Below are 110384 nucleotides of genomic sequence, written 5' to 3' on the forward strand. Positions count from 1 at the left end.
AAGCCCTGATTGCCCATCAGGGCCTCACCGGACACCTTTAGGAGGACGCGCTTATACATGGGGGAGACGGACATGAAATATCATCGAAAAAGCGGTTGAATCGTGCCTTCCCGATACATGAAGGGCACCACGTTGTCACGCGGTGCCCCATCGCAAAATCCGCAATCCCGAAGATTGCGTGACGTATCGGCTATCAGCCCTTCGCGGCAGCCGCGACTTCGGCGGCAAAGTCGCTTTCTTCCTTCTCGATGCCCTCACCGAGAGCGAAGCGAATGAAGCCGGCGATCTTTGCCGGAGCGCCGATTTCCTTCTCGGCTTCCGCAAGAGCCTTCTCGACCGTCAGGTCCGGATTGATGACGAAAGCCTGCTTCACGAGGCAGACTTCCTCGTAGAACTTGCGCAGGCGGCCTTCGACCATCTTCTCGATGATGTTGTCCGGCTTGCCCGACGCGCGCGCCTGCTCGGAAAAGATCGAGCGTTCGCGGTCGACCGCGGCCTGGTCGAGATCGCTGACATCGAGCGCCAACGGATTGGTGGCGGCAACATGCATCGCGATCTGGCGACCAATGGCGCGCGCTGCCTCCTTGTCGCCGGTCGTTTCGATGGCGACGAGCACGCCAAGCTTGCCGAGACCGTCGCCGACGGAGTTGTGCACATAGGTCGCGACCGTGCCGTCGAGACGCGCCGAACGGCGCAGGTTCATGTTCTCGCCGATGGTCGCAATAGCGTCCGTAACGGTCTCGGCGATCGACTTGGACCCGCCCGGATACGCGGTAGCGGCTACCGCTTCCACGGAACCGTCGGTCGAAAGGGCAGCATTTGCGATGTTGCGCACGAGGTCCTGGAAGGCATCGTTGCGGGCAACGAAGTCGGTCTCCGAATTGACCTCGACAACGACCGCGCCCTTGTCGTCGGACGCGACGCCGACGAGACCTTCAGCAGCGGTGCGACCGGACTTCTTGTCGGCTTTCGCGATGCCTTTCTTGCGCAGCCAGTCGATAGCGGCCTCGATGTCGCCATTGGTTTCCGTCAGCGCGGCCTTGCAGTCCATCATGCCGGCGCCGGTCTGGTCGCGGAGTTGTTTAACGAGAGATGCAGAGATGCTCATCGGTTCGCCTCTTTATGTCGAACGGGTTCGGACGCGCGGTCCGAAAGGGTGACGCACGGGGCATTCATCCATGCCTTGCGCCGATTCATGTAACGGTTTGATGACCGCACCCGGCGATGCCGGGCGCGGATAAGGCAGATCAGGCCTGGGCTTCAGCTGCCGGCTCGGCGGCTTCGGCCGGAGCCTCGGCGGGCGCTTCTTCGGCCGGGGCCTCAGCCAGGACTTCCTCGATCGGAGCCTCGGCGGACGCGCCGATATCGACGCCGGATGCGCCCTGCTGGCGCGCAATTCCGTCAAGAGCGGCGCGCGCAATCAGGTCGCAGTAAAGCGAGATGGCGCGAGCGGCGTCGTCGTTGCCGGGGATAGGGTAGTCGACCACGTCCGGATCGCAGTTCGAATCGACGATCGCGACGACCGGGATGCCGAGACGCTTGGCTTCCTGGATGGCGATCGCTTCCTTATTGGTGTCGATCACGAACATCAGGTCGGGGGTGCCGCCCATGTCCTTGATGCCGCCCAGTGCGCGATTGAGCTTTTCACGCTCGCGCTCGAGGTTGAGGCGTTCCTTCTTGGTGAAGCCCTGCGCGTCGGACGCCAGGATTTCGTCGACCTTGCGCAGGCGCTGGATCGAGTTCGAAATCGTCTTCCAGTTGGTCATCATGCCGCCAAGCCAGCGGGCATTGACGTAGTACTGGGCGCAGCGGCCTGCCGCGTCGGCGACGATTTCGGACGCCTGGCGCTTGGTGCCAACGAAGAGAACGCGACCGCCACCGGCGACGGTATCGGAAACAATCTTCAGCGCCTGGTGCAGCAGCGGCACGGTCTGCGAAAGATCGAGAATGTGAATGTTGTTGCGCGCCCCGAAAATATATCGGGACATTTTGGGGTTCCAGCGGTGCGTCTGGTGACCGAAGTGAACACCAGCTTCCAACAGCTGGCGCATGCTGTAATCAGGCAATGCCATCGTTTTTCCTTTCCGGTTTAACCTCCACGAAGCGAAAAGCGGTTTCCCGCCACCGGTGGGCCCGGCCGGATTTCTCCCGGTTCGAACCCGAACTTCGTGTGTGGAATGAGGCGCGCGATAGCCTATTGGCGCCGGTTTTGCAAGTGCATTGCAGCAAACCGCCGGGAGACGGCGGTCCGCAAGTCTATTTGCAGCTTTCCTGCGGCAGCATGTCGAGGTGGGACAATGCGCCGGTCAGAACGAAATCGCCGTAGTCCATGACGAGATCACGGGTGACGCCGTTCTCATAGAGCTTGAACGATATCTGGTAGTTGGGGAGCGCTTCGCCGGCGTTCTCGCTCTGCTCGTCGAAATAGGAGATCGAGACATTGCGGAAGGGATCAGCCTTCAGCGGGCCGGCATTCTTGCCGTCGCCGTCCGTTCCCGTCTTTTTCTGTCCAACGATGACGGTCGTCGTCATGACGCGGTCGCCATCCTCGGAGCCGTCGAAGACCTTCGTTTCGTAGACGGTCTCACCCTCATCGGCGCGATGGAGCAAATCCAGGATATGGGCGGTCGGGAAAAGCGCCGGTCCCAGAACGAATTCCGATTCCTGCGGTTTCTTCAGGGTCACGATCGTCGAATCGTCCTTGTGAACGGCGCTTCCGGAAAGTTCGCGGTCGAGCCGCTCGTCGACGAAGGATTTTGTGATGAAACGGAAATTCTCGCCGGTGCCGTCCTCATAGGTCGATGTCTGCTGGTCGGTGACCCGGTCGCCGCCCGCAGAAAGAATCCGCGTCACGAAACGGAAGTTCGTCGTGTAGCCGTCGCAGACCGATCCCTGGAATTCATAGACGATGCGTCCGTCCATACCGGTGATGCCCGAACGATCCGAGGCGTCCTTCAGGGCAACGTCGTAAACCGCTCGATGGGCCGCCAGCGGCTGCGCGGAAGCCGTGCCGGGAAACATGCCGGCGGCGGCCGTAACGGAAGCGAAGACGGCGGCGATCAGCTTTGCGGATGTGCGAGTCATTATCGGGTCCTGTTTTTGCGACGACTATAGGTTTTCTCGTGGCGGAAGCGAGGCAAAAGATGCAAGAGAGCATCTGCCACGCCCGATCGTTTGAAGCAAAGGTGACCAGATGACATCGACAATCAGTGAACGGCTCACGGCACTCGGAATCGCCGTGCCGGAGGCCGCCGCACCCGCTGCAAATTATCTTCCGGCGGTGATCAGCGGCAATCTTCTGTACACATCCGGCCAACTGCCGCTGAAAGACGGCGCCATGATCCACAAGGGGCTTCTCGGACGGGACGTGACCGTCGAGCAGGGGCGCGAAGCGGCGAAATGGTGTGCCGTCAACATTCTCGCCCAGGCCCAGGCCGCGCTGAACGATCTCGCCAGGATCAAGCGCATCGTCAAGATCTCGGTGTTCGTCGCCTCGACGCCCGATTTCATCGAACAGCACCTCGTCGCCAACGGCGCGTCGGATTTCCTTGCCGAGGTTCTCGGCGAAACGGGCCGGCATGCCCGTTCGGCCGTCGGTATGGCTTCACTGCCGCTCAATGCGCCGGTCGAGATCGAAGCTATCATCGAATTCTGATCCAACATCATGGTTTCGCCCGATTTTCTCACGCGGCGCCCGATCGCGCATCGGGGCCTGCACGACGCAAGCGCCGGCCGGATCGAGAATTCGTTGCCGGCGTTCGAGGCCGCGATCGAACGCGATTTCGCGATCGAACTCGACGTACAGCTTTCAGCCGACGGTGTCGCGATGGTGTTTCACGACTCGGCGCTGGACCGCCTCACCGGTGAAAACGGACTGGTCGCGGACCGCACCGCGCTGGAACTCGGCGCGATTGAAATCACCGGGTCGCGCGATCGCATTCCGACGCTGGCCGAAGTCCTGACCCTGGTGGCGGGCCGGGTGCCGGTGGTGATCGAGATGAAGGACAACGCGCCGCGCAATCGCGAACTTGCGCTGGCGGTCGCCGGCGACCTCGTCGGCTATTCGGGGCCGGTCGCGGTCATGTCGTTCACCCACCACCTGCTTTCGGAATTCAAACACAGTGGTTCAGCCGTTCCTTACGGGCTGACGGCGGAAGGCACCGGCAAACCGGCCTTCGCGATGCACGAAAAAGTCCTGCCGCTCGGCATTTCCTTCATCTCCTACCACGTCAAGGAACTGCCGAACCACTTCATCGAGCACGTGCGCAAGGATCTCGGTCTGCCCGTCATCACCTGGACGGTGCGCACGCCCGAGGAAGTCGAGGCCACCCGCAGATACGCCGACCAGATGACTTTCGAGGGATTTGATCCGGATCGTTGAGTAGAGGCTTGTTTGCACCGCATCATGCGGTAATTCTCTGTGCATGAACGAATTACCGCAAGGCCATGGCGCACAGGATCAGGCGCGCGAGGGCGACGAATTCGTGATCCGTGTGCGCGACCAGTTTTCAAGCATCGATCATGCGCAGTGGAGCCGCCTTTCCGGCGCGGCCCCCGGCGGTGAAACGGCTTACAATCCCTTTGTCTCGCATGCTTTCCTGAATGCGCTCGAGGAATCGGGCTGCGCCACGGCACAAAGCGGCTGGCACGGCCAGCACCTGACGCTCGAGGACAGCCGGGGCAAGATCATCGCGGCCCTGCCCTGCTACCTGAAATCGCACAGCCAGGGCGAATATGTCTTCGATCACAGCTGGGCCGACGCCTATGAACGCGCGGGCGGACACTATTATCCCAAGCTGCAGTGTTCCGTCCCGTTCACGCCCGCCACCGGGCCGCGCCTGATGGTCTCTGGCGATATCGACACGGGAGCCGCGAAACAGGCGCTTGCCGGCGGCCTCAAGGCGCTGACGACGAAGCTTGGCGTTTCCTCGGCGCATGTGACCTTCGCGACCGAAGCGGATATCGCGGCGCTGACCGCGGCCGATTTCCTGCACCGGACCGACCAGCAGTTCCACTTCCACAATGACGGCTTCGGCGATTTCGACCAGTTCCTGGAAACGCTCGCCTCACGCAAGCGCAAGAACATCCGCAAGGAACGGCAAACCGCGCTCGAAAACGGCATCAGCATCGATTGGCTGACCGGCAGCGACCTGACCGAGAGCGCCATGGACGCATTCTACGAATTCTACATGGATACCGGCAGCCGCAAGTGGGGCCGGCCCTATCTGAACCGGACATTCTATTCGCTGATCGCCGAGAGAATGCCCGACGACATTTTGCTGGTGATGGCCAGGCGAGACGGCCGATACATCGCGGGCGCGATCAACTTCATCGGCGGCGACCGCCTTTTCGGCCGGCATTGGGGCTGTATCGAAAACCATCCCTGCCTGCATTTCGAGGTCTGCTATTATCAGGCGATCGAGTTCGCGATTTCCAACGGACTCGAATATGTGGAGGCCGGCGCGCAGGGCGAACACAAGCTGGCACGCGGCTATCTGCCCGTGACGACGCATTCGGCGCATTTCATTCCGCATGAAGGTTTCCGCAGGGCGGTCGCGGACTACCTCCAACACGAGCGCGCGGAGGTCGCGCATTTCGGCCAGGTGCTGAGCGAACATGCCCCGTTCAAAAAGGGCGATTGACGAAGAAACGCGGCATTGATGCCGATCCCGGACCGGTTTAGGAAATCGGTGAAAGGGAGACCATCATGAGCGCCGAATACGATCCGGACAATATTTTCGCCAAGATCCTGCGCGGGGACATTCCCAGCCACAAGGTTCACGAGGACGACGACTGCATCGTGATCATGGACGTCATGCCGGAATCCGACGGTCATTCGCTGGTGATCCCGAAAGCGCCGTCACGCAACATTCTGGACGCCGACCCCGCCGTGTTGGCCAAGGTGTTCGCGACTACCCAGAAGATCGCGCAAGCGTCCATGCGTGCATTCAATGCCGACGGCGTGGTCATTAGGCAGTTCAACGAGCCCGCCTGCGGCCAGACGGTGTTTCACCTGCACGTGCATGTCATTCCGTGCGTCACGGGCGTTCCGCTGCGCAGGCATGTCGGCAAGATGGAAGACCCGGCGATCCTGGCCGGCAACGCCAGGAAACTGGTCACCGCGCTCGAAAACCAGGTTTAAAACCCCATCATCATCCCGGCCAGAAGGACGGCAAGCGCCGTCGCGACGCCAATCGCAATGCGCTGTCCTCCCAACAGGAACGCGACAAAACCGATCGCCGCCGCGCCGATGCGTAGCGCCAGCGCCGTCTCCGCGAGCACGCCCGAGGGGAAAACGACCAGACGGGCGATCACGGCGGCGACGAGCGCCGTCGCGACGGCGCGCACGAGCACGAAAACCTGGGAGGTCTCGCTCAAACGGCGCCCGAGCAGAACGCCGGTGTAACGCCAGACATCGGTCGCAAACCAGCCTGCGATCAGGATGAACAGGAACGGCCACCACCAGGCATCGAACGCTTGATAGTTCATTGCCCGCCTCCCTTCCCTTTCGCGGAAAACCTACGCCCGATGAAAAACGCCAGCGTGCCGCCGACAAGGCCGGCGAGAAGCAGGTCGAATTTCGGAGCTACGAGATAGAACACCGGTCCCAACGCAAGCCCCAGAACCATCGCGATCTTGATGACATGATCGCGCGCTGTCGCCCAGAGCGACGTCAGGAAATAGATCGGCGTCAGGAAGAACAGCGCACCGAGAACCATCGCGGGAATTCCGGCCGAAAACGTATAAACCACCGCGACAACGATAATGTTGAGCGTCGTCAGCGTGACGGCGAACCCGGCGAAAAAGGCGGTGCGGTGTTGTCTCGGAACGCGTCCGATGCGTTCATTCGCCATCACCCAGGATGTCACCGCCACGAAATGCGACAGAAACAGGAGCGTCAGCGTCCTGGTCTTTTCGGCGCGCAGATCCGGCACGAGGGTCGTGACCATCGGCATCAACCGGACCGAGGACAGGGTAACCGCGATGAATGTCGGCACCAGCGCGGTGCCCGCCTGTATCGCCGCGATCAGCACGACCTGCGCCGGCAGCGCCCAGATCGCGGCGGTCATGAAAACGGCATGCGTCAGATCGATCCCGCTTTCCTTCGCAAAACCGGCAAAGCCGATGAAGGCGCTCATCAGAATGAGCGCGGGCAGCGACACGATATTGCGCATCCCCCGTGCGAACCAGAGAAACGCAGTGCTGTCTTTCGGCTGGCCGGAGGGGAGCGATTGCATGATCCCGCGCTAGCACGCAGCCCGCGCGTTGGCGAGAGCGCCAAAATGAAAAACGGGCGGGAAATCCCGCCCGTTCAACGCTTTGTCCGATCAGCCGAGCCTATTTGCGCGGCACTTTCGGCACGGAAGGCTTCGGTTTCGGCGCCAGCTTGTCGTCCGGGGCCGCAGCGCTGTCGGCGCTGACCGCTGCCTTGCCGGCCGAGGGCTTGCGCTTCGCCGCCGTTTTGCGCGGCTGCTTCTTCGGCTTGGCGCGCGGCTCGTCGGCAATCGATTCGAGCTTCAGTTTCGGTTCGCCGAGTTCGTCCTTCTCGACCGTCACCTTGACCGTGCCGCCCTTCTTCAGCTTGCCGAACAGCACTTCTTCGGCCAATGGCTTCTTGATGTGCTCCTGGATCACGCGGCCAAGCGGACGCGCGCCCATCTTCTCGTCGTAGCCACGCTCGGCAAGCCAGGCGATCGCCTCCTTCGACAGGTCGAAGATGACACCGCGGTCCGAAAGCTGGGCTTCCAGTTGCATAACGAATTTCTCGACGACGCGGTGAATGACCGGCACAGGCAACGGACCGAACGGGATGATCGCGTCCAGACGGTTGCGGAATTCCGGCGAGAACAGCCTGTTGATCGCCTCCGTGTCGTCGCCTTCGCGCTTGGTCGAGCCGAAGCCGATAGCGTTCCTGGCCATTTCGGACGCGCCCGCATTGGTCGTCATGATGATGATCGTGTTGCGGAAATCGACCTGCTTGCCGTTGTTGTCGGTCAACTTGCCATGGTCCATCACCTGCAACAGGATGTTGAACAGGTCCGGATGGGCCTTTTCGATTTCATCGAGCAACAACACGCAATGCGGATGCTGGTCGACACCGTCGGTCAGCAATCCGCCCTGGTCGAAGCCGACATAGCCGGGCGGCGCGCCGATCAGACGCGAAACGGTGTGCCGTTCCATGTATTCCGACATGTCGAAACGCAGCAACTCCACGCCGAGCGACATGGCGAGCTGGCGCGCAACCTCGGTCTTGCCGACGCCGGTCGGACCGGAGAACAGGTAGGAGCCGATCGGCTTTTCCGGTTCGCGCAGGCCGGCGCGCGCCAGCTTGATGGCGGACGCGAGCGACTCGATGGCGAGATCCTGGCCGTAAACAACGCGTTTCAGCTCCTTCTCGAGATTGGCGAGAACCTCCTCGTCGTCCTTGGAAACGGTCTTCGGCGGGATGCGCGCCATGGTCGCGATCGTCGCCTCGATTTCCTTTACGCCGATGGATTTCTTGCGCTTGTTCTCGGGTAGCAGCATCTGGCTCGCACCGGTCTCGTCAACGACGTCGATCGCCTTGTCCGGGAGCTTGCGGTCGTTGATGTAGCGCGCCGACAACTCGACGGCCGAACGGATCGCGTCGTCGGTATACTTGATCTTGTGGAACTCCTCGAAATAGGGCTTCAGGCCCTTCATGATCTCGATGGCGTCCTCGAGGTTCGGCTCGTTGACATCGATCTTCTGGAACCGGCGCACGAGTGCGCGGTCCTTCTCGAAGAACTGGCGGTATTCCTTGTAGGTCGTCGAACCGATGCAGCGGATCGCCCCGGACGACAACGCGGGTTTCAGGAGATTGGACGCGTCCATTGCGCCGCCGGACGTCGCGCCGGCACCGATGACTGTGTGGATCTCGTCAATGAAGAGAACCGCACCGGGCATCTCCTCCAATTCCTTGACAACCTGCTTCAGCCGCTCCTCGAAGTCGCCGCGATAACGCGTACCGGCAAGCAGCGCGCCCATATCGAGCGAGAAGATGGTCGAGGTTGCCAGAACCTCGGGCACATCGCCCTCGACGATGCGTTTGGCGAGGCCTTCGGCAATCGCCGTCTTGCCCACGCCGGGATCGCCGACATAGAGCGGGTTGTTCTTGGAGCGCCGGCACAGGATCTGGATCGTGCGATTGACCTCGGCGGTGCGGCCGATCAGCGGATCGATCTTGCCGTCGCGCGCCTTCTGATTGAGGTTGACGCAATAGGCGCTGAGTGCGTCCTGCGGCTTCTTCTTGCTGGCGTCTTCGCCTTCGGTCGCCGGCCCCTCTGCCCTGCCCTGCTCCTCGGCGCCTTCCGGCGGCCGGGTCACGGACGCGCCGGGGCGCTTGGCGATGCCATGCGCGATGTAGTTCACCGCGTCATAGCGGGTCATGTCCTGCTCCTGCAGGAAGTAGGCGGCGTGGCTCTCGCGTTCGGCGAAAATCGCGACCAGCACATTGGCGCCGGTCACTTCCTCGCGCCCGGACGACTGGACATGGATGACCGCACGCTGGATCACGCGCTGGAAACCGGCGGTCGGCTTGGCGTCCTCGTCGTAGCCGGTAACGAGATTGTCGAGCTCGTTGTCGACATAATCGAGCACGGTCTTGCGGAGCGCTTCGGTATCGACGCTGCACGCGTCCATGACGGCCTTGGCGTCCTGATCGTCGATCAGGGCGAGGAGGAGATGCTCGAGTGTCGCGTATTCGTGCTCGCGCTCGTTTGCATAGGTCAGTGCCTGATGCAGCGACTTCTCCAGGCTTGCGGTGAATGTCGGCATTACTTCTTCTCCATCACGCACTGTAAAGGGTGCTGGTTCTGACGGGCGAAATCCATCACCTGCGTCACTTTGGTTTCGGCTACCTCGTATGTGTAAACGCCACACTCGCCCACGCCGTGATTGTGGACATGCAACATGATCCGCGTCGCCTGCTCACGGTTCTTCTGAAAGAAGCGCTCAAGGACGTGCACCACGAATTCCATCGGGGTGTAATCATCGTTCAAAAGCAGGACTCGGTAGAGGCTAGGCTTCTTGACCTTCGGCTTGGTGCGGGTAATGACTGCAGTCCCGCGCCCTTCACCGCCGCCTTCCTGGCCGTTGTCCGCTTGCATCCATTCCGGCTTGTATCTCATCTTTATCCTGTGTTTGCCCCTGACCCGACTGGCTCCTGCTCCAGTTACTTAGGGATTCACATGGCGATTTTAAGCCCCCTCGGGCACTGCGCAAGCCGTCAAATCGCAACACCACAAACAAACGGCCCGCATGATTTCTCATGCGGGCCGATTCACTCATCCAAATGGATGCTATCTGCGCGAAACCTACTTCGTGACGGAGGCAACGGCCGTTTCGTACGGCTTGTAGGCTTCCTTGGCGAGATCGGCATAGAGCTCGCTCATTTTCGTCGACTGGGCCACAAACGACTCATAGGCCGTTTTCATGTAGTCGGTCTGCAGTTCCATCGCCTTTTCGATCGACTTGGCGGCAGCAAGCTTCTCGAAAGCGGCGACGCCGTCTTCATAGGACTTCTTCGAATAGTCGGTGGCTTCCGACGCAATGGCCTGGATGCCCTGGGTCATCGCGGCGTAGCTCTTCAGGGAGTGATCCATCATTTCCTTGCCGACTTTGTTGGCGTCTTCGAACGATTTCATCATGGTGCACCTGTTTCAATAGAGGGGTGAATTCTCGTCAGTAACGGACGATCGTCCGACCTTGCCCAAATAATAGTGTGCAATGCACAAAATTTCAACATGATTTTTGCAGCGCACAATTTTCTCCTCAATTTTCGAAAAATTGCCGCAACGGCAGTAACTTTCCAGTCACCATAAACCACTTGGTAACGTCGACTGGATATCGTCTCTCAAAGCTCCCGACGGCCCGATTGGGGCCACGCGTTGTTAGTGTTGTCACAGGTGTCCATCGTGTCTTTCAGCAAGCCGCTGCCAATCCATCCCCTGGCGCAAGCAATTTCCACGCTGCTTGCGGCCATGCTTGTCGTCCTCGCGCTCGCCGCATCGGCCGAGGCGAACTCAAAATACGCTTCCTTCGTCATCGACGCGAATACGGGCAAAACGCTCTATTCGCGCAATGCGGACGCGCCGCGTTATCCGGCATCGCTGACCAAGATGATGACGCTCTACATGCTGTTCGAGGCCATGGAGGCGGGCAAGGTGTCGAAGAACACGCGCATCGTGTTCTCCAGGCATGCCGCATCCATGCAACCGACCAAGCTCGGCGTACCCGCCGGCAAGAGCATTACGGCTGAAACCGCGATCCTCGCGCTGGTCACGAAATCCGCCAACGACGCCGCCGCGGCGATCGCCGAGCATCTCGGCGGCAGCGAGAGCAACTTCGCGAAAATGATGACAGCGAAAGCGCACGCGCTCGGCATGTCCCACACGACGTTCAAGAACGCCTCGGGCTTGCCGAATTCGCGCCAGGTGACGACGGCGCACGACATGGCGACGCTCGGCATCGCGCTGCAGGAACATTTTCCGGAGCAGTTCAAATATTTCTCGACCCAAAGCTTCAAATACGGCCGCACCCATCTGCGCAATCACAACCGTCTGCTGGGCAAGGTGCGCGGCGTGGACGGCATCAAGACCGGCTATACGCGGGCATCGGGCTTCAATCTCGTCGCATCGGTGCATACTGGTGGACGCAGCATCGTCGCCGTTGTCATGGGCGGCAAGACCGGCGCTTCGCGCGACGCGCATATGCGGGAACTCCTCGCCAGCACCGTGACCAAGGGCTCCAGGCACAAGCGCGGCATGCTTGTCGCGCGCAAGGGCACCACGCACTTCGCGGATGCGCCCGTCGAGATCGCCGAATTGCCTGCGGAAGAGATCCCGGTTCCTGCTCACCCGGATCGCGCCGACGAGGCGGACGCGACCGTCACCGAGGCCGTCGTGGCGAGTTATGCGGCCGAACCGACGCCGCGCCCCGCCGAACCGCTTGACACCATCCAGACCGCCTCGACCGCGGAGCGGTCCGGCTGGGTGATCCAGATCGCGTCCCTCCCCTCCGAAGACGAGGCTGTGGAATTCCTGCGCAACGCGCAAGACCGTGCGTCGCCGGTGCTTGGCAAGCACGACCCGTTCGTCGAGACGTTCGAGAAAAGCGGCACTGTCTATCACCGGGCGCGTTTTGCCGGTTTCGATTCCAAGTCCGATGCATGGGCAGCCTGCAAGGCGCTGAAGAAGTACAATTATTCCTGTCTTGCTTTCGACAATTCCTGACGGCCTGTTCGCGCCGTCAGCGACCGTTTGAGTGTGTATTGAGTATCAAGGGTCTCAGTCAGTATGATCACGCAAGAGAAAGTCTCGCGCTTCATTAACCCGTTGCGCAAGAAAAGCGTTCCCGCCGAGGTCGGGGTGTACTCGCTGCATCAGGCGGCGATGCGCCTTTCGGACCTCCACAGCGGACGCGCCCGGTTCAAGGCCAAGGATCTTGTAGGCTTCCTCATGTGTCATGGCGCCCGTGTCGTGCGGTCCGGCATGCCGCGGGCCAGCATCCGCATCAGCGTCGTCACGCCAACCAGGCATACGGCGGTCAAGATACGCCTCCAGTAGTTCGGCGCTCTCGCGGTCATCCTTCAGGTCAGCCGCGAGCACGCGCAGATCACCCTCGCCGAGATCGTTCAGCCGTCGGCCCTCGAATTGCCCGGCGAGGATCATCCCGTCCATATCACCGGTATCGTGGTCGAGCTCCATTTCGAGCCAGACGGAGCGAACGGTCGATTTCTGTCCGGTCATTCCGCCCAGTCTTCCCCGCCTGCGCTGACGTCCGTACCAGCCGATCGCCATCATGATCAGCGGCCCGCCAACGACAAAACGCCCCGCAAGACTGAGGATGATCCCGGCAAAGCCCAATGCAATCGGTCCGGCGTAGCGGATCAGGCTTACAATCTGGGCGGGCGGCGCGGATGTGAAATACAATGCGCCGAGGACTGCGAAGGCGACCAGGGCAACAAGCAGGATCAGAACGCTCATGACATGACGCTCTTCACTTGGCGTTCCCTTTCGATCCACCGGAAATATGGGAGATCAACAACCGGTCCTCGCGGGTGCCGCGCTTTTCCAGCGCCTTGAGCCCGCCGGCCGCGTAGACCGCAACGGCAGACAGCAGCCTGGACAGGACCGCGGCCGAAGACCGGTCGAAGCGGAACCAGCCGCCGCGAGTAACCCGGGCGATTTCGCGAAATGCCCGCTCCGCAACCGGATCGTGCCCCTCCTGAAAGACGAAAACCGGCACGCCGCGCAGTCCGAGCTCACCAGCCGCCTGCACGAGGTCGTCGATCTTCTCCTCCATGGCGTCACCGATATAAACAAGCGCATTAATGCGGTTGTGGGCATGTTCCTTGGCCGCGTGTTTAAGGACCTTGAGAATCTGGGTGTGGCCACCGCGGCAATCGATCCGCGCCATCATGTCCGCGAGGGAATTGCCGTCGAACGCCCATTTCGATGACCGGCACTCACCGATCCCGCGAAAATAGACCAGCTGCATGGCGAGATCGCCGACGCCGGCGACGCTCTTGAACATCTCTGCCTGGATGGAGCAGGCAAGATCCCATGTCGGTTGGCGGCTCATCGTGGCATCAAGGGCAAGCACGATCCGCCCGCCGCCCTCGCCGCGCTTCGGGACCGACTTCGCCGCCTTCAGGAAAGCCGCGATATCGGCGCGCGGCGATGCCTGCCGTGCGGCCTCGTCCTTGCGCTTCGTGGAAATCGGTTTCGCCATTGCAGAAATGTGGCATTTTCAAAGGCTCATGCAAGGCAATTCAACCGAGCCAACGCCTTTGGGCAAAGCCGGACCGATCAGATCAGGCCAAGATCGGCGAGTTCGTCACGCATATCGGCGGGCAACGCTTCGATGCCGCTCGCCCCGTTGCCGAGATCGGCAGGCGCATCCTCCGGCTTGTAATATCGCCAGCCCTGAAACGGGCGCTTCGGTTGCGACTGGGTCAGAACGACGTCCGGATCGAGGACGATCTGGCAGCGCGATATCCCCTCGCTGTCGACGATCGGGCGGATATCCACAATCCTCTGGCGGCACTGAACGCGGCCCTTGATCACCCAGTAAATAGAGCCCTCGCCAACGATCTCGCCGGCGCGCTTTGGGAACATCCGGGTGGTGTGGATATGCTCGGCCTTCTTGCCTGCCGCACGCATCTCGTCGCGGCGGAAATCGATCCACGCGCGCAGATCCTCGACGCTGTCGGCGCCAACGCACAGTTTGATGAGGTTCAAAGCCATGCCGTATGGTCTATGGCGCGGCGCGGCCGGGTCAAGCTTTGCGCATTGCCGTCCACAGGCGAAGCGTCAACAGGCGACGACGTTGACCGCAAGACCGCCTTGGCTCGTTTCCTTGTATTTCTCGTTCATGTCGAGGCCGGTCTGGCGCATCGTCTCGACACAGGCATCGAGCGGTACAAAATGCGTGCCGTCGCCCTTCAGGGCGAGCGACGCCGCCGTCACGGCCTTGACCGCGGCAAGCGCGTTGCGCTCGATACACGGCACCTGGACAAGGCCCGCAACCGGATCGCAGGTCATGCCGAGATGGTGTTCGAGGGCAATTTCGGCGGCGTTTTCGACCTGTTCGGGCGTTCCGCCGAGGACTTCGGCGAGCCCGGCCGCGGCCATGGCGGCGGCGCTGCCGACCTCGCCCTGGCAACCAACCTCGGCTCCGGAAATCGATGCGTTGTGCTTGATCAACCCGCCGATAGCCGCGGACGTCAGCAGGAAATTGCGAATGTCCTCGGGTTTCGCCAATTCGTGGAACTTCTGCATGTATTTCAGGACGGCGGGCACGACACCGGCGGCACCGTTCGTCGGTGCGGTGACAACCCTGCCGCCGGCCGCGTTTTCTTCGTTGACCGCCATCGCGAAGGCCGCCAGCCAGTCATTGGCGAGCATCGGATTCGGGCGGTTCGACTGCCAGTCGCCGAGGAGCTGTTCGTGGATCTGGTGCGCACGGCGTTTCACCTTCAGCCCGCCGGGCAAAATGCCCTCGCCGCGCAACCCGCGTTCGATGCAGCCGTCCATCGCATCCCAGACAGCGTCGAGCTCCCGATCGAGTTCCGCCGGCGCGCGTCCGACCTCTTCGTTTGCCCGTTTCATCGCCGAAATCGACAGGCCGCTCTTCTTCGCCATTTGCAGCATTTCGGCGGCATTGCGGAAAGGATACGGCACGTTCGACGGCTTTTCCTTGCCGGTCTCCGCCTTCACCTGCGCCAGTTCGTCCTCGCTGACGACAAAGCCGCCGCCGATCGAATAGTAGACCCGGCGCAACAGCATGCGCCCGTCGCGGTCATGGGCGAGAAAGGTCATCCCGTTGGCATGACCGGGAAGCGGATTGGCGCGGTCGAAGACGAGATCCGCCGCAGAATCGAAATCGTAGCGCGGATGGCCGGCCGGCGAGACGGACTTCTCCGCCTTTATGCGTTGCAGAATACCGTCGATGTCGTCGGGATCGATCTTGTCCGGCTCGTAACCCGCGAGACCCAGAATGACCGCCCGGTCGGTGGCGTGACCGACGCCGGTAAAGGCGAGAGACCCGTGCAGAGAGACCGACAGCCGCGCCACCTCGGCGCCGACAGGACGTGGCCAGTCGCCGTCGCGGATTTCGGCGAGAAAGCGGTTTGCGGCGGACATCGGCCCCATCGTGTGCGAGGAGGACGGTCCGATACCGATCTTGTAGAGTTCGAAGACTGAGAGAAACATGGAACCAATCGCCGTTGCACGTCCGCCAAGCTAGCAGAATGCGGTAATTGCGCGAATTGGGTTCCGACGCGCCTTGGCCATGTTACGACACGGCCAAGGCTTTGGAATAAATTTGGTTTCCGGCGTAGTCCGGAAAAGCCTACTTCGGTAAGGAAGCGGCCACTTCAGCAACGTCGTTCATGCCCATGAGGTACACAACGACCATGACGCATGCGAATCCCGCCACTGCCCAGGCTGTCGTGCCCCAGCAGGATTTCTGGATTTTTTCATCCATCAAGTATTGCCCCTGATTTGGATTGGCGCGGTTTGCCCGCGCTCTTTAGGAGGCGGCCGTATACGCCGGCCGAAATCCTTAATCAATCGCTAATATCGACATGTCAGACATGCGGATAAGGCGCCCCTGAATGCGCGCCGAAGATTCATTCCGTTCTTTCAATATGTTATGTGCATCCTCACGAACCAGCGAACAATCGCTTCACAAATTCAACGAAAGAGTCTCATTTCCGGAGAATTCCATCGATCCGTCCGGTCGCCGCATAAACGGCAAGGCCGACCCATTCGCGCATCGCGAGACTCACTTCCGCAAATGCCTGAATGGCGTCGTCGCGTCCGATTTCGAAGCGTTCGCGCCCGGTCGTGCGGTAATCGACGGGCCAGGCGATGAAGTCGATCCCCTGCTTGCGAAATGCGGCGGCGGAACGCGGCATGTGAAAGGCGGACGTGACGAGAAGCCATTTGCCGGTCGCATCCTTCGGGAGGACAGCCTTGGTGTAAACGGCATTCTGGTATGTGTTCATGGACCTGTCCTCGAGAATGAGGCGGTCCGCCGCTACGCCGAATGCATCGAAGAAGCGTTTGGAAATCGCCGCATCGCCTTCGGTCTCGCCGATGAGGGAAGCTTCACCGCCGCTGACGACGACAGGCACCTTCGGATAAAGCCGCGCCAGACGCACTGCTTCCACAAAGCGATCACCTGATTCGCCGAGTTCGAAACCGCCACGCAACCGTGTGACGTCACCTTCGAAACCACCGCCAAGCACGATGATGCCTGCGACCTCGCCAGCCAAGGGCATAGCCGCCGGCCGCTCGTAGAGATTTTCCAGCGGCTGCAGCGCAAGCTTGCCGATATTCGTTTGCGACGTTCCCAGTACCAGAACGAGGCCCGCTGCGGCCAGCCACGCAATAAGCCACGCGCTCCGGCGAATCGACAACGCCAATAGCGCCGCGAACAGCAGACCGAGCAATCCTATCGGTTGAATGAGTAGCCAGCCGATTTTCGACAGGGGAAAGAACATCGTGCCTCACCGTTCCCTTGTGCGGAAATTCGCCCCGCGAATCCGCTTCCCTTTTCGCTCACGCTTTTAGCATGGTACGCCCCAATCGGAGACGCGAACCGCCTATGCATCAGGCGCGCGCCGTGCAATAGCTGACGCATGCAACCCGTCGCAAACCTGCCCGCCGGTGACAATGGCTGAGCCTGCAAAACGCAGGCGGATCGAGTGGATCGACCTTGCGCGCGGGATCGCCCTCGTCGCCATGGCGACCTACCATTTCAGCTGGGATCTCGAGTTTTTCGGCTATCTCGATCCGGGCACGGCGGGAACCGGGCCGTTGAAATGGTATGCGCGAACGATCGCATCGAGCTTCCTGATTCTCGTCGGCATCAGCCTCGTGTTGGCGCATGGCCGCGGCATTCGCTGGAACGGCTTCTGGAAGCGGTTCGGCATGGTCGTCGCTGCGGCCCTGGCGATCACGGTAGCCACCTATTTCTTCACGCCCGACGCCTACGTATTCTTCGGAATCCTGCACGAGATCGCGCTCGCCAGCGCGCTCGGCCTCGCCTTCCTCCGCTTGCCCGCGATCGCGCTCGCTGCAATCGCGGCGGTATGGTTCAGCGTGCCGTGGTGGGCTGCATCGGATTTCTTTTCGCATCCGGCCCTCTTGTGGCTCGGGCTTTCCCCGATCCCGCCGCGCTCGAACGATTTCGTGCCGGTCTTTCCCTGGTTCGCCGCCGTTCTTGCCGGCATGGCCATCGGACGGTTTCTCGTCGACACGAAGCTGACGACCTGGCTGGCGGACCGCCCGCCGCATGCCGACCCGGCGACAGGAAGCTTGCGTTTTCTCGGCCGGCACAGCCTGATCACCTATCTGGTCCACCAGCCCGTCCTGATCGCCTGCGTCTACCTGTTCTCACTGGTCAGCCCAGTCTCGCATGAGGAGACTTTCCTCAGATCGTGCCGCCACGCTTGCGTGGCCGAAAACGGAAAAGCGGCCTGTGAAGCTTTCTGCAGCTGCGCAGTGGAGCGATTTCAGCGGGACGGGTTGTTCGAAAGCGTATTTAAAGGTGAAATCACACAACAATCCGATGAGCGCGTGGCTGTAATCGTTCAGCAATGCACAATCGATGCGGGGATATATGGAAACTGAACATCACGGTTTTTCCGACCGGCCGAACAGGTTTCCCTGGCCGCCGGTTTTCTATGTATTCTCCCTGGTGGCCGGCTGGCTGATCGAGCTCGTGCTGCCGCTTCCCCTGATCGGTGGCATGGCCGCGGAGATCCTTTTCGGCATCGGCGTGCTGATGATCGGCGGAGCGCTCGCAATCGACCTCGCCGCGATGACCACCATGCATCGCGCCAAAACCACGATCATGCCGCATCGGCGGTCCGACCACCTCGTCACCAAAGGCGTCTTCGCGGTCTCACGCAATCCCGTCTATGTCGCCCACACGATGCTCGTCATCGGTGCCGGGATGATTTCGGGAATTGTCTGGTACTTTCCGCTCGCCTTCATCGCCGCCTATGCGACGCAGAAGTTCGGGATCGAACGCGAGGAAAAGCATCTGGAGTCGCGTTTCGGAAAATACTACCGGGACTACAAGAAGCGCGTGAACCGCTGGATCTGACCCTGACCGTCAGGAGGTGACGCGCAACTCTGCAAGGCGGCCGAGGCAGGCTTCCTCGACCTGTTCGAGTTCGGCGAGCGTATCCTCGATATCCTTACGCTTCTGACGCAACTCCTCGCGCTTTTCGGCGGCCTTGTTGATGATCGTGCGCAACTGGCCGACTTCGCCGGGCGGCGCCTTGTACATCTGGATGATCTCGCGGATCTCGGCGATGGAGAAGCCAAGCCGCTTGCCGCGCAGGATCTGCTTGATCAGAATCCGGTCGGCCGGGCGGAAAAGGCGCGTACGGCCGCGGCGGACGGGATGGATCAGGCCCTCGTCCTCGTAGAAACGCAGGGTACGCGTCGAGATTCCGAACTCCCGCGTCAGTTCCGTAATGGTGTAGTAGTCACGCATACACCGGCTCTTTCAAGATCGGGCGCCAACAGGCGTACATGATTGAGATACTCTTACGTAAAAGTCAAATAAGTGAGCATTCGCCCGGCAACAGGGCACCCGGCCCGCGTGGTTCTAGATAGTAAACCACCAGGCTGCCAATCCCAAAAAGGCAAAGAATCCAACGATATCGGTAACCGTCGTCACGAAAACCCCCGACGCGATCGCCGGATCCGCGCCGACACGGTCGAGCAGCAAGGGAATCAGTATCCCCGCCAGGGCGGCACATACCATGTTGACGATCATCGCCATGCCGATCACGAGGCCGAGCGAGATATTCCAGAACCAGAGCGACGCGACAACGCCGATGACCGCGGCAAAGACGATCCCGTTGATGAAGCCGACGGTCAGTTCGCGGCGAATGATGCGCGAGGCGTTGTAGATATCGAGGTCACGCGTGGCGAGCGCGCGCACGGCGACCGTCATCGTCTGTGTGCCGGCGTTGCCGCCCATGGAGGCGACGATCGGCATCAGCACCGCAAGCGCGACCATCTGCGTGATCGTGGCATCGAACAGGCCGATGACCAGTGAGGCAAGGATTGCCGTGCCAAGATTGACAAGCAACCAGAGGAAACGCGACCTGGTCGTCTCGATCACGGAGTCCGACAGTTCCTCGTCGCCGACACCACCGAGGCGCTTGAGGTCTTCTTCGGCCTCTTCCTGGATGACGTCGACCACGTCATCGATGGTCAGAACACCGACGAGGCGTTCGTTCTCGTCGACGACGGCGGCCGACAGAAGGTCGTATCGCTCGAAGATCTGGGCGGCTTCCTCCTGGTCCATCTCGGCCGGAATCGCGTGCCGCGTCTCGTGCATGATCTCCTCGACCTTGACCGGGCGCGGCGCGCGCAGAATCTGGTCGAGGTCGATCGCGCCAACGAGATGGAATGTCGGGTCGATAACGAATATCTGGGCGAAGGTGTGCGGCAGGTCCTCGCTGTCGCGCAGGTAGTCGATCGTCTGACCGACCGACCAATAAGGCGGCACGGCAACGAACTCGGTCTGCATGCGCCGGCCGGCGCTTTCTTCCGGATAATCGAGCGAACGGCGCAGCCTGATCCGTTCGGTAAACGGAAGCTTCGCCAGGATCTCCGCCTGGTCCTCCTCCTCGAGGTCCTCCAGGATGTAGACCGCATCGTCGGAATCGAGTGCCTGGACGGCGTTTGCGATCTGATCGTTCGGCAGGGCATCGATGATGTCCATCCGGATCGCTTCATCGACCTCGGTCAGGGCGGAGAAGTCGAACCGGTCGCCGAGCAGAATCACCAGTTCGCGGCGGTCCTCGCTATCGAGCGCCTCGATGACATCGCCGAGTTCGGATTCGTGCAGATTGGCGACCGCATAGGCCAGCGTCTCCACATCCTTCGAGGCGATGCACGAAATGATGTGGTCGAGAAAGTCGGCACGGATCGAGCCGTCATCGCTGTAAATGTCAGCGGTGAAAGCCTCGCTCGGCCCCTCGGTCTGTGACGTCTGCGTCTCGGTCACCGATGTGCTCCATCGCCCTGCTGCGCAGCCCCACAGTTAAACTGCTGTAATGAAAATACAATTGCCACCGGCCCCATTCATGCCGGTTTTTTCGGCGGCGCCAGTCAGACGATATCCCGCCAGGCGGGAGGCCGTTCAGAGTTTCTCGGGAACGTTGTCGATTCCGCAGGTGCCGCCGGGGCCGCAGCGCGCCACCCGTTTCAGCGTCAGCCAGCTGCCCGCGACCAGGCCATGACGGGCAATCGCCTCGTAACCGTATTCGGAACAGGTCGGGATATGCCGGCAATTGTTGCCGATGAAGCCGGACAGGGTCAGCTGGTAGAGCCGGATCAGCGATGTCCCGAGCAGCCGTCCGGGCGTTTTCGGCCATTTTCCCTGCCAGTTTCGGCTTCTCGGTGACGGGACCGTTCGATGATCGTGGCTGTGTTCCGCGCACATGGCGTCAGGCCGCGCTCGCGCGCTGTTCGGCGATCTGGTCGAGGGCATCGACGACCGCGTCGAAGACCAGCAATGTCGACGCGTGACGGGCGCGGTAGTCGCGGACCGGCATCAGATATTGCAGGTCGGCGAAACGCCCGGTCGGAGCCGGCCCATTGGATTTCAGCATCGCGATCATCTGTTCGCGCACGTCGCGCAATTCCTGCGCGCTCGCGCCGATGATGTTCTGCGCCATGATCGACGAGGACGCCTGCCCCAGCGCGCAGGCTTTCACTTCCTGGCCGTAATCGACGACCGTGTCGCCATCCATCTTCAGATCGATGGTGACCGTCGATCCGCACAGTTTCGAATGGGCCTTTGCCGAGGCGTCCGGATCGGCGAGCCGCGTCGTGCGCGGGATATTGCCCGCAAATTCCAGGATTTTCGCGTTATAGATATCGTCGATCACAATGCGCTCCGCGTTCCGTCAGCCTGTCGAAACCTGTTTCGCGGCGGTCTTGCGTTTGCAGGACCTGTTTTCCGGTCTCAAATACCATATATGTTTTACAAGTGTGCAGGAACAAGGCATATGCCGCCTGCCGTTGACCAAGAAACCGCAATTGCCGGTTTATTAATATGCCAGTGGTCCGTTTAACTCGTTCCGGCGTAATCAGACCGGAACTACGGGAGACACCTTGATGGATGCCATTGTGAGCTCTTTTCCGAAGTCACAGGAAGACGATCGCGCGACCGAAAAACGCAAGCGCCCGACGCAGGAAGAAGCCGAAGCGGCGGTTCGCACCCTCTTGCTGTGGGCCGGCGACGACCCGGAGCGCGAAGGGCTGATTGAAACCCCGCAGCGCGTGGCGAAGGCCTATCGCGAGATGTTTTCCGGCTACGACATGGATCCGCACGAAGTCCTCGGACGCACCTTCGAGGAGGTCGCCGGCTATGACGATATCGTGCTCGTCAAGGATATCGCCTTTCACTCGCATTGCGAACACCACATGGTGCCGATCATCGGCAAGGCGCATGTCGCCTATCTGCCGGACGGCCGGGTGCTCGGCCTGTCGAAGATCGCCCGCGTCGTCGATATCTTCGCCCAGCGCCTGCAGACCCAGGAATCGATCACTGCTCAGATCGCCGGCACGATCAACGATGCGTTGTCGCCGCGCGGCGTCGCCGTGATGGTGGAAGCCGAACACATGTGCATGGCGATGCGCGGCATCCGCAAGCAGGGTTCGACCACTATCACGACAACCTTCACCGGCAGTTTCAAGAACGATCCCGGCGAACAGGCGCGCTTCATCTCGATGATCCGGAGCAGCGGGGCGGCTTGATCGCCGCGCCGAGGCGGCGTAGAGCCGCCTCATGACCGACATTTCGACACAACCATTCCCACCGCCTGGCCCGAAATCCGAACTGGAAACGGGCAACCTGCTGACGCCCCGCTTCAACGCCGACGGCCTCGTGACCGCAGTCGCCGTCGATGCCGGCGACAATACGGTCGTGATGGTCGCGCACATGAATGCCGAGGCGCTTCGCCTAACGATCGAAACCGGGATCGCGCATTACTGGTCACGCTCGCGCCAGGCGATATGGAAGAAGGGCGAAACGTCCGGAAACATGCAGTCGGTCAAGGAGATCCGCGTCGATTGCGATCAGGATTGCGTTCTCCTGAAAGTCGAGACGGCGGGCGATGGCGCGAATTGCCATACCGGCCGGCACAGCTGCTTCTACCGGATTGTCGAAACCGGTCCCGACGGGCAGACCCGGCTGGTTACCGACGCGGCCGACCAGCCGCGCTTCGATCCCTCAGCCGTCTATGGCGGCGGGGCATGAAGGCGTTTACGAATTCACTGATTTGACACTAATCTGTCCCACACTCGTACATTCAACGATTGGGGGCTTGTCGACCTGTCATGCAGTTAGCCGCATTTTCCCGGCGCAAGGCCGTTGTGACCGATCCGCCCGACATGCCGGGCGATTCGCCTGCGCCGGAGCGCAAGAACGCGATCGCACTGGCGCTTGGCGGCGGCGCGGCGCGCGGTTGGGCGCATATCGGCGTCCTCTATGCGCTCGACGAAGCCGGCATCGAGATCGAGATGATTGCCGGCACGTCGATCGGCGCGCTTGTCGGCGGCTGCTATCTCGCGGGCAAACTGAACGAGCTCGAGCGCTTCGCGCGCTCCCTGAGCCGGCGGCGGATGCTTGGCCTGCTCGATATCCAGTTCGCGGGAAGCGGCCTGTTCGGCGGAACGCGTCTCAACCGCGAGTTGGAATCCCACATGCACGATGTGCAGATCGAGGATTTGCCGAAAACCTATGTCGCGGTCGCCACGGAAATCGCGACCGGCCATGAAATCTGGCTGACGCATGGCGATCTCATCGCCGCGATGCGCGCGTCCTATTCGCTTCCGGGCATTTTCGAACCGGTCGAGTGCAACGGCAAGGTGCTCGTGGACGGTGCGCTGGTCAATCCCGTCCCGGTGTCGGTCTGCCGCGCCCACGAACAGCCGCGCGTCGTCGCGGTCAATCTCAACTACGACCTTTTCGGCCGTTCCGGCGTGGTCAAGCACGGGGCGCCGCGCGCCGAAATGAACGTGCGGGCCACCGACGACAGCGCCAAGCAAACCCATCGCAAGCCGCCGTCGCATCCGGTGCGGCTCGGCATTTCGGGTGTCATGGTCGAATCCTACAATATCATCCAGGATCGCATTTCGCGGGCGCGGCTGGCGGGCGACCCGCCCGACTACTCATTGCACCCGCGGCTTTCAGATATCGGACTTGCCGATTTTCACCGCGCATCGGAAGCGATCGATCGCGGCTATGAAGCCACGATGGACCGCCTGCACGACCTGCAGCGGCTGGTCGCCCTCGTCTAAATCCGGCGGTTTTGGTCAGGCCGAGGCGATATAGGAGCGGATTTCCTCTGCTTCGCGTTCGATATCCTGAATGCGCCGCTTGACGATGTCGCCAATGGAAACGACTCCGATGAGCTTGCCGTCACGTTCCACCGGCAAATGGCGGAAACGTCCTTCCGTCATCAGTTCCATCACTTCGAGAACCGTCGATTCCTCGGTGCAGGTGCGCACCTTGGCCGTCATCAGTTCGGCGACCGGCCTGTCCAGGGCCGCCGGACCTTTATTCCATATCGCCCGGACAACATCGCGTTCCGACAGGATACCCTTGATGACCATGTCCGGCGACGCAACGATGAGCGCGCCGATATTGTGCTTTGCCAAGGCGTCGACGGCATCCATGCCGGTCGACTCCAGAGGCAACGTAAAGACAACGGTACCCTTATCGGCGAGTATTTGCTTGACCATCATGAGCGCAGCTTCCTCCTTGCTTCCCCCACCTGACAGCATGCTCTGCAAGGCGGAGTTTTGCAAGAATGGGTTACCTTTGGTCAGGCACGGCAGAGCGCCGGCGGTCGAAGATCGGGATCAGGAAGAAGCCGGCGAGGAGACCGCCGATATGCGCTTCCCAGGCTATCGGAGCCCCCTGCTGATCGAAGATGTTCAAGCCAATGACGACGTTCATGCCGATCCAGACAAGGAGAAACGGAACGACGCCGCGTGCGCGTAACGTTTCCGGGATCGACAATAGCGGGCCGTCGAACCCCCGGCGCGGATGGCGCCGGTTGGCGCGCAGGCCAAATCGGGCGGCCGCCCCCATGAAGCCCGATACCGCTCCCGACGCACCGATTACCGGGACCTGATCGCCGAAATAGACCAGGAGGTGAGCCAATGCCGCAAAAGCCGCGGTCACGACCCAAAAGGCAATACTGCGCGTCCAGCCGATACGGTAGGCCAGCGGCGACCCGAACACGGCGAGCCAGACGATATTGATCGTCAGATGAACCCAGCCGCCATGCAGGAATGCATAGGTGATCGGCGAAAAGACCGTCGGAAAATCAAGCGTCAGAATTTGCGGCGAATAACGGATCGGGAAAAAGGCGGTCTCGACCAGAAGCCAGGTATCGGCGTCGCGAGACAGAAACCCCCGCAGCACTTGCACGCCGATACAAAGGAGCGACAGCGCGACGATCGCACCATGAAGGTTGAAAACCGGTGGGCGGTGCTGCTCGAATCCCTCGGCAGGGCGCGCCGTTTGCTGCGGGTCGGTCGGGTCTGACGGTGTGGTCATGAGAGGGGCTTGAATCGCATGCCGTGATAATCGGCAAAAAAGAAGGCCATTCAAGCAAAAGCTTGAATGGCCCGGTGGGTCCCCTGCCCCATCCCCTGAATTATGCTGTGTGCTGTGGAACCGGAGGCTCCGTTGTCCAAATCTTGGCAGAGCAGCCGCCGGCCCGCAACGGAAACCATTTGTTAACCTTAATCCCGGACCGCAGTCTCAACTGGCCCGGAATCTGCGCCTTTTCCCGGCAGACGATGGAATTCCGCCCACCTGTGCCAATCCGGCACAGGAGAGCGGCGTCGGGGATGAAGGCAGGCTGGGTCATGCGCCATAAGGACACGATTGAACTATATAAATACTGGAACGAGATAAGGGCGGATCGCGACGCCCCTCTCCGTTCGGAGATCGCGCCTGCCGCGCTGGGGCGGCTGTTGCCGTCGGTCATGCTGCTGGAACGGAATGCCGGCGGCGAGATCGTTTTTCGCCTGGCCGGCACGCGACTCTGCGCATTGAGCTGCAAGGAATTGAAAGGTCGCCCTTTTTCGGGACTGTTCCGTCAGGAAGACCGCACATCGCTGATCAAGATCCTGAATGCGGTCGAGCGTGGCGATTCCGTCGTGGTGCTGGACGCGATTGCGCGCCGGCGCGACGGTGGCAGCGTACCTGCGGAGGTCGCGCTGCTGCCGCTCGTCGACGACAGGACAAGGATCCTCGGGATCGCCACAACAGCGACGACGCCATACTGGATCGGCGCGGAGGCAGCGGAACTGGAGCTTCGTGGCATTCGCTACATGGACCCGAAGGCAGACCTCGTCTTCCTGCAAAGCCGGCCATCCGTGCCTGTCCGGCAACGCTTCGGGGATAGCGGCCGCCCTTCCGTGAACGGGCTTCACGTGCTGAGCGGCATGGGATTATCCGCTCCGAAAAGGGTGCTACGCGCGTTCCGCGTCCTCGACGGCGGCAAGAAGTAATCGATAGGGCAATTCGCGCTATAAAACGGGCGGCGAAATCGACGGACCAATAACCGCCCGTTAACCAGCCGAGCCCTATGCTCCGTGCATATTTCAGACCAACCGGACTGACCGCAGATGCTCGGCGCACAGCAAACAGATTACGAACACGACCGCCGCCAGTACCAAAGGGTCAAGGTACTGCTGCATGGGCGGCTGATGCTGTCCGATCGTTCCGAACACCGATGCCAGGTCACCGACATGTCGCCGGGCAGCGCCTTTCTGGCCACCGAGGGCGCGGCGCAGATCGGCGAGCGCGTCATCGCCTATGTCGATCACATTGGCCGTATCGAGGGCGTCGTCTCCCGAATCATGCCGGAAGGTTTCGCGCTCGAGCTCAATACGACGCCGCGTAAAAAGGCCAAACTCGCCGCACAGCTGACATGGCTCGCCAACAAGCATGAGCTCGATCTGCCGGAAGATCGCCGCCACGAGCGCATCGCACCGCGCAATCCGGCGGGCGTGCTGTCACTCGAAGACGGCCGTCAATACCGTTGCCGCATCATCGACCTTTCGCTCTCCGGTGCAGCCGTCGAGATCGGTGTTCGGCCGGCCATCGGCACACAGGTCACGCTCGGGAACATGCGCGGCCAGGTCGTGCGCCATTTCGACGACGGTATCGCAGTCGAATTTGCGGTCGTTCAACGGCGCGAATCTCTCAAGCAATATCTCGGCTAAGGTCATCTCTCCGGGTTTCGGACAAAAGCGCCTCGTGCAAACGGGGTGCTTTTTTTGGGCATCCATTTGCCGGGCCGGAGATAACGCGTGTGGGCCACGCGCTGCGCGCCTACCCGGATTTCCGGAAAATTTTAGAAAACTTCCATTCAAATTCTATTCAAGTATGTATAGTCTTTTCGAATATTTATACTCTGTCTTGCATTAAATCTACTGCTCGCATTTCGCTATAACTAAAATATTGCGTGCCATGATCGCCTCCATTGGGGAGACGATGGCATGCGAAAATTCAAGAAATATACGCATTCTGTTTTAACCGGACTGGCGGCATCGGCCTTGATGGCAAGCACCGCATCTGCCGCCACACCGATGAAGGTCGGCCGCTATACGAGCCAGCCGATCGGGCATTACGAATTCTGCCAGAAGGTTCCCGACGAGTGCCGCGCGACGGGAAATAATGTGGAACCCGACCGCCTGACCGAAGCGTCCTGGAGGACGATGGTCCGGATCAATGCCGTGGTCAACGCCACGATCACGCCGCGCACCGACATGCAGATGTGGGGCCGCGAGGAAATCTGGTCCTATCCGGTCAAGTATGGCGACTGCGAAGACTATGTACTGCTGAAGCGCCACGACCTGATCGCGGCCGGCTTCAAGCCCTCCAATCTGCTGATCACCGTGGTGCTCCAGCCCAATGGCGACGGCCATGCGGTGCTGACCGTGCGGACGGATCACGGCGACTTCATTCTCGACAATCTCGTCGGCGCGGTCATGGACTGGCGCGACACCCGGTATCACTACCTCAAGCGGCAATCCACGAGTAACGCCGGCAAGTGGGTCGATATCATCGACGAACGCAACAGCGTCGCCCAGGTGCGGTAGGCGTTCAGGAGAAATTCAGGTCCCCGGTCGAGTCCCCAAACCATCCCATCCCCAACGACCGGGTCACAGGAGCCGGCCATCCCTGATGGCCGGCTCTTCTGTTTGGGAAGATATCAATCCGGTTGCCGCGTCAGCCCGGCAGCGAATCGCTTCGCGTTCTCAACATAATGCTCGGCCGATTCCCGCAGCGCCGCGATAGCCTTGTCGTCGAGGCTGCGCACGGCTCGTGCCGGCGTGCCGATGATCAGGCTGCCGTCGGGAAATTCCTTGCCTTCCGTTACCAGAGCGCCTGCGCCTACGAGGCAGTTATTACCGATACGGGCGCCGTTCAGGACGATCGCCCCGATGCCTATCAGGCTGTTGTCGCCAATCGTGCAGCCATGCAGCATGGCCCGGTGACCGATCGTGCAGCCTTCGCCGATATCGAGCGGAAAGCCCATGTCGGTGTGCATGACACAATGTTCCTGCACGTTCGTGCGCGCGCCGATAGTTATGCGTTCATTGTCGCCGCGCAAGACGCAACCGAACCAGACACCGCTGTCCTCGCCGAGCGTCACCTTGCCGATCACGCTGGCGTCCGCGGCGACGAAAGCCGGTCCTCCGCCTTTAGTTTCCGGCGTTGCGCCATCAAGTTCATAGAGTGCCATTTCGATACAATTCCGGTTTGACAGGATCACCGGACGAAAGTGCCTGCTGAGCGCGTGTCCTACAAGACCGCGCGGGCGCTTTCCACGGCGAGTACGCCAAGCGCGCCCGTCCAGACCAGGATGAGAAACGTAAACACGAGGGTGTTGCGCAGCGATTGCGCCACGTTGACCGGCTCGGCCGTTTCAAGAGCGCGAACAAGCAGGACAGGCCCTGCCCCACAAAAAACGGCGAAGGCAGCGGCCATGCCGATTTCGTCCAGGGTTTCGCGGTTGAAGCCCGGCGTGAAGCCGATCACCGCGCGAACAAGATGGAACAGCGCCATCGCAACCGCCGCTCCCGTGACAAAAACCATGAACGCAACCATCGAACCCACCCCCGATTTACCAAATGTTTACCAAACGCGTATCGAGTGATGCACATTCGATGCCAGAAAATCTGTGCCAAACCGGGCCAGTGCGACGGAAAAATGCCAGCAGCCACAGCAAGCGCCGACGAACGGTTCGATATCAGGAAAGGTCTCCCCGGCCTGGCCATCCGGCTTTTCATCGGCTTCGGGATTCTCGCCTTTCTCTCGGTCGCCATCCTGATCGCCGGAAAGCTTTATGGCCGCTCGCTGGTCCGCGCCGGCCACACCTCGTCAACCGAGCATTTCGAGATCGCGATCGGCAATGATTCCCTTTCGGTGCCGGCGAACACGATCCGCAAGCAGGAACAGCGCCACACGGGCGCGGAGAATCGGATCGACCTCTATCTGTATTGGCCGACGCTTTCGGGATTTCGGGACGATCTCGCCACGGCATTCAACGATGTCGAACCGAAGACGAACTCGATCATCTTCATCTCGATCATGCCGCGGGCGACCACGCGGGACATGGCCGGCCGGTTCGACCCCGTCTACAGGAACGTGATGACGGGGGCGGCGACTGACCTCGATCGCGGCCTGAAGGCGATCGCGCTGTCCCAGGAACATGGATATATCAACGAGCGTCTGGTCTACAGCGCGCCGGATCTGCGCACGGGAAGGCGTTTCGTCGTGCGATGCCAGGACGTAGACGCCACGTCACAGGTCATTCTCGCGCCTTGCGAAACGGACATCCATTTCGGCGAGACACTGACGGCGCAGATCCGCTTCCCGGAGAGGCTTCTGGGCGATTGGCAGAAGCTCAACACGGCACTGCCCGCCTTCCTCGACGGGCTGCTGATCAAGACGGGCGGCTGATCTAGTCTTCGAGGTCGATGTCCAGGATGGACATGGACAGGTCATAGGAAACCTCGCCCTCGTCCTCGATTCGCGTAACGATCCCGAGAAATTCATCGCCGACATAGAGCTCGACCGAATCGGCGATCCGCGGGCGCGGTTTGACCGCAAGAGACGCATTTCCGAAGGTTTTCTGGAAAAAACGCGTAAGTTTCGTCACTTCTTCGGATGTCACGGACAGGCTCCCTGTTTGCGATTATCGTTTGCGTCCTGTGGGCGATGGCAAAACATGATTGGCGCGCGAGCGCAAGCCCGCGACCCCATTCCGCATCGTTTTGAATGATTGCCGCGCGTCAGTCGGATTCGAGCAGCTGATCCATCGCGCGTGACGGCTCGCTGCAGCCGGATCCGCCGACGACGCGCGCCGGCACGCCCGCAACGGTCATCGACGGCGGCACGTCCTTCAGCACAACGGAACCGGCGGCGACCTTGCTGCAATTGCCGATCCTGATATTGCCCAGGATTTTCGAACCCGCGCCGATCAAAACGCCATCTCCGATCTTGGGATGGCGATCGCTGCCTTCCTTGCCGGTACCGCCGAGCGTCACCGAGTGAAGGATGGAGACGTTGTCGCCGATCACCGCGGTTTCCCCGACGACCAATCCGGTGGCGTGATCGAGGAAGATGCCCTTGCCTATGCGCGCGACCGGATTGATATCGGTCTGGAAGACGGCGGACGACCGGCTCTGCAGATAGAGCGCGAAATCGAGACGCCCCTGCTTGAGAAGCCAGTGGGCCAGACGGTGGGTCTGGATCGCGTGAAATCCCTTGAAATAGAGCAGCGGCTCGATGAACCGCGTGCATGCCGGATCGCGGTCATAGACCGCCTGCATGTCGACGCGCACGATTTCGCTCCACGAAGGATCGTCGTGCAGCATGGAGCGGAACGACTGCCGCAGGAGGTCGGCGCCAAGGTCCGGGTGGTCGAGCCGTTCGGAAATCCGGTGAATGACCGCCTCTTCCAGCGTCGGCTGGTTCAGGACGGTCGACAGCATGAAGGCGCCAAGCGCACGATCCTTGGCAATGGCTGCTTCGGCATCTTCGCGGACGGCATGCCAGATAGGATCGAGCGCTTCGACCTGTTTCGGCGATGCATAATTGCGTTGCTGTGCCATGCTGGTCTCCAACATCGGGATCTTGTTCGCTTGTAGATAGCGCATTCGCGCCCCGTTTTAAACGAAGCGCAGTCAATTCTTCGTCAAAAATACTGATTCAGAGGTTAAGCCCGGCTTGAAAGAAACTCGAGCACCGCCTGCTTGAAGACACGGTCGCCGACCGCCAGCATGTGGTCCCGGCCGGGAATGTCCACCACCCGGGCATGTGGCATGAGTGCCGCGAGTTGCTGCGGCGATCCGGCTATATCGTCCTTGGTGCCGACAGCGATGAGCGTGGGCGCTTCGATTTGCGCCACCTGGTCCGGCGTCAGCTTCACGCGCGACGACCTGATACAGGCGGCCAGCGCGACGCGGTCGCTGCCGGTCTGCTCGGCGAACATCCGGAACGCACGGGCGCGCTGGTCGGTGACCAGATCGAGGGAATCCGCGAGCAACCCCTCGGCGATCCCTTCCCAACCGCCGACGCCCTCGACCATACCGATGCCAAGCCCGCCGAAAACGAGCGAGCGCACGGTCTGCGGCGCCGCCAGCGCCATGAAGGCGGAAATGCGCGCGCCCATGGAATAGCCCATGACATGGGCGTCCGGAATCCCGAGATGCTCGAGGAGCGCTACCGCGTCGCCGGCCATTTTGTCCGGCGTGTAGGCTTCGGAGTCATGCGGCTTGTCGCTGTCGCCATGACCGCGATTGTCGATCGCGATCACGCGGTATCCGGCATCGCCAAGCGTCTTCAGCCAGCCGGGACCGATCCAGTTCACGGTCTTGCTGGAGGCAAAACCGTGGATCAGCAGGACCGGCTCGCCGGAAGGATCGCCCTCGTCGAAATAAGCGAGGTTCAATGTGTCGTGTTGGAAACTGGGCATGGCGCGCTCGGTCTTCGGATGTGCTCAAGATGTGTCAATTTTGGTGCCGACTGGCTACCAATTCCGTTGCCAAGACGCTAGTGTGCAGTGCCGAAACGGCCGGTTATCCGGCTGCAAGACAAGACATTTGAAACAGGATTTACCGATGGCAGGCCACGCAACGCCCCATTTCCAGAACGACGCCGGACATGCCCGCATCGAAATCGGCGTCAAGGAGTTCATGTGCGTCGGGGCCAATCCGCCGTTCGATCACCCGCATGTGTTTCTCGACATGGGCGACGAGAACGAGAAGGTATGCCCCTATTGCTCGACGCTCTATGTCTACAACGACAAGCTGGGCGCCGAAGAAACCCTGCCAGAAGGCTGCCTGCTCGAAGCCGCACGCTCGGTTGCGTAACGGGAACGGCTTGAATCGCAGAATCCCGGGCACCGGTGACCGATAAACCCCATATTCTGATCGCCGGCGCGGGTATTGCCGGTTTGACCGCGGCGTTGGCGCTCGCGCGCAAGGGGCTGGCGGTCACGATCGCAGACACTTTCGAGGAGCCGTCGGAAGTCGGCGCCGGCCTGCAGGTCGCACCGAATGCCAGCCGCATCCTGCGCTCGCTCGGCGTGCTCGAAACGCTCGCCGAGAAAGCGGTCGTGCCGAGCTCCATACGCCTCGGCGATGCGACGACCGGCCGGATCCTGCTGGATATGGCGATCACGACGGCCTGGCTGGACCGCATGGGCGCGCCTTACCTGACGGCCCACCGTGCCAGCCTGCACGGAGTGCTCTATCAGGCGGCAATCGCCGATCCTTCCATCACGCTGCTGACCGGCCACAAATTCGTCAAAGCCGACCAGGACAGCACCGGCATAACGGCACATCTGGAGACCGCAAACGGCGAAACCGAAATCTCGGCCGACATCCTGATCGGCGCGGACGGCATCTGGTCAAAAGTGCGTACATCGGTCCCGGGTGCGGCCGAGCCGAAGCCGACCGGCCGGATCGCGTGGCGCGCGATCGGACCAGCCTCGGCGAGTGACGCCAACAAGGTCTCCGCATGGATGGCTCCCGACAGCCACCTTGTCACCTATCCGGTACGCAATTCCGAGACACTCAATATCGTCGCGATCACGCATGGCCGACTCGGAGCCGAGGACTGGGCTCAAAATCCCGATCAGGCGGCGCTGGCACATCTGCTCGAAATGGCGCGCAACGTGGCCGAGCTGGGCGCGATCGACAAGGCAAGCTGGACAACATGGCCTCTCAGTACCGTCGACCCTTCCGGTCCGTGGTACAGCGGACGCGTGCTGCTGATCGGTGACGCGGCGCACGGGATGGAACCGTTTGCGGCCCAGGGTGCGGCGATGGCGATCGAGGACGGCTACGGCGCCGGCCTCAGCATCGCTGCCAATCCCGGCGACCCGGCTGCCGCATTCGCGCGCTACCGGGCGCTACGCCTCGACAGGATCCTGCGCGTCGCCAAACGCACGGCGTTCAATCGCTGGACCTACCACCAGAGCGGCGCAGGGCGGCTTGCCCGCAACATGTTCTTCTCGATGCGTTCGGCGGAGGCTTTCTTCGCCGATCTCGACTGGCTCTACGGCTACCGTATGCCCGAATAAAAAAGCCGGCCCATGGCCGGCTTTTTCAACGGTGATTTGCCGCCTAGTGCAGGATCTGGCTGAGAAACAGCTTGGTACGCTCGTGCTGCGGATTGTCGAAAAACTCATCCGGCTCGTTCTGCTCTACGATCTGGCCTTGATCCATGAAGATGACGCGGTTGGCGACCTGGCGCGCAAATCCCATCTCGTGGGTCACACAGATCATCGTCATGCCTTCCTCGGCGAGACCGACCATCGTGTCGAGCACCTCCTTGATCATTTCGGGATCGAGCGCCGACGTGGGTTCGTCGAACAGCATGATGCGCGGGTTCATACACAGTGAGCGGGCGATGGCCACGCGTTGCTGCTGACCGCCGGAGAGCTGGCCGGGATATTTGTTGGCCTGCTCCGGTATCTTGACGCGCTCGAGGAAGTGCATCGCGCGCTCATCGGCTTCCTTCTTCGGCATCTTGCGCACCCAGATCGGCGCCAGCGTGCAATTTTCCAGGATCGTCAGATGCGGGAAAAGATTGAAGTGCTGGAAAACCATCCCGACTTCGCGGCGCACCTCGTCGATCTTTTTCAGATCGTTCGTCAGTTCGATGCCGTCGACGATGATCTTGCCCTTCTGGTGCTCTTCGAGCCGGTTGATGCAACGGATCATGGTCGACTTTCCGGACCCCGAGGGACCGGCGATGACGATACGTTCGCCGCGCATGACCTTCAGGTTTATGTCGCGCAAGACGTGAAAATCGCCGTACCACTTGTGCATATCGATGATCTCGATCGCCACGTCTGTGTCGGAAACCGTCATTTTGGACCGATCGGCGCGAATTTCCTCGGCAGTGACAGCGTTTTCAGAAGCCATGTTTTTTGATCCTTACCGTTTGTGTCCGGTGTCGAGCTTTCGCTCCATGAATTGCGAGTAGCGCGACATGGAGAAGCAGAAGATGAAGTAGATGAACGCCGCGAAGAAGTAGCCAGTCAACGACTGGACCGGCGACGACCAGGCCGGATCCGAATAGGACGACTGAATCTGGCCGAGGAAATCGAACAGGCCGATGATCAGGACAAGGGTGGTGTCCTTGAACAGCGCGATGAACGAGTTGACGATGCCCGGGATCACCAGTTTCAGCGCCTGCGGCAGAATGATCTTGCGCATCATCTGGGTCCAGTTGAGGCCAAGTGCCATCGCGCCTTCGTACTGCCCCTTCGGAAGGGCCTGGATACCACCGCGTACGACCTCCGCCATATAGGCGGAAGAGAACAGCGCCACGCCGATCAGCGCACGCAGCAGTTTATCGAACGAAACGCCCTCGGGCAGGAACAGCGGCAACATCACCGAGGACATGAACAGCACGGTGATCAGAGGCACCCCGCGCCAGAATTCGATGAAAACGATCGAGGCGAAACGGACGATCGGCATGGCCGAGCGACGACCGAGCGCGAGCGCGATGCCGATCGGAAGCGACGCCACGATACCGGTCAACGCGATGACCATCGTCACCAGCAGACCACCCCATCTACTGGTTCCGACCGGCCGAAGCCCGAAATCGAAACCGAGAATGAACAGGAGCACCGCGAGAGCAACAAACAGGAGGCCGGCCGAGCGGAGTCCCGGCATCGGATCGGATTCCGACAATTTGGCGAAGGCAAATACCACGGCAAGAACGAGAACGGCGGCGATAAGAAGCGGCACGTAAAGCCCACCGACCGCGAAATGGCCGCCGGTCAGCAGGATCAGCGTCGCCACCGGGAAGACGATCGCCATGAACACGATGTTCTCACGCTTGAACGGCGCCGCAGGGATGAGCAGCGGGACCAGTCCGCCGAAGAACATCACGGCGACGACATTGACCCGCCACTGTTCGGCGTCCGGATAACGGCCGTAGACGAACTGGTTGGTATAGGCGCCGACATAGGCCCAGCAGGCCCCGAACCATCCGTCGGGCTGCATGCCGCCCTGGGCTTGCGTCGCGCAAGCGGCACGGTCGGCGCCGGTCCACACGGCGTCGGTGAACAGGAACTCGACCATCGGCGGTATGATTACGTACAGGATGTACAGGCAAAGAAGCGTCAGGAGCGTGTAGGGAATCGACGAAAACAGGCTTTCGCGCAGCCAAGCGACAATGCCCCTCGACGTCGACGGAGCGGGCTGTTCGGAAAGCATGTCATGGCGAACATAGGCGATACCTGCTGTATGGGGCCGGTCACTCATTGTCTTACCTCTCCACCAGCGCCACGCGGCTGTTGTACCAGTTCATGAACGCCGACGTCAGCAGCGATATCGTCAGGTAAGTAAGCATCGTCAGGGAGATGATCTCGACTGCCTGTCCGGTCTGGTTGAGCGCGGTACCGGCAAAGACCGAAGTCAGTTCCGGATAGGCAATCGCAACTGCGAGCGACGAATTCTTGGTCAGGTTCAGATACTGGTTGGTCAGCGGCGGGATGATGATCCGAAGCGCCTGCGGAATGATGACCAGGCGCAATGTCGGTCCGCTGCGAAGGCCGAGCGCATGGGCGGCTTCGGTTTGTCCCTTGCTGACCGCCAGGATTCCAGCGCGAACGATTTCCGCTATATAGGTGGCGGTGTAGGTTGAAAGCGCCACCAGCATCGCGATGTATTCCGGGATGATGGTCATGCCGCCTTTCGGGCGGAAGCCACCCGCAACGGGCACATCCCAGGTCAGCGGCGCGCCGGCTGCGAGGAACACGATGACCGGAAGTAAGACGATCACGGCAAATCCGACCCAGAATGCCGGGAAGATCTGACCCGTCGCCATCTGGCGCGCCCTCGCCCAGCGCCCGATGCCCCACGCGATGACGCAGGCCGCTATGAAGGCGTAGAGCGTGTAGATCGCGCCGTCGCCCCAGACCGGTTTCGGGGCGAAATAGCCACGATTGTTCAACAGGCCGAAGAAACCGAAGTCGAGGCCGTCACGCGGTTGCGGGAGGAGCCGCAGAACGCCGAAATACCAGATGAAAATCTGCAGAAGCAGCGGAATATTGCGCAGGCTTTCCACATAGACCGCGGCAAGCCGGCTCACCATCCAGTTTTTCGACAGCCGCGCCACGCCAATCAGAAAGCCGATGATCGTCGCCAGGATTACGCCGATGACGGCGACGACGAGCGTATTGATAAGACCGACAAGATAGACGCGGCCATAGGTTGATGACGCCTGGTTGTATTCGATCAGCGACTGGCTGATCGCAAAGCCGGCATTGTTGTTGAGAAACGCCCACCCCGACGCGATGCCGGCAGCCTGCAGGTTCGCGTTCATGTTTTTCCAGCCGGAATAGGCCAGATAGGCGACCACCACGGCGAGTACTACCTGGAACAGCCAGCCACGGATTTCCGGATTGTTGAGGAGAGCGACTTTCGGCGCACTGTCGTCGTGTGCGCTTCCAGGTCCATTCGGTGTCACATCGGTAACAGCCATATCGCTTTTCACCTGTTCGTCGTGACGGGCATGTCATTCCAGGCGCCGGTTTCCGGCAGGATGCGGCCGATATCCTGAAATGGCATTCCCGCACGGGGAAAGGAACTCACCCGGCCGAAGAACAGCCGGGTGAGATTGAACCATCCGATTATCGGACCGGCGGTCCGTACTGCAGACCACCCTTCGACCACAGCGCGTTGATACCGCGCGCGATGCCGAGCGGCGTATCCGGGCCGACATTGCGGTTGAAGATTTCGCCGTAATTGCCGACCGCCTTGATGATGTTGGCAGCCCAGTCATTGGAAAGGCCGATGCCGGCGCCGAATTCACCTTCGGTGCCGAGCAGACGCTTAGCGGCCGGGTTGTCGCCGGCTGCCATCTCGTCGACATTGGCCTGGGTAATGCCGAGTTCTTCTGCATTGACCGTCGCGATATGGGCCCATTTCACGATGTTGAACCATTGGTCATCCCCTTGGCGGACGACCGGGCCAAGCGGCTCTTTCGAGATGATTTCCGGCAGGACCTTGTGCTCGCCCGGGTTGGTCAGCTTCAGGCGCTGCGCATAGAGGCCCGACTGGTCGGTGGTGTAAACGTCGCAGCGGCCGGCATCATAGGCGGCGACAACCTCATCCGACTTTTCGAAGGCAACCAGCTCGTATTCCATGTTGTTGGCACGGAAATAGTCGGCCACGTTCAATTCGGTGGTCGTGCCCGTGTTGGTGCAGATCGATGCGCCGGAAAGCTCGAGCGCCGAATTGATGTTCATCGAGGTGCGGATCATGAAGCCCTGGCCGTCATAGTAGTTGACGCCAGCGAAGTTCAGGCCGAGCTGTGTGTCGCGGCTCATGGTCCAGGTAGTATTGCGCGACAAAAGATCGATTTCGCCCGACTGCAAGGCGGTAAAGCGTTCCTTGGCCGAAAGCGGCGTGAACTTCACAGCGTCGCCATTGCCGAAGATCGCCGCCGCGACCGCGCGGCAAAGATCGACGTCCATGCCGGACCAGTTGCCGTTGGCGTCCGGATTGGAGAAGCCCGGGAGCCCCTGGCTCACGCCGCACTGAACAAATCCCTTTGCTTTCACGTCATCAAGCGTCGCTGCGGAGGCGGCAGCAGAACCGGCAATCGCCAGTGTCACTACGCCCAGAACGCCGGTCAGCATCAGTTTTTTCATCGAGTTCAACCTCTTCGTTGCTCACGTTACATCAGACGGGCATGAGCATCGGCTCCGGGCGTCATCAAAATGACATCCGCAAAGCAGCGTTTCGACATGAAACGCCACCGACGCCTCCCTCCACACGGCAAGACAAAGCCAATTTACCAGCACCGTCAAGGGCGAATGACACAATTGTGCCGTAATGAATGAGGGCTTCCCACAGCGCTTTGAATGGCGGATGCACCGACGGCACCCGACGGCCGTCTGAGCTTCATGCGCGTATGGTTCGTGGAAAGGTGACAGTTCCGGAGCCGCATTCACCGATATTTGCTGCTGTCCGGGCAAGCAACGCCGAGGACAGAATGACGACGAATTCAATCCGACAGAAGGTGCGGCCCGAACGCCGGTAAAAACCTTGACGGTTTCTCGAAAGGGCTAACGATTGAGCCGGGGAAACAGCCCGTCGCCATCGAAACTGAAAACCGCGCGGCGGCGCGCCAGCCAGCGCGCCATGGCGAGCGTCATGAGCGCTCCGATCGAAAAGCCCGCCACGACGTCCGAAGGATAGTGCGCGCCGGCGGGAATGCGCGCGCAGGCGAGAACGAACATTCCGGCGGAAAGCGGCCATTTCGCGCGCGGATGCCAGAGCATCAAGAGCACGGCAAGCGCACCGGCCGTTGCGGCATGGCCTGACGGAAAACTCTGGAAGGCGTGATTGAATTCGAAGGGCGAAAAGCCGTAGACGCCGAACTGCTCCACCATGCGGGGACGCGCCCTGCCGACAAACTGCTTGATGATGTTGACCGTGATCCCGGACAACGAAACGGCCGCGAAAATGAAGGCGGCGCGGCCATAGGCCGTCAGCAGCGCGCGCCGGGAAGCGGTGCGGATATCGCGCCAGTCCATGAGCCCGATAATGGCAATGATGATGATGGCGGGAATGATGTACCAGCCCGACTTCATGCTGTCGGTGACGTCGCGCAGAAACTGCAGCGCGACATTCGGGGGCGGTCCGGCGAAGGGCTTGAAATACGGATCGAACACGGCGGCAAGCGCGGTCATAAACACCGCGGTCGCGGCAATCTTCCACATTCGCGCCGTCCATGTCGGCGGCACGCCATCAGCGACCGGGCGCGAGAGGCGGAAAAACAGGCGCCGCGTCGTCGCCGCGCCGCGTCCATACGTTCCCCGAACGGAGCGAACGATTCCGGACGCCGCGTTTGAAATCTTCGGCACATTCTGGTTTGGCGAATTCATCGAAAGCGGTTTTCTCGCTGTTGTCAGAGGCGAGTAACGCCTTCCTTGAGTTTGCGCAAGAAATCGGTCAGGCATGCGTCACGCAACAACCGAGGAGTGCTCCGAATGAACGTCCCGCCGGGCAAGAAGAAAATCGGCATCAACACACAACTCGCCCATGGCGGATACGATCCGCGGGACTATCACGGCTTCGTCAATCCGCCGGTCGTCCACGCCTCGACCGTGCTGTTTCCCGACGCGCAGACCATGAAGACGCGCAACCAGAAATACACCTACGGCACGCGCGGCACGCCGACCTCGGACGCGCTCTGCGCGGCGGTCGACGCGCTGGAAGGCAGCGCCGGGACGATTGCCGTGCCGTCGGGGCTCGCCGCGGTCACGGTTCCGCTGCTGGCATTTCTGTCGGCGGGCGACCACGCGCTATTCGTCGATTCGATCTATTTCCCGACGCGACGGTTTGCCGATTCCATGCTGACCCGGCTCGGCGTCGAGGTGGAGTATTACCCGCCCGAGATGGGCGAGGACATCGCCAGTCTCATCAAGCCCAATACCAGGGTCGTCTTCATGGAAGCGCCCGGCTCCAACACGTTCGAAATGCAGGACGTGCCGGCCATCGTAGCGGCGGCGCGCGCCGCGGGAGCCGTCACGATGCTGGACAACACCTGGGCGACGCCCCTCTATTTCAAACCCCTGGACCACGGCGTCGATATCTCGATCCACGCGGCGACGAAATATCCGGGCGGGCATTCCGATGTCCTGCTTGGCACGGTTTCCGCCAATGAGCGCTGCTGGGAGCGTTTGTGGGATACCTACCTGACGCTCGGGACATGCGCCGGGCCGGATGATGTCTACCAGGTCTTGCGCGGCCTGCGCACCATGGGCGTGCGGCTGGAAAAACATCAGGCGTCGGCGCTCGAAATCGCCAGTTGGCTCGAGACGCAGCCGGGCGTGAAATCGGTGCTTCACCCGGCATTGGAGAGCCATCCCGGCCATGCGATCTGGAAGCGTGACTTCCGCGGCGCCAGCGGGCTTTTTTCCTTCGTCATGGACGGCGGCGGCGAGCCGCAGGCGCACGCGTTCCTCGACGCGCTCGAAATTTTCGGCCTGGGAGCGTCATGGGGCGGTTACGAGAGCCTCGCCGTCCATGTCAGTCTCGGCGACCGGACGGTTTCGGCGCGCGATTATGGCGGCCCGGTCATAAGGCTGCAGATCGGGCTGGAGGACACGTCCGACCTGATGGAGGATATCGCCAGGGGGCTCGTCGCCGCGTCACGGGCATAGCGGTCCGATTGGCGCTTGCGGCAGGACGGCCTCGAACGGCGTCACACAGGTTCCCGCCGGGGCCGGCTGATTGCGAACTCCCGACTGGAGAAGACATCGGCCAGCGAGGGCTCCTCTTCCGGCCGCTCGACGAGATTGAGCCCGGAATGGAGATCGACGATGTGGCTTTTCATGATCTCCTCGGCGGCGTTTGCGTCGTGTCTGGCGAACGCTTCGAGAAGGGCGTGATGCGAATGGCTTTCGCAGGTCGTGTCCGGCCGCTGCCAGTAAAGCGCGATGATCAGGGACGACCGCGACACCAGCGAATGCAGGATTTGCGTCAGAACCTTCTGGTCGGCGATTTCGGCGATCGCCGTGTGGAATGTGCCGGAAAGCGATAGCGCGAGCCCCATGTCGCCGCGCTTCATCGCCTCGTGCTCAGCGGCGATGTGCCGGTTCAGTCTCTCGAGCTGGCTTTCGGTGATCGCCTTGGCCGCCATCCGGGAAATGCGCGGCTCGATCAGGCCGCGCGCCTCGAAGACCTCGTGCGCCTCGCGGATCGTCGGGCGCGAAACGAAAGCGCCGCGATTGCGTTCGATCGTCACCAGCCCGCCATGGGCCAGCGCCTGCAAGGCGGTGCGTGCGACGGTGCGGCTGACGCCGAATGTCTCGCCGACCTCGTCCTCCGCCAGCTTCATGCCCGGGCGGATGCGGTGGCGCAGAATTGCCGATTCCAGCTGGTGGCAGATATCCAGGGCCCGTCCAGGCGGGAGGGAGTAGGATCCGTTCAGGTCACCCGTTACGTTTTGCATCTTATCCTCGAGAACCGGTCCGGGCCGGATGAACCGGTCGATTTGAGATACGCCCAGTCGACGATTCAATCAATGCCGAAATCGTATACAAAATTTGTGCACTCTGTATCCGAACTGCCTAAAAATTGATCGCACAACCTCCGAGAGAATCCTCCTGAAGTCCTTTTTCCGTTTAGTATCAAATAGATGATAACTCTTTCGAGACTGGCACGGTGATTGCAAAGCTTTGCGCATATCCGCGTGGAGCTTCACTATGTCCCAGCCGTCGGCGCTAGAACTTGTCCATCTGACGAAACGCTATGGCGACACGGTCGCCGTCGACACGATCAACCAGAAAATTCCCGGCGGAACCTATACCTGCCTGCTCGGCCCGTCGGGCTGCGGCAAGTCCTCGACGCTGCGGATGATCGCGGGACACGAGACGACCTCATCGGGCGACATCCTTCTCGGCGGCAAGAACGTCACCGATCTTCCGCCGGCGAAACGCGGAACGGCGATGATGTTCCAGAGCTACGCGCTGTTTCCTCATCTCAGCGTTGTCGACAATGTCGCCTTCAGCCTGAAGATGAAGGGCGTCGACAAGGCGGCGCGCCATGCAAAGGCGCGTGAACTCCTCGCCCTTGTCGACATGACGACTTATGGCGACAGGCTTCCCGCACAATTATCCGGCGGCCAGCAGCAGCGCGTCGCGCTGGCGCGCGCGTTGATCACCGAGCCTTCGATCCTGCTTCTCGACGAGCCCCTGTCGGCGCTCGACCCGTTCCTGCGTCTTCGCATGCGCACGGAACTGAAACGCCTGCAGCGCGAACTCGGCATTTCCTTCATCCACGTGACGCACAGCCAGGACGAGGCGCTCGCGCTCGCCGACCACATCATTGTCATGAATGGAGGCCGGATCGAGCAGGACGGGCCACCACAAACGGTGTTCGACGCCCCGCGCACGGAATTCGTCGCGCGCTTCATCGGCGGCCACAACATCGTCGGCGCGGAAAGCGGAAAGCTCGCCGTTCGCGCCGACCGCATTCAGCTGTCGCGCAATAAGCCCGAGGCAAGGGCGCTGACCGCGGTGGTGCAAGCGATCGAATATCTCGGCACCAGCGTCAATGTCGCCGTCGAGGCGCCGGACACCGGCGAACTGAACGTCACCGTCGGCGACACGGCATTTTTCGCCAATCCATTAGAAATCGGCCAGTCCGTCTTCCTGTCGTGGAAGCCGGAGGACGCCCACGCGCTTGCGGCCTGAACCGCAAAAGGCTTGCGGCATCCCGCCGTCGGCCAGCCACCGGAAGGGAAAAGGAGCACCCACCATGAGCACCACGAAGGAAAAGAAGGGCGTCAGCAGGCGCTCCGTTCTCAAGGGCGCGGCGGCGACCGCCGGCGCCGCAATCGGATCTGGCGCGATTACCGGATTTCCGACTGTCTGGGCGCAGAACATCAAGGACGTGACGCTGCGCCAGTTCGGCACCGGTGTGTCGAACCTGAACGACGTAGCCCAGAAAGTGAAGGAAGATCTCGGCTTCACGCTCGAGATGACCGCGCTCGACTCTGACGCCGTCACACAGCGCGCCGCCACCCAGCCCGGCAGTTTCGATATCGCCGATATCGAGTACTGGATCTGCAAGAAGGTCTGGCCGACCGGCAACCTGCAGGCGATGGATACGTCGAAGATCAAGAACTACGACAAGATCGTCGGCATCTTCAAATCGGGCAAGCTGACGCCGGAATCGGTGATCGCCCAGGGTACCGCGCCGCATACGGTCGGCTTCGTCGACGGTCCGGACGGCAAGACCTTCGCCAAGGAAGAGACCGGCTGGATGACCCTCATCCCGACCATCTACAACGCCGATACGCTGGGTATCCGCCCGGACCTGATCGGCCGCCCGATCGAGAGCTGGACGGAACTGCTCAACCCAGAATTCAAGGGCAAGGCCTCGATCCTCGACATCTCGTCGATCGGCATCATGGATGCGGCGATGGTTTGTGAAGCCATGGGCGAGATCAAGTATGGCGACAAGGGCAACATGACCCGCGAAGAGATCGACAAGACCATGGCGATCTTCACCCAGGCCAAGAAAGACGGCCAGTTCCGCGCCTTCTGGAAGACCTTCGACGAGAGCGTCAACCTGATGGCGTCCGGCGAGGTCGTCATCCAGTCGATGTGGTCGCCGGCGATCACGGCAGTGAAGTCGCGTGGCATTCCGTGTGTCTACCAGCCGTTGAAAGAAGGCTACCGGTCGTGGGGCGGCGGCATCGGCCTGTCGAAGAACCTGTCCGGGCTCGAGCTCGAGGCCGCCTACGAATACATCAACTGGTATCTGTCGGGCTGGGTCGGCGGTTACCTGATGCGCCAGGGCTACTACTCGGCCGTTCCGGAAACCTCGAAGGAGTTCATGTCGGAAAACGAGTGGGGCTACTGGTTCGAGGGCAAGGAAGCCACCGGCGACATCACCAGCCCGACCGGCGACAAGCTGGCCAGCGCCGGCGACACCCGCGACGGCGGCTCGTTCTACGAGCGCATGGGCCACGTCGCCTGCTGGAACGCCGTCATGGACGAGAACCAGTACATGGTTCGCAAATGGAACGAGTTCATCGCGGCGTGATGCCGTGATGTGACAGCGGCGCCCCGGTTTCCCTTTTTTCCGGGGCGTCGTCACCGAACAACCGGGCGGACGATCCATGTCGAACCAGACACAAGCCATTCCCCTCGATACGACGGCCTCAACGCCGGGGCGGCGGCGCGCGACCTACGGCCTGTCCGACGCCGTGACCGGCTGGCTGCTTTCCCTGCCGCTGACGCTGGTTCTCCTGTTCTTCCTCGTCCTGCCGATCGTGATGATCGTCATCGTCAGTTTCTGGGGCGCGACCGAATTCTCGATCTATCCGGCCTTCCAGTTCGACAACTACGAATTCCTGCTGACCTCGCCTGTGACCTATTCGGTGTTCCTGAACACCATCAAATATGCGGTTATCACCTGGGCTATCACCCTCGTGCTGGGCTTCACCATCGCCTATTTCCTGGCCTTCCACGTCCGCACGCTGACGTGGCAGATCGTGCTGTTCCTGCTCTGCACCATCCCGTTCTGGACATCGAATATCATCCGGATGATTTCCTGGATCCCGTTCCTCGGGCGCAACGGCATCGCCAACTCGACGCTGATGTCGATGGGCGTGATCGACGAACCGCTCGAATGGCTGCTGTTTTCCGACTTCTCGGTGATCCTCGCCTTCGTGCATCTCTACACGCTGTTCATGGTGGTCCCGATCTTCAACACCATGATGCGTATCGACAAATCGCTGATCGAGGCGGCCTATGACAACGGCGCGACGGGCCTCCAGACGCTGACCAATGTCATCATCCCGCTAACGAAACCCGGCATCATGATCGGCTCGATCTTCGTGGTGACCCTGGTGATGGGCGACTTCATCACCGTGCGGTTCATGTCCGGCAGCCAGAAGGCCAATGTCGGGCGGCTGATCTCGAACGATATCGCGCTGCTGCAATATCCGTCCGCGGCGGCGACGGCGGTGGTGCTTCTCGTCACCGTCCTGATCGTGATCGGCATCCTGCTTCGCTTCGTCGACATCAGGAAGGAGCTCTGACATGGAAAAACGCTCCCGTTCCTTCCATGTCCTCGCCGCGGTTTTCACTCTTTTTCTGGTCTTCCTTTACGGGCCCACAATCACCATCGCGATCCTGTCTTTCCAGGGGCCGCAGGGCGGACTGACCTTTCCGATGCGCGGCGTTTCGCTCAACTGGTTCCACGAACTCTTCCAGCAACAGGCCGTCGGCGATATCTGGGGCAGCTTCGCGCGTTCCCTCGTTCTCGGCCTGATGGTGATGGTAACGACCGTCGTGGTCTCGGTGATGGGCGGACTTGCTTTCCGCAAGCGCTTTCCCGGATCGGGCGTCATCTTCTACCTGATCATCACCTCGCTGGTGATCCCGTCGATCCTGGTGTCTCTCGGCGTCGGCCTGATCTTTTCGCAATCCGGCCTCGACGTGCACTGGTCGACCTCCGGTTTCGGGTCGCAACTGACATGGACCCTGCCCTTCGGGCTCCTGATCATGTTCGCGGTGTTCAACCGCTTCGACAAATCCTACGAGGAAGCGGCGCGCGACCAAGGCGCAACCGCGTGGCAGACGGTCCGCCATGTCGTCCTGCCGATCATCGCGCCGATGCTGATCGGTGTCGCCCTGTTCGGCTTCACGCTGTCCTATGACGAGTTCGCGCGCACGCTCCTGACCGCCGGCAGCTACAACACGCTGCCGCTCGAGATCTACGGCATGACGACGAATGTGACGACGCCCGTCATCTTCGCGCTCGGCACGCTGACCACCGGCTTTTCGCTGATCATCATCGCGGTCTTTCTCGTTGCCGTCCTGATGATGAACCGCCGGCGCGCCCGCCTCGGTTCGGATGCCGGCAAGGGCATGGTCTGATGCACATCCTCGTCATCAACCCGAACTCGACGGCCGCCATGACACGCTCGATCGAGGCGGCGGCCCTCGACGCCGCCCGCGCGAAGACCCGGATCACGGCCGTCAATCCGGACGATACGCCACCGGCAATCCAGGGGCCGGAGGACGGTGCGGCGGCCCTGCCCGGTCTGTTCGCCCTATTCGACCGCGAGGTCTTGGAGAAAGGCGGCTACGACGCCTGCGTTATCGCCTGTTTCGACGATACCGGGCTGATGCCCCTGAAGCGGCGGTCGCCGATCCCGGTCATCGGCATCGGCGAAGCGGCGTTTCTCGCGGCCATGCTGGTCGGCGACAGCTTTTCGGTCGTCACGACACTCGGCGTCTCGACGCCGGTCATCGAGGCCAATCTCGCGGCCTATGGCATCGCCGCGCGCTGCCGAAAGGTTCGCGCCTCGGAAGTCCCGGTGCTCGACCTCGAATCCGACAAGGACAGCGCCTGCGACACGATCGCCGCGGAGATCGCGCTGGCAATCGCGGAGGATGAGCCGAATGCGATCGTGCTCGGGTGCGCGGGCATGGCCGATCTCGCGATGACGCTGTCCGACCGGTTCCGGCTGCCCGTCATCGACGGCGTGGCGGCCGCGATCACGTTTGCGGAGGCGCTGCGCGCTTCCAATGCCGACCGGTGGGCGGGCTCGCGGCGCGGAGAGCGCGTCGCATGACAGCGACGCATGTGCATTTCGACTTTTCGGCGCTTGGCGAGCGCGACCGTTACAAACTCCTGATCGGCACGGTGATCCCCCGTCCGATCGCGTTGGTGACGACGCTTTCCGCCGATGGCCGGCGCAATGCCGGTCCGTTCAGCTTTTTCAACGTGCTGACGCACGATCCGGCGATCGTGGCGATCGGCGTCGAGAACCACGCCGACATGCGTTTCAAGGATACCGCGCGCAATATCCGCGAAACCGAAGAATTCACCGTTCACATTGCCGATCACGCAATGGTCGAGCAGATGGAGGTCTGCGCCATCAGGTTCGGCCCGGACGTGGACGAAATTGCAGAGGCCGGACTGACGACCGTGCCCGGCGAGATGGTGCGTAGCCCGCGTATCCTGGAAGCGCCGGCCGCGCTCGAATGCCGGCGCTTCATGACACTGGAGGTCGGCCGCGCCCGCGAAATCATCCTTGGCGAGGTGCTCGGCATCTTCGTGCGCGAAGACCTCGTCGACGACCGTCTGCATGTGGACCAGCACGGCATGGACGCGATCGGCCGTCTCGGCGGCTACAGCTATGCGCGCACCCGCGACCAGTTCGAGATCAAGACGCAGTCTGTCGAGGAATGGGAAAGCCGGAAGATCCGCTCCTGACACAAGTCCCGTCAGACCGGGAAACGGTTTTTCAGGATAATGGCCCAGGCGGTCCGGTTCAGTTCCTCGATCTTCCTGATCGAATGCCTGATCCGTTCGATCTCTTCATCATCCAGGTCCTGCGACTTGCCGAACTTGATGCCCTGTTTCGTCTCGGCAATCCGCATCAGGATCGTTTTCGCGTGCCCGCCTTCCTCGTCGAACGAGTAGAGGCTGTGATTGTAGTGGTTCTTGTGCTTCAGGATTTCCTTCATCTCGCCAGTCAGCGCGAGGATCTCGTCGCGTGCCGGTCCCGGCACCCGCTCCAGTTTTGCCAGGCGATCCACCAGGTCGAAACGGGCGCGCGTCGTGTTGAGCGTCAGGAAGATGATGATGGCGGTTTCCTTGTCGACGCCCGCTAGGCCGGCGATGATGTGGATCAGAAGCGTCTCGGTGTTTGCCCACGAGTAATTCATCCGCCCGAGAAGCAGCAACACATCGTCGAAACTCTTGAGGGTCATAGCGGTTTCCATCGCCCATTTTCCTAGTTCAGCGCCGGTCCAACCGCTTTCTTCGAGGCATAGTGGTCGAGAAAGATGCCGGCCGCCTCGGTGCGGTTGGTCGCGCCGAGTTTGGAGATGATGTTGTGCATGTGCAGCTTGACGGTGTGTTCCGACAGTCCAAGCTGCTCGGCGATGTTCTTGTTCTGAAAGCCCTGCGAGGCAAGTTCCATGACTTGCTCCTCGCGCCGCGTGAGCTTCCTGAGGCGGCTGCCACCGCCCCTGTTGCCTGCCGGTTTGCGCGGCGCCGGCCTCGCGGCCGAGGTGTCGTTTTCGAGCCGCTTCACGAATGCTTCCATCACTTCCGGCGGGCAGTAATTACCGCCATTCAGCATCAGGCGGATGGCCGAAAGCCAGATATCGAGCCGAAGATTCATCGGAAGGCAGGACCGGACGACTCCACCGCCAAAGAACTCGTTCAAGCACTGATCCGACGGCTCGATCTGGTTGAAGGAGATGCAGATAATCGGGTTAGGAACTATCTGGCCAAAGACGTCTGCCTCGCCGAGCAAAGCGGCGCAAAGCGAGTCGTCGACGACAATCAGCCGCACCTCGCCCTGCGAGCCGGTATACCATCGTCTGGCTTCGTCGATATCCGCGAAACGGCGAAATCCGAAATCAGGGAATTCGTAGGTCAGGTTACGGGTCAAACAATCGGAAAAGGCCTGCGTAGGGCCGATATAGATAATGGTCGGCCGGTCCGGTACCGTGCTCTCTTTCCGCGTTTTCGTTTCGTCTTTCGGAATTTGGTCAAAAGCCGGTCGCATTCTAGTCTCCCTCTACTAGATGCCCCGAAACGACCCGGACTCATTCTTATGCGAGCATATTTCAGCCCTTTTACGTTCCCAGCCGTCGCATCGGGTTTTATCACTAACCCGATCGTTCGCATATACATCGAACGATCAGTCCCGCCCCCAAAAGGCGTTCATTTTCAGTAATCCAATATGGCAATCCGAAGTTTTCCACAGACGGGACTAAATACTCTTCCCCCGCGACCGACGGCATACAGTTCGACACAGATAGATTTATCTAGTCCGGCCAGCGACAAAACAATCAGTTTGACGTAGGGGAACCGACACCGCGCATGTCTTGTTGCCGGATCGCCGGCACAATGCCTTGAAAACACAAAGCTTATCGAACGGCCGGCATATCGGCCCCGGCAAGCCGCAAGTACTAGACCCAATTCACGACTTCATTTCCGGCGCCCCCCCGGACACGATGTGATTCAGGCCGCAACCGCGCGGCGATCACATGCAAACGGGTGCAGGGAATGTCTTGGTCTAAGCGACCGGGCAAACGGGTTCCTTTTGCGTGTCGACGTGTCGACAGCGGCGAAACGCCAGGGAAAGGAGGACACCCCGAAAATCTCACATTTCGACTGTGGGCGGTTCGATCGCGCAAGCGGCCGGGCGCCAAAACCGGACGCGAATGTCCAAGTTAAAACCAGGAAGCTGAATGCCGCTTGTTAGAAGAATGGCGGCGAGGTTTTCCCTGAAATATTTGTGAGGAAAAACCATGTCTAGAAGAAATCACAACCAGGCCCAGCTCGAAGCTCAGGGCCAGGGACAACTCGAAGCTCAGGGTCAGGGGCAGCTTGAAGCCCAAGGCCAGGGTCAGGGCCAACTCCAGGCTTCGCTCCAGGGTCAAGGCCAGGGTCAAGAGCAATCGCAGAGCAGCGAAAGCGTGAACCTGAATGGCAATGGCAATGGCAACGGGAACCTGAATGGCAATGGCAACGGGAACCTGAATGGCAACGGAAACGGGAACCTGAATGGCAACGGAAACGGCAATCTGAACGGCAACGGCAACGGCAACCTGAACGGTAATGCCAATTTCAATGCCAACTGGAATTCGTCCGACTCGACGTCCAATAGCGATTCGACGTCCAGCAGCGCCAGCACCTCGGCAAGCGCAGCAGCCGCGACGGCCAACGTCAACGTCAACATGGAAGGCTATATTCCGACCGATGACGACTTCGCCGACATAGACCTGTCCGGCGGCGCGCATGTCGATCAACTGCTCGTCAATCGCGACGGCGAGATCAACTACAATCCCGGTGACGACGTCTCGATCGAGGATGTCCTCAACGATGCGCTCAACGGCGCCGGCAACGACAGCGGGATCGTTTTCAGTCAGAACAACCATCTGGTCGACAATGACACTCTGAGCAATCCGAGCGTTTCGAATAATGGCGGAACGTTCACCCAGAACGGTGACGCAACCGGCGGCAACGCGACAGCCGACGAAGGCATCAAGGCCGAAGGCGCAAGCGGCGGCGATGCCGATGCCAATGGCGGCAGCGGCGATTATGGCGGCTCCGCATCAGGCGGCTTTGCCGGCGCACTGGGCGGCATCGGCGGTTCGGCCTTTGGTGGCGGAGCAACCGGCGGCGCCGGTGCGGCTGGTGGAACCGGCACGGGTGTCGGCGTCGGCCTCGGCGGACTGGCGGCCGGTGTCGGCCTCGGCGGCGCCGGCGATAACGGCGGTGCAGGCGGTAGCGGCGGTAGCGGCGGTGCAGGCGGCCAGGCGAATGGCGGCACGGGTGGCACGGCGAACCCCGGAGACGGTGGCAGTAACAGCAATTCGGGCGATGGCGGAGCTGGCGGCTACGCCGATCCGGACGCGACCTCCACTGCAAACGCAGCTGTTCCCCCTGGCGGTCCCGGCTTCGCTGCAGCCGCTTCGGGCGCGATTGCCGGTAAGGCAAACGCCGGCGATGGCGGCGATGGCGGCAATGGCGGTGACTCCGGCGATGGCGGAAATGCGACCGGCGGACTCGGCGGTGGCGGCACCGCCGGCCTTGGCGGCCTTGGCGGCCTCGGTGGCGCAGGCGGCTCCGCAGATGGCGGCAATGGCGACGGCTGGGCCAGCGCGAATGACGGCACCGGCACGGGCACCGGCAGAGCCGACGGCGGCGCCGGCGGTGACGGCGGCGGCGCCTTCGGTGGTGTCGCATGGGCCGGCGACGGCCTTGGCGGCATGGCAAGCGTTGGCGCGGCGAATGGCGGCGACGGCGGCGACGGCGGCAACGGCGGCACGGCAACGGCCGGCGCCGGCGGTGACGCCGGCATGTGGGGATCGCACAATACGGCGGACACCTACATCAACGGTCTGTCTGAAGCATCCGCCGACGCGATCCTGGATACCACCGCGTTCAACCAGAGCATCGTGATGGGCGCCAACATCCTCGGCAACACGGTCGACATGACCGTCGTCGGCGGTGACTTCCACGATTCGATCATCGGCGGTGACGATTCTTCGTCATAATCGACTGCGGGACCGGGAAACCGGTCCCCTCCCATACCGGACCGCGCGGGCAAGCCGCGCGGTCCCAATAACGATAATACCAGGTGCCGTGCAGCGGGACGTAACGACACCGAAACGAGGACATGAACGTGTCACTTGATCCGATTACCGAAGCCATCGCGCACTTCATCGGCTTTTTCGAACTGGCAGTGGAGGAAGCACGCGGACGGCTCGACTATGACGAGTTTCGCGCTCTCAAGGCGAAGCAGATGGACGGTGCCGAAATCATCGCCGTCGGCAATTTCGTCAACACGCCTTATCAGCTTCTGGATGTCCAACCGGACCTCCATTACCAGCCCTTCGACCAATCCGTTGTCCCGCTCTGGGCGCGCAGCCACGTAGACGGCCATTATCTTCCGCCTGCCACTGCCGGCGCCGATACGCCACACCCGAATACGCTGCCGGGACTTGGCGGTTTCCTGCTTTCGCTCGGCACGCGTTTCGAATTCACGGTGACACCGCCCGGTTCGATCGCCGTCGTCGCACAGCAGGTCAATCATGTATACGACAACGACTACCTGAACATGACCGACGCCAAGGTCGATACGATGTCCAGCGACTATCTGGACGCCGGACTCGGCGTGCTGGCGGCCGAAGCATCGGATATCGATCCCATCGGTGCCTTGACGCAGCCGGATTCGGAGATCGCCATTGCCGACCTGGTCGAGGAAGTGGCGCGGATCGTCCGAAGCGACCAGGAAGAAGGGCCGTCCGAGGCGCAAATCCATGTCGCGGCGGGCGCCGACGCCGACGGCATTCATTCCAACGGCGTTCGCGTGGACGAGGCCCCTCTCCTTTCCGACTACCTGCCGGAAAACGAGGAACCGGAGGAACCTCAGCCGGTATCCGTTGTCCACGGCGAAGGCCACATCGAGATGCATGGCGACGTGACGCTCGATGCGGGCTCCAACCTGCTCGTCAACGAGGCGTTCATCGGCAGCAACTGGATCGTCGCACCCGTCTTCGCTGTCGCGGGCGATACGGTCCACGTCAATATCGTCAGCCAGGTCAATGTCTGGTCCGACGCCGATACAATCGGAAGCGAATTTTCCGGTTGGCTGGCGCCGGACGCCGCGGCGACCCGGGCGTTCAACATCGCATCCGTCACGCTTGATCCGGCGCCGCCGGCCGATGCGGACGCCGAGCCGGCGCTCTCCGGGCTGCCGGAGCAATGGCATGTGACGCGGCTCGACGGAAATCTCGTGCTGTTGAACTGGATCGAGCAACTCAGCTTCATGACGGATCACGACACGGCGATCCTGACGCATGCGGGCTCGCAGTCGCTGCTACAGACCGGCGGAAATACGACAATCAATTCCTTTTCACTGGGCGAGTTCGGCAACTACTACGATCTCGTCGTCGTCGGCGGCAGCTACCATTACGCCAATGTCATAGAACAGAAGAACATCCTGCTGGACGACGACTTCGTTTGGTCGCAGGGTGACTTCGCCACTTCCGGCCACGCGAGCCTGTCGACAAGCGACAACCTGCTCTGGAACCAGGCCAATATCCATGCCGCGGGCCAGATGCAGTTCGAGTCGATGCCCGACCACTATCTCGAGGCAATGCAAAGCCTCGCGAGCGGCAGCGACGACCTGAATGCGGGAGTTCTCGGCGACGCGGCGTTTGCCGGTTTCGACTCCCTCAGCGTTCTCTATATCTCCGGCAGCATTCTGAGCCTGAAATACATCTCGCAGACCAACATTCTCGGCGACAGCGACCAGATCGCCATGTTCGGCGAGGAACAGGACGGCGTTCCGACGGACTGGACGATCAGCACCGGCTCGAACGACCTTCTCAATATCGCGTCCATCGCCGAGGGGGGCGTCGACTCGACCGTCTATACGGGTGGCGAGATATATTCCGACGCCCTGCTCTACCAGGCCGAATTGATCTCCAACGACCCGTTCGGCGAAATCGGGGCTCCGTCGGATTTGGCAAGCGAGGCGGTCTTGTTTCTTGCCGACGACATGCTCGACCCCGATTGCGACCACGACAACGCCGACGCCGGCACGCATGCGCCTGACACGGTGCATGTGGATGTCATGCAAACCATGCTTGCCTGAGGGGTGCGGGAATGAACGACATCCGTAACTTCCTGAACCGCTCATACGCCCCCTTGAGGGCCGACGAAAAGCCCGTCGCCGATCCGGATGCGCCGCGCGGCGACGCGCTGGACGACCTTATCCGCGAGCTCGACGCGTTGACCGCCGGATTGCAGCGCGAAGCAGGCCGGAGGGCATCGGCCACGGAGGTGGAGGAGGCGAATCCGGCCCCGGACAGCCCCATCTCCGAGCCAGAGGAAAGCGACGGCGAACAGGAGCCTATCGCGGAGATCGTCGATCCGGATCCGATTTCGGAAATTTCCGACCCCGAGCCGGCTGTCGAAACACCCGAACAAAAAATGTACCCGGAGCCTGGCGAGCAGAAACCCGCCGCGGATCCTGCCGGCTGGTCCCCGCGTCAAAACAACGGCGTGCCGCGACAGGAATTCGTACAAGTTCCGAGCACGGGACGGCTCGATCAGGCCACACCTCAACCGGCGGACATGCGCGCCGCGGATGCTCCTGAGCCCGAGGAAATGCGCGCTGCGGATACGCCGCAGCCGGAGGAAATGCGTGTCGCCGAACCGCCGACAAGCGCACCGATCAGCGCGCGCACGATAGACGCCGACAAGGGGCCCGTGAAAACGCGCGAAGCGGAAGCCGGAGCCGGTGGCCCGGCCGACGGCGGGCGTTCGGGATCCGGCAGTGGCGGTGGTGGCGGCCACTTCCACAAGCGGCTCGGCCCGGTCGATTTTTCGCGCAGCCTGAAGGCAGGAGTGAAGGCGGTCCGCTACAACCTGACCGTGGTCATGTTCTTCACACTCGCGACGAACATCCTCGTCCTGGCGATCCCGCTTTATCTCTTCCAGATCTCCGACCGTGTCTTCACCAGCCGCTCGACCGACACGCTCATCATGCTGACCGTCGTTATCGTCGGCGCGGTGATCCTCCAGGTCATCTTCGACGCGATCAGGCGCTTCATATTGATGCGCACCGCCGTCGAGGTGGCTGCGCAGCTGGGCTCTCCGATTCTCAGCGCGGCGGCACGCGCCGCATTGCACAGCAACGGACGCGAATACCAGATACTCGGCGATCTGCAGCAATTGCGGTCATTCCTCGTCTCGGCGACGCTGCTTTCCTTTCTCGACGGACCGTTCACGCCCATTTTCATCGCCGCCATCTTCCTTATCCACACGGATCTGGGGCTGATCGTCGTCACCACCGCGTTGGCGCTTCTGATCATCGCTTTGTTCAACCAGCGGGCGACATCGGCTCCGTTCGCCGAAGCGACCCAATACCAGAGCAAGGCGAACCTGCATCTCGATTCCATGTCGCGCAATTCGCAGATCATCAACGCGCTCGCAATGATACCGGAAGCCGTCAGCATATGGGGCCGCGACACGGCGTCCTCGTTGCGTGCGCAGGTTCACGCACAGGACCGCAACATCATTTCCGCGTCGATCTCGCGCGGCGTTCGCCTGTTGACGCAGATCGCCTTGCTGGGCTGGGGGGCCAATCTCGCGCTTCACGGAGAGATCACCGGCGGCATGGTGATTGCAGGGTCGATCGTCGCCGGCCGGGCGCTCGCGCCGATCGAGGGCGTCATCGAAGGCTGGAACCAGTTCCTGCTGTCGCGCTCGGCCTATGGCCGCATCGCCCAGTTGTTGACCGCGTCGCCGCTGAATTTCGAACGCCTGCGCTTGCCTAAACCGGAGGGCCGCCTCGATGTCGAACGGCTTCTTTACGTCCCGCAGGGCACGAAACGCGTCGTGCTCAACAGCATCAGTTTCGCGCTGCAGCCCGGCGACTCGCTTGCCATCATCGGGGATTCCGGCGCCGGCAAGACGACGCTCGGCAAGATGCTGGTCGGATCGGTCCTGCCGACTTCGGGCAGCGTACGCCTCGACCTGATGGATTTGCGCAACTGGGACCAGCGGCAGTTCGGCGAGAATATCGGATACCTGCCGCAGGACGTCCAGCTTTTCCCCGGCACGATCAAGGGCAACATCGCCCGGATGCGCGAGGATGCGACAGACGCGCAGATATTCGAGGCTGCGGCGCTGGCCGACGTGCACGAAATGATTTCCTCGCTGCCGCAGGGATACGAAACCATCGTCGCGGCCGACGGCTCGCCACTTTCCGGCGGCCAGAAACAGCGCATCGCCCTGGCGCGGGCATTCTTCGGCAATCCGCGCATGGTCGTGCTTGACGAACCGAACTCCAATCTCGACGCCAATGGCGACCAGGCGCTGGCACGCGCCCTCGCCCATGCGAAGGCGAACAGGATAACCGTTATCGCGATCACGCAAAAACCGTCGCTGTTGCGGCATGTCGACAAGATCCTGCTTCTGACCAACGGGACGGTGTCGATGTTCGGCCGCCGCCAGGACGTGCTTCAGGCGCTCTCCAACATGCAGAATGGCGGGCAGATTGGCCCCAATGGCCGGCAGGGCTAGGCGGATGGTCCGCACAGGAGCAGGGCAATGAACAGTCTCGCAACCATCGAACACCTGGAATGGTATTCCGACGTTCCGCGCTCGATCCGCAGACACACGATCATCGGGCTCATTCTCGCCACTGCGACCTTCGGCGGGTTCGGCGCATGGGCGTTTACCGCACCGCTTGCCGCCGCGGTCGTGGCGCAAGGCAGTTTCGTCGCCACCGGCCAGAACAAGATCATCCAGCACCTGGAAGGCGGGATCATCAAGGAGATACTCGTCAGCGAGGGTGATCACGTCGACAGCGGGACTCCGATCATCCGGCTGGACGAATCGTCAGCGCAGGCGAACGAGCGTCAGCTCATTCTGCGTCTCGCCCGGCTCGAAGCCATCAATGCGCGCCTGCTCGCCGAATATAACGGCACGGAGACCGTCGATTATCCGCCCTATCTGGCCGATCAGCGCAGCGATCCGGAAATAGCCGCCATCCTCGACAGCCAGTTGCTCAGTTTCGAGTCGTCTCGGCGCAAGCTGGAAAGTGACCTTCAACTGCTGCGTTCGAACATGGAGTCACTGGAATTCCGCGCGGAGGGCTACGAGACCCAGCGGCTGGCCATGGTGCGTCAGTCGGATCTTCTCAAGGAGGAGCTGGCCGGAAAGCTGCAATTGCTGGAGGACGGCTTCATACGCAAAACCGAGACAAATGCCATCCGGCGGGCCATTGCGGATGCGGAAGGCCAGATCGGACGGCTCGCTTCGGAGGTCTCGGAGACCAAAGCCCAGATCAAGAAGCACCGCGAACAACTCCTGCAGACCGAGGCGAGCTACCGGCAAGCCGCCGTCGATGAACTGCAGTCCATCGATGCGGAACTTGACGGCGTTCGCGAACAGTCGCGCAATGCGCAGAATGTGTTGAAGCGGGTCACCATCAACGCCCCGGTATCGGGGACCGTCGTGCGCATGCATTACCATACGCCGGGCGGCGTGATCGAAAGCGGCAAGAGCATTGCCGAGATCCTGCCGACCGACGTGCCGCTGATCATCGAGACGCAGATACCGCGCACCGATATCGACAGCGTGCGGGTTGGCCAGGCGGCCACCATCCGGCTGACCGCGCTGAACAGGCGCACGACACCGGTGCTCAACGGCAAGGTCTTCTACGTTTCCGCGGACTCGCTACGCGACGCCAACCCGATGCAGCAGCGCGAGGTCTATATCGCCCGTGTGAGCCTTTCCGCGAATGAGATCCAGCGGGTGCCCGGCTTCAGCCCCACGCCGGGCATGCCGGCGGAAATCATGATCCAGACGGCAAAACGAACCTTCTTCGAATATCTGTCGAAGCCGATCGTCGACAGCATGCAGCGTGCCTTCAGGGAGCGGTAGGACTAACCCAGATCAGCGTCCGGGTCTTGGCGGAGACGTCGCGCTCCGGGAGACGGGCAAATGGCTGGATGGCGACCCCGGCAGGATTCGAACCTGCGACCATCGGCTTAGAAGGCCGGTGCTCTATCCAGCTGAGCTACGGGGCCGGACCTGAACTTCATGTCGCCGGGCGGCGGCGCGGTCAAGCGTAACGTCAAATCCGCGATCAGTGGGTCCAGGGCGTCTTGCGGTCGTATTTGAAATTGTCGGAATAGGAGACGGCCCGGCGCTTCGGCTGATTCGGTTCGTCGAGGTGATAGGCGATACCGTGTTTTTCGGCATAGGCGACGGCCTCGTCGCGGGTCGCGAATTTCAGCCGCACCTGCGCCAGCGGATCGCTTGACGACGTATATCCCATCAACGGCTCGACGGTGCGCGCAGAGGCGCGGTCGAATTCGAGAACCCAGATGCCGGTCTTTGCCTTCCCAGACTGCATGGCGGTCTTGGAGGGGCTGTAAATGCGGGCTGACACGGGCGCATTCTCCTTTGACATCATTGTAACGCGTGGTCACCGAATTGGTCGGAGCGGCAGGATTCGAACCTGCGACCCTCTGGTCCCAAACCAGATGCGCTACCAGGCTGCGCTACGCTCCGAACTCCGACGGCGACAATCGCGGAAGCCGTCGCATACAACGGCTTACCCGCAACGGCAACCATCTCTATTTGACGTTCGCCGAAATAATCGGATGAACGAAGCGGTCGCCGGGCGCGATCCCGAGACTGTCGGTCAGCCCGGCATTGATTTCGAGAACGTATCGAACCGGCTCAGCAGACGGCACCGCGGCCGTCGAAAACGGTGTCGTGTGCTTCGCGATGGAACTGACCACGCCGTCCTCGCGCACGAAAAGCATGTCGAGCGGGCGCGGCGTGTTCTGCATCCAGAAGGCAACTTCGCGGGTTTTCTCGAAGACGAACAGCATCGCGCGATTGTCAGGGAACTCCGCCCGGAACATCAAACCGCGCGACCGTTCGTCATTGTCGTCGGCGATTTCGATATCAAATTTCGCGATTTCCTTGCGGTCGCGCATGATCGTCAGCGGCGTCGCGTCGACCGGCAGAAGCATCGGTGCTTCCTGCGCGATCGCGCCGCGCGACGGAGCGATGACGGATACGGCGCCCGCGAAAAGCGCGAAAAGGACGAGTGCAAGTCTTGCCATGGCTTCCGGTCCGTTCAACCGGCTCGACGTTCTAATGTGATGACGGCAATTGTGTGCCGAGGTCGGGATAAATTTCGGCTGCCATGAGGCCCTTGTCGCCGTTCCCGAAACGCACGAGGACGACCTGCCCGGCGCGCAGCTCGGTCAATCCGAAGCGCCGCAACGTCTCCATATGGACGAAGATGTCCTCGGTCCCCTCACCGCGCGTCACGAAGCCGAAGCCCTTCGTGCGGTTGAACCATTTGACGATCACCCGCTCCAGACCGCTGGTCGGCGTGACGTGGACATGGGTCTTCTGTTCGGATTCTCCGGGATGGACGGCCGTTGTATTGTCCATCGAGATCACGTGAAAGGCCTGCAGGCCGCGGTCACCCTGGCGCGCCTGGCAGACGATCCGTGCACCCTCGAGCGCCGTCTGGTAGCCATCGCGGCGCAGGCACGTCACGTGAAGCATGACATCGCCGAGACCTTCCTCATCGGGAACGACAAATCCGAAGCCCTTCGCGACGTCGAACCACTTGATCGCACCCGAGACTTCGATCACCTCCGAATTTTCGGATTGTGAAAGGAGGCGTCCCAAATCGCCTGATGATGAGCCCTTTTCCCCCATGGCAACGCTTTTCTCGATCAACCCACACCTGATTCTCTTCCCCGAGGATAGCATTGCGACATCTAAACACCACAAGCCCGATCTTTTGTTTTGCACATGTCCTTCGAAAAGCTTGCAAGCCTGGCGCAAGCCTCGTGGGTGATTGCGCCTTGCTTTGCCTGCGCGGCGCACTAGAAAACGGACAAACAAGGGAGAAACCACATGCGTTATCTGCACACTATGGTCCGCGTACGCGACATCGATGAATCGCTCGACTTCTATTGCACCAAGCTGGGCCTCGAGGAAGTGCGCCGGATGGACAGCGAAGCGGGCCGCTACACGCTGATCTTTCTTGCCGCTCCCGAAGACGTCGACACGGCGAAGGCCGGTGGCGCGCCGATGGTGGAACTGACCTACAACTGGGATCCCGAGGACTATCAGGGCGGGCGCAACTTCGGGCACCTCGCCTATGCGGTCGACGACATCTACGAGACCTGCGATCGCCTCGCCAAGGGCGGCGTCACGATCAACCGGCCGCCGCGCGACGGACACATGGCTTTCGTGCGCTCACCCGACGGCATCTCGATCGAGATCCTGCAGAAGGGCGAGGCCCTGCCGAAAAGCGAACCGTGGGCTTCCATGCCGAATACCGGGGCCTGGTGAACCGGGCCTACCGGCGCCGGGACCTTGATTTGGCCCTATTTCTCACATAGCGCGAAGATGGCTATTATTGTCCGGCTTCCGCATAAGTCTTTGTTTACCACGGCAATGGCTTATGACGGTTGAGCCGAGGGGTTCGGGGACACAAGGCAAGTCATTGACAGTTCGAACGGGGACATTCCTTAAACGCGCGCCTGCTCGCGGCCTTGCGATGATCGTCGCGGCGACCGGTCTTTCCGGTTGCATGGCCTCGGCGCTCGACGTGCAGTCCACCTTCGCGCCCGAACCGTCGGTCGGGCTATCGCTGGCTGGAGACGATGCCCTGCCGCAGCCCCGTCCCGCCGAAGACCTCGCATCCGCTGACGGGTCCGTGCAGGCGCCTGCCGGTTCCGCGTCCGAGAGCCCGGTCATGGCGCTCGAGGGCGCCGAGCCCACCAAGGGAGCCGCCGCTATCGCTGTCGACGCCGCAGCCACCGGCACGGCCATGTCGGACGAGCAGGCGACGACCGTCGCCTTGGCGCAGCCGGACATGCAATCCGCAACGACCGACGGCACGGGTTCACGCCCTGTCGACGCCGCAACGGCCCGCATCAATAGCGCGACGGGCACGCAGCCACGCGCCATCACCCCGCCGCGCCCGCCGATCGGCGCCATGGGAAAACGGTCAGGTGGCCTGCTTTCGCTCTTTTCCAACAACCGTTCGAGCAGCACGCGCAAGGCGTTGATCCCGCCCGCGCCCGTCGCCGGGGAACCGGCGACCGCCGAATTGTGGAGCGCGCCGAAGAACCCGCCCCCGTCCGCGCCTCCCGCAGTTACCGTCGCCAGCGCATCCGCTGCCGCCGTGCCCGGATTGCCCGGCGTCGACCGGGAGCGGGCACTCGGTCTCAATACGACTGAGACGGCGGCGCCGGCGGACGAACTCGAAGAACGGCCGGTACAACTTGCGTCGGCCGCCGGTCTCGCCCGGCTCGCGCCGAACGGATTGATCAAGCAGCACGACGGCGTCGATGTCGCCTGTCTCAAACCGGCTCTGGTGCGCGTTCTCAAACAGGTCGAACACCACTACGGACGCAATGTCGTGATCACGTCGGGATACCGGAGCCCGTCGCGCAACAAGAAGGCGCGCGGCGCGGAAAACTCGCTGCACATGTATTGTTCGGCCGCCGACATCCAGATCGAGGGCGTAACGAAATGGGAGCTTGCTTCCTATCTACGCTCGATGTCCGGGCGCGGCGGCGTCGGCACCTACTGCTACACGCAATCGGTCCATATCGACATCGGCCCGCAGCGCGACTGGAACTGGCGCTGCCGTCGCCGCAAATAGCATCAAGCTGCTGATTTAAAAGCAATAAGAAGAGAATCGATCGCCAAGGTCAGGCGGTTTTTTCATTGCGCCAGGAGTGCACACAACACGATCGGGGTTTCCCCTGAAAAAACACGAAATCAGCCCGTAAACGGGCTTGCGGACCCGACAGATTCTTTTTATAGACGCCAGACCTTACACGCGCCCTTCGTCTATCGGTTAGGACGCCAGATTTTCATTCTGGAAAGAGGGGTTCGACTCCCCTAGGGCGTGCCACAGGTTCCTTCTTCACGAAAAATCGGTTTGTCAGCTGAATTCGCGCGGGCGAAGTCTGCTTCTTCCGCTGTTCGTCGCGGGCTTTTGCGATCAGCGATAACCGGTATGGAGCCCAACCGGCAGCCAATAGCGATGGGCCTCAAGCGGTATCCTGCGCGCTAAAACGTCCGTTCGAGCAGGCCGTGGGTGACGACCTCTTTTTCAATCGCGAAGTTTGCACGCAGCGTCCTGCGGCTGAGGAAAATCACCGCGGTCGCGCAGATGAAAAGGAGCCACAGGATCGGCGCCATTCGGACATCGTAGGAACTGCCGAACCACCAGTTGTCGTTGTTCAACTCGATGATATGGGTCCTGAACCGGACGACTTCCGTGAAGAGCAGGCCGAAATGGATGCCGACATTGCAGAGGAACGAGGCGGTGGAAAGGTAGGTAACAGACAGAAGCACCGCGAGCAGGAACAGGCCGACAAACAGCTGCCAGTTGTTGCCGGAGAACCAGTAGAGCGGCTCGTCCAGTCGATGCGAAATGACGAAAATGAACGAGGAGAACAGGACCGCGCCGACCGTCACCAGAGCCGTCGTGTTCCAGCGCAGATAGCGCATGAGAAACGTTCGGAAGACGATCTCTTCCGTGAGAGCCACGACCAGTGCGGTCAGCAGCGTCACCACCGTGTCTTCGAAGACCTTGTAGTTGAACGCCGCGATAGCTTCCTGTGAAATCGTCGCCTTTCCGAACAGCCATAAAATCGCGTAGGCCGACACGGACAGGAAAAGCGTTACGCCGCCGAAAATGGCGAATCCGCGAAGCGCCGGCCGCCAGTTCCGGAGATAGAAATACAGGAAACCGAATGGCCGTTCCTTTGCGACGAAGCGGCTGAAGACGGCGACCATCGCGATAACGACCAGCAGTGCCGATACCTGGCCAACACCATTGCCGTCCGTGATCGACAAACCGCTCCCCGTCACCAAGAAGATCGCTTCGAGCAAAAACAGGGGTACGGGCAGGAAGATGAAGAAGAGGATTATCTTGAGGTAACGCAACGGAGTTGTCCCATTGTAGTGGCGTCTCGCGGTGATCCCGTCAGTCCCTGACCCGGGATTCACCAGCGGCATCGCGACGGCGGCTTACGTCTTTTCTTATGGCGCGCCTTGTTGCCAGAGCTTTGCGGCCCTGTCGATATGCTAATCACAGATATGCCTGCGCTTCCCCAGATGCGGCTCCCCGGCGTTTCAGTGCATGCGTAACATCCAGTTGATCATGTCGCGCCAGTCCGTCATGCGGATCGGCGTCCCGTGGCCGCCGGTCTCGAAGCGGACCATGCGCACGGGATAGCCCGGTGTCTGTTGAACGGCATGGTAGAAGGATTCCGCCGCGGCGACCGGGATGACCGAATCGGCGCTGCCATGCGCGATAAAGAGCGGAACCCGGTAACGCCAGGCGGCCGAACCGATATAGCTGTCGCTGCCGAAGGAGCCGAGCAAGGCGATGCCCGCCATCCGCGTGGCCACAGAATCATCCTGTGCGAGCGCGTGGCAAACGGCACCGCCAGCGGACCCGCAGGCCAGGACGAGGCGCGCATTCGGCAGCCGGCGCAACACCGCGAGGATCAGTTCCCGGATCCGCTGCACCGCGTCGTCGCCGAGGTCGCCGCCGTCGGGCGCGATATAGACGCCGGAATTGCGCAGCATCAGGTTCTTGATGCGGTTGAAATTGCCGCCGAAGGTGTAGTCGTTGGCGCCCTGTTTGCGGTCCCCGCCCCTTCCGTGCACATAGACGGTGACCAGCCTGGCGCCCTTCGAGATACCGGCGGCTATGAACCGGATTTCGCCGGCGTCGGTCTGGAGCGTCTGATCCGCCTGGCGACGGCGCGGAATAGGATCGACATAGGCCCGGTTCACCCGGCGTTCCGGCACCTTGTCGCGGCGATTGATGTCGCGCAGTTCGTTGTAATCGACGACGATATAGGCGCCTCCGTCCCGGCTTTCGAGAATGCCGGGATAGGCAAACAGGCGATCCTTGAAGGGCTTGAGCTCGAAGGCCTGTGCGGCACCGGCGAAAAGAACCGGCAGCAGCAGCATACAAAAGACTGAAAACAGCGTCAGGCGGCGCCGTTCACGTCCGCTGCGTTCTGGAATCAATGGACGGGAACTGGACATGGCGCGCACACTATTCCGGTTCCCGAACGATTATCAATCGCCGTGCGCAGGCTTTCCGGCCGCGAGCGCGGCGGCATAGTCCTGCGGCGTATCGAGGTCGACCGCCGCCTGACCGCCAACCTCGACGGTGATCATTTCCTCGCCGCTGCCGGCAATCATGCCGCGGATGCCATGATCGCCCTCGAGCCGATCAACAAGCGCCGACAGGCGTGCAGGCAACCAGACCGGATGGGCCGGTCTTCCGCCAGTGACCGCCTGCACCATGCGTCCGGGATTGGCCGAAGCGGCCTCGCGAACGGCGGTAATGGCCGCCTCCGGCACGAACGGCATGTCGCCCAGAAAGGCGATGACGCCGTCGGCGCCCGCATCCACCGCGGCGCCAAAACCCGCCCTGACAGAGCCGGACAGGCCGTCCGCGAAGTCCGGGTTGTGCACGAAGATGCAATCGAGGCCGGCCAGTGCTTCGCGAACCTTTTCCGCTTGATGCCCGGTTACGACATACACCGGTCCGGCAACACTCGCTCGCGCGCGCTCGACGACGCGGCGGACGACAGCGACGCCCGGTTCGATTTCGAGAAGCAGCTTGTTGCGCGCACCCATGCGCGTCGATCTTCCTGCCGCCAGGACGACGGCCGCGGCCTTTACCGGAGAGTTGACGGCGCCCACCATTCAGCGATCGACGGGGTTCGACTTTTCGCGCGGATGCGGACGGATCGGGATTTCGGTCAGAAGTCCGCCGACACCCATGGCGACGATATCGTCCGGAGTCACCTCGATCCCGGCGCAAAGCCGCTGCAACACCCAATCGAAACCGTTTTCCTTCGGGCTTCGCGCGCAGCCCGGCGCGCCGATGACCGGTTTGCCGGCGATACTGCCCAGAACCAGGAGATTGCCCGGATCGACCGGCATGCCGACATGCAGGACCGTTCCACCGGCCTGTTCGATCGCCTGCGGAACAACGTCCCGGCGATCGGTGACGGCCGATGCGCCGAAGACCAGCAGCATGTCGACGCCGCCGATGAGCGAGCCGATTTCCTCCGACAGAGCCTCAACGGCATGGGCGACACGGCTTTCGTTTTCGAGACGTGCATGCAACTCCTGCAAACGCGCTTCGGTCACCCGCTTCGTCTTGTCGAGCACCGACGCCTTCGTGCCGGTGACGCGCGTCTGCACCATGGCGACCCGCATTCCCTCCGTGAAGGGCCGAACGACCACGGTGCCGGGTTCCTGAACCTCCGCCGCCGCCCGTTCGACCAGCATGCCGGCAACCGCGAAGGGAATGATCTTGACCGTCGCGATCATCTGGCCCGACCGCACGAAGGAGTGGTTCGGCAAAGTGGCGAGCGTGATCGCGGGATCGATCCGGTTGAGCGCCTCGATGCGCTCCGGTTTGACGACGAGAACGCCGTCGGCGACGGCATGGAAATTGACACGGCCGGTACCGACGTCCTCCCTGCGGAACCCTTCCAGTGCGAAGACGTCGGCGATGTGCGCGGCGGCCGCGTCCTCCATCATGTCGCCGGCTTCGGGGATCGCGACCGTAATTTCGGTTATGCCGGCGTCCCGGATGGCATCGATGTCGCCAGCGCCGAGGACATGGCCCTTGCGCAGCCGCTTGCGGTTCGCAAGCTGCAGCGAATGGGCAAGTGTCGCGCCGGCGAGATCGCCGGGGTCGTCAAGAGACCGGATGCCGAACCACATGGCCTAGACGACAGCCATTTGAGGCGAGATCTGCCGCTTTCGGAAGGCCTCGATCACCTGCGCGAGAATCGCGACTGCGATTTCCGCGGGGCTCGACGCGCCGATATCGAGGCCGATCGGCGACGCGATCGTGTCGATCGCCTTCTGCGGCACGCCATCCGCCAGCAGACGCTCGACACGCTTCGCATGGGTCTTGCGGCTGCCGAGCGCGCCGACATAGAAGCACTTCGCCTCCAGCGCCGCCTTCAACGGATAGTCGTCGATCTTCGGATCGTGCGTGATCGCGCACAGCGCGCAATAGGGGTCGAGCGGGCGCTGTTTCAGCACGGCTTCCGGCCATTCCGCGTCGAGGCGAACGCCCTCGAAACGCTCCGGCGTGGCGAAGGCAGTGCGCGGATCGATGATCTCCATGTCGTAGCCGGCAAGCGTTGCCATCGGCGCCATCGCCTGGCTGATATGCACGGCGCCGATTACCACCAGGCGCGGCGGCGGCAGGTGGACGTTGATGAAGAATTCGCGGCCGTCCACCTCGACGACGCCGGACTTTCCGGTTCGAAACGCCCTGTCCAGCGCCCCGCCGAGATCGCCGGCAACACCATCGCCTTCATGCACGACCCTATCGCGGCCGTCGCCGAGATCCGTCACCAGCGCAATCGCCTGGCGTGCCGCGCGCGCGGCGTTCAGTTTCTTGAGCGACTGGGGATCCATGGCCGGTCCTATCCGAGACGTTCGACATAGACGCGGATGCGTCCGCCGCAGGAAAGGCCGACACGCCAGGCGGTCTCGTCGGCGACGCCGAATTCCAGCATCTTCGGTTCGCCGGTCTCGATGACGTCCATCGCATCGGCGATGACCGCCCCCTCGACGCAGCCGCCGGAGACGGATCCCTCGAAATTGCTATCGGCATCGATGACCAGATGGCTGCCGACCGGACGTGGCGCCGAGCCCCAGGTTTCCACCACGGTGGCGACCGCCACGGTGCGGCCTTCGCCCATCCAGTTTTCGGCGACCTTGAGCGGATCGTCATGGAATTGTTCTGACATGTCGTACCTCCTGCCGGCTCACGCGGCGCGATCGAGTTCGCGCAGCCAGTCCATCGGTGTCTTCGTCTCACGATATGGGGACGAACGCGTCCCGAGCGCAAGGCAGAGATCGGAAATCGAGTTCAGCGAATGCACCGGTCGAAATTCGTCGACATGCGGCAGCATCGCGCGCACGCCCTTGGCCCTGGCCTGGAATCCTTCGAAACGTAAGAGCGGATTGAGCCAGATCAGCCGGCGGCAGGACTTGTGCAGGCGCTCCATTTCGTGATCGAGCCCGTCCACCGCGTCACGCTCGAGCCCGTCGGTGATCAACAGCACGACGGCGCCCTGCGACAGCACACGGCGCGACCATTGCCGGTTGAAGGTGGCCAAAGTCTCGCCGATCCGCGTACCGCCCGACCAGTCTTCGACGGTCCTGGTGCAGTCGTCGATCGCGGCGTCGATGTCGCGGTGGCGCATCTGGCGGGTGACATTGGTCAGACGCGTGCCGAACAGGAAGGTGTGGACGTGGCGGCGATGTTCCGTCAGGGCGTGCAGGAAATGCAGGAAGATGCGCGAATACTGGCTCATCGAGCCGGAAATGTCGGCAAGCACCACCAGCGGCGGATGGACGACACGCGGCTCGCGAAACTGAGGGATGATCAGATCGCCGCCGGTGCGCATGGCGTAGCGCATGGTGCGGCGCGGATCGACGCGCAGCTTGTGCGTCGATGCTTTGTAGCGGCGGGTTTTCACCTCGTCGTTCGGCAGGCGCAGTTCGGCGAGCGCCTTCTTTGCCTGGGCGACCTCGGCGGCCGACATCTGCGCGAAATCCTTGTCGCGCAGCACCTCGCGGCCGGAAAAGGTCATGCGCGCATCAACCTCGATTTCGGGCGGTTGCTCCTCCGGTTCGCGTTGCTTGTGGCCCTCGAACATCGCGTCTGCGACGCGCGACTCCCCTGCCCGCTTTTTCTCGCGTTCGCGCGTGTCGGGCGCCTTGGGCGAAAACATCGCCAGCAGCTTTTCGACCAGTTCGCGCGAGCGCCAGTAAAGCCGGAACGCCTCATCAAAGATGACGGTGTCCTCGTGCCGGGTGACGAGGACGGCATGCAGCGTCCAGTAGAAATCATCGCGCGAGCCGATGCCCGCCGCCATCACGGCCTCGATCGCATCGTTGACCGCCGCCGGCCCGACCTTCATCCCGGCCTTGCGCAAGGTGCGGGCGAAATAGACGATATTGTCGGCAAGCCGGCCCTCATGGGCCCGCATCTGTTTTTCCGGTTGCGAGGAAAAGGTTTCCATCGTCACGCCGCGTCGAGTTCGGCCTTCACGTCGTCGAGTATGCGCTTGCCCTCCGAACCCTGCAGCCGGGCGATGTCGTCCTGGTATTTCAGGAGCACGCCAATCGTGTCGGAAATCGTCGCCGGATCGAGCGCGATCTTGTCGAGTTCGGTCAGCGCCGTCGCCCAGTCGATCGTTTCGGCGACACCCGGAACCTTGAACAGTTCCATCTCGCGCAGTTTCTGCACGTAGCGGACGATCTCCTCCGACAGGCGCTGATTGGCCTGCGGCGCCTTGCGGGAGACGATCTCCAGTTCGCGCTCGGCGTTCGGATAATCGACCCAATGATAGAGGCAGCGCCGTTTCAGGGCGTCGTGGATTTCGCGCGTCCGGTTGGTTGTAATGATGACGGCGGGCCGTTCGGCGGCCTTGATCGTCCCGTATTCGGGAATCGTCACCTGGAAATCGGACAGGACTTCCAGCAGGAACGCCTCGAAAGCCTCGTCGGTGCGGTCCAGTTCGTCGATCAGGAAGACCGGCGGACGGCCGGGCTCGCCCGACAGCGCCTCCAGCACCGGACGCCGGATCAGGTAGCGGTCAGCGAAGATGTCGTGCTCGAGCCGGTCCCGGTCTGAAATGCCAGCGGCTTCCGACATGCGGATCTCCAGCATCTGCGCGGGATAGTTCCACTCATAGACGGCCGAGGAAATGTCGAGCCCCTCGTAGCATTGCAGCCGGATCAGCGGCCGGTCGAGCGCCTTCGCCAGCACCTTGGCGATTTCGGTCTTGCCGACGCCCGCCTCGCCCTCGAGAAACAGCGGACGGCCCATCTTGAGGCTGAGATAAAGAACGGTCGCAAGCGGACGGTCGGCGACATAGTCCTGGCTGTTCAGGAGCTCCAACGTTTCGTCGATCGAGGCAGGTAATGGCGTCGGCATCGGATATTCGCTCGCTCCCGGGATATCATCGCTGATGGAAACATAGTGAGCGCGGTTGCAGACGCCAAGTGGAGATTGGGAAAGGATACGGGACGGACATCAACCGCGCCTTTTGCCTTGCCCTCACCCACTGCGCCGTGCATCACAGACACATGAGCGTTCGCTGTTCATTTCCCGGACTGATGTCCTCGCGGAGCCTCGCACAAGCCGCGAGCCTGATCGCCGCCATCATGGCGCCATCGGGCGCGCAGGCGCAGGACACGCCGGCAATCGGCATTTCCGCGCCGATGTCCGGCTATTTCGCGATTCTCGGCGAACAGGTCGAAACCGGCGCCCGTGCGGCGCTCGGTGACGGCGGAGACGTCACGCTTCAGGTTTTCGACGACGAATGCAGCACGGAAGGCGGCGCACGGACCGCCGATGCGATGATCGCGGCGAAGGTGTCGATCGCTATCGGCTTTCCCTGCATCGAGTCTTTCGATGCCGCCATGCCGAAACTCGCCGAAGCCAAAATACCGGTCATCCTCCTGGGCGTGCAGGCCGAGGGCATCACCGAAGAGCGCGAGAAGAATGGCTGGAAGCTGCTGCGGCTCGCGCCCCGCAATTCCGACGAGGCCGACGCGATCGCCGGCTATCTCGCCACGGCCTGGCGCTCGGTCAATTTCGGCATCATCGACGACGGGACGCTTTACGGCCGACAACTGGCCGAAGCGGTGCGTTTCGCGCTCGAAAACGACAATCTGAAACCGGTTTTCACCGACACCTATCGGCCGCAACTGCAGAACCAGATTTCGCTGGTGCGGCGGCTGCGCAAGGCCGGCGCGGCATATGTCTTCATCGGCGGCGACGCCTTCGATGCGGCGATCATCGGCAAAGACGCCAAGGCGGTAGATGTCCCGCTGACGCTGGCTGGCGGCAGCGCCCTCATCGCGCCGCCGACCGATGGCACGCTTGCCGACGGAACCGTACTGGCGGCACTGCCGGACTGGCTGGACCGCGAACCGGCCCGCGACCTTGCGAAAAAGCTGGAGAAGAACCCGGTTGCCGGCGACGGCTATGTCGTTCCGGCCCATGCGGCGGTCGAGATCGCGCTGACCGGCATGGCGGGGCGCGACGACAGCGGCCACGTCGCGATCGAACCGCTGATCGGCAAAACCTTCGGCACGGCGCTCGGCCCGGTCCGCTTCGATGAGAACGGCGACCTGACCCGGAACCTCTACGAAGTCTTCACCGTTCGCGACGGCAGGCTCGAGCCGGTCGATTCCGACAGCAACACGGGAGCTATCCGATGACGGTCTGGGGCTGCGGTTCGCGCAACCTGATCACAGATGTCGCGGGTCTATCGGTCGGCCATTGCGACGATTCTCGCCTGAAATCGGGTGTGACCGCGATCCTTTGCGACGAACCGGCAACGGCGGCGGTGCAAATTCTCGGCGGCGCGCCCGGCACGCGCGAGACCGACCTGCTGGAACCGCACAACACGGTCGAGACGGTCGACGCGCTGGTGCTTTCCGGCGGATCGGCCTTCGGGCTCGACGCGGCATCGGGCGCAATGGCGGCACTCGTGGAAATGGGCCGCGGCTTCGCGGTCGGTTCGCATCGCATTCCGATCGTGCCGGCGGCGATCCTGTTCGATCTTCTGAACGGCGGCGACAAGGAATGGGGCCGCTATCCACCCTATCGCGAACTCGGCTACGCCGCCATCCGGGCCGCCGCGACGGATTTCGCGCTCGGTAGCCACGGCGCCGGCGCCGGCGCGCTCACCGCCGATCTGAAGGGCGGCATCGGTTCGGCGTCGACGGTGCTGGACCATGCCGGCGCGACGGTCGGAGCGCTGGTCGCGGTCAACCCGGTCGGAACCACGACGATCGGCGGCAGCCGGCATTTCTGGGCCGCGCCGTTCGAGATCGGCAACGAGTTCGGCGGCCTCGGCCTGCCGGCGCCATTGCCCGAAGACGCCACGCGCTTGCGGCTGAAATTCCGCGATGCCGGAGAAACCAATCCGCGCGCCAACACGACCATCGCCGTCATCGCGACCGACGCCAGGCTAAGCAAAGCGGAATGCAAGCGGCTGGCGATCGCCGCGCATGACGGTTTTGCCCGGGCGATCTGGCCCTGCCACACGCCGATGGACGGCGATCTGGTCTTCGCCGTTTCGACCGGGCGGACCGCGTTGAAGGGCGGTGCGGATGGCTTCATCGATCTCTGTGCCGCCGCTGCGTCGACCATGTCGCGCGCAATTGCCCGCGGCGTGTATGCGGCGGCGCCCGCAAAGGACGACGTGCTGCCGGTGTGGTCGATGCGGAGCTAGGCGTCCGCCTTTACCGTGTTTGCAGGATTGGGTGCCGCGCCGGTGGACAGGACCCGACGCTGTCACCAGAATGGCAGCCGGGCTGAATCGGCCGTCTGACGCCAGGAGACCCGCATGACCATCCGTCCAGTTCTCGCCTGTCTCGCCCTGATCGCGGCGGGCACGCTCGCATTACCGGCACATGCCGGCGATACCGCGACGCTCAACGTTCTTGGCTTTTCCGCCGACGGCGCAACATTCGCGTTCGAGGAATACGGCGTTCAGGACGGCTCGGGCTTTCCCTATGCGAACCGGTTCTATATCGACACGGCGTCCGACGATTTTGTGCCGGGATCGCCGGTCCGTATCCGTATCGACGACGAGACCGCAAGCATCGAAGACGCACGGGCGCAAGCGAAGACGCAGGGCGAGGCCATCGTTTCCGACACCGACCTCGCGGCCAATCCCGGTTATCTGGCCGGGTTCAACACGGTGACCGAATTGTCGGCCGACCCGTTCCGGATTGTCGTCAATCCGCGTCCGGTCTTTCCGCCGATCGATCCGCCGCTGGAGATCCGGCTGGAGGAGATCCGCTTTCCGGCAACCGGCTCTTGCGCCGGCGTGACCGATATAAGTATCGGCTTCCGGCTCGTGTCGGTCGATACGCACCCCGGCGGCGCCACCGAATTGCTGCACGAAGACAGTTCCGTCCCGTCCAGCCGCGGCTGCCCGACCGGATACCGGATCGGCGGCGTGCAGACCTTCATGCCGTTCCAGGGTCCGTCGGCCTACGCCGTGCTGATCGCCGTCGAAAGCTTCGGTTTCGAAGGGCCGGATTTTCACTGGATGGCGGTCACGCGAAAGGCCAGCCAGCAACAATGACGGCCGACGCGACCTATCGGGACGGAGAGGAGGGTCGGCTCGCGGGCGCCCTGCGCATTCTTGCCGGAGCGCTTGCCTGGGGCGCCATGATGGCGGTCTGCGCCCTCGTCTCCCTGGTTCTGGATCAGCAACGCGGCCTGAGCTACCACGTCGCGCTCATTGTGGCGTATTACCTTGCCGGCGGATTTCTCGCCTACGTGGCAGCGTGGCCTTTTGTGTCATGGGCGGTTTCGCGGTTTTCCGCGCCGCAGCGATTCGGGTTTACAGCGATCCTGCTCACCGGCTTCACATTGGCGGCTACAGCGAGCGTGCTGGCGCTCGACTACCGTATCTATTATTCCGAATGGCACGCCGCGATCTTTTCGCGGACATGGTTCTACCAGCAAGTCTTCACTGCGCTGGGATCGACTTATCAATACCTCGTCATCGGTTCCCGGCTCTACTGGCCGCTGGCACCCGTCTTCCTCCTAGCGACAAGCTGGTGGCTTAGCCGCAAGGCGAGTTGAGCAGGCGGCGGCGGTCTGGTAATTGCAGCGCACAAACCGCAAGAATTTCCGCCCCGAGAACTCCCGCAAAGGCCCACCTCTCCAATGATTCCCCGTTATTCCCGGCCGGACATGGTCGCAATCTGGTCGCCCGAAACGAAATTCCGCATCTGGTTCGAAATCGAGGCTTACGCCTGCGACGCGCTGGCGGAACTCGGCGTGATCCCCAGGGAAGCCGCCAAGACCATCTGGGAAAAAGGCGGAGCGGCGGAATTCGACGTCGCCCGCATCGACGAGATCGAGGCCGTCACCAAGCATGACGTCATCGCCTTCCTGACCCACCTCGCGGAATTCATCGGCCCGGACAGCCGCTTCGTCCACCAGGGCATGACGTCCTCCGACGTGCTCGATACGACGTTCAATATCCAGCTGGTCCGCGCCTGCGATATCCTGCTTGCCGACATGGACCGCGTGCTCGCGGCGCTGAAAGCCCGCGCCTTCGAACACAAGAACACGATCCGCATCGGCCGCAGCCACGGTATCCATGCCGAGCCGACGACCATGGGCCTGACCTTCGCGCGATTCCATGCCGAGATGAGCCGCAACCGCGCCCGCCTCGCCGCGGCCCGGGCGGAAGTCGCGACCGGCGCGATCTCCGGCGCTGTCGGCACCTTCGCCAATATCGACCCGTTCGTCGAGGAGCATGTCTGCGAAAAGCTCGGCCTCGTACCAGAGACCATCTCGACCCAGGTCATCCCGCGCGACCGCCACGCGATGTTCTTCGCCACGCTCGGCGTTATCGCGTCCTCGATCGAGAACGTCGCGACCGAAATCCGCCACATGCAGCGCACGGAGGTGCTGGAAGCGGAAGAATTCTTCTCGCCGGGCCAGAAGGGCTCGTCAGCCATGCCGCACAAGCGCAATCCAGTCCTGACCGAGAATCTGACGGGTCTCGCCCGCCTCGTGCGCATGTCCGTCACCCCGGCGCTGGAAAACGTCGCGCTGTGGCACGAGCGCGACATCAGCCATTCGAGCGTCGAGCGCGCGATCGGTCCGGATACCACCATCACGCTCGATTTCGCGCTGAACCGTCTGGCCGGCGTCATCGAGAAGCTCGTGATCTATCCCGAGAACATGTTGAAGAACATGAACAAGTTCAAAGGCCTGGTCATGAGCCAGCGCGTTCTTCTGGCACTCACCCAAGCCGGCGTTTCTCGTGAGGACGCCTACAGGCTGGTGCAGCGCAATGCGATGAAGGTGTGGGAAGAGGGCAAGGATTTCCTCGAGGAACTGCTCGCCGACAAGGAGGTTCGCGCGGCGCTTTCGGAAGAGGAAATCCGCGAGAAATTCGACCTCGGCTACCACACCAAACACGTCGATACGATCTTCCGGCGCGTCTTCGGCCAGGCCTGACGCCCGGCGATCGACCCGATTGCCCAGTGCGCCGGCACGGTCCGGCATCGGAATGCAATGATGCCGCTCGGCCACATCCTTCTCGCCATCCTGGTCAGCGCGATCTACGGGACGGCCTTCGTCGCGGTCAAATTGTCCGTGACGGAGTTGCCGCCGCTTCTGGTGACGGGCTACCGCTTCCTGTTCGCAGCCATTCCGCTGGTGTTCTTCGTGCCGCGGCCCAAAGTGCCGCCACGCCTGTTGATCGCCTACGGAATCATGCAGGGCGTCATCATGTTCGGGACGATTTTCACAGCGATCCGCCTGGGCATGCCGCCCGGCCTTTCATCCCTGGTCGTCCAGATGCAGGTGTTTTTCACGATCTTCTTCTCGTTCGTCCTGTTCGGCGAAAAGCCCCGCCGGCGCGAGATAGCCGGGGCGGCGATCGCGCTTGCCGGCATCTGCCTGATCGGGCTCGAAAACGCCGATGCCGCGCCGACCATACCGTTCCTGATGGTGATCGCCTCGGCCGCCGCCTGGGGCCTGGCGAACGTCATCGCCAAGGCGGCAAAGCCAGATGCGATGCTCGGTTTCGTCGGCTGGTCGAGCCTCGCTGCGCCGGTACCTCTGTTTGCCCTGTCGATGCTGTTCGAGGGTACGGTTTTCGGTCTTCCGGACCATGTGCCGTCAACGACGGCGATGCTGTCGATCGCTTTTCTCGCCTACCCGACGACGGTCTTCGCCTTCGCCGGCTGGATATACCTGCTGCGCAACCATCCCGCCGCGACGGTGACGCCCTTTGCGCTGCTCATCCCGGTCTTCGGCATGGGATCGACGGCGGCGGTATTCGGCGAGATCCCGACCTCGGTCGCCGCGATCGGCGCAGGACTGGTCTTCTTCGGTCTCGCGGTCAACATGTTCGGATGGCGGCTGCTCGGACGCTAGAGGCCTGCATCGAGCCGGTCGTTCATCTGCTTCAGCGTCTTGCCGCAGAGATTTTCGCAGGGAATACCATCATTGTCGCCATCACGCGCGCGGTCGCCGCATTGGCGCAGGCGATAGACCGCTTCGGTACAGGAACGGATCTGCTTGCAGCTCTTGTGCGGCGTGCAGGAAAAGTTCTGCGCGACACTGCCCGAAACGGCCGCCAGGGAGACCGCAGCCGCAAGCAGCGCCGAGAAGAACGCTGCACCATGCCGCAATGACCCGTGAATTTCCGCCATCCTGGTCTTTGCCCCAACTGCAGCATGCGCCATCCGTTCGCGCCGCGTGACAAGAGTACACGGAATTTGATAGGCTATATGTAAATGTAAAAAGCTGATTTTGTTTCGATATTTCGCGAAATCACGTTTCGCGTATCTACCGTTTCGCACCGATACGGCATGTGAACCGTTCCGCTTCGCGGCCGCCATTTTTACCGGCGAATCTCTCCGCATCCGCAACCCGGATATAGAGGAGAAGAATCATGACGGACTATCGCGATCATTTCTCAACCCGACCGGATATCCCGACCTATCGCGACAGAAGCACGACCGGCTATGCCGGCCCGCTCATCGCGCTTGCGGTCATCGCGGTCCTGATCGCCGGCGTCTTCTTCCTGGCGAGCGGCACACCGCAGACCGGCGTCAGCGGCGATCCGGCGGCCCCGGCGGCAATGGATACGGCACCGGCCGCGCCGGCGACGATGGATACGGCGCCCGCCGCACCGGCTGCAACGGAACCCGCTGCGCAGTAAGGCATTATTCGGCCGAAAACTTCTCATGCGCCGGATTGACAATCGCCGGCAGAATGCCGACCTCCGGCGCATGAAGATCAAAGAAGCCGAAATCCTTATCGTGCCGGGATACACCAATTCCGGTCCCAACCACTGGCAGACGCGCTGGCAGGCGAAGATGGCGACCGCGCGCCGCGTCGAACAGGCCGAGTGGGCAAAGCCCGTGCGCGAAGACTGGGTGGCGCGGGTGCGCGAAGAGATTGCGCGCGCGCACAAACCCGTCGTTCTTGTCGGCCATTCGCTCGGTGTGGCGGCGGCGGTTCATGCCGTCCAGGACGGGGCGGAGAATGTCAGGGGCGGATTTTTCGTCGCGCCGCCGGACGTGGCCAATCCGTCGATCCGGCCGAAACATCTGATGACGTTCGGCCCCTATCCGCGCGATCCGCTGCCCTTTCCGTCCTTCGTGATCGCCAGCCGCAACGATCCGTTTTCGGATTTCGAACAGGCGTCCGATATCGCGGCGAGTTGGGGATCGTTTTTCGTCGATGCCGGCGAATCGGGCCACATCAACGCGGAATCAGGCCACGGCCCCTGGCCCGAGGGGCTCATGGTCTTCGCGGAATTCATGAAACGGCTTTAGGCGCCTGCTGCGGCAAGTATCGCCTTCTGGCCTTCCGCGACGATCCCCGCTTCAGCGCCAAGCGCAATGAAACGGTACCCCATCTCGACATAGCGCGGGACCATGGCCATGTCGGTCGCGAAAATGCCGGCATGCTTGCCCGCAGACTTGGCGATCCCCGCGATGCTCGCCACCGCGTCCTGCATGTCCGGAAGAGCCGGATCGACCGCTGCGCCGCCGGACCATGCAATCGAGAAGTCGGAGGGCCCGACGAACAGCGCGTCGATACCCTCCAGGGCAGCGATGTCTGCCGCAATCGCAAAAGCCTCTCGCGTCTCGATCATCGCCATCGAAACGGTGCGTACATTGGCCGTGTTGAGATAGTCCGATCCACCCGCAATCCCGCGCAAGGACAGAGCTCGCGTCGGACCCCATGAACGCTGTCCGACCGGCGGAAATTTCATCGCGTCGCGAAAGGCGACAGCGTCTTCAATCGTGTTGATCATCGGGGCGATGACGGCGTCGGCCCCCATGTCGAGCGCGCGCGACGCCATGTCGAAGCGTCCGAGCGGCACCCGGACGACAGCGGCCTTGCCGCCACCGATAACCGGAACAAGACCGCGAAGCACGCTGTCGACGTCATGCGCGCCATGCTGCATGTCGAGCGTTATGGCGCCGAACGGTCCGGCGGAGAAATATTCGATAAGCCCCAGGTCAGGCGCAGACGACCAGACGGTGTAGACCGTCTCGCCCGCTGCGAGACGGCCGGACAGAGAATAGTCGCGCATTGGCCGCCCCTTTTTTGAAGACCTCAGCCGTTCTTCACCTGGTCGATGGCCTGGGTCATCAGTTCGTCCATGGTGCGGCGGATCTGATGATCCGACTGGTCGACGCCGGCGGCATCGAAATCGGCCCGGATCTTCGCGAACACGTCGCCGTCGCCGGCTTCCTTGAGATCCGACACGATGACTTCCTTGGCGTATGCTTCCGCCTCATCGCCGGTCTTGCCCAGCTTCTCGGCCGCCCAGAGGCCCAGCATCTTGTTGCGCCGGGCTTCGGCCTTGAAGCGCAGCTCCTCGTCATGGGCAAACTTGTTTTCGTAAGCGTCCTCACGATCTTTCATCGACATGGCGATCTCCATTGGAAGGCTTTGAATGGCGCGCTTCCGCCCCAATCAGATATATGTTGCCACGTCTAAATCAAATGGCCGTGAAAAGATCAACACGCTTCGGCCGCCGTCCGCAGGGTTCGGGAAAAAGACTGGAAATGCCAAGGCTGCGTTTGTGCTTGCCCGCGGTTTGGAGTAAACGGCGCCAATGACACCTGCGGACGCCACTCGCCGCAAACCTCAAGGCAGAGCACCAGATACATGAAACAGCGCCGCCGCATCTACGAAGGCAAAGCCAAAATCCTCTACGAAGGCCCGGAACCGGGCACGCTTATCCAGTTTTTCAAGGATGACGCCACCGCGTTCAACGCCAAAAAACACGACGTTATCGAGGGCAAGGGCGTCCTGAACAACCGGATCTCGGAATACATCTTCACCAGTCTCAACCGGATCGGGATCCCGACGCACTTCATCAAGCGACTCAACATGCGTGAGCAGCTGATCCGTGAAGTCGAGATCATCCCTCTCGAGGTGGTCGTGCGGAACATCGCCGCAGGATCGATGTCGAAGCGCCTCGGCATCGAGGAAGGCACCGTGCTGCCGCGCTCGATCATCGAATTCTACTACAAGGCCGACGCGCTCGACGATCCGATGGTGACGGAAGAGCATGTGACGGCCTTCGGCTGGGCCAGCCCGCAGGAAATCGACGACATCATGGCACTCGCCATCCGCGTCAATGATTTCCTGAGCGGCCTGTTCCTCGGCATCGGCATCCAGCTCGTCGATTTCAAGATCGAATGCGGCCGGCTCTACGAAGGCGACATGATGCGCATCGTCATCGCCGACGAGATTTCGCCCGACTCCTGCCGGCTGTGGGACATCAAGACCAACGAGAAGCTCGACAAGGACCGTTTCCGCCGCGACATCGGCGGGCTGGTCGAAGCCTATCAGGAAGTCGCCCGCCGCCTCGGCATCATGAACGAAACCGAGGTGCCGCGCCCGAAGGGGCCGGTGCTGGTGAAATAAGTCATCCGGAAAAGACCATGATCAAGGCACGCGTCACCGTCACGCTGAAGAACGGCGTTCTCGACCCGCAGGGCAAGGCCATCGAAGGCGCCCTTCACGCGCTGGACTTTTCCGGCGTCGGCAAGGTGCGCCAGGGCAAGGTCTTCGATGTCGAACTCGACACCAAGGACCGCGCCAAGGCCGAAGCAGACCTCAAGGCGATGTGCGAGAAGCTGCTCGCCAACACGGTGATCGAGGACTACGCGGTGGAGATCGCCTGACGATGAAAACCGCCGTCATCCTGTTGCCCGGCCTCAATCGCGACCGCGACATGATCGCTGCGATCACCAAGATTTCCGGCAAGCCGCCGGTCACCGTGTGGCAGACCGACACGGAAATCCCCGATGTCGATCTCGTGGTGATTCCCGGCGGCTTTTCCTATGGCGACTATCTGCGCTGCGGCGCGATCGCGGCACGGATGCCGGTGATGGATGCGATCCGGCGCAAGGCGGAAGCGGGCGTGCGCGTCATGGGCGTGTGCAACGGCTTCCAGATCCTGCTCGAGGCAGGCCTGCTGCCCGGCGCGCTGATGCGCAACGCCTCGCTGAAATTCGTCTGCCGGGAAGTAAAGCTGGAAGTGGTCAACGCCGACACGGCCTTCACCTCGGCCTATAGCCAAGGCCAGATCATTCGCTGCCCGGTGGCGCATCATGACGGCAACTATTTCGCCGACGCCGAAACGCTGAAGCGGATGAACGGCGACGGCCGGATCGTCTTCCGCTATGCCGAGGGGACGAATCCGAACGGCTCTATCGAGGACATCGCCGGCATCGTCAACGAGGACGGCAACGTGCTCGGCATGATGCCGCATCCGGAAAACCTTATCGAGGACGCGCATGGCGGAACGGACGGGCGCGGCATTTTCGAGAGCGCGCTCGGGCTCCTCGGCAAGGTGGCGGCCTGAGACCGCGATGGCGAACCTGAACGGGAAGTCGAAGACAGCCCATCCATCGCGTCACCGGCGTTTCGACAGACCATCGTTCGGCGGATTTTTCCCGACGCTGTTTGCCGGCGCTATCCTGTCCGGCTGCGCTGGAGAGCCCGTCGGCGGCCCGCTGACGATGGAAGTCGACTCGAAAAACGCCGCGGCGATACTCGGGACGATCAACGAAAAGGCGCAGACCTGCTGGATCAGGTCCGGCGACAGGGCGTTCAGGACCCTCGCCGTCATTCCAGAGCTCGACACAAGGGTCGGCAGCCCGCGCCTTCTTGTTGTGGAGAGAGGCAAGTCGGCGGGACTGCCGAAACTCGTGATCCAGGCGGACGGCGATCCGGTGAAGATCACCACTTACGGTCCGCTGGCGGGAACGCCGGTCTCGACCCGCATCAATGCCGATGTCATGGCATGGTCGGCGGGCCGAAGCGGCTGCTAGATCAAACTACTATCGATACCACCAGAACGGCTTGTCTGCCTCGAAGCGGGCCTGGCTGCGCGTGACGCCGATATCGTACAACTGGTCGTCGGTGAGATTGCGCAGATGTCTGCGCGTGCGGTGTTTCACCACGCGCGCGCGCATGATCGCTACAAATACTTTCAGCCAAACATGCAGTGGCACTGCGCCAATGCCGGCAAATGTCCTGTAGCCGATGCGTACAGGGCCATTGTGCGGCACGATTGTATCAATTGATACCATTGTCCTGACCCTTTCAGATTGAGATAGAAACAATGCACCCGTACATTGACTCGGATTGCACCTCAAACTAATAATTGTCACCATGACAAATTGGCTTCCAGACCTGAAAACCGGCGCCGGGCCGCTGTATGTGCGGCTTGCCGGGCGCATTGAAGACGCCATCGAAACCGGCGCCCTGCCCGTCGGATCGAAACTGCCGCCGCAGAGAAATCTCGCCTTCGACCTCGGCGTCACCGTCGGAACGGTCAGCCGCGCCTATTCGATCGTGCGCGAACGCGGCCTGGTTTCCGGCGAGGTCGGCCGGGGCACCTATGTCCTGGCGCGCAATGACAATGTGGTGCGTAACGAGGCCGACAGCATTGTCTTCACACCCGATTCCAATACGCGTATCGCCGAACGGCATAGCGGCGACGAAATGATCCGCTTCGATGCGTCGGCCGCGCCGCTGGTGCCGGTCGCATCCACACTGGAACGCATGACCTCCGAAATCTACCGGGAGCATCCGCTTCAGGTTTCCGACTATATCCGGTCGGTCTCGCCCGACTGGCAGCAAGCGGGCGTCGCGTGGCTGTCGAACCGGCACTGGAAGCCGGAAGCTGCGAACATCGCGCCGGTACAAGGGGTACATTCGGGGATTATCGCCATCATCGCGTCAATGACCGTTCCCGGCGACCGGATCGCCGTCGAGGAGCTGAGCTATGCGAATGTGCCGCGCGCCGCGCAGATGATCGGCCGCCGGCCGATCAGTGTGCCGGTTGACGAATATGGCGCCATACCGGATGAACTGGACCATATCTGCGCCCAGCAACACCCCAAGCTCGTATTCCTGATGCCGGCGATGCAGAACCCGACGCTGGCGGTGATGCCGGAACAACGGCGCCAGGAAATCGCGGCGATCGCGCGCAAGCACAATCTCCTCATTATTGAGGACAATGTCTATGGCTGCCTGCATGAAGACCCCTCGCCGCCGCTAGCCGCGCTGGTACCGGATCTGACGTTCCACATTTCCGGGCTATCGAAATCGGTCTCGGCGGGTTTGAGGGCTGCGTGGATCGCCTGCCCACCGCATACATCCGGACGCGTCCTGACCGCGACGCGCCTGTTGACGGGCGGCAAGATCTTTCTGATGACCGAGCTCGCGGCGCGGCTCGTAAACTCCGGCGCCGCCGACGACATCAGCAAGCTGGTCGCCGCAGAAATCGCCGAACGTGTCGCGATGGTGCGCGAGATCTTTGCCGGTTGCGAGTTCAATTCCTACGAAACCGCGCCCTTCATCTGGCTGAAACTGCCTGAACCCTGGCTGTCCGGTACGTTCAAGACCGCGGCGGAGCGCGAAAAAGTGCTGATCGATTCCGAGGACGAGTTCAAGACCGGGCGTTCGGACAGGACATTTCATCGTGTACGCATCGCATTCTCCAATCCGGTGGATCGCGACGTCGTGCGCAGCGGACTGCTGCGATTGCGTGCGCTGCTCGAGAGCGGCGCCGGCGGATACGAGAGCTACGACTGAGCCTGAGCGAGCCGTCTTTTCCCTTTATCTCCTATTAGGCCGGGAAAAAATCGTCCTGATGGCCGCAAGGGCTTATCAGCCCTTTTAGCGGGCCCGCCTTTTGGTGTATTCGGCTCTCACACACCTTGGCAGCAACCTCCGCACGGCCCTTTATGACCATTCGCAACTCGATCCCGATCACTCCCGAACTCGTCGAAGCCCACGGCATCACGCCCGACGAATATGACCGCATCCTCGAACTGACCGGGCGCGAGCCGACATTTACCGAACTCGGCATCTGGTCGGCGATGTGGAACGAACACTGTTCCTACAAGTCCTCCAAGAAATGGCTGAAGACCCTGCCGACCACCGGGCCGCAGGTGATCCAGGGCCCGGGCGAAAACGCCGGCGTGGTCGATATCGGCGATGGCGACTGCGTCGTCTTCAAGATGGAGAGCCACAACCACCCGTCCTATATCGAGCCCTATCAGGGCGCGGCGACGGGCGTCGGCGGCATCCTGCGCGACGTATTCACAATGGGCGCGCGGCCGGTCGCGGCGATGAATGCGCTTCGCTTCGGCGAGCCCGAACATCCGAAGACCCGCCATCTTGTCTCCGGCGTTGTCGCCGGGGTCGGCGGTTACGGCAATTCCTTCGGCGTGCCGACCGTCGGCGGCGAGGTCGAGTTCGATGCCCGCTACAACGGCAACATCCTCGTCAACGCGTTTGCAGCCGGGATCGCCAAGACCGATGCGATCTTCCTGTCAGAAGCCAAGGGCGTCGGCCTGCCCGTCGTTTATCTCGGCGCGAAGACGGGACGCGACGGCGTCGGCGGCGCGACGATGGCCTCCGCGGAATTCGGCGACGACATCGACCAGAAGCGCCCGACCGTGCAGGTCGGCGACCCGTTCACCGAGAAATGCCTGCTCGAGGCCTGTCTCGAACTGATGGCATCGGGCGCGGTCATCGCCATCCAGGACATGGGTGCGGCCGGACTGACCTGCTCGGCCGTCGAGATGGGCGCAAAGGGCAATCTCGGCATCGAATTGGATCTCGACAAGGTGCCGGTGCGCGAGGAACGCATGAGCGCCTACGAGATGATGCTGTCGGAAAGCCAGGAGCGCATGCTGATGGTGCTCCGGCCCGAAAAGGAAGAGGAAGCCAAGGCGATCTTCCACAAATGGGGCCTCGACTTCGCGATCGTCGGCGAGACCACGGACGACCTGCGGTTCCGTATCCGCCACGAGGGCGAGCAAGTCGCCAACCTGCCGATCAAGGAACTGGGCGACGAAGCTCCGGAATACGACCGTCCGTGGATGACGCCGGCGCAGTACCAGCCAATGGACGCGGCCCAGTTCGCGGAGCCGGAAGATTACGGCGCTGCCATCAGGCAGATCCTGGGATCGCCGAACATGGCGTCCCGGCGCTGGGTATGGGAGCAGTATGACACGCTGATCCAGGGCAATTCGCTGCAGCTCCCGGGCGGCGACGCCGGCGTTGTGCGCGTCGAAGGGCACGAGACCAAGGCGCTCGCCTTTTCCTCCGACGTGACGCCGCGCTATTGCGAGGCCGATCCCTTTGAGGGCGGTAAGCAGGCGGTCGCCGAATGCTGGCGCAACATCACCGCCACCGGCGCCGAACCACTGGCGGCGACGGACAACCTCAATTTCGGCAATCCGCAGAAGCCCGAAATCATGGGGCAACTGGTTCGCGCCATCGAGGGGATCGGCGAGGCCTGCACGGCGCTCGGATTCCCGATCGTCTCGGGCAACGTATCGCTCTACAACGAGACCAATGGCGAGGCGATCCTGCCGACCCCGACAATCGCCGGTGTCGGCCTGCTGCCGGATTATTCGGTAATGGCGCGCATCAACACCATGCAGGACGGCGACACAATCTTCCTGCTCGGCGGCGACGGCACGCATCTTGGCCAGTCGATCTTCAACCGGATCGTCAACGAGCGCACGGACGGACCGCCGCCGCCAGTCGATCTCTATTGCGAGAAACGCAACGGCGACTTCGTCCGCTCGGCGATCCGCAACAGCCAGGTTACGGCCTGCCACGACCTCTCCGACGGCGGCATGATCATCGCGCTTGCCGAGATGTGCATCGCCTCCGGCAAGGGTGCGACGGTCGACGCGGGCGACGCAGCGCCGCTGCATGCGCTCCTCTTCGGCGAGGATCAGGGCCGCTATCTCGTGACGGTCAAGGCGCAGGACGCGCACTTCTTCGCGCTCAACGCGGAAGGCGCCGGCATTCCGTTCCGCGAGCTCGGCAAGGCCGGCGGAGAAAACCTCTCATTGACGGGACCGACCCCGGTGGCCATATCTGTCAGGGAACTGGCGGAAATCCATGAATCCTGGTTTCCCGATTTCATGGACGCCACGAAACACGCCGAAGCCGCAGAGTAGGAGACAAACTTCATGCCCATGAACGCCTCGGAAATCGAGAAATTGATCAAGGCGGGGATACCGGACGCCAAGGTGACGATCCGGGATCTGGCGGGCGACGGCGACCACTATGCGGCGGAAGTCGTCTCGGAGAGTTTCCGCGGCAAGTCGCGGGTCCAGCAGCACCAGATGGTCTATCAGGCGCTGCAGGGAAACATGGGCGGCGTTCTGCATGCGCTCGCGCTGCAGACCAGCGCTCCGGATTGAAATGCCGCAAGACAAGCGAACCGCCGGGCGTTCGGCCCGGAACTGAAAGGAACTAAAATGAGCGGAATCAACGATTTCATCGATCAGGAAGTGAAGGCGAACGACGTCGTGCTTTTCATGAAGGGCACACCCGGATTTCCGCAGTGCGGTTTTTCCGGCCAGGTCGTCCAGATCCTCGACTATCTCGGCGTCGACTACAAAGGCATCAACGTGCTCGCAGACGATGACCTGCGCCAGGGCATCAAGGATTATTCCAGCTGGCCGACCATCCCGCAGCTCTATGTGAAGGGCGAATTCGTCGGCGGTTGCGACATCATCCGCGAGATGTTCCAGGCAGGCGAATTGCAGGATCACATGCAGGAAAAGGGCGTCGCCGTCAAAGGCGCGGCCTGAGAATGCCGGGCGATGTGACGGTGAGATCGTGAGCGCCGTCCCGCTTCCGCCGCACATTGCAGACGCTTTCCGCAAACAGGAGCAATCCTGCCTTGCACTCGGTTCGCCGTTCACGGCGCGCCTTTGCGCCTTCGTCGCCGATGAGGGCGTGCCGCCCGGCCCCGTACACGACCGGCTCGCCGGATGGGCCGGCCGGCTCGATTCCGCGGGAGACGCCCTGCCCTTGCGGCTGACGGGCGCCTTGCACAATCTCGTCCTTGGCGAACGGGACACAACGCTCTCGGACGCCTACCCGCCGAACGAGGCCAGCGACGCGGCCATTCACGATGCAGTGATGGATGCAATTTCGCGCCACGGCGACTTTATCGACGGTTTTCTCGACAATGCACCACAAACCAACGAAACGGCGCGTTCGGCCGTGCTGCTTCCCGCCTTTTTGCATCTGCAAGCGCGTTTCGGGATGCCCTTCGTCCTCTCCGAACTCGGTTCGAGCGCCGGGCTGAACCAGAACTGGCACCGCTATCGCTATGAATTCGGCGGCTGGGGATGGGGTGATCTCGATTCCCCGGTGACGCTCGCCTGCGAAGTGCGCGGCAATGTGCTGCCCGCTCCCCTTCCCGTCTCGGTCCGCGACAGTGGCGGCTGTGACATCGCGCCGATCTCGGTCGGTGACGAACGGGAACGGCTGCGGTTGAAGTCCTATGTCTGGCCTGACCAGCCGGCGCGCCTCGCGCGGCTTCGCGGCGCGCTTGCCGTGGCGCAGGATCATCCGCCGACGGTCCATCCGGCCACCGCCTCGGACTGGCTCGCAGAACGGCTCGCCGAGCGTTATCCGGGCCACGTGCATGCCGTCTTCCACACCATCATGTGGCAATACATGCCGGACGACGAACGGGCGCGCGCGCAAGCCCTGATCGCGGACGCCGGCGCCAGGGCAACAACGGACGCGCCGTTTGCCTGGCTGCGCTTCGAAACCGACGACAAGCCCAATGGCGCGCCGATCGTCGTGACCACATGGACGGGAGATTCGCCCGCTGGCGAAACGGTCACGCTCGGCCGCGGCGATTTTCATGGCCGCTGGGTCGATTGGGGTCCGCCAGTCTGATACCAGACGGCGTGATTCATCCTTCCGGCATGCCCGGAATCTCACTGGATGAAAAATTACCCCGTCCGATGGACTTTTAACGCCGCTTGTCCTTTATGGCGTCGCATAAGAAGGAGTTCGCACCATGACCTGGACCATCTACCTCTCCGGCGAAATCCACACCGACTGGCGCCATCAGATCGAGGACGGCGCAAGGGCCGCCGGCCTGCCCGTCAGCTTCACCGGCCCGGTGACCCATCACGAAGCCTCCGACGATTGCGGCGTCGCCATTCTCGGCGCTGAACCGGACAAGTTCTGGCACGACCACAAGGGCGCGCAGATGAACGCGATCCGCACCCGCACCCTTATCTCGGCCGCCGATATTGTCGTTGTTCGTTTCGGCGAGAAGTACAAGCAGTGGAACGCGGCCTTCGATGCCGGCTATGCGAGTGCTCTGGGCAAGGCCCTCATCGTCATGCACCAGGACGAACATGCGCACGCGCTGAAGGAAGTCGACGCTGCCGCGCTCGCCGTCACCAAGACGCCCGCACAGGTTGTGGATATCCTGCGCTATGTCATAAACGGTGAGTTGGCCGGGTATACCGGTCAGGCGGCTGCCGCCGAATAACCGGACAATCGCTGGACATGCAAAAGCCCGTCAATCCGCCGGAACCGGAAGAACTCGCCCGCATGGGCGTTTCGCGTCCGGAATTCATCGCCATCGTCGCGGGACTGATGGCACTCAACGCGCTGGCGATCGACATCCTGCTGCCGGCGTTTCCGAACATTTCGTCCGCCTACGGGATCGACGGCAACGCGGTCCAGTACATCCTGCTGTCCTATGTCATGGGATTCGGCGGCGCGCAGCTGTTCTTCGGCCCGATTTCCGACCGTTTCGGACGGCGCAAGCCGCTGTTTTTCGGGCTCGCCGTCTACATCCTTTGCGCGATCGCCGGCGGTTTCGCGCCCGATTTCACGACGCTTCTGATTCTGCGCTTCGTCCAAGGCCTCGGCGCGGCCGGAACCCGTGTCATCGCGCTTGCCGTCGTGCGCGACACGCATGCCGGGCGCGCGATGGCGTCGACCATGTCCCTCGTGATGATGGTCTTCATGGTCGTGCCGATCATCGCCCCCTTTATCGGCCAGGGCATCATTCTCGTCGGGCCCTGGCAGCATATTTTCTGGTTCATGGCCGTGCTCGCCATCGTCATGACACTGTGGGGCGCAATCAGACTGCGTGAAACGCTCTCGCCGGAAAACCGGCGGCCATTGGCGGTGAAGGTGATCACTCAGGGCTTCCGGCTCGTGGTGTCGAACCGGATTTCGTTGCTCTACACAATGGCGACGGCATTCTTTTTCGGTTCGCTGTTCGCCTTCCTGAACCTGGCGCAGCCGATTTTCGGCGAGGTCTACGGACTGCACGCCTATTTCCCGCTCGCGATGGCCACCGGCGGTGTTCTGATGTCGATGGCATCGTTGCTCAATGCTCGAATCGTCGAGCGCATCGGCATGCGCCGGCTTTCGCATGGCGCCCTGGTCGGCCACCTCGCCATCAGCGCAGTGGCTTCCGTCTGGTTCTACGGCCACGATGTGCCGTTGTGGCTGTTCATGGCCGTGCTGGCGCTGATCATGCCGCTGTTCGGACTGATCGGCGCCAATTTCAACTCGATCGCGATGGAGCCGCTGGGCAAGGTGGCCGGGACCGCGTCGTCGGTCCTCGGTTTCACGCAGACGGTCGGCGGTGGGCTTGTCGGCGCGGCGATCGGCCAGACCTTCGACGGTACATCGCTGCCGCTGATCGCCGGCAGCGCGCTGACGTCGCTGATCACGTTGCTGCTCGTGCTAATCGCCGAGAACGGTCGGCTGTTCACCAACCCTGGAGCGGACTAAGCCCGTTTCCGGCCGGCGCTATTGGTCCTTCACCGACGGCTGCAGCCCGGCAAAGTCGAAGAGCGACCTGTCGAGCAGATGGCTCGGCCGCACGGTCGTCAGCGCCCGGATCATCGTGTCCTTGCGCCCCGGCATGCGGTGTTCGATATCGGCGAGCATTGCCTTCATCGCATTGCGCTGCAGCCCGTCCTGCGATCCGCACAGGTCGCAGGGAATGATCGGGAAGCGCATCGCCGATGCGAATTTCCCGAGATCGTTTTCCGCGCAATAGGACAAGGGGCGCAGGACCAGCACGTCACCTTCGTCATTGAGCAGTTTCGGCGGCATGGCGGCAAGCCGGCCGCCATGGAAAAGATTCATGAAGAAGGTTTCGAGGATATCCTCGCGGTGATGGCCAAGAACCAGCGCCGAACAGCCTTCCTCGCGCGCGACCCGGTAGAGATGACCGCGGCGCAGCCGCGAGCACAGGGAACAATAGGTGCGGTTCTCCGGGATCTTGTCGGTCACCACCGAATAGGTATCCTGATACTCGATGCGGTGGGCGATCCCGTTTTTCGACAACCAGTCCGGCAGGATGTGCTTGGGAAAACTGGGCTGGCCCTGATCGAGATTGCACGCCAGCAGGTCGACCGGCAGCAACCCGCGCCACTTCAGGTCCATCAACAGCGCCAAGAGACCGAAGGAGTCCTTGCCGCCCGAGAGCCCGACAAGCCAGCGCTGGCCGGGCTCGACCATGGCAAAATCATCGATCGCCTGACGCATGTTGCGCAACAGGCGTTTGCGCAGCTTGTTGAATTCGACTGAGCGCGGCGCATCGGCAAACAGCGGATGGAAGGTGTCCGCGGCGGCGTCTTCAGGTGTCGGCGTCGAAATGTTCATGCGGGCTTCCTAGCCGATCGCCGGGCAAACAAAAAGCCGCCCCGGATACCGGGACGGCTCGAAACCCTGGCGAAGGCCCCGATTAACGCGAGTAGAACTCGACCACGAGGTTCGGTTCCATCAGGACCGGATAGGGCACGTCGCCGAGCGACGGTACGCGCGAGAAGGTCGCGACCATCTTGTTGTGGTCGGCTTCGATATATTCCGGCACGTCGCGTTCTGCGAGCTGGGTCGCTTCGAGAACAAGCGCCATCTGCTTCGACTTTTCGCGCACTTCGATCACGTCACCGACGCGGCAGCGATAGGACGGGATGTTGACGCGCGTGCCGTTGACCATCACGTGACCGTGGTTGACGAACTGGCGCGCGGCGAAAATCGTCGGCACGAATTTGGCGCGATAGACGACCGCATCGAGACGGCTTTCCAGAAGACCGATCAGCTGATCCGGCGTATCGCCCTTGCGGCGCGCGGCTTCCTCGTAGGTCTTGCGGAACTGCTTTTCGGAGATATCGCCGTAATAGCCCTTCAGCTTCTGCTTGGCGCGCAGCTGCACGCCGAAGTCGGACAGCTTGCCCTTGCGGCGCTGGCCGTGCTGGCCGGGGCCGTATTCGCGGCGGTTGACCGGGGACTTGGGACGGCCCCAGATGTTTTCGCCCATGCGGCGGTCGAGTTTATATTTGGACGATTCGCGCTTGCTCATCGCATTTCCTTTCAAAGAGTTGCACCCAAAACCTAAGGTTTCGGATCAAAGGAAACGCACCCTCCTCTGCCGGCCTTTTTCGCCGACTGACAGGACATGCCACGCACGCTTTGCGGCCATGTCCACGGGATACGTCAAAGAAAATGCAGGGCCAACAGACCCTGCACAAGGCGGTATCTATAAAGCTAATGCCGAATAGTCAAGCGCTGCCGGTTCCCTGCCCGTCGTGGCTCCGGCGGTCGACAGATCAAAATCGCGGAGTCACAGTATCCGGTGACAACGGCCAACAACGGGGAATGCCAATGGTTGGTTCCTACGACGCCTACGAGCCCCTGAATACGCCTATAGAGATCGGTCCCGAAATATGGATCGTCAACGGGCCAGTGCTGCAATGGGGCTACGGCATCCCGATCAAATGGCCCTTCCCGACGCGCATGACGATCATCCGCCTGCCGGATGGAGGATTGTGGCTGCATTCGCCGACGCGTCCCGACGAAGCACTGCTGGAAATGATCCAATCGCTCGGGCCGGTGCGCCACATCGTTTCGCCGAACATGATCCATCATGTCTCCATCGGTCTGTGGGCCGCGCGCTTTCCGGACGCGAAGGTCTGGGCGTCGCCGGGTGTCCGCGCGCGCTCGGACGTTACGTTCACCGATGATCTGGCGGATACGCCTCCCGAAGACTGGGCTGCGTCAATCGATCAGCGCATTGCGCGCGGCAGCCGCGTGCTCGAGGAAGCGATCTTCTTTCACCAATCCTCGAAGGTTCTGATCCTCACGGACCTTATCGAAAATTTCGAGGACGAGCGCCTGCACGGTTGGCTCGCCCGCTTCATGTACCGCCTGATTGGCGTTATGGCGCCTGATGGCCACGCGCCGCGCGATCTGCGCGCCACCTTCGCCGGTCACCACGACCGGTTGAGGCCCGTTGTCGAATGGATGCTCGCCTGCAAGCCGGAGAAGATCGTCATCGCGCACGGCAAATGGTTCGAGGAGAACGGCGTGGCTGAAATTCGCCGCGCCTTCTCATGGGTGGACGGGATCGGCTGATGTTTCCAGAGACACCGGCGTCAGGCCAAAGCCTTGCATCAGACGAAGTATTTCCGGCGCGGGATGACCGGAGGTGAAGACCGCCAGATCCGGCTCGTTTGGCCGCACCGGCAATGTCTCCATGTCCCCGGCAAGCGATTTCGCGCGACGCGCGATCGCCTCGGACGTGTCGATCCAGTCGACCGGCCACGGCGCTGTCTTGCGGAACCGGTTGACCAGAAAGGGGTAATGCGTGCAGGCCAGCACGACGATGTCGGTGCGGCGGCCGTCCTTCTCCATAAAGCAGGGCGCGATCTCGCGGCGGACCTCTTCCTCGTCGATCATCTCGCCGCGCATATATGTCTCCGCCATGGCTGCGAGATTGTTGCTGCCGACAAGGCGCACATGGCATTTGCTGCCGTATTGGCGGATCAGTTCGCGCGTATATTCCCGCTTGACCGTGCCCGGCGTCGCCAGCACGGAGACAAGGCCGGAGCGGGTCCGTTCAGCCGCGGGCTTGATCGCCGGAACGGTGCCGACGAAGGTCTCGCCCGGAAAAACCTTGCGTAAGTGATCAATGGCAAGTGTCGAGGCCGTGTTGCAGGCGATCACGCTGAGCGACGGACGGTATTGCGTCAGCAAGACGGCGAATAGTTCCGTGATGTGCCCGCGCAGCGCGTCCTCTTCCCAGGCACCATAGGGAAAGGCCGCATCGTCGGCGACATAGACGAAATGCCAGTCGGGCATCAGCACGCGGGCTTCGCGCAGGACGGAAAGTCCTCCTATGCCGCTGTCGAAGAAAAGCGCGGTACGCGGGCGCTTGTCAGCCATCGGACCGCCCCGCTCCCGTTTGTTTTTTCGTTCGCTTGCCGCCGGCGGATACGCGGCGCGGATCGTCGCCTGGCGACCCGGCGCCGCGCGGATTGGATGGCGAGAAGCGATCGAGGCTGGAGATGATGCCGCGCAGCACGCGGATTTCCTCCACCGAGAAGCCGGGCCGCGTCAGCACGGCGCGAATGCTTTCCAGCTGCACCGGCTTGCGCTCGGGCGGCCGGAAATAGCCGCGGCTGTCCAGCGCCTGTTCGAGCTGATCAAACAGGCCGAACAAATGCTCCTTCGGCGCCGGCGCGAATTCCGGTCCGGAAAATGGCGTGTGGCTCTCGGCCGCGAGACCCGATTTCATCCACTCGTAGCTCATCAGAAGCACGGCCTGAGCGAGATTGAGCGACGCAAAGGCCGGATTGACCGGAAAGGTCACCAAATCGTCGGCCAGACCCACTTCCTCATTGTAGAGGCCGAAACGCTCGCGCCCGAAGAGGATCGCAGTTTTCCCGTCCCGACGGTGCATGGTGCGCAATTCGCGCGCCGCGTCTACCGGGCCGAGCACCGTCTTGAACCCCTCGCGCTGGCGCGCCGTGGTCGCGACGACATACGTGCAATCGGAAAGCGCGTCCGCCACGTTGTCGAAAAGGCTGGCGCGTTCCAGCACGTGAATGGCGCCGCTGGCTGCGGCCTCCACTTTCGGATTGGGCCAGCCGTCGCGCGGCGATACGAGGCGCAGTTCGGCGAGGCCGAAATTCGCCATCGCCCGCGCAACCATGCCAATGTTCTCGCCGAGCTGCGGCTCGACCAGCACGATCGCCGGACCTTCCGCGATCATTTCACGGTGCTTGTCTGTTCCTGCCATGACTTTCGTTCGTTCGATACGGGTGCCTGCACCTGCCACAAACCGGCGCATATGGAAACAAGGAAGCGGCCGAAACAAAGCGCTCGCCGCCTTTCCGTAAATGCGTTTTTCGACCATGGCATTGTTTGCACCGAACATATGGCTTTGCTATAGCCACGCCACTTACCCAAGCCGCGCCCGCGGCGCCCATTCAATCGAGGATTCCCATGGCAAAGATCAAGGTCGACAATCCGGTCGTAGAGCTGGACGGCGATGAAATGACCCGCATCATCTGGCAGTTCATCAAGGAAAAGCTCATTCATCCTTATTTGGATGTCGACCTGAAATATTACGACCTCAGTGTCGAGAAGCGCGACGAGACCGACGACCAGATCACGGTCGATGCCGCGAACGCCATCAAGAAATACGGTGTCGGCGTGAAGTGCGCGACGATCACGCCGGACGAGGCGCGCGTCGAGGAATTCGGCCTGAAGAAGATGTGGCGGTCGCCGAACGGGACGATCCGCAACATCCTTGGCGGCGTGATCTTCCGCGAGCCGATCATCTGCAAGAACGTGCCGCGCCTGGTTCCGGGATGGACACAGCCGATCATCGTCGGCCGTCATGCCTTCGGCGACCAGTACCGCGCGACTGACTTCCGGTTCCCGGGCAAGGGCAAGCTGACGATCAAGTTCGTCGGCGAAGACGGCGCCGAGATCGAGCACGAAGTGTTCGACGCACCGTCGTCGGGTGTCGCCATGGCAATGTACAACCTCGACGACTCGATCCGCGACTTTGCCCGCGCATCGCTGAACTATGCGCTGCAGCGCAAGGTGCCCTGCTATCTCTCGACCAAGAACACCATCCTGAAAGCCTATGACGGGCGCTTCAAGGACATCTTCCAGGAGGTCTACGAGGCCGAATTCGAGGAGCAGTACAAGGAAGCCAAGATCTGGTACGAACATCGCCTGATCGACGACATGGTGGCAGCGGCGCTGAAATGGTCGGGCGGCTATGTCTGGGCCTGCAAGAACTATGACGGCGACGTGCAGTCTGACATCGTGGCGCAGGGATTCGGTTCGCTCGGCCTGATGACTTCGGTGCTGATGACGCCGGACGGCAAGACCGTCGAGGCAGAAGCCGCTCACGGCACGGTGACACGCCATTACCGCCAGCACCAGAAAGGCCAGGAAACCTCGACCAACTCCATCGCCTCGATCTTCGCCTGGACGCGGGGCCTGGCGCACCGGGCCAAGCTCGACGACAACAAGGAACTGGCGAAATTCGCGGCGACGCTCGAGAAGGTCTGCGTCGACACCGTCGAAGGCGGCTTCATGACCAAGGACCTGGCGCTGCTGATCGGCCCGGACCAGCCCTGGCTGTCGACGACCGGCTTCCTCGACAAGATCGACGAGAACCTGCAGAAGGCAATGGCGTAAACGCCGGACGCAAACCAGCCGGAGGGATGCCGTGAACGAGACGTTTCGCACCCTCTGGCGCACCAACCGGCTGTTGATGATCGCGTTCGCGATCGCCCTTTTCTTCACGGTCGTGTTCGGCGCCCGCACGGTCGCCTTCTACGTCTACTGGTCCGGACACCAGAATGTCGCCGTCGCCGGCTGGATGCCGCCCGGCTATGTGGCGAAGTCCTATCGCGTCGATATCGCGGTGGTGCGCCAGGCGCTCGGCCTCGATCCGCAGGCACGTGACCGGCGGCCTATCGCGCGGATCGCGCACGACCGCGGAGTGCCGGTGCAAAGCCTCATTCGCGACGTCAACGAGGCGCTTGCAAAGGCGAAATCCGGTGAGGCGCCGGCGGGACAATGACGGAGACGATCCTCGCCGTCTTTTCGCTTTACGGCGCGCCGGCGCTGTTCGCGATCATCGCCGCCGGCCAGTTCGGCCTGCCCCTGCCGACCTCGATCCTGCTTCTGACCGCGGGCGCACTGCAGGCCGACGGGAACCTGTCGTTCTGGCAGCTATACGCCTGGGGCCTTGCCGGCGCCGTCGCCGGCGATCACGCGGGTTACGCGGCCGGACGTTTCGCCGCCGCCGCCTTTCGCGACCGGATCGACCGCTCGCGGAGGCTGCAGGAGAATTTGAAGAAGTCCGAACGGTTCACACGCAAATGGGGCGACGGCAGCGTCTTCCTGAGCCGCTGGCTGTTCACGCCGATCGGACCGTGGATCAACCTGACCAGCGGATTGTCTCTGCATCCGCTGCACCGGTTCACGCTCGCCGACATCGCCGGAGAGATCATCTGGATCGGCGGCTATCTTCTGCTCGGAAGCCTGTTTGCGCAATCGATCGCGCAGATTGCCGACATCGTCGCCAATGCCGCCTGGATGATTGGCGCCGGCGTGATCACGATTCTGCTCGGCTGGCAATTGCTGATCCGCTTCAGGCGGATCAGGAAAGCCGGCCGGTAATTTCGTTATCCGGCCATGGCGGATCGCACCGCCTCGATGGCCGCATTCGCGTTGGCGCCTTCCGGACCGCCGGCTTGCGCCATGTCGGGACGGCCGCCGCCGCCCTTGCCGCCAAGCGCGGCTGAAGCCGCGCGTACGAGATCCACGGCATTGAACCTGTCTGTCAGATCTTCGGTCACCGCGACAACGACGCTGCCCTTGCCGTCTTCCGACGACGCGGCAAAGGCAACGACTCCGCTGCCGAGCGACTGCTTGGCGTCATCGGCCATCGGCTTCAGGTCCCGCGGCGACACACCAGAGACGACGCGGCCGATGAATTTCGTGCCGGCGACCTCTTCCGGCCCTTCTGCGGCGCCTCCTGACGGGCCGGCCAGCGCCAACGCCTTCCTGGCCTCGGTCAGTTCGCGTTCGAGCTTGCGGCGTTCCTCGACCAGCGCCTCGAGACGCGGCAGGATCTCGTCCGGATTGGTCTTCAGCGTCGCGGCAATCGCGCGGACGCGATCGTCCTGCTCGGCAAGATATTCGCGCGCGGCCTCACCGGTCAGCGCCTCGATGCGGCGCACGCCGGAGGCGACGGCCGTTTCCGAAAGCACATGGGCTAGCCCGATCTCGCCGGTGGCGCGCACATGCGTGCCGCCGCACAGTTCGACCGAATAGGTCTTGCCCTTCTTCTCGCCACGCTCGGCCGTGCCCATGGAGACGACACGAACCTCATCGGCATATTTCTCGCCGAACAGCGCCATGGCGCCGGTTTCTCGGGCATCCTCCAGCGCCATCAGGCGCGTGCGCACCGGGGCGTTCTGCAGGATGATCTCGTTGGCGATCTCGGCGACGTCGTCGAGTTCCTTCTCGCTCATCGGCTTGGGATGGGAGAAGTCGAACCGCAGCCGATCGGCGGCAACCAGCGACCCCTTCTGGGCAACATGGGTGCCCAGAACCTCGCGCAACGCTTCATGGATGAGGTGGGTCGCCGAATGGTTGGAGCGCAGCCGCGCACGGCGCTCGTGATCGATTTCCAGTTCGACCTCGGCGCCCGGCTTCAACATGCCTTCGGTCACCTTGCCGTAATGGACGAACAGGCCATCGGCCTTCTTCTGGGTATCGGACACCGTGACGAGAACGCCGTCGCCCTTCATCGTACCGCGGTCACCCTGCTGGCCACCGGATTCACCGTAGAACGGCGTCTGGTTGACGATGATGGCGACCTCGTCGCCCTGCCCGGCCTCCTGCACTTCGGCGCCGTCGCGTACCAGTGCGAAGACCACGCCTTCGGCCTTCTCGGCCTCATAGCCCAGGAACTCCGTGGCGCCGAATTTCTCGCGCAGACCAAACCAGACGGCCTCTGTCGCCTGCTCGCCCGAACCGTGCCAGTTGGCGCGGGCTTCGGCGCGCTGGCGTTCCATGGCGGCGTTGAAGGCGTCCATGTCGACGGCGACGCCGCGCTGGCGCAAGGCGTCCTGCGTCAGGTCGACCGGAAAACCGTAGGTGTCATACAGTTTGAAGGCGGTTTCGCCGGGCAGCGCGTCGCCCTTGCCGAGGCCTGCGCTCGCCTCGTTGAGCAGCGTAAGACCGCGGTCGAGGGTGCGGCGGAAACGTGTCTCCTCGAGCAGCAGCGTCTCCTCGACAAGCGGCTGGGCACGCAGGAGTTCCGGATAGGCCTGCCCCATCTCGTGGACCAGCGCCGGCACCAGGCGGTGCATCATCGGATCCTTGACGCCGAGCAGTTCGACATGGCGCATGGCGCGGCGCATGATGCGGCGCAGGACATAGCCACGGCCCTCGTTCGAGGGCAGCACGCCGTCGGCGATCAGGAAGCTCGAGGCGCGCAAGTGATCGGCGATTACGCGGTGGCTGGCGCGGTGCTCTCCCTCCGCCTTCGTCCTGGAGAGTTCCTCCGATGTCGCGATCAGGTGGCGGAACAGGTCGATGTCGTAGTTGTCGTGCTCGCCCTGCAGCACGGCGGCAATGCGCTCGAGGCCCATGCCGGTGTCGATCGACGGCCGCGGAAGATCGGCACGCTCGTCCGGCGTCAACTGCTCGTATTGCATGAAGACGAGGTTCCAGATCTCGATGAAGCGGTCGCCGTCCTCGTCCTGGCTTCCGGGCGGTCCGCCGGGAATGGCTTCGCCGTGATCGTAGAAGATCTCCGAGCAAGGGCCGCAGGGGCCGGTGTCGCCCATCGCCCAGAAGTTGTCGTGGGTCGGGATACGGATGATCCGCTCGTCCGGCAGGCCGGCGATCTTCTTCCACAGCGAGAAGGCGTCGTCATCGGTGTGATAGACGGTGACGAGGAGCTTGTCGGCGGCAATGCCGTATTCTTTCGTGATCAGCTTCCAGGCAAGCTCGATGGCGCGCTCCTTGAAATAGTCGCCAAACGAGAAATTGCCGAGCATCTCGAAGAAGGTGTGATGGCGCGCGGTATAACCGACATTGTCGAGGTCGTTGTGCTTGCCGCCGGCGCGCACGCATTTCTGCGCCGTCACCGCGCGCGAATAGGGCCGCGTCTCCAGTCCGGTGAAGACGTTCTTGAACTGCACCATGCCGGCATTGGTGAACATCAGCGTCGGATCGTTATGCGGCACCAATGCGCTCGATGCGACGACCTCGTGTTCGTTCTGCGCGAAATAATCGAGGAATGTCTTGCGGATGTCGTTGACGCTGCTCATGAATACCTGCCTGAAAAGACCCGGAAATGCCCCGGAAGGGCCTTGCCATAGCCAATCCGGATGCATCCTGTCCAGCATATCGGCGACGGCGCCCGCGCAATCAAGCGGCCATCATCCCCAACAACGAACCCGGCGGCCTTTCCGGCCACCGGGTCGCTGCAGAATCGTTTTGATTTGAGGCGCGAAACCGCGCCGCGATCACGCCTCGGCGACGCTGTCGTCTTCCTGGTCGCCCGGTCCTCCCTGCTCCAGGAATTTCTCGGCGATCAGGCCGGCATTCTGGCGTAGCGCCAGTTCGATCTCGTCGGCGATCTCGACATTGTCGCGCAGGAACTGCTTGGAATTCTCGCGCCCCTGGCCGAGCCGCTGGCTGTTATAGGAGAACCACGCGCCAGACTTTTCGACGATGCCGGCCTTGACACCGAGATCGATCAGTTCGCCGGTCTTGGAGACGCCCTCGCCATACATGATATCGAATTCGACCTGCTTGAAGGGCGGCGCCATCTTGTTCTTGACGACCTTGACGCGGGTCTGGTTGCCGACGACCTCGTCGCGGTCCTTGACGGCGCCGATGCGGCGAATGTCGAGGCGCACGGAGGCATAGAATTTCAGCGCGTTGCCGCCCGTCGTTGTTTCCGGAGATCCGAACATCACCCCGATCTTCATGCGGATCTGGTTGATGAAGATCACCATGGTGTTGGAACGCGAGATCGAGGCGGTCAGCTTGCGCAGCGCCTGGCTCATCAGGCGGGCCTGAAGACCCGGCAGGGAATCGCCCATCTCGCCCTCGATCTCGGCGCGCGGCGTCAGCGCAGCCACCGAGTCGACCACCAACACGTCACAGGCGCCGGAGCGCACCAGCGTGTCGGCGATTTCAAGCGCCTGCTCGCCGGTATCGGGCTGCGAAATCAGAAGATCCTCGAGCGCGACACCCAGCTTGCGGGCATAGACCGGATCGAGCGCATGTTCGGCGTCGACGAAGGCGCAGATACCACCATTCTTCTGGGCTTCGGCGATGGTCTGCAGCGCCAGCGTCGTCTTGCCGGAGCTTTCCGGCCCGTAAATCTCGATGACGCGTCCCTTCGGCAGACCGCCGATGCCGAGCGCGATATCCAGTCCGAGAGAGCCTGTCGAGATCGTCTCGATCTCGACGACCTGCTCGTTGGCGCCGAGCCGCATGATGGACCCCTTGCCGAAGGTCCGCTCGATCTGCGAGAGCGCCGCATCCAGTGCTTTTGACTTGTCCACCTGTTTGTCCTCAACCAGACGCAAACTGTTCTGAGCCATGTTTCCCTCACCCTTAGGTTATCGCCGCATACCGCGCAAACTGCAAATTGTCCCAAATATTTGTACGCTATTTGTTCTTATTTTGCAATCCATCTATCGTATTGAAAAAACACGGAAAAGAGAATTCGTTTTGTTTATGTTCTCTTAACGGTCCTGCGCTGCGCGGCCTAGCATGGCCGTTTCCCCGCGACGTCCGCCATTGATCTTTGCCTGATTCTGCCGACATTGGCGCCGTTAAAACGGTACGGTGCGAATCTGGAGGCAGCGTGGAGCAAATCGCGGACAATCCATTCGCCCTGCTCGGCGTCGGCGGCGCCCATGTCGACCGGATCGGCCGTGTCTCGGGCCGCTACTATCCCGGCGCGTCCAATCCCGGCCATCTGACGTCGTCCGTCGGTGGCGGCGCGCTCAATGCGCTGCGTAATGCCGGGCTGCGCGGCATTGGCGCAACGGGACTGATCTCGGCGCGCGGCGGCGACCATGACGGCGCGATCGTCGGTGACACGATCGAAAAGGCCGGCATCACGGACATGTCGGCGGTGTTTCTCGACCGGCGAACCGCCAGCTACACGGCCATCCTGGATATCGGCGGCGACCAGGTCGCCGGCCTCGCCGACATGGAAATCTACGAGACCGCCCTGCCCCGCCAGTTGCGCCGCAAGGCGCTTCGCGATGCCGTGGCCGACGCGAACGCCCTGCTTGTCGACGCCAACCTGCCCGTCGCGGCGCTGCAAACGATTTGCGATCTAGCTACGGCACCGGTCTACGCCATCGCCATCTCGCCAGTAAAAGCCGAGCGGCTTCTTGCCGTCACCGGCCGGATCGACACGGTGTTCATGAACCAGCGCGAAATGGAGGCGCTCGCTGCCGAAACATCAGTCAAGGGCCTGACGGGACTTGCCGCGCGCGGTTTCAGGCGCGCTGTCGTGACCGGCGGATCCGGACCGGTCCTGGTGCTCGACGGCGACAATCGCTTCGCGGTTTCGCAACCAAAGGCGGTGGAGATCACCGACGTCACCGGCGCGGGCGATGCGCTTGCGGGCGCGACGATCGCGGCGCTGGTGCAATCGCCGGAAATCACGCTCGCCGAAGCAGTGCGCGACGGCATTGCCGCGGCGCAACTGACGATCCGGACGATCGGCCCCATCGCCGAACGGTTGACCGGCGCGGCATTCGCGGCCATTCGGGCGCAAACCGCTATCCATGCACTGCCCGCCGGCATAGAGGACGAAACCACGTGATCTCCACGACCAGATCCAGGGAAGTCGCCGAAGCGCTTGAAACCGGCAAGCCGGTCGTCGCGCTCGAATCGACCATCATCACCCACGGCATGCCTTTTCCGGACAATCTGGCGATGGCGCGGTCGGTGGAGGCGCTGATCCGCGCCGAGGGCGCCGTGCCCGCGACCATCGCGGTGATCGACGGTGTGCTGCATATCGGTATCGAGGACGCACAGGCCGAGGCTCTGGCGCAAGCGAAGGATCCGCTGAAACTGTCACGCGCCGACCTCGCCTTTGCGATGGCGCGCGGGCTTACCGGCGGAACCACCGTCGCGGCGACGATGATGGCGGCGCATATGGCGGGCATCGCCGTGTTCGCGACCGGCGGCATCGGCGGCGTCCACCGCGGCGCGGAAACGAGCTTCGACGTTTCGGCCGACCTGGAAGAACTGGCGCGCACGCCGGTCACGGTCGTCTGCGCCGGCGCGAAAGCCATTCTCGACCTGCCGAAAACGTTAGAGATTCTCGAAACGCGCGGCGTGCCCGTCATCGCCTTCGGCCAGGATGGCTTTCCGGCCTTCTGGTCGCGCGACAGCGGCCTCACCGCGCCGCTGAGGCTCGACGACGTTGCGGCGATCGCCGAGTTCATGGCGGCGCGCACGCAGCTCGCCGCGTTTGGCCATGGCGGCATGCTGATCGCCAATCCCGTTCCCGCCGCCGACGAAATTCCGCTAGGTGAGATGTCGGCGGTGATCGAACGGGCGGTGCGCGAGGCCGAGGAAGCAGGCGTCAGCGGCAAGCAGGTGACGCCTTGGCTGTTGGCGCGCATCCTCGACATCACCGGCGGAAAGAGCCTGAAGACCAATGTCGCGCTGGTCGAGAACAATGCGAGGCTCGCCGCGCAAATCGCCGTCGCCCATACGGCGAAACAGGCAGGCGCCTGACCGCATCGCCGCTGTGACCGAATGCACACCGCCTGCTGGTGGCGTCGCCTAGGCTCTCCTCATCGCCACGGACAAATCCGTGGCCCACAAAGAGGAGACAAGGTAATGAAAACCATCTCGATCAAGACCACCGTCGCCGCCCTCGCAACGGCCGCGACCCTTTTGACCTCCGGCATCGCCCCGATGGCCCAGGCCAGCGCCGGACCGCTCGGCCAGCCGAAGATCATCGCCCCGAATCCGATTCCGCCCGGCCCCTGCGCCACCAAGCCGTGGCTATGCAAGCAAGGTGGTTTCAAGCTGCCGCCTGCCGGTCCCGGCCCGCTGCCGCCGGCTCCGCCGCCGCCTGCCCCGCCAGCTCCGTCGGCGGGCATCGATCCCGGCGCGCTTGCCGCCATGGGCATCGTCGGCGGGCTGATCGCGGGCGCGGCAATCGCCAATGCCGCCAACAAGAACGCGATTCCGGTCGAGCCCGCCAGTGATGCGAACGCGCACCTGAACTGGTGCTATTCCAAATACAAGAGCTTCCGCGAGTGGGATAATTCCTGGCAGCCGTATCACGGTCCGCGCAAGCAGTGCATCTCGCCGTATTACTGAGGCGACGCATCCGGTTGACGCCGGTCATGCTCCCCCGCGCGGCGTCACCCGCTCCCGCCCCGGAAGCCTTGCCAGGCTTTCGGGGTCTGGGTTGACTAAACGGTCATCTGTGCAACCATGTCGCTCCCTGTACGACCACCTCCCGATCAGGAAACCTCCATGGCATCGCTGAAGTCCTTTTCGCTTTTCGCAGCGCTCACCGACGAGCAGGACAAACGGTTTTCGAAGATGGCGCGAATCAGCGATTTCGGCGAGAACGAACTGGTGCTCGACTATGACGACGAGAGCCACAACGTCTTCCTGATCCAGTCCGGCCGGGTGCGGGTCATCCTGCGCATCGCGACCGGCCGCGAGGTGATCCTCGGCGAATTCTCGGACGGGGAGTTCTTCGGCGAACTGGCCGCCATCGACGGCACGACGCGCTCGGCGAATGTCACGGCGATGGTGAACACCCGCCTTCTGACGCTGCCCCGGTCGGCCTTCCTGTCGATCCTGCGCGAGGCGCCCGATGTCTCGCTGCAGCTGATGCGATCGATGTCGGCACTGATCCGTTCGCTCAACACGCGGCTTGCCGAACATTCCTTCCTGCCGGCGAAATACCGGCTCTATTCGGAACTGATCCGGTTGTCGAAGCCACGCAAGGGCCATGACAGCCAGCGCATCGTCACGCCGCCACCGATCCAGCTCGAGCTTGCCGAGCGCATCGGCTGCCGGCGCGAAGTCGTCTCCCGCGAGATCGCGAAAATGGAGCGCGAAAAGGTGGTCGAACGCTCGCGCGGCGGACTGATCCTGGCCGACATGGGCGAACTGAACCGCCGCCTGTCGGAAGGCTGGAACGCCGGCGGGGACTAGTTCTCTTTGCCCCGCCCTTAAGCTCCTCATTTCATTCGTCGCTGGCGGGAACTAGCCGACCGCCACCATCACGGCGCCGACGGCGATCAGCGCGACCCCGCCCCAGCCCATCGTCGACAGGCGCTCGCCGAGAAACAGCGCGCCGATGATCGCGACGAAGACGACGCTGAGCTTGTCGACGGGCGCGACCTGGCCCGCCTGGCCCAGTTGGAGGGCGCGGAAATAGCACAGCCAAGAGGCCCCCGTCGCGAGCCCGGACAGGACCAGGAACACGACCGTCCTGGTGGAGAGAACCGACAGGCTATGATATTCGCCCGTGAACCAGAGCAGCGTACCGAGCGCGACGACAACGACGATCGTGCGCAGGAAAGTGGCAAAGTTGGAATTGATGCCGCCGACGCCGATCTTGGCGAAGATCGCGGTCAGGGCGGCGAAGATCGCGGCAAGTAATGCCCAGAACTGCCACGAATTCGAATATCCATGCATCGGCGTCTCCCTTGCGCAGCCGGTTTGACCGGCCGCACAGTACCAAGGGAGCGCCGGGATAGTGGAAAAAATCCGCAGGAAAACGCAAAGGGCCAGCGCGCAATCGCACAGCAGTCGGTTCCTTGCGTGCCGTTTCAGGCCGCGGAGGATTGGGGCTCCGCACACGACAGCCCGCAAGGCGCGTGCAGGCGCTTACGGTCACCCGAGAAAATCTTCGTAACCGAACCGGATGTCATGGCGCGGAGCAGCGCGCTGTAGTTCGGCTGGAAAGCGATCTCGGAGCCGACGGCCACGCGGCTGCCGCCGGTGCCGCAGACAAGATGATCGCTGCTTGCGCCGAGCAATTCGATCCCTGCCGGCGGCGTAAGGCCGGCCGGATCGATATCCTGATGTCCGACCGCCAGGATCGCCCGCAGGACGTCGCCGCGATCCTCGCGGAACGCCGGTTTGCCGAATGCCGTCTGTGCGATTTCGCCCCAGGGCTGCGACGGTTTGGACTTCATTTCGATCACCTCGGCCACGAGAGTGAAGGCATCGACATACAGGCCGTCTATCGCACGGCGGTGAAGCGGCTCCTGTCCGAGCAAAATGGATTCCCCCAAACGAAGATCATTGATGCGGCCAATGTCCGGAGCGCCGAATGCCCAAAGCAGATTGCTCGAATTGCCGCCGGACACGATACCGGAACGAGGGCAGAAGGTTTCGGCGACGCCGTCCGCCAAACGGGACAGTTCGCCCATATTGCCGGCGTCCGGGGATACGCCGCTTTGGCAAGCCAGATTCGCGCCAATGCCCCTGAGGACGATATTCGGAAACCGGCGCGTCCGGCGCGCGATCTCCGCCAGGTCTCCCGGCATGATTCCTTCCCTCAGATCGCCCAGTTCCACCATCAGGACAACGCCATGCCGGCGTCCGGTCCTTCGGGCGGCGGTCGACAGCGCGCTGATGACATCGAGCTCCGTGTTGAAACTCACATCCGCGTGCGCCACTACCCGGTCGACCTGGCTGAGCATCGGCGAGCGGATAAGCGTGATCGGGACCGTCGCGTTCTCGCGGCGTATCGCCTCGATGTTTTCGATGCGCGAATCGCCGAGCGTGCCTATGCCCGCCGAGAGAAAAGCTTCGGCGATCCTGTAATCGCCCATGCATGCTTTCGTGACGCCGGTTACCGCAACGCCGCGCGCCCGGAGGCGCGCCGCGAGGACCGTCGCATTGTGGCGGATCTTATCGAGGTCGATCTCCAGCCTCGGCGCGATCATGCCGCCGCAGCGTTCAACTTTCCTGCCAGCTGCGGAAACGACGAGAGCACCATGTCGACAAGCAGTTCCTTCGGGCGCGCCAATGCATCGGTCACCGGAATGCCGAGCTGGTCGCGATAGGCCTCGATGGACACGCCGACTTCGGTGTCCGTCATGTTCTCGTGGTTGATCGTGAGACCGATGACCTTCGTGTCGGAAAACGCCTCTATCAGGCGAATCTCGGACATGGGCGTCGGCATCTTCATGTCGGAGAAATCGCATCGGTGCGACCGTCCCGGAGCGTGCTGCAGAATGACGCCGTCGGGAGCGCTGCCGCGCAGGATGAAAGCCGACGTGCAAAATGCCGGGTGGCTCAAGGCGCCCTGCCCTTCGATGATCACGACGTCGGGATTTTCGCCTTCGCAAGCATCGATCACGGTCGCTTCCAGTTCACCACAGCAGAATTGCGATGGCACCGCATCCAGCGCGACGCCATAACGCGACCCCTGGATCAACCCCGTCTGACCGGTCGTCACCATCACCGCCTTTACGCCGGCGCCGACAAGCGCGCGGGTCAGAATGGAGGCGGTAGTCCGCTTGCCGATTGCGCAATCGGTGCCGAGTACAGCGATACGAGGACAATCGAACCCGGCAATGCGACCGCTGAACAAGCGCAAATCATTCTTGGGCCGAGGCTTCCTGACATCGAGGATTTCCACATTCGATGCCTTGCAGGCCGCGGCGAATTCCGGATCCTCATTGAGAAACTCGTGGAGTCCATTGACGATATTCATGCCGCGGCCGATCGCTTCGAGCACGACCTTGCGTTCATGCTTCGACAACATGCCCGTTGCAGGAGCCATTCCGTAGATGAAGTAGTCCGGCAGGCTATCGCAGTGAGCAAGGGCATCTGCGAGGCCGCGGAAAACCGGAATCAGGTTCGGCTTGCCATCGAGGATTTCGCCGGCGTCGCGACCCGCCTTCTGGCTGTCGATGACCGCTATGATGTTGTATCGCTCCGAATGGCGCACCAGCCCGTTGGCTGTCTTGCCGTCAATGGCGCCGAGATTTCCCTCGCAATAGACGATGGCTGTCGGGTTTCGCTTCGCGCCAGCGCGCGTTCCGGCCGCCGGGGCAGTCGCGCGAGGCTTTTGCGCCAGTATTGGGCCAACGACATCCGGCGCTTTCGCCTGCGTTATGGTGGAAACACGGATCATGGAAACTCCTGGGTGGGGAACAACCGCCCGTCGCCGGATCGCATATACCATCCGGCGTTTCCGCGCATTTAAAGCAACGCGGGCGTGTTCTGTTGGGAATTATTCAATTGTTTGCGGATTGCCGAAGGCCGGCGATCCGAAGCGGCGTTGCCAGCCGCATCAACTCGTTTTCAGGAGAGCCAAACGCGCATTGCCCGTTACAGCAGAACGCTGAACAGGATCACGAATGCGCCCTTCGTCAACCAGGGACGTGACGGTCATCCGGGCAATCGGCGACCCGATTGCCCTGAAAGTCATTTTATCTCGCTGAGCAGGGACGCGCAGGCCCTTGCAACGCCGGCACTTGGCCCGTCGCTGCCGGGAAAGACCGCCCAACCGCCATCTTCGACAAATGCGGCCTGTTTGTAGGAACTGACCTTGTTGAAGTCTTCCAGGTTTTTCGACGCATCGGCGGAACGCTGGAACTTGTCCGCGCAAATCGGCGCAAGAACCGCAACGACCGCACTTTTGGAATCGTTCGCACTCTGCCTTTCCGCTGTGCTTCCAAGCACCCAGCCACCCCAGCCGAAGCCGATTGCAATGGCCGCGACAGCGCCAATGGCCGTGCCTTGCAGCAGTCGCGTCAGCGACTCTCCTTTAAACGCAGAAGGTATTTCCATAATATATCCCTTCGCCCGGCGTCTGCCGGGTTTTCAGAATTCATTGCTCTGCATTTCGCGGAGTCGAACGAATACAAATATTTTTCGAGAAGCGCACGCTTTGAACTGGCGTTTACGCTTTGTCTGAATTACAGAAACCAATACGAATGTCAAATTATTACAGATTGTTTCATTTCGTTATCTATCGGATTCTTTCATCCTTCGTGATCCAAATGCCGGCGAATGGTTTTTCGCGGAGATGGTGCAAGAAGACTCCAGGACCGCCTGCCGGCGAAGCGCTCACACCCCGCCCGCAGATGCGACGAGAGTCGGAGCATCGGTCTTGACCTCGGCTGTCATCGGGGCGGCATCGCGCAGTTCCGCATCGGCGAGCAGGTTGCCGACGGCATCGAGACGCCAGTCGATCGCGACCTTCTCGCCAGGAGCAAGGCCCGGAACCCCAATGCAATCTGCGACGGCTACCGGAAAGTCGACGAAACGCACCTGCATGTCCTTGTCCGCTTCGCAGGCTTCGACGGAAGCGTAATGCGGCGCGGGCTCGGGGATCTGGCGGCAGACCATCATCGCGTGGTCGCATCCGAGAATCAGCATGACGGCGGCAGTAATCGGTTCCATTGTCTCGCTCCTTGTCAGGATGAGAAACGGGTAACACCGCGCGAGGTTCCGTGACTGTGCATTGCGTCACATCTCTTTCCCGGCCTTCAGCTCGTCGCCGCCGGCCCCTGGCACTTCCGGTCGAACCTTCGGGCTGCACCCTCGCTTTTCGGCGACGGCTTGTATTCGTTGCAATATATGTTACCTTGGTAACATGATAACGGAGAACGTTATGGAAAAGACCCAGACCGGCGTCCGCATGGCGACACCGCTGCTCAAAGTCCTCAAGGGACTGGCGGAATACAAGGACATGAGCCTCGGCGATCTGCTCGAGGGCATCGTGCTGCATGCCTTCGAGGGGAAGGCGCCATTTTCCGAGGAGACGATCACGGTAATCGACAAGCTGCGCGATGTCTATGACTGCCGGCTGACGGCGGAGAATGCGCACAAGCTGCCCGACGACATAGAGACCGGACGATGAGAAGAGCGTATCGCCATGACATCGCCGTCGACCTGCCGATCGACGAGGCCTTCCCTCTGTTCACGCCGAAGGGCGAGGAGAACTGGGTGCCGGACTGGCAACCGGACTATTTCGCGCCGGAAAACGGCGAGACACAGAAGGACATGCTGTTTGCGACCGGAACCGGTGACGAACGCACCTGGTGGACCTGCCTGGCCTATGAACCGGAAGCCTGCCATGTGCGTTATCTGCGGCTGACGCCCGACAGCCGCGCAGCCTTCGTCGATGTAACGTGCCGCGCCCGTGACGCCCGTTCCACGCTGGTGACGGTCGGCTACGACATCCAGTCGCTCGGGCCGTCCGGCGAAACCTATATCGCGTCGATGACGGAAGAGGCCTTCGCAGAGATGATCGGCGCGTGGCCCTGTCTAATCGGAAGAATGGCCCGCGAGACGCCCCCGCCATCCAGCTAATCTGGATTAGTCCGCTAATCTCGATCAGTTATACTAATATAGATTAGTCTTGCTAATCTGGATCAGTCCACATCCTCAATCTCGACGCCCTCGCCGCCATGGACGCGGTGCGCGAGCGCTGCCTCCATGAACTCGTCGAGATCGCCGTCGAGAACGTCCCCAGGCGCGGATGATTCGACGCCGGTGCGCAGGTCCTTGACCAGCTGGTAGGGCTGCAGGACGTAGGAACGGATCTGGTGACCCCAGCCGATCTCCGTCTTGGTCGCCTCGGTGGCGCTGGCCTCGGCCTCGCGCCGCTTCAGCTCTTCCTCGTACAAGCGGGCGCGCAGCATGTCCCACGCCCTCGCCCGGTTCTTGTGCTGCGAGCGCTCGGCCTGGCACTGAACCACGATGCCGCTCGGGATGTGGGTGATGCGCACGGCCGAGTCCGTCGTATTGACGTGCTGGCCGCCGGCGCCCGAGGCGCGGTAGGTGTCGATGCGGCAATCACTCTCGGCAACCTCGATATCGATGGAATCGTCGATCACCGGATAAACCCAGGCGGACGCGAACGAGGTATGGCGGCGCGCATTGGAGTCGTAGGGCGAGATGCGCACCAGGCGGTGGACGCCCGATTCCGTCTTCATCCAGCCATAGGCGTTGTGGCCCTTGACCAGCAGCGTCGCCGATTTGATGCCCGCTTCCTCGCCGGCCTGGTATTCGACGACCTCGACCTTGAAGCCGCGGCGCTCGGCCCAGCGCGTGTACATGCGCAAAAGCATCGACGCCCAGTCCTGGCTCTCGGTGCCGCCGGCTCCGGAGTGGATTTCGATAAAGGTATCGTTGCCATCGGCCTCGCCGGAAAGCAGCGCCTCGACCGAGCGCTTATCAATCGCGCCCTGCAGGTCGCGAATCGCCTGTTCGGCCTCGGCAATGGTCTCCTGGTCGTCTTCTTCCTCGCCCATCGCGATCAGTTCGACGCTGTCTTCCAGCGTCTGATCGTAGGTGCGGATGGCCGTCACCATCTCTTCGAGGCGCTGGCGCTCCTGCATGAGCTTCTGCGCTTCGTCGGCATTGTTCCAGAGGTCGGGATCCTCGGCGCGGGAATTGAGGTAGTCGAGGCGTTTCAGTGACTGTTCCCAGTCAAAGATGCCTCCTCAGCAGGCTGATCGCCTGCTTGATGTCGTCGACGAGCGTCGCGGTTTCGGCGCGCATTCTCTTGTCCTTCGGATTCGCGTGAAACGGTGTACCGGCGCCGGGTTTTAGGCACCCGGCACGGCCGTGTAAAGGGTGCAGGTCAGAACAGGCCGGACGATCCACTCTGGATGGCTTCCTGGGCGCGCGGCGAGATCTTGCGCTGCTCTTCCATCTGGACCGCGACCGTCTCCAGACCGATGACCTGATAGGAATCCGCCGGGCCGGTGCCGGGCTTGAAGGCCTCGAGAATGGTATCCTCGCCGCCGGTGGCGCGCATGCCGGTCTTGCGGTCGATCTCGACCACGGTCATCCCGGCAGGAAGACGGAAATCGGCGATCGGCTGGTCCTTCAACGCCGCGCTCATGAACTCCTTGAACACCGGCGCGGCGAGATGGCCGCCGGTCGCGCCGCGGCCCATCGGCGTCGGCTTGTCGAAGCCGATATAGACGCCGGTCACCATGTTCGGGGTAAAGCCGACGAACCAGGCGTCCTTTTCCTCGTTGGTCGTGCCCGTCTTGCCGGCGAGCGGACGGCCCATGTCGCGCAGCAACGTCGCCGTGCCGCGCTGAACCACGCCTTCCATCATCGAGGTGATCTGGTAGGCGGTCATCGGATCGAGGACCTGTTCGCGTTTGTCGATCAGTTGCGGTTCGTCCTGGCCATGCCAATCCGACGCATTACAACCCTCGCAAACGCGCTGGTCATGCTTGTAGATCGTGCGGCCGTAGCGGTCCTGGATACGGTCGATGAAGGACGGCTCGATCGAGCGGCCGCCATTGGCGATCACCGCGTAGGCGGAGACCAGACGCAACGCGGTGGTCTCGCCCGAGCCGAGCGCCATGGCGAGGTAGGGCGGCAAATGATCATAGATGCCGAAACGCTCGGCATATTCGGCGACCAGCTGCATGCCCATGTCCTTGGCGAGGCGCACGGTCATCAGGTTGCGCGAGCGCTCGATGCCGAGGCGCAGCGTCGACGGACCTGCATGGGTGCCGCCGTAGTTCTTCGGCTCCCAGACCTGGCCGCCCGAGACGAGCTGGATCGGCGCGTCGAGCACCACCGAGGCCGGCGTGTAACCATTGTCGAGCGCGGCGGCGTAGACGAAAGGCTTAAAGGCGGATCCGGGCTGGCGATAGGCCTGCGTGGCACGGTTGAACTGCGATTCCGAATAGGAAAACCCACCGACCATGGCGAGCACGCGGCCGGTGTTCGGGTCCATCGAGATCAGCGCGCCCGAGACTTTCGGCACCTGCTGAAGTTCGTAGCCGTCGTCTTTCTTCTCGACGTAAACGACGTCGCCGACATGAAGCACGTCGCCGATGCCGCTGGCCTTCTTCCTGTTGCCATCGATGTTCGTGGTCTTGATCCAGTCGAGGCCCGAAGCGGCAAGCTCGATCGTCTCGCGTTCCGGCGCGACGTCGCCGGAAGCCTTGCGGTCGGGGCGCAGGCCGAGCTTCGCGCTCTCCTCGCCGACAGAAAGAACCACGGCAAGGTTCCATTCCGGAACATCGCTCAGACGGTCGACCTTCGCGAGCGGGGCGCCCCAGTCTCCCGACGTGTCAATCGTCGCGACCGGCCCGCGATAGCCGTCATGCTCGCGATCGTATTTGATCAGCCCGTCCTGCAGCGCCTTGCGGGCAAGCACCTGAAGGTGCGGATCGAGCGTGGAACGCACGGACAGCCCACCCTCATAGAGGGCGTCTTCGCCATAGCGTTCTATGATCTCCTTGCGCACTTCCTCGGTGAAATATTCCGAGGCGAATACGTGGTTGGCGGTGCGGCGGAAATGGACGCCAAGCGGCTCGCTCTTGGCGACCTGCGCCTCCTCCTCGGTGACGTAGCCGTTCTCGGTCATCCGGTCGATGATCCAGTTGCGGCGCGCGATCGCCGCCTCCGTGTCGTTATAGGGATCGTAGTTCGACGGTGCCTTGGGCAACGCGGCGAGATAAGCGGCTTCTTGGAGGTTCAACTCGTTGACTGACTTGCCGAAATAGGTCAGCGCGGCGCCGGCGATGCCATAGGCGCCGGACCCGAAGAATATCTCGTTGAGGTAGAGTTCGAGGATGCGGTCCTTGGAATAGGCCTGCTCGATGCGGAAGGACAGCACGGCTTCGCGGATCTTGCGGTCGACGGTGCGCTCGTTGCTCAGCAGGAAGTTCTTGGCGACCTGCTGGGTGATCGTCGACGCGCCGACCATGCGCTTGCCGCTTCCCGAAACGTAAGTCTCGGCGTTGGTGACGACGGCGCGCGCCAAGGCGAGAAAATCCACACCCGAATGGGAGTAGAAGTTCTTGTCCTCGGCCGAAATGAAGGCTGCCTTTACGCGATCGGGAACCGCCTGGATCGGAATGTAGAGACGGCGCTGTTTGGCGAATTCGCCCATCAGCTCGCCATCGGCGGAATGGATACGCGTCATCACCGGAGGCTCGTAGCGGGCGAGCACCTCGTAATCGGGCAAATCCTTGGTCACATTGCCGACATAGATAATCACGCCGGCAGCCACCAGCAGGAACGCAACCGTTCCGATTCCGAAGAAATATCCAATCAACCGAAGCATATCGTCTCTTTCATCTGCGCTACGGCGCCTTGCGCGGAAAAACTACAAGAGTCGCCACACAGTTGTAACCAGCCATCGTACCGAAATTGGACGGCACCGTGGCACCGGTTCAAATATGGCGTGTCCTTTCGGCAACAAGGACGCGCAAACCGAAGTCGAAGATCGCGTTAATCCGATGAGGACTTCGCCGCAAGCCGCCTCGAGGACAGGGCGGCAAACTTTTCGATGGCATCGACCAGCCTGTCGGCGACGCCGCGACGCCACTCGTTCTCGTTCATCAGCTTTTCGTCGTCCTTGTTGGACAAATAGCCGAGCTCGATCAGGACGGAGGGAACGTCGGGTGCCTTCAGCACGCGGAAGCCGGCATAGCGATGCGGATTCTTGATGAGGCGCGCAAAGCCCTTCATGTCTGAGATCGCGAGGCGCGCGAACTGCACCGAAAAGCCGAGCGTCTCGCGGCGCGCCAGGTCGACAAGGATATCGGACACGTCGCTCTCGTCCGCCGGCAATTCCACACCGGCAACGGAATCGGCAAGATTCTCGTTCGCCGCAACCGTTGCGGCGACCTGGTCCGACGCCTTTTCGGAGATCGTATAGACCGTCGCGCCCCGAACGCCGTGCTGACGCAGAAAATCGGCATGGATGGAAATGAAGAGGTCGGCCTCGTGCTGGCGCGCGAATCCGGTCCGGTCGGCCAGCGCGACGAACACATCGTCGTCGCGGGTCATGAAGACCTGCGCCTCGGTCTCGCGGGTCAATGCGTCGCGAAGCGTCTTCGCGAATGCCAGCGTCACATCCTTCTCGAGCGTGCCGCCGACCCCCTTGGCACCGTCGTCGATGCCGCCGTGGC

The 110384-nt window shown here is 62.1% G+C and carries 120 protein-coding genes and 3 tRNA genes (2 of these 123 only partly in view); 59 read left to right on the top strand and 64 right to left on the bottom strand.

All coding sequences use genetic code 11. The annotated features are described in order from the left end of the window. The 4 genes from pyrH to IG169_RS21370 all read right to left on the bottom strand — a co-directional run. A protein-coding gene (gene pyrH / locus IG169_RS21355; protein WP_193178289.1) for a UMP kinase crosses the window boundary here: on the bottom strand, window positions 1-74 show its beginning. Its footprint begins 658 nt before the window's first position; 74 of the gene's 732 nt are visible here — the first part of the coding sequence; it begins with the start codon at window positions 72-74; its stop codon lies beyond the left edge, outside the window. 119 nt (window positions 75-193) lie between these two features. Then, window positions 194-1108, bottom strand: a complete 915-nt coding sequence (gene tsf / locus IG169_RS21360) for a translation elongation factor Ts (RefSeq protein ID WP_193178290.1) — start codon at window positions 1106-1108, stop codon at window positions 194-196. 139 nt (window positions 1109-1247) lie between these two features. Then, window positions 1248-2072, bottom strand: a complete 825-nt coding sequence (rpsB, locus tag IG169_RS21365) for a 30S ribosomal protein S2 (RefSeq protein ID WP_193178291.1) — start codon at window positions 2070-2072, stop codon at window positions 1248-1250. Window positions 2073-2256: 184 nt separating this feature from the next. Then, window positions 2257-3084, bottom strand: a complete 828-nt coding sequence (locus tag IG169_RS21370) for a cell envelope integrity EipB family protein (protein WP_193178292.1) — start codon at window positions 3082-3084, stop codon at window positions 2257-2259. A gap of 109 nt (window positions 3085-3193) precedes the next feature. Here IG169_RS21370 and IG169_RS21375 point away from each other — a divergent pair, with 109 nt between their 5' ends. From IG169_RS21375 to IG169_RS21390, 4 genes are all read left to right on the top strand, one after another. Continuing rightward, window positions 3194-3655, top strand: coding sequence for a RidA family protein (locus IG169_RS21375; protein WP_193178293.1), 462 nt, complete (start codon window positions 3194-3196; stop codon window positions 3653-3655). A gap of 6 nt (window positions 3656-3661) precedes the next feature. Then, entirely contained in the window at window positions 3662-4381 is a 720-nt protein-coding gene (locus IG169_RS21380) for a glycerophosphodiester phosphodiesterase (RefSeq protein WP_428982278.1), read from the top strand. Between the two features lie 43 nt (window positions 4382-4424). Then, window positions 4425-5642, top strand: a complete 1218-nt coding sequence (locus IG169_RS21385; RefSeq protein WP_193178295.1) for a GNAT family N-acetyltransferase — start codon at window positions 4425-4427, stop codon at window positions 5640-5642. Window positions 5643-5704: 62 nt separating this feature from the next. Next, window positions 5705-6142: an HIT domain-containing protein gene (locus IG169_RS21390; protein WP_193178482.1), complete on the top strand. Its 438-nt coding sequence runs from the start codon at window positions 5705-5707 to the stop codon at window positions 6140-6142. Here the strand turns inward: IG169_RS21390 and IG169_RS21395 are convergent. The 5 genes from IG169_RS21395 to IG169_RS21415 form a co-directional block, all read right to left on the bottom strand. After that, window positions 6139-6489 (bottom strand): AzlD domain-containing protein, encoded by a 351-nt coding sequence (locus IG169_RS21395; RefSeq protein ID WP_193178296.1) that lies wholly within the window; start codon window positions 6487-6489, stop codon window positions 6139-6141. The two genes, IG169_RS21390 and IG169_RS21395, sit on opposite strands and share 4 nt — an antisense overlap. Then, the gene (locus IG169_RS21400; RefSeq protein ID WP_193178297.1) at window positions 6486-7238 is read right to left on the bottom strand and encodes an AzlC family ABC transporter permease; all 753 of its coding nucleotides are present in this window, start codon (window positions 7236-7238) and stop codon (window positions 6486-6488) included. Before IG169_RS21400 ends, IG169_RS21395 begins: the two co-directional genes overlap by 4 nt. 100 nt (window positions 7239-7338) lie before the next feature. After that, window positions 7339-9795, bottom strand: coding sequence for an ATP-dependent Clp protease ATP-binding subunit ClpA (clpA, locus tag IG169_RS21405; RefSeq protein ID WP_193178298.1), 2457 nt, complete (start codon window positions 9793-9795; stop codon window positions 7339-7341). Continuing rightward, on the bottom strand, window positions 9795-10148 hold the full coding sequence (gene clpS / locus IG169_RS21410; RefSeq protein WP_193178299.1) for an ATP-dependent Clp protease adapter ClpS: 354 nt from the start codon (window positions 10146-10148) through the stop codon (window positions 9795-9797). Before clpS ends, clpA begins: the two co-directional genes overlap by 1 nt. Before the next feature lie 186 nt (window positions 10149-10334). After that, window positions 10335-10664, bottom strand: a complete 330-nt coding sequence (locus IG169_RS21415; RefSeq protein WP_193178483.1) for a phasin family protein — start codon at window positions 10662-10664, stop codon at window positions 10335-10337. Window positions 10665-11000: 336 nt separating this feature from the next. Between IG169_RS21415 and IG169_RS21420 the strand changes: the two genes are divergently transcribed. Further along, complete coding sequence (locus IG169_RS21420; protein ID WP_193178484.1) at window positions 11001-12251, top strand: serine hydrolase; 1251 nt, start codon at window positions 11001-11003, stop codon at window positions 12249-12251. Window positions 12252-12305: 54 nt separating this feature from the next. On the opposite strand, the gene IG169_RS21425 is transcribed toward IG169_RS21420, so the two are convergent. From IG169_RS21425 to IG169_RS21445, 5 genes are all read right to left on the bottom strand, one after another. Further along, the gene (locus IG169_RS21425; RefSeq protein WP_193178300.1) at window positions 12306-13004 is read right to left on the bottom strand and encodes a DnaJ domain-containing protein; all 699 of its coding nucleotides are present in this window, start codon (window positions 13002-13004) and stop codon (window positions 12306-12308) included. A gap of 13 nt (window positions 13005-13017) precedes the next feature. Next, window positions 13018-13752: a vWA domain-containing protein gene (locus IG169_RS21430; protein ID WP_210326134.1), complete on the bottom strand. Its 735-nt coding sequence runs from the start codon at window positions 13750-13752 to the stop codon at window positions 13018-13020. A 77-nt stretch (window positions 13753-13829) separates the two neighbouring features. Next, window positions 13830-14267, bottom strand: a complete 438-nt coding sequence (locus IG169_RS21435; RefSeq protein WP_193178301.1) for a DUF1489 family protein — start codon at window positions 14265-14267, stop codon at window positions 13830-13832. A 66-nt stretch (window positions 14268-14333) separates the two neighbouring features. Beyond that, on the bottom strand, window positions 14334-15734 hold the full coding sequence (locus IG169_RS21440; protein WP_193178302.1) for an L-serine ammonia-lyase: 1401 nt from the start codon (window positions 15732-15734) through the stop codon (window positions 14334-14336). A gap of 497 nt (window positions 15735-16231) precedes the next feature. Next, on the bottom strand, window positions 16232-17029 hold the full coding sequence (locus tag IG169_RS21445; RefSeq protein ID WP_193178303.1) for a YdcF family protein: 798 nt from the start codon (window positions 17027-17029) through the stop codon (window positions 16232-16234). A gap of 172 nt (window positions 17030-17201) precedes the next feature. Here IG169_RS21445 and IG169_RS21450 point away from each other — a divergent pair, with 172 nt between their 5' ends. After that, complete coding sequence (locus tag IG169_RS21450; RefSeq protein WP_193178304.1) at window positions 17202-18161, top strand: heparan-alpha-glucosaminide N-acetyltransferase; 960 nt, start codon at window positions 17202-17204, stop codon at window positions 18159-18161. Next, window positions 18151-18639: a methyltransferase family protein gene (locus IG169_RS21455; protein WP_193178305.1), complete on the top strand. Its 489-nt coding sequence runs from the start codon at window positions 18151-18153 to the stop codon at window positions 18637-18639. Before IG169_RS21450 ends, IG169_RS21455 begins: the two co-directional genes overlap by 11 nt. A 9-nt stretch (window positions 18640-18648) precedes the next feature. Here the strand turns inward: IG169_RS21455 and IG169_RS21460 are convergent, their stop codons facing one another. The 4 genes from IG169_RS21460 to IG169_RS21475 form a co-directional block, all read right to left on the bottom strand. Further along, window positions 18649-19035 (bottom strand): MerR family transcriptional regulator, encoded by a 387-nt coding sequence (locus IG169_RS21460; RefSeq protein WP_193178306.1) that lies wholly within the window; start codon window positions 19033-19035, stop codon window positions 18649-18651. Window positions 19036-19149: 114 nt separating this feature from the next. Further along, complete coding sequence (gene mgtE, locus IG169_RS21465) at window positions 19150-20562, bottom strand: magnesium transporter (RefSeq protein WP_193178307.1); 1413 nt, start codon at window positions 20560-20562, stop codon at window positions 19150-19152. Between the two features lie 135 nt (window positions 20563-20697). After that, window positions 20698-21000: a membrane protein insertion efficiency factor YidD gene (gene yidD, locus IG169_RS21470; protein ID WP_193178308.1), complete on the bottom strand. Its 303-nt coding sequence runs from the start codon at window positions 20998-21000 to the stop codon at window positions 20698-20700. Between the two features lie 4 nt (window positions 21001-21004). Next, a complete protein-coding gene (locus IG169_RS21475; protein WP_193178309.1) occupies window positions 21005-21448 on the bottom strand; it encodes an iron-sulfur cluster assembly scaffold protein in 444 nt (147 codons plus the stop codon). Between the two features lie 229 nt (window positions 21449-21677). Between IG169_RS21475 and folE the strand changes: the two genes are divergently transcribed. From folE to IG169_RS21490, 3 genes are all read left to right on the top strand, one after another. Further along, entirely contained in the window at window positions 21678-22319 is a 642-nt protein-coding gene (gene folE, locus IG169_RS21480) for a GTP cyclohydrolase I FolE (protein WP_193178310.1), read from the top strand. A 31-nt stretch (window positions 22320-22350) separates the two neighbouring features. Continuing rightward, window positions 22351-22821, top strand: coding sequence for a phosphoribosyl-AMP cyclohydrolase (gene hisI / locus IG169_RS21485; protein ID WP_193178311.1), 471 nt, complete (start codon window positions 22351-22353; stop codon window positions 22819-22821). 80 nt (window positions 22822-22901) lie between these two features. Further along, on the top strand, window positions 22902-23864 hold the full coding sequence (locus tag IG169_RS21490; protein WP_193178312.1) for a patatin-like phospholipase family protein: 963 nt from the start codon (window positions 22902-22904) through the stop codon (window positions 23862-23864). A gap of 15 nt (window positions 23865-23879) precedes the next feature. Here IG169_RS21490 and IG169_RS21495 read toward each other — a convergent pair whose 3' ends face one another. Continuing rightward, window positions 23880-24311, bottom strand: coding sequence for a CBS domain-containing protein (locus tag IG169_RS21495; RefSeq protein WP_193178313.1), 432 nt, complete (start codon window positions 24309-24311; stop codon window positions 23880-23882). 70 nt (window positions 24312-24381) lie between these two features. Continuing rightward, window positions 24382-25185, bottom strand: coding sequence for a rhomboid family intramembrane serine protease (locus tag IG169_RS21500; RefSeq protein WP_246717492.1), 804 nt, complete (start codon window positions 25183-25185; stop codon window positions 24382-24384). An 89-nt stretch (window positions 25186-25274) separates the two neighbouring features. Here IG169_RS21500 and IG169_RS21505 point away from each other — a divergent pair, with 89 nt between their 5' ends. From IG169_RS21505 to IG169_RS21515, 3 genes are all read left to right on the top strand, one after another. Then, entirely contained in the window at window positions 25275-26093 is an 819-nt protein-coding gene (locus tag IG169_RS21505; protein ID WP_193178314.1) for a PAS domain-containing protein, read from the top strand. Between the two features lie 117 nt (window positions 26094-26210). Continuing rightward, window positions 26211-26810 carry a PilZ domain-containing protein gene (locus IG169_RS21510; RefSeq protein ID WP_193178315.1) on the top strand — a complete coding sequence of 200 codons (600 nt, stop codon included), beginning with the start codon at window positions 26211-26213 and terminating at the stop codon, window positions 26808-26810. A 276-nt stretch (window positions 26811-27086) separates the two neighbouring features. Further along, window positions 27087-27689, top strand: coding sequence for a transglutaminase-like cysteine peptidase (locus IG169_RS21515; RefSeq protein WP_193178316.1), 603 nt, complete (start codon window positions 27087-27089; stop codon window positions 27687-27689). Window positions 27690-27802: 113 nt separating this feature from the next. Here the strand turns inward: IG169_RS21515 and IG169_RS21520 are convergent, their stop codons facing one another. Both IG169_RS21520 and IG169_RS21525 read right to left on the bottom strand, forming a co-directional pair. Further along, window positions 27803-28336, bottom strand: coding sequence for a gamma carbonic anhydrase family protein (locus IG169_RS21520; protein ID WP_193178317.1), 534 nt, complete (start codon window positions 28334-28336; stop codon window positions 27803-27805). A 59-nt stretch (window positions 28337-28395) separates the two neighbouring features. Beyond that, complete coding sequence (locus tag IG169_RS21525) at window positions 28396-28659, bottom strand: hypothetical protein (RefSeq protein WP_193178318.1); 264 nt, start codon at window positions 28657-28659, stop codon at window positions 28396-28398. 144 nt (window positions 28660-28803) lie between these two features. On the opposite strand from IG169_RS21525, the gene IG169_RS21530 reads away from it, so the two are divergent. After that, the gene (locus tag IG169_RS21530) at window positions 28804-29556 is read left to right on the top strand and encodes a hypothetical protein (protein ID WP_193178319.1); all 753 of its coding nucleotides are present in this window, start codon (window positions 28804-28806) and stop codon (window positions 29554-29556) included. Window position 29557: 1 nt separating this feature from the next. Here the strand turns inward: IG169_RS21530 and IG169_RS21535 are convergent, their stop codons facing one another. From IG169_RS21535 to IG169_RS21545, 3 genes are all read right to left on the bottom strand, one after another. Then, complete coding sequence (locus tag IG169_RS21535) at window positions 29558-29770, bottom strand: DUF3126 family protein (protein WP_193178320.1); 213 nt, start codon at window positions 29768-29770, stop codon at window positions 29558-29560. A gap of 118 nt (window positions 29771-29888) precedes the next feature. After that, the gene (cysE, locus tag IG169_RS21540; RefSeq protein WP_193178321.1) at window positions 29889-30710 is read right to left on the bottom strand and encodes a serine O-acetyltransferase; all 822 of its coding nucleotides are present in this window, start codon (window positions 30708-30710) and stop codon (window positions 29889-29891) included. Between the two features lie 104 nt (window positions 30711-30814). Next, complete coding sequence (locus IG169_RS21545) at window positions 30815-31573, bottom strand: alpha/beta fold hydrolase (RefSeq protein ID WP_193178322.1); 759 nt, start codon at window positions 31571-31573, stop codon at window positions 30815-30817. A gap of 145 nt (window positions 31574-31718) precedes the next feature. On the opposite strand from IG169_RS21545, the gene IG169_RS21550 reads away from it, so the two are divergent. Together IG169_RS21550 and IG169_RS21555 are read left to right on the top strand one after the other, a co-directional pair. Next, window positions 31719-31970 (top strand): zinc-finger domain-containing protein, encoded by a 252-nt coding sequence (locus IG169_RS21550; RefSeq protein ID WP_193178323.1) that lies wholly within the window; start codon window positions 31719-31721, stop codon window positions 31968-31970. Window positions 31971-32005: 35 nt separating this feature from the next. Next, window positions 32006-33184, top strand: a complete 1179-nt coding sequence (locus tag IG169_RS21555; RefSeq protein ID WP_193178324.1) for an FAD-dependent monooxygenase — start codon at window positions 32006-32008, stop codon at window positions 33182-33184. A gap of 43 nt (window positions 33185-33227) precedes the next feature. On the opposite strand, the gene IG169_RS21560 is transcribed toward IG169_RS21555, so the two are convergent. From IG169_RS21560 to IG169_RS21580, 5 genes are all read right to left on the bottom strand, one after another. Further along, entirely contained in the window at window positions 33228-34031 is an 804-nt protein-coding gene (locus IG169_RS21560; protein WP_281435954.1) for an amino acid ABC transporter ATP-binding protein, read from the bottom strand. A gap of 12 nt (window positions 34032-34043) precedes the next feature. Then, window positions 34044-35381 (bottom strand): amino acid ABC transporter permease, encoded by a 1338-nt coding sequence (locus IG169_RS21565; RefSeq protein ID WP_193178325.1) that lies wholly within the window; start codon window positions 35379-35381, stop codon window positions 34044-34046. A 4-nt stretch (window positions 35382-35385) separates the two neighbouring features. Beyond that, entirely contained in the window at window positions 35386-36603 is a 1218-nt protein-coding gene (locus IG169_RS21570; protein ID WP_193178326.1) for an amino acid ABC transporter permease, read from the bottom strand. A gap of 148 nt (window positions 36604-36751) precedes the next feature. Beyond that, entirely contained in the window at window positions 36752-37774 is a 1023-nt protein-coding gene (locus IG169_RS21575) for an amino acid ABC transporter substrate-binding protein (RefSeq protein WP_193178327.1), read from the bottom strand. A 417-nt stretch (window positions 37775-38191) separates the two neighbouring features. Continuing rightward, a complete protein-coding gene (locus tag IG169_RS21580) occupies window positions 38192-38848 on the bottom strand; it encodes a phosphatase PAP2 family protein (protein ID WP_193178328.1) in 657 nt (218 codons plus the stop codon). 270 nt (window positions 38849-39118) lie between these two features. Between IG169_RS21580 and IG169_RS21585 the strand changes: the two genes are divergently transcribed. Further along, entirely contained in the window at window positions 39119-40294 is a 1176-nt protein-coding gene (locus tag IG169_RS21585; RefSeq protein ID WP_193178329.1) for a cystathionine beta-lyase, read from the top strand. Window positions 40295-40335: 41 nt separating this feature from the next. Here the strand turns inward: IG169_RS21585 and IG169_RS21590 are convergent, their stop codons facing one another. Continuing rightward, window positions 40336-41085 (bottom strand): GntR family transcriptional regulator, encoded by a 750-nt coding sequence (locus IG169_RS21590; RefSeq protein WP_193178330.1) that lies wholly within the window; start codon window positions 41083-41085, stop codon window positions 40336-40338. 253 nt (window positions 41086-41338) lie between these two features. On the opposite strand from IG169_RS21590, the gene IG169_RS21595 reads away from it, so the two are divergent. The 6 genes from IG169_RS21595 (at window position 41339) to IG169_RS21620 (ending at window position 46871) form a co-directional block, all read left to right on the top strand. After that, window positions 41339-42328: an ABC transporter ATP-binding protein gene (locus IG169_RS21595; protein WP_193178331.1), complete on the top strand. Its 990-nt coding sequence runs from the start codon at window positions 41339-41341 to the stop codon at window positions 42326-42328. A 64-nt stretch (window positions 42329-42392) separates the two neighbouring features. Continuing rightward, entirely contained in the window at window positions 42393-43685 is a 1293-nt protein-coding gene (locus tag IG169_RS21600) for an ABC transporter substrate-binding protein (RefSeq protein WP_193178332.1), read from the top strand. Between the two features lie 76 nt (window positions 43686-43761). Then, window positions 43762-44685, top strand: coding sequence for an ABC transporter permease (locus IG169_RS21605; RefSeq protein WP_210326135.1), 924 nt, complete (start codon window positions 43762-43764; stop codon window positions 44683-44685). A gap of 1 nt (window position 44686) precedes the next feature. Then, a complete protein-coding gene (locus IG169_RS21610; RefSeq protein WP_193178333.1) occupies window positions 44687-45526 on the top strand; it encodes an ABC transporter permease in 840 nt (279 codons plus the stop codon). Beyond that, window positions 45526-46227 carry an aspartate/glutamate racemase family protein gene (locus IG169_RS21615; RefSeq protein ID WP_193178334.1) on the top strand — a complete coding sequence of 234 codons (702 nt, stop codon included), beginning with the start codon at window positions 45526-45528 and terminating at the stop codon, window positions 46225-46227. Before IG169_RS21610 ends, IG169_RS21615 begins: the two co-directional genes overlap by 1 nt. After that, on the top strand, window positions 46224-46871 hold the full coding sequence (locus tag IG169_RS21620; protein WP_193178335.1) for a flavin reductase family protein: 648 nt from the start codon (window positions 46224-46226) through the stop codon (window positions 46869-46871). The genes IG169_RS21615 and IG169_RS21620 overlap by 4 nt, the downstream gene beginning before the upstream one ends. 11 nt (window positions 46872-46882) lie before the next feature. On the opposite strand, the gene IG169_RS21625 is transcribed toward IG169_RS21620, so the two are convergent. Beyond that, entirely contained in the window at window positions 46883-47383 is a 501-nt protein-coding gene (locus tag IG169_RS21625) for a hypothetical protein (RefSeq protein ID WP_193178336.1), read from the bottom strand. A gap of 11 nt (window positions 47384-47394) precedes the next feature. Beyond that, window positions 47395-48177: a response regulator transcription factor gene (locus tag IG169_RS21630; protein ID WP_193178337.1), complete on the bottom strand. Its 783-nt coding sequence runs from the start codon at window positions 48175-48177 to the stop codon at window positions 47395-47397. Window positions 48178-48925: 748 nt separating this feature from the next. Between IG169_RS21630 and IG169_RS21635 the strand changes: the two genes are divergently transcribed. From IG169_RS21635 to IG169_RS21650, 4 genes are all read left to right on the top strand, one after another. Further along, window positions 48926-50677 carry a hypothetical protein gene (locus IG169_RS21635; protein ID WP_193178338.1) on the top strand — a complete coding sequence of 584 codons (1752 nt, stop codon included), beginning with the start codon at window positions 48926-48928 and terminating at the stop codon, window positions 50675-50677. 122 nt (window positions 50678-50799) lie between these two features. Next, window positions 50800-52782 (top strand): type I secretion protein, encoded by a 1983-nt coding sequence (locus IG169_RS21640; protein WP_193178339.1) that lies wholly within the window; start codon window positions 50800-50802, stop codon window positions 52780-52782. An 11-nt stretch (window positions 52783-52793) separates the two neighbouring features. Next, window positions 52794-55217 (top strand): type I secretion system permease/ATPase, encoded by a 2424-nt coding sequence (locus tag IG169_RS21645; protein ID WP_193178340.1) that lies wholly within the window; start codon window positions 52794-52796, stop codon window positions 55215-55217. Between the two features lie 27 nt (window positions 55218-55244). Further along, window positions 55245-56582 carry an HlyD family type I secretion periplasmic adaptor subunit gene (locus IG169_RS21650; protein WP_193178341.1) on the top strand — a complete coding sequence of 446 codons (1338 nt, stop codon included), beginning with the start codon at window positions 55245-55247 and terminating at the stop codon, window positions 56580-56582. 69 nt (window positions 56583-56651) lie between these two features. On the opposite strand, the gene IG169_RS21655 is transcribed toward IG169_RS21650, so the two are convergent. The 5 genes from IG169_RS21655 to IG169_RS21675 all read right to left on the bottom strand — a co-directional run bounded on the left by IG169_RS21655 (window position 56652) and on the right by IG169_RS21675 (window position 58388). After that, window positions 56652-56728 (bottom strand) — tRNA-Arg (locus IG169_RS21655). Between the two features lie 59 nt (window positions 56729-56787). Continuing rightward, entirely contained in the window at window positions 56788-57093 is a 306-nt protein-coding gene (locus IG169_RS21660; RefSeq protein ID WP_193178342.1) for an NADH dehydrogenase ubiquinone Fe-S protein 4, read from the bottom strand. A gap of 45 nt (window positions 57094-57138) precedes the next feature. Next, window positions 57139-57215 (bottom strand) — tRNA-Pro (locus IG169_RS21665). 65 nt (window positions 57216-57280) lie between these two features. After that, on the bottom strand, window positions 57281-57778 hold the full coding sequence (locus IG169_RS21670; RefSeq protein ID WP_193178343.1) for a DUF192 domain-containing protein: 498 nt from the start codon (window positions 57776-57778) through the stop codon (window positions 57281-57283). A 31-nt stretch (window positions 57779-57809) separates the two neighbouring features. Then, window positions 57810-58388 (bottom strand): cold-shock protein, encoded by a 579-nt coding sequence (locus IG169_RS21675; RefSeq protein WP_193178344.1) that lies wholly within the window; start codon window positions 58386-58388, stop codon window positions 57810-57812. A 201-nt stretch (window positions 58389-58589) separates the two neighbouring features. On the opposite strand from IG169_RS21675, the gene IG169_RS21680 reads away from it, so the two are divergent. From IG169_RS21680 to IG169_RS21690, 3 genes are all read left to right on the top strand, one after another. Next, a complete protein-coding gene (locus IG169_RS21680) occupies window positions 58590-59030 on the top strand; it encodes a VOC family protein (RefSeq protein WP_193178345.1) in 441 nt (146 codons plus the stop codon). Between the two features lie 154 nt (window positions 59031-59184). Next, complete coding sequence (locus tag IG169_RS21685; protein WP_246717494.1) at window positions 59185-60351, top strand: YcbK family protein; 1167 nt, start codon at window positions 59185-59187, stop codon at window positions 60349-60351. 180 nt (window positions 60352-60531) lie between these two features. Then, a tRNA-Glu gene (locus IG169_RS21690) sits at window positions 60532-60606 on the top strand. Between the two features lie 158 nt (window positions 60607-60764). Here IG169_RS21690 and IG169_RS21695 read toward each other — a convergent pair. The 8 genes from IG169_RS21695 to IG169_RS21725 all read right to left on the bottom strand — a co-directional run bounded on the left by IG169_RS21695 (window position 60765) and on the right by IG169_RS21725 (window position 67704). Beyond that, entirely contained in the window at window positions 60765-61646 is an 882-nt protein-coding gene (locus IG169_RS21695; protein WP_193178346.1) for a CPBP family intramembrane glutamic endopeptidase, read from the bottom strand. Window positions 61647-61835: 189 nt separating this feature from the next. Then, the gene (locus IG169_RS21700; protein WP_246717495.1) at window positions 61836-62762 is read right to left on the bottom strand and encodes an alpha/beta hydrolase family protein; all 927 of its coding nucleotides are present in this window, start codon (window positions 62760-62762) and stop codon (window positions 61836-61838) included. A gap of 33 nt (window positions 62763-62795) precedes the next feature. Beyond that, entirely contained in the window at window positions 62796-63431 is a 636-nt protein-coding gene (locus IG169_RS24140) for a nucleotidyltransferase family protein (RefSeq protein WP_281435955.1), read from the bottom strand. After that, the gene (locus tag IG169_RS24145) at window positions 63432-64463 is read right to left on the bottom strand and encodes a molybdopterin-binding protein (protein ID WP_246717497.1); all 1032 of its coding nucleotides are present in this window, start codon (window positions 64461-64463) and stop codon (window positions 63432-63434) included. It abuts the gene before it with no gap. Between the two features lie 3 nt (window positions 64464-64466). Then, window positions 64467-65171, bottom strand: a complete 705-nt coding sequence (locus tag IG169_RS21710; protein WP_193178347.1) for an XdhC family protein — start codon at window positions 65169-65171, stop codon at window positions 64467-64469. A gap of 8 nt (window positions 65172-65179) precedes the next feature. Then, window positions 65180-65506, bottom strand: a complete 327-nt coding sequence (locus IG169_RS21715) for an XdhC family protein (protein ID WP_193178348.1) — start codon at window positions 65504-65506, stop codon at window positions 65180-65182. 18 nt (window positions 65507-65524) lie between these two features. Then, a complete protein-coding gene (locus IG169_RS21720; protein ID WP_246717498.1) occupies window positions 65525-66754 on the bottom strand; it encodes a vWA domain-containing protein in 1230 nt (409 codons plus the stop codon). Window positions 66755-66789: 35 nt separating this feature from the next. Beyond that, window positions 66790-67704 (bottom strand): AAA family ATPase, encoded by a 915-nt coding sequence (locus tag IG169_RS21725; protein WP_193178350.1) that lies wholly within the window; start codon window positions 67702-67704, stop codon window positions 66790-66792. A 182-nt stretch (window positions 67705-67886) separates the two neighbouring features. Here IG169_RS21725 and IG169_RS21730 point away from each other — a divergent pair, with 182 nt between their 5' ends. From IG169_RS21730 to IG169_RS21755, 6 genes are all read left to right on the top strand, one after another. Beyond that, the gene (locus IG169_RS21730; protein WP_193178351.1) at window positions 67887-68996 is read left to right on the top strand and encodes a branched-chain amino acid ABC transporter substrate-binding protein; all 1110 of its coding nucleotides are present in this window, start codon (window positions 67887-67889) and stop codon (window positions 68994-68996) included. After that, the gene (locus IG169_RS21735; protein WP_193178352.1) at window positions 68993-70015 is read left to right on the top strand and encodes a P1 family peptidase; all 1023 of its coding nucleotides are present in this window, start codon (window positions 68993-68995) and stop codon (window positions 70013-70015) included. Before IG169_RS21730 ends, IG169_RS21735 begins: the two co-directional genes overlap by 4 nt. 114 nt (window positions 70016-70129) lie before the next feature. Further along, complete coding sequence (locus IG169_RS21740) at window positions 70130-70876, top strand: DUF2259 domain-containing protein (RefSeq protein ID WP_193178353.1); 747 nt, start codon at window positions 70130-70132, stop codon at window positions 70874-70876. Further along, window positions 70873-71382: a hypothetical protein gene (locus IG169_RS21745; RefSeq protein WP_193178354.1), complete on the top strand. Its 510-nt coding sequence runs from the start codon at window positions 70873-70875 to the stop codon at window positions 71380-71382. The genes IG169_RS21740 and IG169_RS21745 overlap by 4 nt, the downstream gene beginning before the upstream one ends. Window positions 71383-71466: 84 nt before the next feature. Further along, a complete protein-coding gene (gene purB, locus IG169_RS21750) occupies window positions 71467-72774 on the top strand; it encodes an adenylosuccinate lyase (protein ID WP_193178355.1) in 1308 nt (435 codons plus the stop codon). 57 nt (window positions 72775-72831) lie between these two features. Beyond that, window positions 72832-73698, top strand: coding sequence for an EamA family transporter (locus tag IG169_RS21755; RefSeq protein ID WP_246717499.1), 867 nt, complete (start codon window positions 72832-72834; stop codon window positions 73696-73698). Here IG169_RS21755 and IG169_RS24150 read toward each other — a convergent pair. After that, window positions 73695-74165 (bottom strand): excalibur calcium-binding domain-containing protein, encoded by a 471-nt coding sequence (locus tag IG169_RS24150; protein ID WP_246717500.1) that lies wholly within the window; start codon window positions 74163-74165, stop codon window positions 73695-73697. The two genes, IG169_RS21755 and IG169_RS24150, sit on opposite strands and share 4 nt — an antisense overlap. Window positions 74166-74218: 53 nt before the next feature. Here IG169_RS24150 and IG169_RS21765 point away from each other — a divergent pair, with 53 nt between their 5' ends. Both IG169_RS21765 and IG169_RS21770 read left to right on the top strand, forming a co-directional pair. Beyond that, window positions 74219-74488: a hypothetical protein gene (locus tag IG169_RS21765; protein ID WP_193178356.1), complete on the top strand. Its 270-nt coding sequence runs from the start codon at window positions 74219-74221 to the stop codon at window positions 74486-74488. Between the two features lie 70 nt (window positions 74489-74558). Then, the gene (locus IG169_RS21770; RefSeq protein WP_193178357.1) at window positions 74559-75107 is read left to right on the top strand and encodes an RBBP9/YdeN family alpha/beta hydrolase; all 549 of its coding nucleotides are present in this window, start codon (window positions 74559-74561) and stop codon (window positions 75105-75107) included. Here IG169_RS21770 and IG169_RS21775 read toward each other — a convergent pair. Together IG169_RS21775 and IG169_RS21780 are read right to left on the bottom strand one after the other, a co-directional pair. Continuing rightward, entirely contained in the window at window positions 75104-75874 is a 771-nt protein-coding gene (locus tag IG169_RS21775; RefSeq protein WP_193178358.1) for an HpcH/HpaI aldolase family protein, read from the bottom strand. The genes IG169_RS21770 and IG169_RS21775 overlap by 4 nt on opposite strands. A 23-nt stretch (window positions 75875-75897) precedes the next feature. Then, entirely contained in the window at window positions 75898-76215 is a 318-nt protein-coding gene (locus IG169_RS21780; protein WP_193178359.1) for a DUF1476 domain-containing protein, read from the bottom strand. 240 nt (window positions 76216-76455) lie between these two features. Between IG169_RS21780 and purC the strand changes: the two genes are divergently transcribed. Genes purC through IG169_RS21800 form a run of 4 tightly spaced genes read left to right on the top strand, consistent with a single transcriptional unit; the run spans window position 76456 to window position 78632 of the window. Then, window positions 76456-77220, top strand: coding sequence for a phosphoribosylaminoimidazolesuccinocarboxamide synthase (gene purC / locus IG169_RS21785; RefSeq protein WP_193178360.1), 765 nt, complete (start codon window positions 76456-76458; stop codon window positions 77218-77220). A gap of 17 nt (window positions 77221-77237) precedes the next feature. Next, a complete protein-coding gene (purS, locus tag IG169_RS21790; RefSeq protein ID WP_193178361.1) occupies window positions 77238-77480 on the top strand; it encodes a phosphoribosylformylglycinamidine synthase subunit PurS in 243 nt (80 codons plus the stop codon). 2 nt (window positions 77481-77482) lie between these two features. Continuing rightward, window positions 77483-78163, top strand: a complete 681-nt coding sequence (gene purQ / locus IG169_RS21795; RefSeq protein ID WP_193178362.1) for a phosphoribosylformylglycinamidine synthase subunit PurQ — start codon at window positions 77483-77485, stop codon at window positions 78161-78163. 7 nt (window positions 78164-78170) lie between these two features. Then, window positions 78171-78632, top strand: a complete 462-nt coding sequence (locus tag IG169_RS21800; RefSeq protein WP_193178363.1) for a hypothetical protein — start codon at window positions 78171-78173, stop codon at window positions 78630-78632. A 9-nt stretch (window positions 78633-78641) separates the two neighbouring features. Here IG169_RS21800 and IG169_RS23905 read toward each other — a convergent pair whose 3' ends face one another. Continuing rightward, window positions 78642-78893, bottom strand: a complete 252-nt coding sequence (locus tag IG169_RS23905; protein WP_210326136.1) for a DUF1127 domain-containing protein — start codon at window positions 78891-78893, stop codon at window positions 78642-78644. A gap of 82 nt (window positions 78894-78975) precedes the next feature. Between IG169_RS23905 and IG169_RS21810 the strand changes: the two genes are divergently transcribed. From IG169_RS21810 to IG169_RS21840, 7 genes are all read left to right on the top strand, one after another. Then, complete coding sequence (locus IG169_RS21810; protein ID WP_193178364.1) at window positions 78976-80403, top strand: aminotransferase-like domain-containing protein; 1428 nt, start codon at window positions 78976-78978, stop codon at window positions 80401-80403. A 152-nt stretch (window positions 80404-80555) separates the two neighbouring features. Next, entirely contained in the window at window positions 80556-82793 is a 2238-nt protein-coding gene (gene purL / locus IG169_RS21815; RefSeq protein WP_193178365.1) for a phosphoribosylformylglycinamidine synthase subunit PurL, read from the top strand. Window positions 82794-82805: 12 nt separating this feature from the next. Further along, window positions 82806-83039 carry a BolA family protein gene (locus tag IG169_RS21820; protein WP_193178366.1) on the top strand — a complete coding sequence of 78 codons (234 nt, stop codon included), beginning with the start codon at window positions 82806-82808 and terminating at the stop codon, window positions 83037-83039. A gap of 57 nt (window positions 83040-83096) precedes the next feature. After that, a complete protein-coding gene (grxD, locus tag IG169_RS21825) occupies window positions 83097-83432 on the top strand; it encodes a Grx4 family monothiol glutaredoxin (protein ID WP_193178367.1) in 336 nt (111 codons plus the stop codon). Window positions 83433-83460: 28 nt separating this feature from the next. Next, window positions 83461-84537 (top strand): DUF2332 family protein, encoded by a 1077-nt coding sequence (locus IG169_RS21830; RefSeq protein WP_193178368.1) that lies wholly within the window; start codon window positions 83461-83463, stop codon window positions 84535-84537. Between the two features lie 124 nt (window positions 84538-84661). Continuing rightward, window positions 84662-85144 (top strand): YtoQ family protein, encoded by a 483-nt coding sequence (locus IG169_RS21835; protein ID WP_193178369.1) that lies wholly within the window; start codon window positions 84662-84664, stop codon window positions 85142-85144. A gap of 17 nt (window positions 85145-85161) precedes the next feature. Continuing rightward, entirely contained in the window at window positions 85162-86406 is a 1245-nt protein-coding gene (locus IG169_RS21840) for a multidrug effflux MFS transporter (RefSeq protein ID WP_193178370.1), read from the top strand. A gap of 18 nt (window positions 86407-86424) precedes the next feature. Here the strand turns inward: IG169_RS21840 and ttcA are convergent, their stop codons facing one another. Beyond that, window positions 86425-87285 carry a tRNA 2-thiocytidine(32) synthetase TtcA gene (ttcA, locus tag IG169_RS21845; RefSeq protein ID WP_193178371.1) on the bottom strand — a complete coding sequence of 287 codons (861 nt, stop codon included), beginning with the start codon at window positions 87283-87285 and terminating at the stop codon, window positions 86425-86427. An 82-nt stretch (window positions 87286-87367) separates the two neighbouring features. Then, on the bottom strand, window positions 87368-87985 hold the full coding sequence (gene rpsD, locus IG169_RS21850) for a 30S ribosomal protein S4 (RefSeq protein ID WP_193178372.1): 618 nt from the start codon (window positions 87983-87985) through the stop codon (window positions 87368-87370). A gap of 302 nt (window positions 87986-88287) precedes the next feature. On the opposite strand from rpsD, the gene IG169_RS21855 reads away from it, so the two are divergent. Beyond that, window positions 88288-89037, top strand: a complete 750-nt coding sequence (locus tag IG169_RS21855; RefSeq protein ID WP_193178373.1) for a DUF4336 domain-containing protein — start codon at window positions 88288-88290, stop codon at window positions 89035-89037. Here the strand turns inward: IG169_RS21855 and murI are convergent. Together murI and IG169_RS21865 are read right to left on the bottom strand one after the other, a co-directional pair. Then, window positions 89014-89847, bottom strand: coding sequence for a glutamate racemase (gene murI, locus IG169_RS21860; protein ID WP_193178374.1), 834 nt, complete (start codon window positions 89845-89847; stop codon window positions 89014-89016). The two genes, IG169_RS21855 and murI, sit on opposite strands and share 24 nt — an antisense overlap. Further along, window positions 89840-90703 (bottom strand): RNA methyltransferase, encoded by an 864-nt coding sequence (locus tag IG169_RS21865; protein ID WP_193178375.1) that lies wholly within the window; start codon window positions 90701-90703, stop codon window positions 89840-89842. The genes murI and IG169_RS21865 overlap by 8 nt, the downstream gene beginning before the upstream one ends. Window positions 90704-90909: 206 nt before the next feature. Here IG169_RS21865 and IG169_RS21870 point away from each other — a divergent pair, with 206 nt between their 5' ends. From IG169_RS21870 to IG169_RS21880, 3 genes are read left to right on the top strand one after another with little or no spacing between them, the layout of a single operon-like run. Next, complete coding sequence (locus IG169_RS21870; protein ID WP_193178376.1) at window positions 90910-92121, top strand: NADP-dependent isocitrate dehydrogenase; 1212 nt, start codon at window positions 90910-90912, stop codon at window positions 92119-92121. A 31-nt stretch (window positions 92122-92152) separates the two neighbouring features. Continuing rightward, window positions 92153-92509: a hypothetical protein gene (locus IG169_RS21875; protein WP_193178377.1), complete on the top strand. Its 357-nt coding sequence runs from the start codon at window positions 92153-92155 to the stop codon at window positions 92507-92509. Then, window positions 92506-93111 (top strand): DedA family protein, encoded by a 606-nt coding sequence (locus IG169_RS21880; RefSeq protein WP_193178378.1) that lies wholly within the window; start codon window positions 92506-92508, stop codon window positions 93109-93111. Before IG169_RS21875 ends, IG169_RS21880 begins: the two co-directional genes overlap by 4 nt. Before the next feature lie 5 nt (window positions 93112-93116). Here the strand turns inward: IG169_RS21880 and alaS are convergent, their stop codons facing one another. After that, window positions 93117-95777, bottom strand: a complete 2661-nt coding sequence (alaS, locus tag IG169_RS21885; protein WP_193178379.1) for an alanine--tRNA ligase — start codon at window positions 95775-95777, stop codon at window positions 93117-93119. Between the two features lie 198 nt (window positions 95778-95975). Beyond that, on the bottom strand, window positions 95976-97064 hold the full coding sequence (gene recA / locus IG169_RS21890) for a recombinase RecA (protein WP_193178380.1): 1089 nt from the start codon (window positions 97062-97064) through the stop codon (window positions 95976-95978). Window positions 97065-97330: 266 nt separating this feature from the next. Here recA and IG169_RS21895 point away from each other — a divergent pair, with 266 nt between their 5' ends. From IG169_RS21895 to IG169_RS21910, 4 genes are all read left to right on the top strand, one after another. Continuing rightward, entirely contained in the window at window positions 97331-98305 is a 975-nt protein-coding gene (locus tag IG169_RS21895) for a carbohydrate kinase family protein (RefSeq protein WP_343225692.1), read from the top strand. Next, entirely contained in the window at window positions 98302-99228 is a 927-nt protein-coding gene (locus IG169_RS21900; RefSeq protein WP_193178381.1) for a pseudouridine-5'-phosphate glycosidase, read from the top strand. The genes IG169_RS21895 and IG169_RS21900 overlap by 4 nt, the downstream gene beginning before the upstream one ends. 105 nt (window positions 99229-99333) lie before the next feature. Then, window positions 99334-99822, top strand: coding sequence for a BA14K family protein (locus IG169_RS21905; RefSeq protein WP_246717501.1), 489 nt, complete (start codon window positions 99334-99336; stop codon window positions 99820-99822). A 159-nt stretch (window positions 99823-99981) separates the two neighbouring features. Further along, window positions 99982-100674, top strand: a complete 693-nt coding sequence (locus IG169_RS21910; protein WP_193178382.1) for a Crp/Fnr family transcriptional regulator — start codon at window positions 99982-99984, stop codon at window positions 100672-100674. A 51-nt stretch (window positions 100675-100725) separates the two neighbouring features. On the opposite strand, the gene IG169_RS21915 is transcribed toward IG169_RS21910, so the two are convergent. The 5 genes from IG169_RS21915 to IG169_RS21935 form a co-directional block, all read right to left on the bottom strand. Further along, window positions 100726-101160 carry an EamA family transporter gene (locus IG169_RS21915; RefSeq protein ID WP_193178383.1) on the bottom strand — a complete coding sequence of 145 codons (435 nt, stop codon included), beginning with the start codon at window positions 101158-101160 and terminating at the stop codon, window positions 100726-100728. A 134-nt stretch (window positions 101161-101294) separates the two neighbouring features. Then, window positions 101295-102419, bottom strand: a complete 1125-nt coding sequence (locus IG169_RS21920; protein ID WP_193178384.1) for an alanine/ornithine racemase family PLP-dependent enzyme — start codon at window positions 102417-102419, stop codon at window positions 101295-101297. After that, window positions 102416-103615: an N-acetyltransferase DgcN family protein gene (locus IG169_RS21925; RefSeq protein WP_193178385.1), complete on the bottom strand. Its 1200-nt coding sequence runs from the start codon at window positions 103613-103615 to the stop codon at window positions 102416-102418. Before IG169_RS21925 ends, IG169_RS21920 begins: the two co-directional genes overlap by 4 nt. Window positions 103616-103908: 293 nt before the next feature. Continuing rightward, entirely contained in the window at window positions 103909-104274 is a 366-nt protein-coding gene (locus IG169_RS21930; protein ID WP_246717502.1) for a hypothetical protein, read from the bottom strand. 279 nt (window positions 104275-104553) lie between these two features. Then, window positions 104554-104889, bottom strand: a complete 336-nt coding sequence (locus IG169_RS21935) for a hypothetical protein (RefSeq protein WP_193178386.1) — start codon at window positions 104887-104889, stop codon at window positions 104554-104556. A 211-nt stretch (window positions 104890-105100) separates the two neighbouring features. On the opposite strand from IG169_RS21935, the gene IG169_RS21940 reads away from it, so the two are divergent. After that, the gene (locus tag IG169_RS21940; RefSeq protein WP_246717503.1) at window positions 105101-105349 is read left to right on the top strand and encodes a hypothetical protein; all 249 of its coding nucleotides are present in this window, start codon (window positions 105101-105103) and stop codon (window positions 105347-105349) included. Beyond that, window positions 105346-105801 carry an SRPBCC family protein gene (locus tag IG169_RS21945; RefSeq protein ID WP_193178388.1) on the top strand — a complete coding sequence of 152 codons (456 nt, stop codon included), beginning with the start codon at window positions 105346-105348 and terminating at the stop codon, window positions 105799-105801. Before IG169_RS21940 ends, IG169_RS21945 begins: the two co-directional genes overlap by 4 nt. Before the next feature lie 62 nt (window positions 105802-105863). Here IG169_RS21945 and prfB read toward each other — a convergent pair. From prfB to IG169_RS21960, 3 genes are all read right to left on the bottom strand, one after another. Further along, window positions 105864-106995 (bottom strand): peptide chain release factor 2 gene (gene prfB / locus IG169_RS21950; protein ID WP_193178389.1). Its coding sequence is split into 2 segments (ribosomal slippage): window positions 105864-106925 and window positions 106927-106995, totalling 1131 coding nucleotides; the frame shifts between segments, so codons are not numbered across the junction. 82 nt (window positions 106996-107077) lie between these two features. After that, entirely contained in the window at window positions 107078-109534 is a 2457-nt protein-coding gene (locus IG169_RS21955; protein ID WP_193178390.1) for a penicillin-binding protein 1A, read from the bottom strand. A gap of 167 nt (window positions 109535-109701) precedes the next feature. Continuing rightward, a protein-coding gene (locus tag IG169_RS21960; protein ID WP_193178391.1) for an N-acetylmuramoyl-L-alanine amidase crosses the window boundary here: on the bottom strand, window positions 109702-110384 show its 3' portion. It continues 532 nt past the right edge of the window; 683 of the gene's 1215 nt are visible here — the last part of the coding sequence; its start codon lies off the right edge, out of view — the gene reads right to left on this strand; the stop codon is at window positions 109702-109704.

It is taken from the genome of Oricola nitratireducens (assembly GCF_014904745.1).
GTDB lineage: Bacteria > Pseudomonadota > Alphaproteobacteria > Rhizobiales > Rhizobiaceae > Oricola > Oricola nitratireducens.

What these genes read in the sequence shown, in the direction of transcription:
- tsf (WP_193178290.1), bottom strand. Translation starts at nt 1,108, where the DNA reads ATGAGCATCTCTGCATCTCTCGTTAAACAACTCCGCGACCAGACCGGC.
- rpsB (WP_193178291.1), bottom strand. Translation starts at nt 2,072, where the DNA reads ATGGCATTGCCTGATTACAGCATGCGCCAGCTGTTGGAAGCTGGTGTT.
- IG169_RS21370 (WP_193178292.1), bottom strand. Translation starts at nt 3,084, where the DNA reads ATGACTCGCACATCCGCAAAGCTGATCGCCGCCGTCTTCGCTTCCGTT.
- IG169_RS21375 (WP_193178293.1), top strand. Translation starts at nt 3,194, where the DNA reads ATGACATCGACAATCAGTGAACGGCTCACGGCACTCGGAATCGCCGTG.
- IG169_RS21385 (WP_193178295.1), top strand. Translation starts at nt 4,425, where the DNA reads ATGAACGAATTACCGCAAGGCCATGGCGCACAGGATCAGGCGCGCGAG.
- IG169_RS21395 (WP_193178296.1), bottom strand. Translation starts at nt 6,489, where the DNA reads ATGAACTATCAAGCGTTCGATGCCTGGTGGTGGCCGTTCCTGTTCATC.
- IG169_RS21400 (WP_193178297.1), bottom strand. Translation starts at nt 7,238, where the DNA reads ATGCAATCGCTCCCCTCCGGCCAGCCGAAAGACAGCACTGCGTTTCTC.
- clpA (WP_193178298.1), bottom strand. Translation starts at nt 9,795, where the DNA reads ATGCCGACATTCACCGCAAGCCTGGAGAAGTCGCTGCATCAGGCACTG.
- clpS (WP_193178299.1), bottom strand. Translation starts at nt 10,148, where the DNA reads ATGAGATACAAGCCGGAATGGATGCAAGCGGACAACGGCCAGGAAGGC.
- IG169_RS21415 (WP_193178483.1), bottom strand. Translation starts at nt 10,664, where the DNA reads ATGAAATCGTTCGAAGACGCCAACAAAGTCGGCAAGGAAATGATGGAT.
- IG169_RS21420 (WP_193178484.1), top strand. Translation starts at nt 11,001, where the DNA reads ATGCTTGTCGTCCTCGCGCTCGCCGCATCGGCCGAGGCGAACTCAAAA.
- IG169_RS21425 (WP_193178300.1), bottom strand. Translation starts at nt 13,004, where the DNA reads ATGAGCGTTCTGATCCTGCTTGTTGCCCTGGTCGCCTTCGCAGTCCTC.
- IG169_RS21430 (WP_210326134.1), bottom strand. Translation starts at nt 13,752, where the DNA reads ATGGCGAAACCGATTTCCACGAAGCGCAAGGACGAGGCCGCACGGCAG.
- IG169_RS21435 (WP_193178301.1), bottom strand. Translation starts at nt 14,267, where the DNA reads ATGGCTTTGAACCTCATCAAACTGTGCGTTGGCGCCGACAGCGTCGAG.
- IG169_RS21440 (WP_193178302.1), bottom strand. Translation starts at nt 15,734, where the DNA reads ATGTTTCTCTCAGTCTTCGAACTCTACAAGATCGGTATCGGACCGTCC.
- IG169_RS21445 (WP_193178303.1), bottom strand. Translation starts at nt 17,029, where the DNA reads ATGTTCTTTCCCCTGTCGAAAATCGGCTGGCTACTCATTCAACCGATA.
- IG169_RS21450 (WP_193178304.1), top strand. Translation starts at nt 17,202, where the DNA reads ATGGCTGAGCCTGCAAAACGCAGGCGGATCGAGTGGATCGACCTTGCG.
- IG169_RS21455 (WP_193178305.1), top strand. Translation starts at nt 18,151, where the DNA reads ATGGAAACTGAACATCACGGTTTTTCCGACCGGCCGAACAGGTTTCCC.
- IG169_RS21460 (WP_193178306.1), bottom strand. Translation starts at nt 19,035, where the DNA reads ATGCGTGACTACTACACCATTACGGAACTGACGCGGGAGTTCGGAATC.
- yidD (WP_193178308.1), bottom strand. Translation starts at nt 21,000, where the DNA reads ATGTGCGCGGAACACAGCCACGATCATCGAACGGTCCCGTCACCGAGA.
- folE (WP_193178310.1), top strand. Translation starts at nt 21,678, where the DNA reads ATGGATGCCATTGTGAGCTCTTTTCCGAAGTCACAGGAAGACGATCGC.
- hisI (WP_193178311.1), top strand. Translation starts at nt 22,351, where the DNA reads ATGACCGACATTTCGACACAACCATTCCCACCGCCTGGCCCGAAATCC.
- IG169_RS21490 (WP_193178312.1), top strand. Translation starts at nt 22,902, where the DNA reads ATGCAGTTAGCCGCATTTTCCCGGCGCAAGGCCGTTGTGACCGATCCG.
- IG169_RS21495 (WP_193178313.1), bottom strand. Translation starts at nt 24,311, where the DNA reads ATGATGGTCAAGCAAATACTCGCCGATAAGGGTACCGTTGTCTTTACG.
- IG169_RS21510 (WP_193178315.1), top strand. Translation starts at nt 26,211, where the DNA reads ATGCTCGGCGCACAGCAAACAGATTACGAACACGACCGCCGCCAGTAC.
- IG169_RS21515 (WP_193178316.1), top strand. Translation starts at nt 27,087, where the DNA reads ATGCGAAAATTCAAGAAATATACGCATTCTGTTTTAACCGGACTGGCG.
- IG169_RS21520 (WP_193178317.1), bottom strand. Translation starts at nt 28,336, where the DNA reads ATGGCACTCTATGAACTTGATGGCGCAACGCCGGAAACTAAAGGCGGA.
- IG169_RS21525 (WP_193178318.1), bottom strand. Translation starts at nt 28,659, where the DNA reads ATGGCGCTGTTCCATCTTGTTCGCGCGGTGATCGGCTTCACGCCGGGC.
- IG169_RS21530 (WP_193178319.1), top strand. Translation starts at nt 28,804, where the DNA reads ATGCCAGCAGCCACAGCAAGCGCCGACGAACGGTTCGATATCAGGAAA.
- cysE (WP_193178321.1), bottom strand. Translation starts at nt 30,710, where the DNA reads ATGGCACAGCAACGCAATTATGCATCGCCGAAACAGGTCGAAGCGCTC.
- IG169_RS21545 (WP_193178322.1), bottom strand. Translation starts at nt 31,573, where the DNA reads ATGCCCAGTTTCCAACACGACACATTGAACCTCGCTTATTTCGACGAG.
- IG169_RS21550 (WP_193178323.1), top strand. Translation starts at nt 31,719, where the DNA reads ATGGCAGGCCACGCAACGCCCCATTTCCAGAACGACGCCGGACATGCC.
- IG169_RS21560 (WP_281435954.1), bottom strand. Translation starts at nt 34,031, where the DNA reads ATGGCTTCTGAAAACGCTGTCACTGCCGAGGAAATTCGCGCCGATCGG.
- IG169_RS21565 (WP_193178325.1), bottom strand. Translation starts at nt 35,381, where the DNA reads ATGAGTGACCGGCCCCATACAGCAGGTATCGCCTATGTTCGCCATGAC.
- IG169_RS21570 (WP_193178326.1), bottom strand. Translation starts at nt 36,603, where the DNA reads ATGGCTGTTACCGATGTGACACCGAATGGACCTGGAAGCGCACACGAC.
- IG169_RS21575 (WP_193178327.1), bottom strand. Translation starts at nt 37,774, where the DNA reads ATGAAAAAACTGATGCTGACCGGCGTTCTGGGCGTAGTGACACTGGCG.
- IG169_RS21580 (WP_193178328.1), bottom strand. Translation starts at nt 38,848, where the DNA reads ATGTGGAAGATTGCCGCGACCGCGGTGTTTATGACCGCGCTTGCCGCC.
- IG169_RS21585 (WP_193178329.1), top strand. Translation starts at nt 39,119, where the DNA reads ATGAACGTCCCGCCGGGCAAGAAGAAAATCGGCATCAACACACAACTC.
- IG169_RS21590 (WP_193178330.1), bottom strand. Translation starts at nt 41,085, where the DNA reads ATGCAAAACGTAACGGGTGACCTGAACGGATCCTACTCCCTCCCGCCT.
- IG169_RS21595 (WP_193178331.1), top strand. Translation starts at nt 41,339, where the DNA reads ATGTCCCAGCCGTCGGCGCTAGAACTTGTCCATCTGACGAAACGCTAT.
- IG169_RS21600 (WP_193178332.1), top strand. Translation starts at nt 42,393, where the DNA reads ATGAGCACCACGAAGGAAAAGAAGGGCGTCAGCAGGCGCTCCGTTCTC.
- IG169_RS21605 (WP_210326135.1), top strand. Translation starts at nt 43,762, where the DNA reads ATGTCGAACCAGACACAAGCCATTCCCCTCGATACGACGGCCTCAACG.
- IG169_RS21610 (WP_193178333.1), top strand. Translation starts at nt 44,687, where the DNA reads ATGGAAAAACGCTCCCGTTCCTTCCATGTCCTCGCCGCGGTTTTCACT.
- IG169_RS21615 (WP_193178334.1), top strand. Translation starts at nt 45,526, where the DNA reads ATGCACATCCTCGTCATCAACCCGAACTCGACGGCCGCCATGACACGC.
- IG169_RS21620 (WP_193178335.1), top strand. Translation starts at nt 46,224, where the DNA reads ATGACAGCGACGCATGTGCATTTCGACTTTTCGGCGCTTGGCGAGCGC.
- IG169_RS21625 (WP_193178336.1), bottom strand. Translation starts at nt 47,383, where the DNA reads ATGGAAACCGCTATGACCCTCAAGAGTTTCGACGATGTGTTGCTGCTT.
- IG169_RS21630 (WP_193178337.1), bottom strand. Translation starts at nt 48,177, where the DNA reads ATGCGACCGGCTTTTGACCAAATTCCGAAAGACGAAACGAAAACGCGG.
- IG169_RS21635 (WP_193178338.1), top strand. Translation starts at nt 48,926, where the DNA reads ATGTCTAGAAGAAATCACAACCAGGCCCAGCTCGAAGCTCAGGGCCAG.
- IG169_RS21640 (WP_193178339.1), top strand. Translation starts at nt 50,800, where the DNA reads ATGAACGTGTCACTTGATCCGATTACCGAAGCCATCGCGCACTTCATC.
- IG169_RS21645 (WP_193178340.1), top strand. Translation starts at nt 52,794, where the DNA reads ATGAACGACATCCGTAACTTCCTGAACCGCTCATACGCCCCCTTGAGG.
- IG169_RS21650 (WP_193178341.1), top strand. Translation starts at nt 55,245, where the DNA reads ATGAACAGTCTCGCAACCATCGAACACCTGGAATGGTATTCCGACGTT.
- IG169_RS21670 (WP_193178343.1), bottom strand. Translation starts at nt 57,778, where the DNA reads ATGGCAAGACTTGCACTCGTCCTTTTCGCGCTTTTCGCGGGCGCCGTA.
- IG169_RS21675 (WP_193178344.1), bottom strand. Translation starts at nt 58,388, where the DNA reads ATGGGGGAAAAGGGCTCATCATCAGGCGATTTGGGACGCCTCCTTTCA.
- IG169_RS21680 (WP_193178345.1), top strand. Translation starts at nt 58,590, where the DNA reads ATGCGTTATCTGCACACTATGGTCCGCGTACGCGACATCGATGAATCG.
- IG169_RS21700 (WP_246717495.1), bottom strand. Translation starts at nt 62,762, where the DNA reads ATGTCCAGTTCCCGTCCATTGATTCCAGAACGCAGCGGACGTGAACGG.
- IG169_RS24140 (WP_281435955.1), bottom strand. Translation starts at nt 63,431, where the DNA reads ATGGTGGGCGCCGTCAACTCTCCGGTAAAGGCCGCGGCCGTCGTCCTG.
- IG169_RS24145 (WP_246717497.1), bottom strand. Translation starts at nt 64,463, where the DNA reads ATGTGGTTCGGCATCCGGTCTCTTGACGACCCCGGCGATCTCGCCGGC.
- IG169_RS21710 (WP_193178347.1), bottom strand. Translation starts at nt 65,171, where the DNA reads ATGGATCCCCAGTCGCTCAAGAAACTGAACGCCGCGCGCGCGGCACGC.
- IG169_RS21715 (WP_193178348.1), bottom strand. Translation starts at nt 65,506, where the DNA reads ATGTCAGAACAATTCCATGACGATCCGCTCAAGGTCGCCGAAAACTGG.
- IG169_RS21720 (WP_246717498.1), bottom strand. Translation starts at nt 66,754, where the DNA reads ATGCGGGCCCATGAGGGCCGGCTTGCCGACAATATCGTCTATTTCGCC.
- IG169_RS21725 (WP_193178350.1), bottom strand. Translation starts at nt 67,704, where the DNA reads ATGCCGACGCCATTACCTGCCTCGATCGACGAAACGTTGGAGCTCCTG.
- IG169_RS21730 (WP_193178351.1), top strand. Translation starts at nt 67,887, where the DNA reads ATGTCCTCGCGGAGCCTCGCACAAGCCGCGAGCCTGATCGCCGCCATC.
- IG169_RS21735 (WP_193178352.1), top strand. Translation starts at nt 68,993, where the DNA reads ATGACGGTCTGGGGCTGCGGTTCGCGCAACCTGATCACAGATGTCGCG.
- IG169_RS21740 (WP_193178353.1), top strand. Translation starts at nt 70,130, where the DNA reads ATGACCATCCGTCCAGTTCTCGCCTGTCTCGCCCTGATCGCGGCGGGC.
- IG169_RS21745 (WP_193178354.1), top strand. Translation starts at nt 70,873, where the DNA reads ATGACGGCCGACGCGACCTATCGGGACGGAGAGGAGGGTCGGCTCGCG.
- purB (WP_193178355.1), top strand. Translation starts at nt 71,467, where the DNA reads ATGATTCCCCGTTATTCCCGGCCGGACATGGTCGCAATCTGGTCGCCC.
- IG169_RS21755 (WP_246717499.1), top strand. Translation starts at nt 72,832, where the DNA reads ATGATGCCGCTCGGCCACATCCTTCTCGCCATCCTGGTCAGCGCGATC.
- IG169_RS24150 (WP_246717500.1), bottom strand. Translation starts at nt 74,165, where the DNA reads ATGGCGGCCGCGAAGCGGAACGGTTCACATGCCGTATCGGTGCGAAAC.
- IG169_RS21765 (WP_193178356.1), top strand. Translation starts at nt 74,219, where the DNA reads ATGACGGACTATCGCGATCATTTCTCAACCCGACCGGATATCCCGACC.
- IG169_RS21770 (WP_193178357.1), top strand. Translation starts at nt 74,559, where the DNA reads ATGAAGATCAAAGAAGCCGAAATCCTTATCGTGCCGGGATACACCAAT.
- IG169_RS21775 (WP_193178358.1), bottom strand. Translation starts at nt 75,874, where the DNA reads ATGCGCGACTATTCTCTGTCCGGCCGTCTCGCAGCGGGCGAGACGGTC.
- IG169_RS21780 (WP_193178359.1), bottom strand. Translation starts at nt 76,215, where the DNA reads ATGTCGATGAAAGATCGTGAGGACGCTTACGAAAACAAGTTTGCCCAT.
- purC (WP_193178360.1), top strand. Translation starts at nt 76,456, where the DNA reads ATGAAACAGCGCCGCCGCATCTACGAAGGCAAAGCCAAAATCCTCTAC.
- purS (WP_193178361.1), top strand. Translation starts at nt 77,238, where the DNA reads ATGATCAAGGCACGCGTCACCGTCACGCTGAAGAACGGCGTTCTCGAC.
- purQ (WP_193178362.1), top strand. Translation starts at nt 77,483, where the DNA reads ATGAAAACCGCCGTCATCCTGTTGCCCGGCCTCAATCGCGACCGCGAC.
- IG169_RS21800 (WP_193178363.1), top strand. Translation starts at nt 78,171, where the DNA reads ATGGCGAACCTGAACGGGAAGTCGAAGACAGCCCATCCATCGCGTCAC.
- IG169_RS23905 (WP_210326136.1), bottom strand. Translation starts at nt 78,893, where the DNA reads ATGGTATCAATTGATACAATCGTGCCGCACAATGGCCCTGTACGCATC.
- IG169_RS21810 (WP_193178364.1), top strand. Translation starts at nt 78,976, where the DNA reads ATGACAAATTGGCTTCCAGACCTGAAAACCGGCGCCGGGCCGCTGTAT.
- purL (WP_193178365.1), top strand. Translation starts at nt 80,556, where the DNA reads ATGACCATTCGCAACTCGATCCCGATCACTCCCGAACTCGTCGAAGCC.
- IG169_RS21820 (WP_193178366.1), top strand. Translation starts at nt 82,806, where the DNA reads ATGCCCATGAACGCCTCGGAAATCGAGAAATTGATCAAGGCGGGGATA.
- grxD (WP_193178367.1), top strand. Translation starts at nt 83,097, where the DNA reads ATGAGCGGAATCAACGATTTCATCGATCAGGAAGTGAAGGCGAACGAC.
- IG169_RS21835 (WP_193178369.1), top strand. Translation starts at nt 84,662, where the DNA reads ATGACCTGGACCATCTACCTCTCCGGCGAAATCCACACCGACTGGCGC.
- IG169_RS21840 (WP_193178370.1), top strand. Translation starts at nt 85,162, where the DNA reads ATGCAAAAGCCCGTCAATCCGCCGGAACCGGAAGAACTCGCCCGCATG.
- ttcA (WP_193178371.1), bottom strand. Translation starts at nt 87,285, where the DNA reads ATGAACATTTCGACGCCGACACCTGAAGACGCCGCCGCGGACACCTTC.
- rpsD (WP_193178372.1), bottom strand. Translation starts at nt 87,985, where the DNA reads ATGAGCAAGCGCGAATCGTCCAAATATAAACTCGACCGCCGCATGGGC.
- IG169_RS21855 (WP_193178373.1), top strand. Translation starts at nt 88,288, where the DNA reads ATGGTTGGTTCCTACGACGCCTACGAGCCCCTGAATACGCCTATAGAG.
- murI (WP_193178374.1), bottom strand. Translation starts at nt 89,847, where the DNA reads ATGGCTGACAAGCGCCCGCGTACCGCGCTTTTCTTCGACAGCGGCATA.
- IG169_RS21865 (WP_193178375.1), bottom strand. Translation starts at nt 90,703, where the DNA reads ATGGCAGGAACAGACAAGCACCGTGAAATGATCGCGGAAGGTCCGGCG.
- IG169_RS21870 (WP_193178376.1), top strand. Translation starts at nt 90,910, where the DNA reads ATGGCAAAGATCAAGGTCGACAATCCGGTCGTAGAGCTGGACGGCGAT.
- IG169_RS21880 (WP_193178378.1), top strand. Translation starts at nt 92,506, where the DNA reads ATGACGGAGACGATCCTCGCCGTCTTTTCGCTTTACGGCGCGCCGGCG.
- alaS (WP_193178379.1), bottom strand. Translation starts at nt 95,777, where the DNA reads ATGAGCAGCGTCAACGACATCCGCAAGACATTCCTCGATTATTTCGCG.
- recA (WP_193178380.1), bottom strand. Translation starts at nt 97,064, where the DNA reads ATGGCTCAGAACAGTTTGCGTCTGGTTGAGGACAAACAGGTGGACAAG.
- IG169_RS21905 (WP_246717501.1), top strand. Translation starts at nt 99,334, where the DNA reads ATGAAAACCATCTCGATCAAGACCACCGTCGCCGCCCTCGCAACGGCC.
- IG169_RS21910 (WP_193178382.1), top strand. Translation starts at nt 99,982, where the DNA reads ATGGCATCGCTGAAGTCCTTTTCGCTTTTCGCAGCGCTCACCGACGAG.
- IG169_RS21915 (WP_193178383.1), bottom strand. Translation starts at nt 101,160, where the DNA reads ATGCATGGATATTCGAATTCGTGGCAGTTCTGGGCATTACTTGCCGCG.
- IG169_RS21920 (WP_193178384.1), bottom strand. Translation starts at nt 102,419, where the DNA reads ATGATCGCGCCGAGGCTGGAGATCGACCTCGATAAGATCCGCCACAAT.
- IG169_RS21925 (WP_193178385.1), bottom strand. Translation starts at nt 103,615, where the DNA reads ATGATCCGTGTTTCCACCATAACGCAGGCGAAAGCGCCGGATGTCGTT.
- IG169_RS21930 (WP_246717502.1), bottom strand. Translation starts at nt 104,274, where the DNA reads ATGGAAATACCTTCTGCGTTTAAAGGAGAGTCGCTGACGCGACTGCTG.
- IG169_RS21935 (WP_193178386.1), bottom strand. Translation starts at nt 104,889, where the DNA reads ATGGAACCGATTACTGCCGCCGTCATGCTGATTCTCGGATGCGACCAC.
- IG169_RS21940 (WP_246717503.1), top strand. Translation starts at nt 105,101, where the DNA reads ATGGAAAAGACCCAGACCGGCGTCCGCATGGCGACACCGCTGCTCAAA.
- IG169_RS21945 (WP_193178388.1), top strand. Translation starts at nt 105,346, where the DNA reads ATGAGAAGAGCGTATCGCCATGACATCGCCGTCGACCTGCCGATCGAC.
- IG169_RS21955 (WP_193178390.1), bottom strand. Translation starts at nt 109,534, where the DNA reads ATGCTTCGGTTGATTGGATATTTCTTCGGAATCGGAACGGTTGCGTTC.